94 protein-coding genes (1 of these 94 running past the window's edge) are annotated in these 115,343 nt (G+C 60.6%); 53 read left to right on the top strand and 41 right to left on the bottom strand.

What is annotated here, in order from left to right; genetic code table 11:
• A protein-coding gene (locus N5D61_RS09210) for a DUF6543 domain-containing protein (protein ID WP_279892211.1) crosses the window boundary here: on the bottom strand, positions 1-928 show its 5' end (the start). 1,775 nt of this gene lie to the left of the window's left edge; only the first 928 of its 2,703 coding nucleotides appear in the window; the start codon lies at positions 926-928; the stop codon falls past the left edge of the window.
• 172 nt (positions 929-1,100) lie between these two features.
• Here N5D61_RS09210 and N5D61_RS09205 point away from each other — a divergent pair, with 172 nt between their 5' ends.
• The 3 genes from N5D61_RS09205 to selO are packed head-to-tail and all read left to right on the top strand — an operon-like array spanning position 1,101 to position 7,769.
• Complete coding sequence (locus N5D61_RS09205) at positions 1,101-2,843, top strand: potassium/proton antiporter (protein ID WP_108237392.1); 1,743 nt, start codon at positions 1,101-1,103, stop codon at positions 2,841-2,843.
• A 36-nt stretch (positions 2,844-2,879) separates the two neighbouring features.
• Positions 2,880-6,254: a mechanosensitive channel MscK gene (gene mscK, locus N5D61_RS09200; RefSeq protein ID WP_108237393.1), complete on the top strand. Its 3,375-nt coding sequence runs from the start codon at positions 2,880-2,882 to the stop codon at positions 6,252-6,254.
• 51 nt (positions 6,255-6,305) lie between these two features.
• Positions 6,306-7,769: a protein adenylyltransferase SelO gene (selO, locus tag N5D61_RS09195; RefSeq protein ID WP_279892210.1), complete on the top strand. Its 1,464-nt coding sequence runs from the start codon at positions 6,306-6,308 to the stop codon at positions 7,767-7,769.
• Here selO and N5D61_RS09190 read toward each other — a convergent pair.
• From N5D61_RS09190 to N5D61_RS09170, 5 genes are all read right to left on the bottom strand, one after another.
• A complete protein-coding gene (locus tag N5D61_RS09190) occupies positions 7,753-8,649 on the bottom strand; it encodes a hypothetical protein (RefSeq protein WP_279892208.1) in 897 nt (298 codons plus the stop codon). The genes selO and N5D61_RS09190 overlap by 17 nt on opposite strands.
• Before the next feature lie 669 nt (positions 8,650-9,318).
• Positions 9,319-10,326 carry a hypothetical protein gene (locus N5D61_RS09185; protein WP_279892207.1) on the bottom strand — a complete coding sequence of 336 codons (1,008 nt, stop codon included), beginning with the start codon at positions 10,324-10,326 and terminating at the stop codon, positions 9,319-9,321.
• 286 nt (positions 10,327-10,612) lie between these two features.
• Positions 10,613-10,975, bottom strand: coding sequence for a type II toxin-antitoxin system PemK/MazF family toxin (locus tag N5D61_RS09180; protein ID WP_279892206.1), 363 nt, complete (start codon positions 10,973-10,975; stop codon positions 10,613-10,615).
• Positions 10,975-11,265 carry an AbrB/MazE/SpoVT family DNA-binding domain-containing protein gene (locus tag N5D61_RS09175; protein ID WP_256601576.1) on the bottom strand — a complete coding sequence of 97 codons (291 nt, stop codon included), beginning with the start codon at positions 11,263-11,265 and terminating at the stop codon, positions 10,975-10,977. The genes N5D61_RS09180 and N5D61_RS09175 overlap by 1 nt, the downstream gene beginning before the upstream one ends.
• 141 nt (positions 11,266-11,406) lie before the next feature.
• The gene (locus tag N5D61_RS09170) at positions 11,407-12,102 is read right to left on the bottom strand and encodes an amino acid racemase (protein WP_279892205.1); all 696 of its coding nucleotides are present in this window, start codon (positions 12,100-12,102) and stop codon (positions 11,407-11,409) included.
• Positions 12,103-12,266: 164 nt separating this feature from the next.
• Here N5D61_RS09170 and trxC point away from each other — a divergent pair, with 164 nt between their 5' ends.
• On the top strand, positions 12,267-12,701 hold the full coding sequence (gene trxC / locus N5D61_RS09165) for a thioredoxin TrxC (RefSeq protein WP_279892204.1): 435 nt from the start codon (positions 12,267-12,269) through the stop codon (positions 12,699-12,701).
• Positions 12,702-12,882: 181 nt separating this feature from the next.
• On the top strand, positions 12,883-13,281 hold the full coding sequence (locus N5D61_RS09160) for a PAAR domain-containing protein (RefSeq protein ID WP_279892203.1): 399 nt from the start codon (positions 12,883-12,885) through the stop codon (positions 13,279-13,281).
• 25 nt (positions 13,282-13,306) lie between these two features.
• Here the strand turns inward: N5D61_RS09160 and N5D61_RS09155 are convergent, their stop codons facing one another.
• A complete protein-coding gene (locus tag N5D61_RS09155; protein ID WP_279892202.1) occupies positions 13,307-14,086 on the bottom strand; it encodes a ParA family protein in 780 nt (259 codons plus the stop codon).
• A gap of 286 nt (positions 14,087-14,372) precedes the next feature.
• Here N5D61_RS09155 and N5D61_RS09150 point away from each other — a divergent pair, with 286 nt between their 5' ends.
• Positions 14,373-14,861 (top strand): hypothetical protein, encoded by a 489-nt coding sequence (locus N5D61_RS09150; RefSeq protein WP_279892201.1) that lies wholly within the window; start codon positions 14,373-14,375, stop codon positions 14,859-14,861.
• A gap of 30 nt (positions 14,862-14,891) precedes the next feature.
• On the opposite strand, the gene N5D61_RS09145 is transcribed toward N5D61_RS09150, so the two are convergent.
• Complete coding sequence (locus N5D61_RS09145; protein ID WP_108237403.1) at positions 14,892-15,782, bottom strand: LysR family transcriptional regulator; 891 nt, start codon at positions 15,780-15,782, stop codon at positions 14,892-14,894.
• A gap of 145 nt (positions 15,783-15,927) precedes the next feature.
• On the opposite strand from N5D61_RS09145, the gene N5D61_RS09140 reads away from it, so the two are divergent.
• Positions 15,928-17,157 carry an MFS transporter gene (locus N5D61_RS09140; protein ID WP_279892415.1) on the top strand — a complete coding sequence of 410 codons (1,230 nt, stop codon included), beginning with the start codon at positions 15,928-15,930 and terminating at the stop codon, positions 17,155-17,157.
• Between the two features lie 70 nt (positions 17,158-17,227).
• Here N5D61_RS09140 and hemE read toward each other — a convergent pair whose 3' ends face one another.
• From hemE to N5D61_RS09085, 11 genes are all read right to left on the bottom strand, one after another.
• Complete coding sequence (gene hemE / locus N5D61_RS09135; protein WP_279892200.1) at positions 17,228-18,292, bottom strand: uroporphyrinogen decarboxylase; 1,065 nt, start codon at positions 18,290-18,292, stop codon at positions 17,228-17,230.
• A gap of 169 nt (positions 18,293-18,461) precedes the next feature.
• Positions 18,462-19,880, bottom strand: coding sequence for an FAD-dependent oxidoreductase (locus N5D61_RS09130; protein ID WP_108237406.1), 1,419 nt, complete (start codon positions 19,878-19,880; stop codon positions 18,462-18,464).
• A gap of 115 nt (positions 19,881-19,995) precedes the next feature.
• Positions 19,996-24,441, bottom strand: a complete 4,446-nt coding sequence (gene gltB, locus N5D61_RS09125; protein WP_279892199.1) for a glutamate synthase large subunit — start codon at positions 24,439-24,441, stop codon at positions 19,996-19,998.
• A 359-nt stretch (positions 24,442-24,800) separates the two neighbouring features.
• The gene (locus N5D61_RS09120) at positions 24,801-26,420 is read right to left on the bottom strand and encodes an AAA family ATPase (protein ID WP_279892198.1); all 1,620 of its coding nucleotides are present in this window, start codon (positions 26,418-26,420) and stop codon (positions 24,801-24,803) included.
• 10 nt (positions 26,421-26,430) lie between these two features.
• Positions 26,431-27,534: a 3-dehydroquinate synthase gene (aroB, locus tag N5D61_RS09115; protein WP_279892197.1), complete on the bottom strand. Its 1,104-nt coding sequence runs from the start codon at positions 27,532-27,534 to the stop codon at positions 26,431-26,433.
• A 126-nt stretch (positions 27,535-27,660) separates the two neighbouring features.
• Complete coding sequence (gene aroK, locus N5D61_RS09110; protein ID WP_279892196.1) at positions 27,661-28,179, bottom strand: shikimate kinase AroK; 519 nt, start codon at positions 28,177-28,179, stop codon at positions 27,661-27,663.
• A 4-nt stretch (positions 28,180-28,183) separates the two neighbouring features.
• Entirely contained in the window at positions 28,184-30,274 is a 2,091-nt protein-coding gene (pilQ, locus tag N5D61_RS09105; RefSeq protein ID WP_279892195.1) for a type IV pilus secretin PilQ, read from the bottom strand.
• A gap of 53 nt (positions 30,275-30,327) precedes the next feature.
• Entirely contained in the window at positions 30,328-30,855 is a 528-nt protein-coding gene (gene pilP, locus N5D61_RS09100) for a type 4a pilus biogenesis lipoprotein PilP (RefSeq protein ID WP_279892194.1), read from the bottom strand.
• A complete protein-coding gene (gene pilO, locus N5D61_RS09095) occupies positions 30,852-31,499 on the bottom strand; it encodes a type 4a pilus biogenesis protein PilO (RefSeq protein ID WP_108237412.1) in 648 nt (215 codons plus the stop codon). The genes pilP and pilO overlap by 4 nt, the downstream gene beginning before the upstream one ends.
• Positions 31,496-32,077, bottom strand: coding sequence for a PilN domain-containing protein (locus N5D61_RS09090; protein ID WP_279892192.1), 582 nt, complete (start codon positions 32,075-32,077; stop codon positions 31,496-31,498). The genes pilO and N5D61_RS09090 overlap by 4 nt, the downstream gene beginning before the upstream one ends.
• Entirely contained in the window at positions 32,077-33,141 is a 1,065-nt protein-coding gene (locus N5D61_RS09085) for a pilus assembly protein PilM (protein WP_108237414.1), read from the bottom strand. The genes N5D61_RS09090 and N5D61_RS09085 overlap by 1 nt, the downstream gene beginning before the upstream one ends.
• A gap of 206 nt (positions 33,142-33,347) precedes the next feature.
• Here N5D61_RS09085 and N5D61_RS09080 point away from each other — a divergent pair, with 206 nt between their 5' ends.
• Positions 33,348-35,825 carry a penicillin-binding protein 1A gene (locus tag N5D61_RS09080; RefSeq protein ID WP_108237415.1) on the top strand — a complete coding sequence of 826 codons (2,478 nt, stop codon included), beginning with the start codon at positions 33,348-33,350 and terminating at the stop codon, positions 35,823-35,825.
• A gap of 129 nt (positions 35,826-35,954) precedes the next feature.
• On the opposite strand, the gene N5D61_RS09075 is transcribed toward N5D61_RS09080, so the two are convergent.
• From N5D61_RS09075 to rpmE, 3 genes are all read right to left on the bottom strand, one after another.
• Positions 35,955-37,223 carry a malic enzyme-like NAD(P)-binding protein gene (locus N5D61_RS09075; protein WP_279892190.1) on the bottom strand — a complete coding sequence of 423 codons (1,269 nt, stop codon included), beginning with the start codon at positions 37,221-37,223 and terminating at the stop codon, positions 35,955-35,957.
• Between the two features lie 186 nt (positions 37,224-37,409).
• A complete protein-coding gene (locus N5D61_RS09070) occupies positions 37,410-38,228 on the bottom strand; it encodes a thermonuclease family protein (protein WP_279892188.1) in 819 nt (272 codons plus the stop codon).
• A 2-nt stretch (positions 38,229-38,230) separates the two neighbouring features.
• On the bottom strand, positions 38,231-38,452 hold the full coding sequence (rpmE, locus tag N5D61_RS09065) for a 50S ribosomal protein L31 (protein WP_108237418.1): 222 nt from the start codon (positions 38,450-38,452) through the stop codon (positions 38,231-38,233).
• Positions 38,453-38,620: 168 nt separating this feature from the next.
• Here rpmE and N5D61_RS09060 point away from each other — a divergent pair, with 168 nt between their 5' ends.
• The 10 genes from N5D61_RS09060 (at position 38,621) to N5D61_RS09015 (ending at position 51,669) form a co-directional block, all read left to right on the top strand.
• On the top strand, positions 38,621-40,840 hold the full coding sequence (locus tag N5D61_RS09060) for a primosomal protein N' (protein WP_279892185.1): 2,220 nt from the start codon (positions 38,621-38,623) through the stop codon (positions 40,838-40,840).
• Positions 40,841-41,126: 286 nt separating this feature from the next.
• Positions 41,127-42,863: an arginine--tRNA ligase gene (gene argS, locus N5D61_RS09055; RefSeq protein ID WP_108237421.1), complete on the top strand. Its 1,737-nt coding sequence runs from the start codon at positions 41,127-41,129 to the stop codon at positions 42,861-42,863.
• 1 nt (position 42,864) lies between these two features.
• Positions 42,865-43,557 carry an SPOR domain-containing protein gene (locus N5D61_RS09050; protein ID WP_108237422.1) on the top strand — a complete coding sequence of 231 codons (693 nt, stop codon included), beginning with the start codon at positions 42,865-42,867 and terminating at the stop codon, positions 43,555-43,557.
• A gap of 200 nt (positions 43,558-43,757) precedes the next feature.
• Complete coding sequence (hslV, locus tag N5D61_RS09045; protein WP_037016051.1) at positions 43,758-44,288, top strand: ATP-dependent protease subunit HslV; 531 nt, start codon at positions 43,758-43,760, stop codon at positions 44,286-44,288.
• A 66-nt stretch (positions 44,289-44,354) separates the two neighbouring features.
• The gene (gene hslU, locus N5D61_RS09040) at positions 44,355-45,692 is read left to right on the top strand and encodes an ATP-dependent protease ATPase subunit HslU (protein WP_108237423.1); all 1,338 of its coding nucleotides are present in this window, start codon (positions 44,355-44,357) and stop codon (positions 45,690-45,692) included.
• Positions 45,693-45,794: 102 nt separating this feature from the next.
• A complete protein-coding gene (locus N5D61_RS09035; protein WP_108237424.1) occupies positions 45,795-46,172 on the top strand; it encodes a DUF971 domain-containing protein in 378 nt (125 codons plus the stop codon).
• 340 nt (positions 46,173-46,512) lie between these two features.
• Entirely contained in the window at positions 46,513-48,192 is a 1,680-nt protein-coding gene (gene phaC, locus N5D61_RS09030; protein ID WP_279892179.1) for a class II poly(R)-hydroxyalkanoic acid synthase, read from the top strand.
• Between the two features lie 107 nt (positions 48,193-48,299).
• Positions 48,300-49,154 (top strand): poly(3-hydroxyalkanoate) depolymerase, encoded by an 855-nt coding sequence (phaZ, locus tag N5D61_RS09025; protein WP_108237426.1) that lies wholly within the window; start codon positions 48,300-48,302, stop codon positions 49,152-49,154.
• A 160-nt stretch (positions 49,155-49,314) separates the two neighbouring features.
• On the top strand, positions 49,315-50,997 hold the full coding sequence (gene phaC / locus N5D61_RS09020) for a class II poly(R)-hydroxyalkanoic acid synthase (RefSeq protein ID WP_279892178.1): 1,683 nt from the start codon (positions 49,315-49,317) through the stop codon (positions 50,995-50,997).
• A gap of 57 nt (positions 50,998-51,054) precedes the next feature.
• On the top strand, positions 51,055-51,669 hold the full coding sequence (locus tag N5D61_RS09015) for a TetR/AcrR family transcriptional regulator (protein ID WP_108237427.1): 615 nt from the start codon (positions 51,055-51,057) through the stop codon (positions 51,667-51,669).
• Between the two features lie 108 nt (positions 51,670-51,777).
• Here the strand turns inward: N5D61_RS09015 and N5D61_RS09010 are convergent, their stop codons facing one another.
• The 3 genes from N5D61_RS09010 to N5D61_RS09000 form a co-directional block, all read right to left on the bottom strand.
• Positions 51,778-52,629 (bottom strand): phasin family protein, encoded by an 852-nt coding sequence (locus tag N5D61_RS09010; RefSeq protein ID WP_279892176.1) that lies wholly within the window; start codon positions 52,627-52,629, stop codon positions 51,778-51,780.
• Between the two features lie 10 nt (positions 52,630-52,639).
• Positions 52,640-53,077, bottom strand: coding sequence for a phasin family protein (locus N5D61_RS09005; RefSeq protein ID WP_279892174.1), 438 nt, complete (start codon positions 53,075-53,077; stop codon positions 52,640-52,642).
• 214 nt (positions 53,078-53,291) lie between these two features.
• Entirely contained in the window at positions 53,292-53,570 is a 279-nt protein-coding gene (locus tag N5D61_RS09000) for a polyhydroxyalkanoic acid system family protein (RefSeq protein WP_108237430.1), read from the bottom strand.
• 140 nt (positions 53,571-53,710) lie between these two features.
• On the opposite strand from N5D61_RS09000, the gene ubiE reads away from it, so the two are divergent.
• From ubiE to N5D61_RS08945, 11 genes are all read left to right on the top strand, one after another.
• Positions 53,711-54,481, top strand: a complete 771-nt coding sequence (gene ubiE / locus N5D61_RS08995) for a bifunctional demethylmenaquinone methyltransferase/2-methoxy-6-polyprenyl-1,4-benzoquinol methylase UbiE (protein ID WP_108237431.1) — start codon at positions 53,711-53,713, stop codon at positions 54,479-54,481.
• A complete protein-coding gene (locus N5D61_RS08990; RefSeq protein WP_279892172.1) occupies positions 54,481-55,104 on the top strand; it encodes an SCP2 sterol-binding domain-containing protein in 624 nt (207 codons plus the stop codon). Before ubiE ends, N5D61_RS08990 begins: the two co-directional genes overlap by 1 nt.
• Positions 55,101-56,720 (top strand): ubiquinone biosynthesis regulatory protein kinase UbiB, encoded by a 1,620-nt coding sequence (gene ubiB / locus N5D61_RS08985; protein WP_108237433.1) that lies wholly within the window; start codon positions 55,101-55,103, stop codon positions 56,718-56,720. The genes N5D61_RS08990 and ubiB overlap by 4 nt, the downstream gene beginning before the upstream one ends.
• Positions 56,721-56,776: 56 nt before the next feature.
• Positions 56,777-57,169, top strand: coding sequence for a phosphoribosyl-AMP cyclohydrolase (gene hisI / locus N5D61_RS08980; RefSeq protein WP_108237434.1), 393 nt, complete (start codon positions 56,777-56,779; stop codon positions 57,167-57,169).
• Between the two features lies 1 nt (position 57,170).
• The gene (locus N5D61_RS08975) at positions 57,171-57,503 is read left to right on the top strand and encodes a phosphoribosyl-ATP diphosphatase (protein WP_108237435.1); all 333 of its coding nucleotides are present in this window, start codon (positions 57,171-57,173) and stop codon (positions 57,501-57,503) included.
• Between the two features lie 43 nt (positions 57,504-57,546).
• A complete protein-coding gene (locus tag N5D61_RS08970; protein WP_108237436.1) occupies positions 57,547-57,816 on the top strand; it encodes a twin-arginine translocase TatA/TatE family subunit in 270 nt (89 codons plus the stop codon).
• 10 nt (positions 57,817-57,826) lie between these two features.
• Positions 57,827-58,297 (top strand): Sec-independent protein translocase protein TatB, encoded by a 471-nt coding sequence (gene tatB, locus N5D61_RS08965; protein WP_279892169.1) that lies wholly within the window; start codon positions 57,827-57,829, stop codon positions 58,295-58,297.
• The gene (tatC, locus tag N5D61_RS08960; RefSeq protein WP_279892168.1) at positions 58,294-59,085 is read left to right on the top strand and encodes a twin-arginine translocase subunit TatC; all 792 of its coding nucleotides are present in this window, start codon (positions 58,294-58,296) and stop codon (positions 59,083-59,085) included. The genes tatB and tatC overlap by 4 nt, the downstream gene beginning before the upstream one ends.
• Positions 59,082-59,789 (top strand): 16S rRNA (uracil(1498)-N(3))-methyltransferase, encoded by a 708-nt coding sequence (locus N5D61_RS08955; protein WP_279892166.1) that lies wholly within the window; start codon positions 59,082-59,084, stop codon positions 59,787-59,789. The genes tatC and N5D61_RS08955 overlap by 4 nt, the downstream gene beginning before the upstream one ends.
• A gap of 146 nt (positions 59,790-59,935) precedes the next feature.
• Positions 59,936-61,852 carry a methyl-accepting chemotaxis protein gene (locus tag N5D61_RS08950; protein ID WP_279892164.1) on the top strand — a complete coding sequence of 639 codons (1,917 nt, stop codon included), beginning with the start codon at positions 59,936-59,938 and terminating at the stop codon, positions 61,850-61,852.
• A gap of 168 nt (positions 61,853-62,020) precedes the next feature.
• Positions 62,021-63,964 carry a methyl-accepting chemotaxis protein gene (locus N5D61_RS08945; RefSeq protein WP_279892162.1) on the top strand — a complete coding sequence of 648 codons (1,944 nt, stop codon included), beginning with the start codon at positions 62,021-62,023 and terminating at the stop codon, positions 63,962-63,964.
• Positions 63,965-64,502: 538 nt separating this feature from the next.
• On the opposite strand, the gene mdoH is transcribed toward N5D61_RS08945, so the two are convergent.
• The 4 genes from mdoH to pip all read right to left on the bottom strand — a co-directional run bounded on the left by mdoH (position 64,503) and on the right by pip (position 70,885).
• Positions 64,503-67,091: a glucans biosynthesis glucosyltransferase MdoH gene (gene mdoH, locus N5D61_RS08940; protein ID WP_279892160.1), complete on the bottom strand. Its 2,589-nt coding sequence runs from the start codon at positions 67,089-67,091 to the stop codon at positions 64,503-64,505.
• Positions 67,084-69,069: a glucan biosynthesis protein G gene (locus N5D61_RS08935; RefSeq protein ID WP_108237558.1), complete on the bottom strand. Its 1,986-nt coding sequence runs from the start codon at positions 69,067-69,069 to the stop codon at positions 67,084-67,086. Before N5D61_RS08935 ends, mdoH begins: the two co-directional genes overlap by 8 nt.
• Before the next feature lie 265 nt (positions 69,070-69,334).
• Complete coding sequence (gene dtd, locus N5D61_RS08930; RefSeq protein ID WP_279892158.1) at positions 69,335-69,772, bottom strand: D-aminoacyl-tRNA deacylase; 438 nt, start codon at positions 69,770-69,772, stop codon at positions 69,335-69,337.
• A 141-nt stretch (positions 69,773-69,913) separates the two neighbouring features.
• Positions 69,914-70,885 carry a prolyl aminopeptidase gene (pip, locus tag N5D61_RS08925; RefSeq protein ID WP_279892156.1) on the bottom strand — a complete coding sequence of 324 codons (972 nt, stop codon included), beginning with the start codon at positions 70,883-70,885 and terminating at the stop codon, positions 69,914-69,916.
• Positions 70,886-71,285: 400 nt separating this feature from the next.
• Between pip and N5D61_RS08920 the strand changes: the two genes are divergently transcribed.
• The 7 genes from N5D61_RS08920 to N5D61_RS08890 all read left to right on the top strand — a co-directional run bounded on the left by N5D61_RS08920 (position 71,286) and on the right by N5D61_RS08890 (position 80,996).
• Positions 71,286-73,769, top strand: a complete 2,484-nt coding sequence (locus tag N5D61_RS08920) for a glycogen/starch/alpha-glucan phosphorylase (RefSeq protein WP_108237445.1) — start codon at positions 71,286-71,288, stop codon at positions 73,767-73,769.
• A 204-nt stretch (positions 73,770-73,973) separates the two neighbouring features.
• Positions 73,974-76,826, top strand: a complete 2,853-nt coding sequence (locus tag N5D61_RS08915; protein ID WP_279892153.1) for a DUF2339 domain-containing protein — start codon at positions 73,974-73,976, stop codon at positions 76,824-76,826.
• Positions 76,823-78,208 carry a DUF3999 domain-containing protein gene (locus N5D61_RS08910; RefSeq protein WP_279892152.1) on the top strand — a complete coding sequence of 462 codons (1,386 nt, stop codon included), beginning with the start codon at positions 76,823-76,825 and terminating at the stop codon, positions 78,206-78,208. The genes N5D61_RS08915 and N5D61_RS08910 overlap by 4 nt, the downstream gene beginning before the upstream one ends.
• Before the next feature lie 179 nt (positions 78,209-78,387).
• Entirely contained in the window at positions 78,388-79,398 is a 1,011-nt protein-coding gene (locus N5D61_RS08905; protein ID WP_108237448.1) for a class 1 fructose-bisphosphatase, read from the top strand.
• A 2-nt stretch (positions 79,399-79,400) separates the two neighbouring features.
• Entirely contained in the window at positions 79,401-80,003 is a 603-nt protein-coding gene (locus N5D61_RS08900) for a DUF924 domain-containing protein (RefSeq protein WP_279892149.1), read from the top strand.
• A 154-nt stretch (positions 80,004-80,157) separates the two neighbouring features.
• Positions 80,158-80,412, top strand: a complete 255-nt coding sequence (gene bamE, locus N5D61_RS08895) for an outer membrane protein assembly factor BamE (protein WP_108237450.1) — start codon at positions 80,158-80,160, stop codon at positions 80,410-80,412.
• Positions 80,409-80,996 (top strand): lipocalin family protein, encoded by a 588-nt coding sequence (locus N5D61_RS08890; RefSeq protein ID WP_279892145.1) that lies wholly within the window; start codon positions 80,409-80,411, stop codon positions 80,994-80,996. Before bamE ends, N5D61_RS08890 begins: the two co-directional genes overlap by 4 nt.
• Before the next feature lie 71 nt (positions 80,997-81,067).
• Here N5D61_RS08890 and N5D61_RS08885 read toward each other — a convergent pair whose 3' ends face one another.
• On the bottom strand, positions 81,068-82,432 hold the full coding sequence (locus N5D61_RS08885; RefSeq protein WP_279892143.1) for a formimidoylglutamate deiminase: 1,365 nt from the start codon (positions 82,430-82,432) through the stop codon (positions 81,068-81,070).
• 193 nt (positions 82,433-82,625) lie between these two features.
• Here N5D61_RS08885 and hutC point away from each other — a divergent pair, with 193 nt between their 5' ends.
• The 4 genes from hutC (at position 82,626) to N5D61_RS08865 (ending at position 86,239) form a co-directional block, all read left to right on the top strand.
• Positions 82,626-83,336: a histidine utilization repressor gene (gene hutC / locus N5D61_RS08880; protein WP_177411041.1), complete on the top strand. Its 711-nt coding sequence runs from the start codon at positions 82,626-82,628 to the stop codon at positions 83,334-83,336.
• Positions 83,333-83,926, top strand: coding sequence for a HutD family protein (locus N5D61_RS08875; protein WP_108237454.1), 594 nt, complete (start codon positions 83,333-83,335; stop codon positions 83,924-83,926). Before hutC ends, N5D61_RS08875 begins: the two co-directional genes overlap by 4 nt.
• Before the next feature lie 167 nt (positions 83,927-84,093).
• Complete coding sequence (nhaA, locus tag N5D61_RS08870) at positions 84,094-85,272, top strand: Na+/H+ antiporter NhaA (RefSeq protein ID WP_108237455.1); 1,179 nt, start codon at positions 84,094-84,096, stop codon at positions 85,270-85,272.
• Between the two features lie 229 nt (positions 85,273-85,501).
• Complete coding sequence (locus N5D61_RS08865; protein ID WP_108237456.1) at positions 85,502-86,239, top strand: anti-sigma factor; 738 nt, start codon at positions 85,502-85,504, stop codon at positions 86,237-86,239.
• 78 nt (positions 86,240-86,317) lie between these two features.
• Here the strand turns inward: N5D61_RS08865 and N5D61_RS08860 are convergent, their stop codons facing one another.
• Complete coding sequence (locus N5D61_RS08860) at positions 86,318-86,959, bottom strand: DUF1109 domain-containing protein (protein WP_108237457.1); 642 nt, start codon at positions 86,957-86,959, stop codon at positions 86,318-86,320.
• Positions 86,956-87,528: a sigma-70 family RNA polymerase sigma factor gene (locus N5D61_RS08855; protein WP_108237458.1), complete on the bottom strand. Its 573-nt coding sequence runs from the start codon at positions 87,526-87,528 to the stop codon at positions 86,956-86,958. Before N5D61_RS08855 ends, N5D61_RS08860 begins: the two co-directional genes overlap by 4 nt.
• 412 nt (positions 87,529-87,940) lie before the next feature.
• Between N5D61_RS08855 and hutU the strand changes: the two genes are divergently transcribed.
• The 10 genes from hutU to hutG all read left to right on the top strand — a co-directional run bounded on the left by hutU (position 87,941) and on the right by hutG (position 100,995).
• On the top strand, positions 87,941-89,638 hold the full coding sequence (hutU, locus tag N5D61_RS08850; protein WP_279892141.1) for a urocanate hydratase: 1,698 nt from the start codon (positions 87,941-87,943) through the stop codon (positions 89,636-89,638).
• A 165-nt stretch (positions 89,639-89,803) separates the two neighbouring features.
• Positions 89,804-91,267 (top strand): cytosine permease, encoded by a 1,464-nt coding sequence (locus N5D61_RS08845; RefSeq protein ID WP_279892139.1) that lies wholly within the window; start codon positions 89,804-89,806, stop codon positions 91,265-91,267.
• The gene (locus N5D61_RS08840) at positions 91,264-92,229 is read left to right on the top strand and encodes an ABC transporter substrate-binding protein (protein ID WP_279892137.1); all 966 of its coding nucleotides are present in this window, start codon (positions 91,264-91,266) and stop codon (positions 92,227-92,229) included. Before N5D61_RS08845 ends, N5D61_RS08840 begins: the two co-directional genes overlap by 4 nt.
• Before the next feature lie 173 nt (positions 92,230-92,402).
• The gene (locus tag N5D61_RS08835) at positions 92,403-93,254 is read left to right on the top strand and encodes a proline/glycine betaine ABC transporter permease (protein ID WP_108237462.1); all 852 of its coding nucleotides are present in this window, start codon (positions 92,403-92,405) and stop codon (positions 93,252-93,254) included.
• On the top strand, positions 93,251-94,081 hold the full coding sequence (locus N5D61_RS08830; RefSeq protein ID WP_108237463.1) for a glycine betaine/L-proline ABC transporter ATP-binding protein: 831 nt from the start codon (positions 93,251-93,253) through the stop codon (positions 94,079-94,081). The genes N5D61_RS08835 and N5D61_RS08830 overlap by 4 nt, the downstream gene beginning before the upstream one ends.
• A 14-nt stretch (positions 94,082-94,095) precedes the next feature.
• Positions 94,096-95,730 carry a histidine ammonia-lyase gene (gene hutH, locus N5D61_RS08825; protein ID WP_279892134.1) on the top strand — a complete coding sequence of 545 codons (1,635 nt, stop codon included), beginning with the start codon at positions 94,096-94,098 and terminating at the stop codon, positions 95,728-95,730.
• Between the two features lie 23 nt (positions 95,731-95,753).
• Positions 95,754-97,277 carry a histidine ammonia-lyase gene (hutH, locus tag N5D61_RS08820; protein ID WP_279892412.1) on the top strand — a complete coding sequence of 508 codons (1,524 nt, stop codon included), beginning with the start codon at positions 95,754-95,756 and terminating at the stop codon, positions 97,275-97,277.
• A 190-nt stretch (positions 97,278-97,467) separates the two neighbouring features.
• Positions 97,468-98,877, top strand: a complete 1,410-nt coding sequence (locus N5D61_RS08815; protein WP_279892131.1) for an amino acid permease — start codon at positions 97,468-97,470, stop codon at positions 98,875-98,877.
• Positions 98,878-98,964: 87 nt separating this feature from the next.
• Positions 98,965-100,170, top strand: coding sequence for an imidazolonepropionase (gene hutI / locus N5D61_RS08810; protein WP_279892129.1), 1,206 nt, complete (start codon positions 98,965-98,967; stop codon positions 100,168-100,170).
• A 21-nt stretch (positions 100,171-100,191) separates the two neighbouring features.
• A complete protein-coding gene (gene hutG / locus N5D61_RS08805) occupies positions 100,192-100,995 on the top strand; it encodes an N-formylglutamate deformylase (protein WP_108237467.1) in 804 nt (267 codons plus the stop codon).
• Between the two features lie 127 nt (positions 100,996-101,122).
• Here the strand turns inward: hutG and N5D61_RS08800 are convergent, their stop codons facing one another.
• Positions 101,123-103,414 carry a heavy metal translocating P-type ATPase gene (locus tag N5D61_RS08800; protein WP_279892126.1) on the bottom strand — a complete coding sequence of 764 codons (2,292 nt, stop codon included), beginning with the start codon at positions 103,412-103,414 and terminating at the stop codon, positions 101,123-101,125.
• Positions 103,415-103,497: 83 nt separating this feature from the next.
• On the opposite strand from N5D61_RS08800, the gene cadR reads away from it, so the two are divergent.
• Complete coding sequence (gene cadR / locus N5D61_RS08795) at positions 103,498-103,956, top strand: Cd(II)/Pb(II)-responsive transcriptional regulator (RefSeq protein ID WP_108237469.1); 459 nt, start codon at positions 103,498-103,500, stop codon at positions 103,954-103,956.
• 137 nt (positions 103,957-104,093) lie between these two features.
• Here the strand turns inward: cadR and N5D61_RS08790 are convergent, their stop codons facing one another.
• From N5D61_RS08790 to N5D61_RS08770, 5 genes are all read right to left on the bottom strand, one after another.
• Entirely contained in the window at positions 104,094-105,542 is a 1,449-nt protein-coding gene (locus N5D61_RS08790; RefSeq protein WP_279892123.1) for a catalase, read from the bottom strand.
• Positions 105,543-105,908: 366 nt separating this feature from the next.
• Positions 105,909-107,066, bottom strand: a complete 1,158-nt coding sequence (gene cfa, locus N5D61_RS08785; RefSeq protein WP_108237471.1) for a cyclopropane fatty acyl phospholipid synthase — start codon at positions 107,064-107,066, stop codon at positions 105,909-105,911.
• A gap of 351 nt (positions 107,067-107,417) precedes the next feature.
• A complete protein-coding gene (locus N5D61_RS08780) occupies positions 107,418-108,251 on the bottom strand; it encodes a thymidylate synthase (RefSeq protein ID WP_108237472.1) in 834 nt (277 codons plus the stop codon).
• Positions 108,252-108,308: 57 nt separating this feature from the next.
• A complete protein-coding gene (gene lgt, locus N5D61_RS08775) occupies positions 108,309-109,121 on the bottom strand; it encodes a prolipoprotein diacylglyceryl transferase (RefSeq protein WP_108237473.1) in 813 nt (270 codons plus the stop codon).
• Positions 109,122-109,157: 36 nt separating this feature from the next.
• Entirely contained in the window at positions 109,158-109,940 is a 783-nt protein-coding gene (locus tag N5D61_RS08770) for a sulfite exporter TauE/SafE family protein (RefSeq protein ID WP_108237474.1), read from the bottom strand.
• Positions 109,941-110,054: 114 nt separating this feature from the next.
• On the opposite strand from N5D61_RS08770, the gene N5D61_RS08765 reads away from it, so the two are divergent.
• Positions 110,055-110,801, top strand: coding sequence for an NRDE family protein (locus N5D61_RS08765; protein WP_108237475.1), 747 nt, complete (start codon positions 110,055-110,057; stop codon positions 110,799-110,801).
• Positions 110,802-110,964: 163 nt separating this feature from the next.
• Here N5D61_RS08765 and ptsP read toward each other — a convergent pair whose 3' ends face one another.
• Together ptsP and N5D61_RS08755 are read right to left on the bottom strand one after the other, a co-directional pair.
• Positions 110,965-113,244: a phosphoenolpyruvate--protein phosphotransferase gene (gene ptsP / locus N5D61_RS08760; RefSeq protein ID WP_108237476.1), complete on the bottom strand. Its 2,280-nt coding sequence runs from the start codon at positions 113,242-113,244 to the stop codon at positions 110,965-110,967.
• Positions 113,245-113,265: 21 nt separating this feature from the next.
• A complete protein-coding gene (locus N5D61_RS08755) occupies positions 113,266-113,745 on the bottom strand; it encodes an RNA pyrophosphohydrolase (protein WP_007252747.1) in 480 nt (159 codons plus the stop codon).
• A 165-nt stretch (positions 113,746-113,910) separates the two neighbouring features.
• Here N5D61_RS08755 and N5D61_RS08750 point away from each other — a divergent pair, with 165 nt between their 5' ends.
• The gene (locus tag N5D61_RS08750; protein ID WP_108237477.1) at positions 113,911-114,567 is read left to right on the top strand and encodes an HAD family hydrolase; all 657 of its coding nucleotides are present in this window, start codon (positions 113,911-113,913) and stop codon (positions 114,565-114,567) included.
• A 121-nt stretch (positions 114,568-114,688) separates the two neighbouring features.
• On the opposite strand, the gene N5D61_RS08745 is transcribed toward N5D61_RS08750, so the two are convergent.
• Complete coding sequence (locus N5D61_RS08745) at positions 114,689-115,117, bottom strand: DUF2269 family protein (RefSeq protein ID WP_108237478.1); 429 nt, start codon at positions 115,115-115,117, stop codon at positions 114,689-114,691.
• Between the last annotated feature and the right edge of the window lie 226 nt (positions 115,118-115,343).

The following is a 115,343-nucleotide window of genomic DNA, read 5'->3' as shown; positions in this document are numbered from 1 at the left end:
GATACACAATCACGCGCCCAGACCCGCTGCGGATATAAAGCATGTCCCGCGCTGCGTGCCCGGCAAGCTCGAACACATGGACCGACCCTCGATGATTGGCGCGATTGCGCGTTTGCAGCATCGCCCAGGTCACGCGCGGGTCATCGCCGCCCGTGACTGCCGCCAGGACAGCCTGAAAATCATCCGGTGCCAACTGCCTTTTGCTGAGTGCAACGCCTGCTGACGCCAGCAACCGGGCCTTGGTGAACGCACAGAACTCATCGCCATGTTCGCGCCAGAACGCTTCGACCTTGTGCTTGCACGCACTCGCGAAATCCATCGTCCAGAAGTCGCGCAGCACGTCACTGGGCAGCATCGGGACTTCATTCTGCTCGTCATAACGCACCCCATCAGCGCCCACTGTGTAAAAGCCGCTGTAGACGTTCAAGTCATCCGGCGCATCCTGGTCAGCGGCGCTGAACCGGTGCATGACCAATTCGATCAACGTCAACGATTGCGAAGGCCGCCCTCCGTGTTGCCAGCCGGTGAACGTGCGGGAGCTATTGCTCGCTCCCGAAAAACGATGCCAATACACCCTCGCCGGGTTAAATGACTTATTCCCGGTATGCTTTTCAAGAATATGCCGTGCGGCCTGATACGCGAGGGTGTAGATGTCTGGGTAATTGCGTATGAAAGCTGCGGCGCGTTCACGCAACGCCAGATAGCCCAGGCCATCAAACGCGGCCGTGGAAAGTTGTGGGGTAGAGACATGCATGGCTTCCGGTCCTTGGTAGCGATCAAAGCCATGCACGTAATCAGGTGGAATCGATGGTAGGTGGTAGCTATTTATCCTGCGGGTTTGTGAGAGGCGGGCGCAGTCATTGGAAGCTCCGGGGTGCCTCAATCCGTCGATGTGTGATAGATACGCACCGCACTCGAAGTCGAGCATTGCTGATGGCGAACGGAGCTCACCCAAATCGTCCCCTAATCCCTGTCCTCTGGACATCGACAGTCATAAGCCTTTGACAGCCCACTAATTCAACGGGTTAAATCCATTGGCACGTCGGCTGCATGTCAGTCTTCGGATGCGCTCATTCTGCTTTTTGTCTGGAGTACCGCCCTTGGATGCCACGACCATCAACAGCCTGTTTCTGATCGGCGCGTTGCTGGTGGCCGCGAGTATTCTGGTCAGTTCTCTGTCATCACGCCTGGGCATTCCCATCCTGGTGATCATCCTGGCGGTCGGCATGGTGGCGGGCGTCGACGGCGGCGGCATCATTTTCGACAACTACCCGACGGCCTACCTGGTCGGCAACCTCGCACTGGCCGTCATCCTGCTCGATGGCGGGCTGCGCACTCGGGTGGCGAGTTTCCGAGTAGCGCTCTGGCCTGCGTTATCGCTGGCCACGGTCGGCGTGCTGATCACCACGGGGCTCACCGGCATGGTCGCGGCATGGCTGTTTGACCTGAACATCATTCAGGGCTTGCTGATCGGTGCCATCGTCGGTTCCACGGACGCCGCAGCGGTGTTCTCGCTGCTGGGCGGCAAGGGCCTGAACGAACGGGTGACCGCCAGCCTCGAAATCGAATCCGGCAGCAACGACCCGATGGCGGTGTTCCTCACCGTGACCCTGATCGACATGCTGGCCAAAGGTCAGACCGGCCTGCACTTGAGCCTGCTGGGGCACCTGGTGCAGGAGTTCGGCATCGGCGCCCTGGTCGGTCTTGGCGGTGGCTGGCTGATGCTGCAATTGGTCAATCGCATCAACTTAGCCAATGGCCTCTACCCCATCCTGGTGATCGCGGGCGGCCTGACCATCTTTGCCCTGACCAACGCCATCCATGGCAGCGGCTTTCTGGCGGTTTACCTGTGTGGTCTGGTGTTGGGCAACAAACCGATCCGTAGCCGCCACGGCATTCTGCACATGCTCGACGGCATGGCCTGGCTGGCGCAGATCGGCATGTTTCTGGTGCTCGGGCTGCTGGTCACACCCCACGATCTGCTGCCGATCGCACTGCCCGCCCTGGGGCTGGCGCTGTGGATGATCCTGGTAGCGCGCCCGCTGTCGGTGCTGGCCGGGCTGCTTCCCTTCCGCGTATTCCACGGCCGCGAGAAGGCATTCATCGCCTGGGTCGGCCTGCGCGGCGCGGTGCCGATCATTCTCGCCGTCTTCCCGCTGATGGCCGGGCTCCCTCATGCCCAACTCTACTTCAACCTGGCATTCTTCATCGTTCTGGTTTCGCTGCTGGTCCAAGGCACGAGCCTGCCGTGGATGGCCAAATGGCTGAAGGTCACGGTACCGCCGGACCCAGCACCTATCTCCCGCGCCGCGCTCGAGGTGCACGTGACCAGCGAGTGGGAGCTGTTCGTTTATCGCCTCGGTGCGGAAAAATGGTGCATCGGCGCAGCACTTCGCGAGCTGAAAATGCCGGAAGGTACGCGGATCGCTGCGCTGTTTCGCGGTCAGCAACTGCTCCATCCGTCGGGTAGTACGGTGCTGGAAACGGGCGACTTGCTGTGCGTCATCGGCCATGAACATGACCTGCCCGCCCTCGGCAAACTGTTCAGCCAGGCCCCGCAGCGAGGTCTGGATCTGCGCTTCTTCGGCGACTTCGTCCTCGAAGGAGACGCTCAGCTCGGGGCTGTCGCGGCATTGTACGGTTTGAAACTCGACGGTCTGGACCCAGACATGCCGTTGAGCCAGTTCATCATTCAGAAGAATCGCGGCGCGCCAATCGTTGGCGACCAGGTCGAATGGAATGGAACTATCTGGACAGTCGCCGTGATGGAAGGGAACAAGATCCTTAAAGTGGGCGTCAGATTCCCGGAAGGAACCCGCCCGGCCCCCGGGTTGTTCCTCTAAACTGCTCACATTTCCTGATCGTCCAGCCCGGTGTCTATGTTCCTGCTGCGTAATTTTTGTGCCTCAGCCTTGCTGGGGCTTTGCCTGTTCAACGTCCCGGCCTTCGCCGCCGACACCCCTCCACCTTCGGCCGAAGCCGTTCAGCAAAGCCTGGACAAGATCGCCGATCGCAAACTGTCCGCCGATGATCAAAAGGCCCTGCAACAGGTGCTGGAACAGACGCTCGGTTTCCTCGCCAGCCAAAAGGACAACCAGCAAAAGCTGGAGGACCTGAAGAAGCAATTGACGGATGCCCCTCGGCAGACCACCGAAAACCAGCGCGAACTCGCCAAACTCAAAGCCAGCAAGGTGATCCCGGTTGCCCAGCGCTACGCCAATCTGGATGTCCCCCAGCTTGAGCAGATGCTCAGCCAGCGCAGCGCTCAACAAGCCGACTTGCAGAAAGCCCTGAACGATGCCAACAGCCTGACGATCACTGCCCAGACGCGCCCGGAACGCGCGCAGGCCGAAATCAGCAACGCTCAGACGCGCATTCAGACCATCAACGGCATCCTCAAATCCGGTAAGGACGGCGGCAAAGCAATCAGTTCCGACCAGCGCAACCAGTTGAATGCAGAGCTGGCATCGATCAATGCGCTGATTGCCCTGCGACGTCAGGAATTGGCCGGCAACAGTCAATTGCAGGACTTGGGTGGCAGTCAGCATGACCTGTTGACTGAAAAGGTGAGCCGTCAGGACCAGGAAATCCAGGACCTGCAGACGCTGATCAATGACAAGCGTCGCGCGCAGTCGCAGGAAACCGTGACCCAACTGTCGATCGAAGCACAAAAAGCCGGTGGCAGCAGCCTGCTCGCCAGCGAGAGCGCGGCCAACCTCAAGCTGTCCGACTACCTGTTGCGGGGCACCGACCGCCTCAACGAGCTGACCCAGCAGAACCTCAAGACGAAAACCCAACTGGACGCCATCACGCAGACCGACGCCGCGCTAGATGAGCAGATCAACGTTTTGAGCGGCAGCCTGCTGCTCTCCAAGATCCTCTACAAACAGAAACAGGCGCTGCCCAAGCTCAAGCTCGACAGCGGGCTGGCCGATGAAATTGCCGACATTCGGCTGTATCAGTTCGAGGTCAATCAGCAGCGCGAGCAGATGAGCAACCCGGCGAGTTACGTTGACACGCTGCTGGCCACGCAGAAGCCTGAGGACGTTACCCCTGCCCTGCGCAAGGCCTTGCTCGACCTCGCCACCACCCGCAGCGATCTGCTGGAGCGGCTTAACCGTGAATTGAGCGCGCTGCTCAATGAATCCATCACCCTGCAACTGAACCAGAAACAGCTCGTCAGCACGGCGATCAACCTGCGTCAGACCCTCGATGAACAAATGTTCTGGATTCCCAGCAACAAGCCGCTGGATTTCGAATGGTTCGAGCGTGTCAAGCCGCGGCTGATGAAACAGATCTCCACCTTGCCCTGGACCTCCACCGTCAGCGAACTGGCCGATGGCCTGACCCAGCGCCCGTTGATCTTCCTGCCGTTGCTGCTGGTGATTGGCGTGCTGATGTGGAAGCGCAAGGCGCTGTACGACAAGCTCAACCGCCTGCACGGTGACATTGGCCACTTCAAGCGGGATCGGCAGTGGCAAACACCGCTGGCGATCATTATCAACATCCTCCTTGCCATGCCACTGTCGCTGGCGCTGGCCACCTGCGCGCTGGCGTTGCAGATCGACGCCCGGGAACAGAACGTCAATCTCGGCGCGGCGCTCATGCAGATCTCGCTGGCCTGGCTGGTGTTCTATACCGCCTACCGCATCCTGGCGCCCGGTGGCGTGGCGCAACTGCATTTCCGCTGGGAAAAGTCCCAGGTGGAATTCCTGCGTGGCTGGATACGCCGGTTGGGCCTGGTGGTGCTGGCTCTAGTGACTGTGGTGGCGGTCGCCGAACACGAGCCGTCCGCGCTGGCCGATGACGTCATCGGTATTGCAGTGGTGCTGACTTGTTACGCCCTGATGACCTGGCTGCTCGCCCGTCTGTTGCTGACCAGCCCGACCCACGAAAACGCGTCACTGTTCCGCCGGGCCGTCGGCCTGGCGTTCACCGCCCTGCCGGTCGCGTTGTTCCTGGCGGTGTGTTTCGGCTACTACTACACCGCGCTGAAGCTCAGCGACCGGTTGATCGACACCCTCTACCTGCTGATGCTCTGGCTGGTCATCGAGGCCGCATTCGTGCGCGGCCTGGGCGTCGCCGCACGGCGTCTGGCCTACCAGCGGGCCCTGGCCAAGCGTCAGGCCGCCAAGGACGCAGGTGAAGGCGAAACCCTGGTCGAGGAGCCGACACTGGACATCGAGCAGGTCAACCAACAATCCCTGCGCCTGATTCGTCTGGCATTGATCGCGGGTTTCATCGGCGCGCTGTATCTGGTGTGGGCCGACCTGATCACCGTGTTCTCCTACCTGGACAACATCACCCTGTACGAATACACCACCGGAACCGGCACCAACACCAGCATGGTGCCGATCAGCCTTGGGGACCTCATCGGCGCACTGGTGATCATCGGCATCACTTTCGTGCTGGCGGGCAACCTCCCCGGCTTGCTGGAAGTGTTCGTGTTGTCGAAGCTGAACCTGAAACAGGGCAGTTCCTACGCGACAACCACACTGCTGTCGTACATCATCGCGGGCGTCGGGTTCGTCTCGACACTCTCTGCGCTGGGCGTGAGTTGGGACAAGCTGCAATGGCTGGTGGCGGCCCTGTCGGTCGGCCTCGGGTTCGGGATGCAGGAGATCTTCGCGAACTTCATCTCCGGCATCATGATCCTGTTCGAGCGCCCGGTACGGATCGGCGACACCATTACCATCGGCAACCTGTCAGGCACGGTGAGCAAAATCCGCATTCGCGCGACTACCATTACCGATTTCGACCGCAAGGACATCATCGTTCCGAACAAGACGTTCATCACCGGCCAACTGATCAACTGGTCGCTGACCGACACCATCACCCGCGTCACCCTGAAGCTGGGTGTGGACTACGGCTCCGATCTGGACTTGGTGCGCAAGTTGCTGTTGCAGGCCGCCCGCGAAAACCCTCGCGTTCTCAAAGAGCCGGAGCCTATCGTCTACTTCCTGAATTTCGGCGAAAGCACGCTGGACCACGAACTGCGCATGCACGTCCGCGACCTGGGCGATCGCAACCCGGTGCTCGACGAGATCAATCGGTTCATCAACAAGGAGTTCAAGAAGCAGCACATCAACATCTCGTTCCGGCAGATGGAGGTGTACCTCAAGAACATGCAGGGCCAGGAATACAAAATGGTGCCCGTCGATCAAGACACCAAGGCAATCGCACCGCCTGCATCGACGGTGGTGCCCCCCGCACCGAAGGATGTGCCGGAGCCGCCGGAAGCCAAGCTCGACTGATCGGCGCATTGCCCGCAGAATGGGTTTCGCACATTCTGCTGGAGGCTCGCTTTGAAAGCCCTCGACGCCCTGACCTTCGACAACCGTTTCGCCCGCCTGGGCGATACGTTCTCCACGTCCGTACTGCCCGAGCCCATCGCTGAACCCCGCCTGGTGGTGGCCAGCGATGCGGCCCTCGGGCTGTTGGACCTGGACCCCGCCCAGGCCGAGGATCCGGTGTTTGCCGAGCTGTTCAGTGGGCACAAACTCTGGGCCGAAGCGGACCCACGGGCGATGGTGTACTCAGGCCATCAGTTCGGTTCGTATAACCCACGCCTGGGCGACGGGCGGGGACTCTTGCTGGGCGAGGTCTACAACGACGCCGGCGAGCATTGGGACCTGCACCTCAAAGGCGCCGGGCAGACACCCTACTCGCGCATGGGCGACGGCCGCGCGGTGCTGCGCTCCTCGATTCGCGAGTTCCTGGCGTCCGAAGCGCTGCATGCATTGAACATCCCAACCAGCCGCGCAGGCTGCGTCATCGGCTCGAGCACGCCCGTGTGGCGCGAAACCCAGGAGCGCGCGGCCATGGTGCTGCGACTGGCCCGAAGCCATGTGCGCTTCGGCAGCTTCGAATATTTCTTTTACACCCAGCAGCATGACGCCCTGAAAACGCTGGCTGACCACGTGCTGTCACTGCATTACTCCGAATGCCTCCAGCAGCCTGAACCGTATCTGGCGATGTTCCGCACGATTGTCGAACGGCAAGCCGAGCTGATCGCCAAATGGCAGGCCTATGGCTTCTGTCACGGGGTGATGAACACCGACAACATGTCGATTCTGGGCATCACCTTCGACTTCGGCCCGTTCGCATTCCTGGACGATTTCGATCAGCACTTCATCTGCAACCATTCCGACCATGAAGGCCGCTACTCCTTCAGCAATCAGGTCCCCATCGGCCAATGGAACCTCAGCGCACTGGCGCAGGCCCTCACGCCGTTCATCGAAGTCGAGCCCCTGCGCGAAGCACTGGGCCTGTTCCTGCCGCTGTATCAGGCCCACTACCTGGACCTGATGCGCCGCCGTCTGGGCCTGACCACCGCCGAAGACGACGACGCCGACCTCATCGCCCGCCTGCTGCAACTGATGCAGAACAGCGGCGTCGACTACAGCCTGTTCTTCCGCCGTCTGGGCGAAGACGCTGCTGACGTCGCCGTTCAAAGCCTGCGCGATGACTTTGTCGACATGCGCGGCTTCGACGCCTGGGCCGACGCCTACAAAGCCCGCATCGCCCGCGACCCTGCCAGCAGTCAGGATGACCGCCGCACCCGGATGCACGCCGTCAACCCGCTTTACGTGCTGCGCAACTACCTGGCGCAACGCGCCATCGAAGCCGCCGAACAAGGCGATTACACCGAAGTCCGCCGCCTGCACCAAGTGCTGTGCAAGCCGTTCGAGGAGCAGGCAGGGATGGAAAGTTATGCACAGCGGCCGCCGGATTGGGGGAAGCATTTGGAGATTAGTTGTTCGTCTTAGATGTCGACGCCGAATCAGTATCAGATACCACCGTAGGTTTATCAGAAACAGAGGACGGGGCTGACGCCTGCACAGAGTGCTGTTTTACAGACTGCTCACGCTTGGCTTCAGCCTCCTTTTTCTCTGGCATCGCGATGCTCGCCAGAATGTCATACAGATTCAATCCCCGCTTCGCCAGCTCCGGCGCCTCGTCATTGGGCCGACTCAGCTCCACGCGAATTTTCTCCAAAAGCTCTGCTTCGTAATCGCCTGGATAGCAGTCCTGAACCTGCTCGATTTTAGGCAGCGCTCTATAAAAGCTCAGCACTTCTGTGAGGAAGACCGGGATTCGCCCCGTTTGAGCACTTTCTAACTGGGCGCGAGTGACTGCTCCTTCAGCCCACTCGGATTTCAGACGATGACTTTCAGACCAAGCCGCGTGGCGCTCATTGATCGTGTAGCCGCCACTGTCGTCATAAGCGATCAGTGCCAACTGATCACGAGACAGACCTGCAAACGGATTTTGCGCATATCGGTTGCCACTAGCGGCTTGGTTGACGTAATCGGTTGCCTGCCTCGCCCTCGCCAGATGTTCAGGATCATCTGTATCGGGCAGTTCCTGATCGTGTCGATGTTTTCCAAAGCTGTAGCCGTCGAGCGCAAAATCATTTATCTGCTTCTTCGCATAAGCAGCCAGCTCATCGCGGGTCAGCTCCTGCTCTCGTTTGTTGGATCGAAGAGCACTCTCACCTAGCTGTCGAGCCAGCAAAGAGAAATTGGCTTTATCAGCCCGCTCCCGCGATGAGCTGAGTGTGTTCAGCGCATCACCATCAGGCACGGCTTTCTTTCCTACAATAAAAATCACAGGCATTTCTGATACGGCACCCATACCTTGAATCATGTTGCCTCCCTGTATGGCTTTCTTAAACAAGGCCACCGTTCCGGCGACCTTATTCAAATTATGCACATCAACGCATGATGAGATTTACGCTCCAATCGTGACTGGCGTAATTCACAGATGTGATACTAATTTCACATCTAGCACCACCACTTGCGACTGCGCTCTTATTCCATTTGGGCGTTCTGACTCCACCTGGTGTGGCGTTCATCAGATAGCTGGTCGTGAAACGACATGACTTGCTTCCCGACTTGTATGTCACCATCGCGTAGGTGATGGGCGAGGAGCCTGTAGCCCTTACAACGTAGGTCTCGGTACCACCTGCCGGCACATCGGATGGCTTCGGCGATGCATTCGCATACGTCGTTCTTTCGTTCTGACTACTGCCAGGTTGGTAACTCACAGGCTCTGCCAAGTTGTTAATGAGGTTAACGGTAACTTGCGGGGTTGCCACCGCCACACCAGTCGACAGCATAGCAATCGCAACTATAGAACATTTAATCGTCTTAACATTTTTCATCTTGATCATCCTTTTGTCAGATCCGAAAAAAGCTAATCAGACATAGATAATCGCGACAACTATCCGAACGAATAGTCCTTTTGGAACATAACACCATCGCCGCCAATCCATTAAGACCTGTAATCAATTCACTCTTACATTGATACCTATCACTACCCAATGATTGGTTTTGAGTTGTTGGCTACTTCACCTTCAGCTGTTGCTTTAGTCGATGTGGCTGCCGACGCGGTGGGCTGAGTCGCTCCAACTGTCTGCACCGGCTTCGCCGCCCTGGCCGCAGCCACGTCCTTCTGCGCCCAGCGCTCATTCCACGACACCGGCGTCGGCGACGTTCTGGGGGTGAATTTCTTTTTGAGGACGGGGCTGTTCGGGTCGGTCTTGCTTTTGGTGGGTTCAACGACGCCCGCAATCACGTCGAACAGCGTCAGTTTGCGGTCGCCGCCCTGACGCTGAACGAGGCCGGGCATGCTCGGCGAGGGCAGGGTTCGCTCCCCTTTGATGCGCGACTCAAGGATCGCCTGGGCATCTTTGGGGTAATCCACGGCCCTTTCGATAGCAGGCAGCGATTTGAAATAACTCAAGGCCTCGTTGTAGAACCTGGTCGCCTTGCCAGTGCGGATCTGCTCGATCTGGCCCTGCGGGATCGCGACTTTGCGCCAGGCTTCATCCATCTTCTGCACACCCTGCCACGCCGCACGTCGCTCGTTGAGGGTGAACGAACCGCTGTCGTCGTAGGCGATCAGATTCAGTTGCTCGCGGGACAATTTCTCGAACGGGCTTATGGCGCTTTTGTCCCCTGCGAGGGTGCGCGCGACGTAAGCAGAAGCCGCACGTGCACGGTCCAGCAATTCCGGATCAGTGGTATTCGGCACTTCCATCGCTCGGGTGCCGCTGTTGGCCTCGGGGGTTTCCTGGGTGAAATCCTTGATTCGGTTGCGCCCATATTGGCCCAGTGCTTCATGGGTCATCCCCGCATCCCGCTTGGCGGCGCGGGCAGCGCTTTCATTCAACTGGCTGGCCAGTGTGGAAAAGCTCGCCTTGTCGGTGGCCGTCCTGTGCGTTTCATCCACAGCAGGTTGATCAGCCTTTTCCGCCGAGACAGGCGCGGGTGTCTTGGACGGAAGGATGGCAACAACGGCAGCCTGAAGGTGATTGATCATCGGCTAACTCCCTGACAATGAATGAAAGGGGCCAATGCGAGTTATGCGGAACGAAACAGCCCCTGACGCGGGAAGCTAATCGGGGGAGCACGCCAGAGCTAGCTGTGCGAATGAGGTGTTCTTTCGGATAAAAGCGTCGAAAGGAAAGCCTCTGGAGCAGTGTATACCGGCGTATCAATACCGCTGCTCAGGGAATGTCCAGCGTCTTCAAATGCCCCGACATCGACGCAGAAACATCAAGCCGCGTTGCACAACGTGATGAGAAACACATTCCGTTTGTTAACAGCTAGTCCGTTAAATCAATAACGCTTAGCACCCTGGAGACGATTTCATTGACAGTAACCTTGTCCAACGTCTCGACAAACCTCGCAGATCCAGTGCGAACACGCTGCTCAAGGTCAAAGCTACGCACTTGATTACACACCGCAACACCGCTGGTCTCGTGTGCTGAAATGACCACACAGAGCCCGGACTGCCGCGCGAAATCACCGCCACTGGTCACTGGGACAGTCATGCAGATACCTAGCGCGTTGATTTGCTGAGCAGTGATGACTACGAATCGATGCCGATCTTTCATCTCCCTCCCCGCCACTGGATTGGGGTCTACCCAATACACATCGCCCTGGCAGGGTGCCTTGCGACGAACCATCAGGTGATCTCCCGCCCGACAGAGTCACCCTCTCGAGCCCAAGCTGTTTCGTTGTTCAATTCAGCAACGAATTCAGCCCCTTTTAACAGCTCGGTTACCGAATATCGCTTGCGGATGAGCGGCGGTACAGGCTTGGCGACCAACTCCCCCGCCTCAACGCTCAACTCGACCTCAGATCCAATGTGCAGATCCAGCAACTTCAAAAAAGCAGGGGGGATCGTCATCACCGCCGCGCCGCCCTGACGGCGGATAGTCGAGTTCATTGTCATCGTTTTTATCTTGTCGGCCATGGTGGATACCTTGTCTATCAGTGCTACAAAAGTAGCACCACGCTCAACCGTTTACGACCTGCGACAAGACACACGTAGCCTATTCAGCTTGCCTCGCCTATTCAATCCGAAGACACAGCCAGCTCTGTGGGAATTCGCCGATCAACTCCCCAACAACCACCCCAACCCCATCGCCACATGCTCTTCGGTACTGTCAACCAGCGGCAGGGGGCTTTCCACGTTCTCCAGCAGCAGGCCGATTTCTGTACAGCCAAGTATTGCGGCCTGAGCGCCTTGATCACGAAGTTGCTCAAGCACACCGAGGTAAAAATCCCGAGCCGGTTGATGGAACTGGCCCAGGCAAAGCTCGGCGAAGATCACGCGGTCGATTTCACTCATGGCATCGGCCGTGGGCAACATGACGTCGATGTCGAAGCGCTCGGCCAGGCGGCGTTTGTAGAAGTCTTCCTGCATGGTGAAGCGGGTGCCAAGTAGCGCCGCACGAGCCACCTGTTTGTCGCGCAGCGCGTGCCCGACAGCGTCGCCGATGTGCAGCAGCGGAATGTCGACAGCCGCCTCGATGGCCCCCGCGACTTTGTGCATGGTATTTGTGGCCAGCAGAATGGCTCCGGCGCCAGCGCGCTCAAGGCCTCGGGCGGCATCGGCCAGTTGCTCGCCTGCCAGATCCCACTGTCCGGATTTCTGCAGGGCGGCGATGCCCGCGAAGTCCACGGAGTGCAGCAACAGCGGCGCCGAATGCAGGCCGCCCAGTTGGTTGCGCACGCCTTCGTTGAGCCATTTGTAATACGTGGCTGTGGATTCCCAGCTCATTCCGCCCAAAACACCGAGGGTTTTCATATTGTTCTCCGGCTGACAGTCGTCTGCGCAGGCTAGAGGCAAAGGCTAGGACAGGCCAGTGACAGAAGCGCGACAAGCGGGCGGTACAGTCTTCGATCCATCGCTTGATAAACCTGTTTGACGGCTCCATTTATCAGTCATTGGCCTAATTTCAGGTGATCCTCATGTCTGACCCTCTTCATATCCCCTGCCCCCACTGCAACGGCCTCAACCGCATCCCCGCCGATCGCCTGGCCGACCATCCCAAATGCGGGCGCTGCAAACAGCCGGTGCTGCTGAGCACACCGTTCAACCTCACCCAAGGCGACTACGCCAGCCAGATCAAGGGCGACCTGCCGCTGCTAGTGGATGTCTGGGCGGACTGGTGCGGGCCGTGCAAATCATTTGCGCCGACGTTCGAGCAGGCAGCGGCTCAACTGAGCGGGCGTGTGCGTTTGGCGAAGCTGGACAGCGAGGCCAATCAGCAGCTTTCGGCGCAACTGGGCATCCGGTCGATTCCGAGCCTGATTCTGTTCAAGAATGGCCGCGAAGTGGCCCGCCAGAGCGGTGCCATGCCTTTGCCGCAATTGACCGCTTGGCTCAAGAGCCAGGGACTCTGACGCCTCATACGCTCCGGCATGCCGCTGTCGTGAGGTTGAGTGACCAGCGTCGTCTGCTGAGCCGCAGCCGTTCTCCGCATATCCGGTAGGACCTGTCCGAACGTGCGCTTGCGCGCTCCAGACTCAGCATTGGCCGCCTAAGGTTAAGCCACTTCCACGGTTTACCAGAGGGCGGTACACGATGACGGCAGCGATCAGGGAAGGTGACGTCACCACCACGGGTGGCAGGGTTTTGCAAACGTCCGGTACGCAGGTATGGAGAGAGCGTCGGCTGGCCCGCATGGGTGATCCAGTGTGGTGCGGGGCGTGCGGGACCGTCGGGTTCATCGCCCAAGGCAACCCGACGTTCATCGATGAAGTGTTGGCCGTTGCCACCGAAGGGCAGGCGGTACGTTGTGGTTGCCCGGAAGGAGAGCACCGGCTGATCGCCAGTCAGGATCAACTGAGGGCCGACATGCAGGCCACCATCGAGATCCCCAAGGATCAGGCCAGAAAAGCACGCAAACGGGCGAAGAAAATCGCCGCGCTTCTGAACAGTGATCGGCCTCCAACTGCGGCGGCTCCATCCGATACGGCGTGAAAACACGGGCGCCGGGAGTCACCGGTTACTGGGCCGCGTTGGCCTCCAACAAATGATGCAACTCGACAAACTGCTGGCTCAGTTTGTGCCGCGCATCGAGATGAATCAGGGGCAGGCTCGCTTGATGGGACTCGCGCATTTTCACCGAGCTGTTGAGGTACACCGGCAAGACGGGCAACCCCTCGGCAATCAACTCGTCGAGGATTTGCTGCGGCAGGCTCGCCCGCGACTGGAACTGGTTGACGATAATGCCTTCCACCTCCAGGTCCTCATTGTGATCGTCTTTCAGCTCTTCGATCTCTTTAAGCAGACCGTACAGGGCCTGACGAGAAAAGCTGTCGCAGTCAAAGGGAATCAAGACTCGATCTGCCGCGATCAACGCTGAAACGGCATAGAAATTCAACGCAGGCGGGGTATCGAGGTAGATTCGCTCATAATCCTCACCCAACTCGTCGAGCAACTTTCGCAGCTTGTTGATCTTGTGCTTGGCCTCAAGTTTCGGCTGCAAGTCCGCCAGTTCGCCGGTCGCGGTCACGAGGTGCAGGTTGTCGAACGGCGTTTCATAAATGTCGACCTGGTTCTTTTTGGCGAACGGCCCGGAAGACAGGGATTGCTTGAAGAACTCGGCAATGCCCATGGGAATCTCGTCACCGGTCAGGCCCGTAAGGTACTGCGTCGAGTTGGCCTGAGCGTCGAGGTCGATCAAGAGGGTCCGGTAACCCTCATTGGCACTGACGGCCGCCAGATTGCACGCGATGCTCGATTTGCCAACGCCGCCTTTTTGATTGAACACCACACGCCGCATGTCATTACTCCCTGTCGCAGTCTTGTCTCGCTGGCCGGTACGCGCCCTGATGAATGGCCCGAGTCTAGGCAAATCAGGTGACAACGGCGAGTGCTTCGACCATTCGAGACGAAGGAAACTGACGAAGACTACTGAGCCACGTGAATTATCCGACTTACAAATTGCTACATGTCTTACTCATCAGGATAATGCCTCCCACCCCGCCAGGCTCGATGCCGGTAACGCAAACGCGGAGAGTCAGCGCCGTCGCGAGGCTCCACAGACGTCAATCTTAAGGTGGCATCCCATGATTCGTGCTCTTTTGCTGCTTTGCGTCGTGCTGTTGAGTGCTTGCACCAGCCACGCGCCGCTACCGGCACAAATTCCGCACATCAAATTTCCGAAGCAGTTGCACGTCCAGCGTGAGCAAGGCGGTCTGCGCCAGGACTGGCTAGTGACAGCGCACAAGGAGCGCCACGGCCTGAGGTGGTCGTTGACCGATCCATCCGGCACCCTGCTTGCGCGAGAGCAAATGTACGAAGAGGCCTGGACGCCGGACAGCTCGCTGCCGCCGAACCCGGAAGCCAGAGAGCTGTTCGCCGCTGTGCTGTTCGCCCTGACCTCCAATGAGGAAGCCCGTTTCGACTATCCCGGCGTCGTATTGCTGCCTCACGCGCGCACACTGGAAGATCGCTGGCGCGTCGATTACGCCTCCGAAGGGATCTTTCGCATCACGCTGGAAAGCGGCGAACTGACCTATATCGTCAGCCCGGTCGGTGGCAAGGCCTCAAAATAATCGAGGGACACCGTATGGATGAACGGTCACTCACCCCGCCTTGCGCGTCACCAGTTCCACAAATGCCTTGGCCATGGGTGACTTCTGATCCTTGCGTTGCACCAGCCACACCGCCGATGTCGCCTCGTCATCGAGCAACGTGCGATACACCACGCCATCGATACGCATGCGTTGATAGGACGCAGGCAGTACCGTCACCCCCAACCCCGCCGCCACCAGACCGATGATCGTCATTGCCTCACCGGCCTCCTGCGCGAACAAGGGGCTGAACCCCGCAGCACGCGCCAGGTCAAGCAATTGGGCGTACAACCCGCTGCCGTAACTGCGAGGAAAGAACACGAACGGCTCGCTCGCCAGTGAGTTGAGATACATCCCCTGCTCGCTGCCTTCGGCCAGTGGGTGATCCGAGCGCAGCACCGCCACCAATGGCTCGCGCAATAACTCCACTGCAACCAACGAGTCCGGTAACGGCAAGGGCCGCATGATGCCAACCTGCATCGACTCTTCTTCCAGCCGTTCCGCCACCTCTCGACTGCTCATTTCCTGCAGCGCGAGATGCACGGCCGGGTAGCGTTGGCGGAAGGCGAAGATCGCCTGCGGGATGCTCGAAGTGAACGGTGCCGACGCCGTGAAACCGATCTTCAGTTCACCCAGTTCCCCCAACTGCGCGCGTCGCGCCACATCCGAGGCTTTCTCGACCTGCGCGAGCACCAGCCGCGCTTCATCGAGGAACAGTCGTCCCGCTTCACTCAATTCCACCCGTCGGTTGGTACGCTCGAACAGGCGCGCGCCCAGTTCCTGTTCGAGGGCCTGAATCTGCTGGCTGAGCGGCGGCTGTGAAATGCCCAGGGCCTCGGCAGCCCGTCCAAAATGCAGCTCTTCGGCAACTGCAATGAAATAGCGCAAATGACGTAATTCCAAGGGTACACCATTGAGTCGTTAAACCTATCAATTAGGTCGAACAATATATTGGAAGGAATCGTTAGCGAGCTATATGCTTTTTCCATTGCCATGCTGCTTTTTCTTGAGGTTAATCGTGAATACTGCTGCATCCCCCGCGCCCGACATGATTGAAGCCGCGATTCCGCTGGGTGATACTTACATCGAAAAAAACACCCCTGCCTTCATTCGCACCGTACTGGCTCTCTTCTCCGGTGGTTTCGCCACGTTCGCCCTGCTCTACTGCGTTCAGCCGATGATGCCGCTCCTGTCGCATGAGTTCTCGATCAACGCTGCGCAGAGCAGCCTGATTTTGTCGGTCTCCACCGCGACGCTCGCCATTGGCTTGCTGATCACCGGGCCGATTTCCGATCGCCTGGGACGCAAGTCGGTGATGGTGTTCGCGCTGTTTTCCGCAGCTTTTTTCACCCTGGCCAGCGCGGTGATGCCGAGTTGGGAAGGTGTGCTCGTGACCCGGGCGCTGGTTGGCCTTTCCTTGAGCGGCCTGGCGGCCGTCGGAATGACCTACCTCAGTGAAGAAATCCACCCTCAGCATATTGGCCTGGCCATGGGGCTTTACATCGGGGGCAACGCCATTGGGGGAATGAGCGGGCGCTTGATCACCGGGGTCTTGAGTGACTTCGTAAGCTGGCACACTTCGCTGCTGATCATGGGCCTGGTCGCTCTGGGCGCTGCCGGCCTGTTCTGGAAATTCCTGCCGCCCTCCCGCAATTTCCGCTCAAGTCCGCTCAACGCTCGCAACCTGTTGGACGGGTTTGTCATGCAATTCCGTGACGCAGGGCTGCCGTGGCTCTTCCTGGAAGGCTTTCTGCTGATGGGCGCCTTTGTGACCCTGTTCAACTACATTGGCTATCGCTTGCTGGCAGACCCTTACAACCTGAGCCAGGCCGTGGTGGGGCTGTTCTCGGTGGTTTACCTGTCGGGTATCTACAGCTCCGCCAAAATTGGCGCACTGGCCGACAAACTGGGACGCCGCCGAGTGTTGTGGGCCGTCATCGGGTTGATGCTTGCAGGTTTGCTGCTGACCTTGTTTACCCCGCTGCCCATTGTGATCGTCGGTGTGCTGATGTTCACGTTCGGCTTCTTTGGCGCCCACTCGGTGGCCAGCAGTTGGATTGGTCGTCGCGCCATCAAAGCCAAAGGCCAGGCTTCGTCGTTGTACCTGTTCAGCTACTACGTGGGTTCCAGCGTCGCGGGGACGGGCGGCGGGGTGTTCTGGCACTACGGCGGCTGGAACGGGATCGGGTTGTTCATTGGCATCCTGCTGCTGGTGGCCCTGGTCGCTGCCCTGAAGTTAGCGAAACTGCCGCCTTTGCCAGCCAATGCCCCAGTCTGACGGCGCAGGCGTCTTCAAATGAAAACGCCCGGAACTCATGCCGGGCGTTTTCACATCGAAGCGTGGGCGCTTAGGGGTGGTACTGCGCCGACAACTCATGCACGGCGTTGATGAACGCGCCGGCGTTGGCCGGATCGACTTCCGGTGTGATGCCATGGCCAAGGTTGAATACATGGCCGGTGCCGCTGCCATAGCTCTTGAGGATATGGGCGACTTCCTGGCGAATGGCCTCTGGATGGGCGTAGAGCACCGTGGGGTCCATGTTGCCTTGAAGGGCGACTTTGCTACCAACGCGGCGGCGGGCCTCGCCGATGTCGCACGTCCAATCCAGCCCCAGCGCATCGGCGCCTGCATCGGCGATGCTTTCCAGCCACAGACCACCGCCCTTGGTAAACAGAATCACCGGAACTTTGCGGCCCTCATGTTCGCGGATCAGGCCGCTGACGATCTTGCGCATGTAAGCCAACGAGAATTCCTGATACGCGGCGGCCGAGAGACTCCCGCCCCAACTGTCGAAAATCTGTACGGCCTGCGCACCGGCGAGGATCTGCCCGTTCAAATACGCCGTGACTGATTGAGCGAGCTTGTCCAGCAGCAAGTGCATGGCTTGCGGGTTGTCGTAGAGCATGGCCTTGCACTTGCGGAAGTCCTTTGATGAGCCGCCTTCGACCATGTAGGTCGCCAGGGTCCACGGGCTGCCAGAGAAACCAATCAAGGGCACACGGCCATTGAGTTCACGGCGAATGGTGCTGACTGCGTCCATGACGTAGCCCAGGTCCTTCTGCGCATCGGGTATGGGCAGAGCTTCGATATCGGCCACGGTGGTAACAGTCTTTTTGAAGCGCGGGCCTTCACCGGTTTCGAAATACAGCCCCAGGCCCATGGCATCAGGCACGGTGAGGATGTCGGAGAAAAGAATCGCCGCGTCCAGTGGGTAACGCTCAAGCGGCTGCAGGGTGACTTCACAGGCGAACGCCGGGTTCATGCACAGACTCATGAAATCCCCGGCCTTGGCGCGGCTGGCGCGGTATTCCGGGAGATAACGGCCTGCCTGCCGCATCATCCACACCGGGGTGACGTCGACGGGTTGCTTGAGCAGTGCACGCAGGAAACGGTCGTTCTTCAGGGCAGTCATGGCAGGATCCGGAAAAAAAGTGCGGGCATTTTCTCAGACACCAACGCAAAAGGCACGGTCAGTACCGTGCCTTTTGTCTATGGGGGCGATTTGTCGCAGCGTTGACACGCCTTCTATGTAGCAACACGGCTTATGCTGGCAAGCCCTGCTGCTACAGGGCGCGTGTCGCTTAGACGCCCAGGTAATCCAGAATCCCTTCAGCTGCGTTACGGCCTTCGAAGATTGCGGTCACCACCAGGTCAGAACCACGCACCATATCGCCACCGGCGAAGATCTTCGGGTTGCTGGTCTGATGCTTGAACTTGCCCTGCTCCGGGGCGATGACCCGGCCCTGGCTATCCATCTCGATCCCGTGCGCTTCGAACCAGGGCGCAGGGCTTGGACGGAAGCCGAACGCGATGACCACGGCGTCCGCCGGAATGATTTCCTCGGAGCCCGGAATCGGCTCAGGGCTGCGGCGACCGCGCGCATCCGGCTCGCCCAGTCGGGTCTCGACGACCTTCACGCCCTCGACCTTGTCCTCGCCCACGATGGCGATCGGCTGGCGGTTGTAGAGGAATTTCACGCCTTCTTCCTTGGCGTTTTTCACTTCCTTGCGCGAGCCCGGCATGTTTTCTTCGTCGCGGCGGTAAGCGCAGGTCACCGCCTTGGCACCCTGGCGGATCGAGGTGCGGTTGCAATCCATCGCAGTGTCGCCGCCACCCAGCACCACGACCTTCTTGCCTTTCATGTCGACGAACTCTTCCGGCGACTTTTCGAAGCCCAGGTTGCGGTTGACGTTAGCGATCAGAAAGTCCAGCGCGTCGTGCACCCCTGGCAAGTCTTCGCCTGGGAAACCGCCCTTCATGTAGGTGTAGGTACCCATCCCCATGAAGACAGCATCGTACTCAGCCAGCAACTGCTCGACGGTGATGTCCTTGCCGACTTCGGTATTGAGGCGGAATTCGATGCCCATGCCGGTGAACACTTCACGGCGGTTGCTGAGCACGGTTTTTTCGAGCTTGAACTCGGGAATACCGAAAGTCAGCAGACCGCCGATTTCCGGGTTCTTGTCGAACACCACTGGGGTGACCCCACCGCGCACCAGCACATCCGCGCATCCCAGGCCCGCGGGCCCTGCGCCGATGATCGCCACGCGCTTACCGGTTGGCACCACCCGGGACATGTCCGGGCGCCAGCCCATGGCGAAGGCGGTGTCGGTGATGTATTTCTCGACAGAGCCGATGGTCACGGCCCCGAAACCGTCATTCAGGGTGCATGCGCCTTCACACAGGCGATCCTGGGGGCACACACGGCCGCAGACTTCCGGCAGGGTGTTGGTCTGGTGGGACAGCTCCGCAGCCGCGAGGATGTTGCCCTCGGACACCAGTTTCAGCCAGTTGGGAATGAAGTTATGCACAGGGCATTTCCATTCACAGTATGGGTTGCCACAACCCAGGCAGCGGTGGGCCTGATCAGCCGACTGCTGGGGTTTGAAAGGCTCGTAGATTTCCACGAACTCTTTCTTGCGTTGACGCAGCAGTTTCTTCTTCGGATCTTTGCGCCCGACATCGATGAACTGGAAGTCGTTACTCAGACGTTCAGCCATTTGGAGCCTCTTCGCGGCAGCTTCGAGCGACACGCTTCAAGCTGCAAGAAAATCAAATTCGGTTTTGCACACGACGCTGCAAGCTTTGTGCTCAAAGCTTGCAGCGGTGGCTGCGTTATTGCGGGTTAGCGCGGGTGCTGGACAACAGCGACTTCAGGTTCGCGGCTTTTGGCTTCACCAGCCAGAAGCGGCGCAGGTAGTCATCCAGGTTTTCCCAGAGATTACGACCCCATTCGCTGTCGGTTTCCTTCACGTATTCCGCAAGCACGCTTTCCAGATGGCTGCGATAGGCTTCCATCGCTTCACCACTGATGCGCTGGATTTCAACCAGTTCGTGGTTGACCCGGTCAACGAAGGTGTTGTCCTGATCAAGCACGTAGGCGAAACCACCGGTCATGCCGGAACCGAAGTTGTAGCCGGTCTTGCCCAGTACGCAGACAAAACCGCCGGTCATGTACTCGCAGCAGTGATCGCCGGTGCCCTCTACCACGGCATGGGCGCCGGAGTTACGCACACCGAAACGCTCACCGGCAGTACCCGCAGCAAAAAGCTTGCCGCCAGTGGCCCCATACAGGCAGGTGTTACCGACAATGGCGCTGTCCTGGGTTTTGAACGGGCTGCCTTTCGGCGGCACGATCACCAGTTTGCCGGCGGTCATGCCCTTGCCGACGTAGTCGTTGGCGTCGCCCTCCAGGTACATGTTCAGGCCACCGGCGTTCCAGACGCCAAAGCTCTGACCGGCCGTGCCCTTGAAGCGGAAGGTCACTGGCGCATCTTTCATGCCTTGGTTGCCGTGCAGCTTGGCGATCTCACCGGAGACCCGTGCGCCGATGGAGCGGTCGCAGTTGCAGATGTCCAATTCGTACTCGCCGCCGCTCTTCGACGCGATGGCCGCCTTGGCCATCTCGACCATTTGCTCGGCCAGCAGGCCTTGGTCGAATGGCGGGTTGCGGTCAACGCTGCAGAACTGCGGCTTGTCGGCCGGGACATGATCGCTGCCCAACAGCGGGGTCAGGTCCAGGTGCTGCTGCTTCTCGGTTTCACCGGGCAGAATGTCCAGCAAATCGGTACGCCCGATCAGCTCTTCCAGCGAGCGAACACCGAGTTTGGCCAACCATTCGCGCGTCTCTTCAGCCACATAGGTGAAGAAGTTGATCACCATGTCGACGGTGCCGATGTAGTGATCCTTGCGCAGCTTGTCGTTCTGGGTCGCCACGCCCGTGGCGCAGTTGTTCAGGTGGCAGATACGCAGGTATTTGCAGCCCAGCGCGATCATCGGTGCGGTGCCGAAGCCGAAGCTCTCGGCTCCCAGGATGGCAGCCTTGATCACGTCCAGACCGGTTTTCAGGCCACCGTCGGTCTGCACACGGACCTTGCCGCGCAGGTCGTTGCCGCGCAGGGTCTGGTGGGTTTCGGCCAGGCCGATTTCCCACGGCGCGCCCGCGTATTTGATCGACGACAATGGCGATGCACCGGTACCGCCGTCATAGCCGGAAATGGTGATCAGGTCCGCATAGGCCTTGGCCACACCGGCAGCAATGGTGCCGACGCCCGCTTCGGCCACCAGCTTGACCGACACCAGCGCCGATGGGTTGACCTGTTTGAGGTCGAAAATCAGCTGCGACAGGTCTTCGATCGAGTAAATGTCGTGGTGCGGTGGAGGCGAAATGAGCGTCACACCCGGTACTGCGTAACGCAGCTTAGCGATCAGGCCGTTGACCTTGCCGCCCGGCAATTGACCGCCTTCGCCCGGTTTGGCGCCTTGAGCGACCTTGATCTGCAACACGTCGGCGTTGACCAGGTACTCAGGGGTCACGCCGAAACGACCGGTCGCGATCTGCTTGATCTTGGAACTGCGGATGGTGCCGTAGCGCGACGGATCTTCACCGCCCTCGCCCGAGTTGGAGCGCGCGCCCAGGCGGTTCATCGCCTCGGCCAGCGCTTCGTGGGCCTCCGGCGACAGCGCCCCCAGGGAAATACCCGCCGAGTCGAAACGCTTGAGGATCGCTTCCAGTGGCTCGACTTCGTCGAGGCTCATCGGCGTGTCCAGTTGTTTGACTTTGAACAGGTCACGAATCATCGACACCGGACGGTTGTCCACCAGCGCGGTGTATTCCTTGAACTTGGCATAGTCGCCCTGTTGCACGGCGGCTTGCAGCGTGGCGACCACATCCGGGTTGTACGCGTGGTACTCGCCGCCGTAGACGAACTTCAGAAGACCGCCTTGCTGGATCGGCTTGCGCGGGCTCCAGGCTTCGGCAGCCAACGCTTTCTGCTCGGCTTCGATGTCGACGAAACGTGCACCCTTGATACGGCTCGGTACGCCACGGAAGCTCAGCTCGCAGACCTCTTCCGACAGCCCGATGGCTTCGAACAATTGCGCGCCACGGTACGAGCCGATGGTGGAGATGCCCATTTTCGACAGAATCTTGAGCAAGCCCTTGGTGATGCCTTTGCGGTAGTTCTTGAAGACTTCATAGAGGTCCCCAAGCACTTCACCGGTGCGGATCAGGTCGCCCAGCACTTCGTAAGCCAGGAACGGATAAACCGCCGAAGCGCCGAAGCCAATCAGAACGGCAAAATGGTGTGGATCGCGGGCGGTAGCGGTTTCCACCAGAATGTTGCTGTCGCACCGCAGACCTTTTTCGGTCAGGCGGTGGTGCACCGCACCTGTTGCCAGAGAGGCATGAATGGGCAGCTTGCCCGGCGCGATATGGCGGTCGCTCAGCACGATCTGGGTACGCCCGGCGCGCACGGCTTCTTCGGCCTGATCGGCGATATTGCGCACGGCCGCTTCCAGGCCAACGCCCTCGTCGTAGTTCAGGTCGATGACTTGGCGATCGAAACCTTCACGCTCGAGGTTCATCAGCGCGCGCCACTTGGCAGGCGAAATGATCGGCGAGCTGAGGATGACACGCGATGCGTGCTCCGGCGATTCCTGGAAAATGTTGCGCTCGGCCCCGAGGCAGACTTCCAGCGACATGACGATGGCTTCACGCAGCGGGTCGATCGGCGGGTTGGTGACCTGCGCGAATTGCTGGCGGAAATAATCGTAAGGCGTGCGGACACGACGCGACAGCACGGCCATCGGCGTGTCGTCACCCATCGAACCGACCGCTTCCTGCCCTTGCTCGCCCAGCGGACGCAGCACCTGATCACGCTCCTCGAACGTGACCTGGAACATCTTCATGTACTGCTTGAGCTGATCCTGGTTATAGAACGCCGAACCATGGTCGTGGTCTTCCAGCGTCGCCTGAATACGCAGGGCGTGCTTGCGCAGCCACTGCTTGTAAGGGTGGCGCGACTTCAAACGGCTGTCGATGGCGTCGGTGTCGAGGATCTGGCCGGTTTCAGTGTCCACGGCAAAGATCTGACCCGGGCCGACGCGGCCCTTGGCGATGACGTCTTCCGGGGTGTAATTCCAAACGCCGATTTCCGACGCTAGCGTGATGTAACCGTTCTTGGTGGTGACCCAGCGCGCCGGCCGCAAACCGTTACGGTCGAGCAGGCAAACGGCGTGGCGACCTTCGGTCATCACGATACCGGCCGGGCCGTCCCACGGCTCCATGTGCATGGAGTTGAATTCATAGAACGCACGCAGATCCGGGTCCATGGTCTCGACGTTCTGCCACGCTGGCGGCACCAGCATGCGCACGCCACGGAACAGGTCGATACCGCCGGTCACCATCAACTCCAGCATGTTGTCCATGCTCGAAGAGTCGGACCCCACGCGGTTGACCAGCGGGCCCAGCTCGTCCAGCACCATCAAGTCGTTGGCGAACTTGGTGCGACGAGCCTGCGCCCAGTTGCGGTTACCGGTAATGGTGTTGATCTCGCCGTTGTGGGCGAGGAAACGGAATGGCTGGGCCAGCGGCCATTTCGGCAGGGTGTTGGTCGAGAAACGCTGGTGGAACACGCAGATTGCGGTCTGCAGACGTTCGTCGCCCAGGTCCGGATAGAATGCCGTGAGGTCACGCGGCATCATCAGACCTTTATAAATGATGGTCTTGTGGGAGAAGCTGCAGATGTAGTGATCGGTGTCGGCGGCGTTGGACACGGACGAGCGACGACGGGCGCAGAACAGTTTGATGGCGAATTCCTGATCGCTCAGCCCCTCACCGCCAATGAACACCTGCTCGATCTTCGGCAGGCGCTCCAGCGCCAGACGGCCGAGGACGCTGGTGTCGATGGGCACCTGGCGCCAACCGATGAGGGTCAGGCCCTCGGCGAGGATTTCGCGGTTCATGTTCTCGCGGGCGGCTTCAGCCTTGGCGTCATCCTGGTTGAGAAACACCATACCCACGCAGTATTGGCGCGGCAGTTCGACGTCGAAATGCTCACAGGCGACAGCCCGCAGAAAGGTGTCGGGTTTTTGCATCAACAGCCCGCAACCGTCACCGGTCTTGCCGTCGGCGTTGATCCCACCGCGATGGGTCATGCAGGTCAAGGCTTCAATAGCCGTTTGCAACAGATGATGACTGGGCTCGCCTTGCATATGGGCAATCAAGCCGAAACCGCAGTTATCCTTGAACTCTTCTGGTTGGTACAGACCTGCTTTCATAGACACATTCTCACCAGGCTGCCTCTTGGCGAGGCAAATTTCTTTTCAATTCAACCATTTACCATCCACGCTGAACGCACGCCAGCTTTGCGGGAGCAAAAGGGAGGTCATTGTACACACCGACACAAGGCCTCACAAATTTTGCGACGAAACGTCGAAAATTCATGTCGCATTTATGAAAGGTTTTACAGCGATTCTCGTGGTAGTCAGCGCGTATTTTGCGAGTCTGACCAAAGAGAGTCCGAAGTTCAATGGGTGCCTGAGACGCAGACACCGCAAGGCGCGCTGCTCATAGGCAGCGCGCTCATGCGTGATTTTCGGAGTGCCAAGCGAACGGTCCGGGTAGGACTGCTACAACATCAGCGAGCGGCGGCGAGTTCCTGTTGGATGCTGCCGACTGTGCGAGGCCAAGGTTTACCAGCCTGAACCTTCGCTGGCAAGACCTTGATAGCGGCGAGCGCCGCGTTGCGATCAGCGAAACTGCCGTAAGTGACGACATACAGCGGCTTGCCTTGCAGCGTTTTCTTGAAATAACGGTACTCGGCACCCTGCTCTTTCACGTAGTTCTGGGCCGTGGCTTCAGAACTGGTGCCGAGGATCTGCACGACGTAGTGGGCTGGAGACTGACCTGCGTACCACCCGCTGCCCGAAGCGCCTGCGGTCGCGGCTGGCTTGGCTGCTGGGGCCGGAGCCGGTTTGGCTGTGGCGACCTGAGTCGGCGCGGGCGCAGGTTTGGCGGCGGGGGCTGGGGCCGGTTTAGGCGCAGCCGGGGCTGGCGTAGGACGTGGCGCGGGTGCCTGGGCTTGCGCCATCGAAGGTGCCGGGCTGGCGGTCGCACCGGCGGGCGGCGCGGTGGTGGTGACAGTCGGCGGCTGCAAGGACTGGTTGGCAGCCGGACCGCCATCCTCGCCATCGCCCTCGCCGGAGCCCGCCGCCTCAGCCAGTGGACCGCGCATTACGGGCTGTGAATTACCGACCAACGGCAACGGCATCGGCTGCGAGTTTCCGGCGAACTCAATTGCCGGGCCACCATTGTTCGATTGTTGCGCAGGTGCCTGGCCTTGCCCCAACGGCAGTTGAGCCTGGGAATTGGCGGGGGCCGTCGGTGCCGTACCACGGCCCGGAATCAATACGGCTGCCAGTACCGCGGCAACCACCACGCCACCCAAAGCCAACACATGTTTCTTAGGCATTTTAAACCCCATACTTGGACGCTTGACCGCAGAGCGGCTGGCGATCATGGCTTCGATCATCGAGTCGCGCGCGACCTGGTTGATCGCGCCCGGCCATCCATTGGATTGCTCATGAATATCGGCGATCTGCTCGGCACTGAACAGCTCGATGCCTTGCCCCGCGCCTTCCAGGCGCTGCGCCAGATACTCACGGGTTTCTTCTTCGGTGTAGGGCGCCAGTTCGATGACGTGGAAGCGCTCTTCCTCCGCGCCGCTCTCCGCGCACAATTGGTCCAGACGATCGATGATCGAAGCCTCGCCGAACAGGAAGACATGCGGACGCCCCTCCGGGGTGCCTGCTGCCAATCCCAACAACGCTTCGAGTGCCGATTCGCCCAGTTGTTCGGCGTCGTCCACCAATACATAGACTTCCTGGCCAGTCAGGGCCAGTTGCACGACCTGCGAGAGGATCGCGCGCATCTCGGGCTGATCGACGTTGAGGGCCTGTGCGACCTGACGCAGCACGCCAGACGCATCACCCGCGCCACGGGCCGATACCACGACACTCTGCACCGACTGCTTGTTGGTACTCGCGACCAGCGCCTGACGTAGCAGGGTCTTGCCGCTGCCATGGGGGCCTGTCACCAACAACAGTAACTGGCTGTAACGGGCCAGATGGTGCAACTGGCCCAACACAGGCTTGCGCTGGGCAGGGAAGAACTTGAAGCCGGGGACCCGCGTGGCAAAAGGGTCATGACTCAATTGGTAATGACCTAGGAAGGCCTCATCGGCGTGCAAACTAGTCATGGACTTATCATTAACCTCCAAGCTGATCCACCAAGGCGCGGTAGTCCGCAGCCAGGGTGGCCTGTAATACTTCTTTCGGATATTCGTCAGTCACCACGGCTTCACCCATGCGACGCAACAACACCAGCCGCAGACGACCGTCGATCACCTTCTTGTCCACTGCCATGTGCGTGAGGAAGTCATCAGGCGTCATTTCCTCAGGCGGGACCACCGGCAGGCCCGCCCGCTGGAACAGACGGATGGCGCGATTGCGGTCTGGCTCGCTGATCCAGCCCAGGCGCGCCGACATTTCCAGGGCCATGACCGTACCAGCAGCCACGGCTTCCCCATGCAGCCAGACGCCATACCCCATGTGTGTCTCGATGGCATGGCCGAAGGTGTGCCCCAGGTTCAGTGTCGCGCGCACACCGGACTCCCGCTCATCGGCACCGACCACGGCCGCCTTGGCGGCGCAGGACCGCTCGATGGCCGTGGTCAGGGTGGCCTGATCCAGTGCGCGAAGCTTGTCCATATTCTCTTCGAGCCACGTCAGGAAAGGCTCGTCACAAATCAGACCGTATTTGATCACCTCGGCCAGCCCCGCCGACAGCTCGCGTTCAGGCAAGGTGCTCAGGGAGGTCGTATCGATCAACACGGCTTTGGGCTGATAGAACGCCCCGACCATGTTCTTGCCGAGCGGGTGGTTGATGCCCGTCTTGCCGCCCACGGAAGAATCGACCTGGGACAGCAATGTGGTGGGAATCTGGATGAACTCGACGCCGCGTTGATAGCAGGCTGCTGCGAAACCGGCCATATCGCCGATGACCCCGCCGCCCAGCGCAATCACGGTGGTGCGACGGTCATGACGCGCCGTCAGCAGAGCGTCGAAGATCAATTGGAGGGTTTCCCAGTTCTTGAACGCTTCACCGTCGGGAAGCACGATGGGCAGCACGTTGTAACCGGACAGTGTCTGGGTCAGGCGCTCGATGTACAGCGGGGCAATGGTGCTGTTGGAAACGATCGCCACCTGCTTGCCGACGATGTACGGCGTCAGCAGCTCGGGCCGGTCCAGCAGGCCTTCGCCAATGTGAATCGGGTAGCTCCGTTCGCCGAGCTCGACCTTGAGTGTCTGCATTTGTCCCCACACTGTTCTGACAATTGGATGCCTGTCCGACGAAACGTCGATACGGACGGTGGCGCTGGGCCATCTGGCGACCCCGCTTTTTATGGTCGCCGAGGATAGCGCATTTCTGCCTGGGCTTTAACGGGGAGGAAGTTCGGCAAGCAGGGCAAGGATGTCGTGAACGACCATTCTGGGAGGCCGTTCATCGGTTTCGATGATGACATCGGCGATCTCACGGTAGAGCGGATCGCGAATGGCCAGCAGATCACGCAGTACGCGAGCGGGATCGGCGGTTCGCAAGAGCGGCCGATTGCGGTCGCGAGAGGTGCGCCCCACTTGCTGTTCGACCGAGGCATGCAAATAGATTACCCGCCCGCCCGCGTGCAGGGCTCGACGGTTTTCCTCGCGCATGACTGCGCCGCCACCGGTCGCAAGCACTACGCCATCGTAGGCGCAGAGCTCGGCGATCATAGCCGCTTCGCGGTCGCGGAAGCCGGATTCACCTTCCTTGTCGAAGATCCACGGGATGTTGGCGCCCGTGCGTTGCTCGATTTCCTTGTCGGAATCCTTGAACGGCAACCGCAGCTCTTTGGCCAGCAAACGGCCGATGGTGCTTTTGCCAGCCCCCATCGGCCCTACAAGTATTAAATTTCGCACAGAATCAACGACTCACAGCAATCGCCTGGTTGTTCATGATACGCGGAGTGAGGAACACCAGCAGCTCGGATTTCGATTCCGTGACCACATCCCGCCGGAAAAGGCGGCCAACATACGGCACATCGCCCAGATAAGGCACCTTGTCGACGACTTTATTTTGCGTGTTGGAGAACACGCCACCGATCACGATCGTCTCGCCATCGGAAACCAGCACCTTGGCGTTGACCTCGTTCTTCTTGATGGGCGGCACACCCAACACGGTATTGACGTAGTCAGGCTCGTCCTTCGTGACCTTCACTTCCATGATGATGCGGTTGTCAGGCGTGATCTGCGGGGTCACTTCCAGCGAAAGGGAGGCTTCCTTGAACGACACCGAGGTCGCGCCGCTGGAGCTCGCTTCCTGATAAGGCACCTCGGTACCCTTGAGGATCTTGGCGGTCTCCTTGTCGGAAGTGACGACCTTGGGCTGCGACACCACCTCGCCGTTGCCGGTTTTTTCCATCGCGGTCAGTTCAAGATCGAGGATGGTGTTATTGGTCAGGAAGCCCAGCCCGATGGACGAGGTGGGATCGCTCACGCCCAGATCGACATACGGGCCGTTGGTATTGCCCACGCCTGTCACCGTTCCGCTGCCGCCAGCGGTGAAGTTCCCGCTGGTGCGAGAGCCACCCCAACGCACACCCAATGACTTGTCGTAATCGACGTTGGCCTCGACGATGCGCGCTTCGATCATGACCTGGCGCACCGGGATGTCCAGTTGGGAGACGATTCTTCGCAGTTCGTCGAGGCGATCCTGGGTCTGGTAGGCGATGATGTTGTTGGTGCGTTCATCGACGGTAATCGAGCCACGCTCCTGCTCCTTGGATTCGGCGCTGGTCACCGACTGGAACAGCTTGGCGATATCGGCCGCCTTGGCGTAATTCACTTGAAGCAGCTCACGACGCAACGGAGCAAGCTCGGAAATCTGCTTCAACGACTCCAGTTCCTGCCGCTCACGCGCGGCGATCTCGTCCGCCGGGGCCACCAGCAGCACGTTACCCACCTTACGCTTGTCCAGCCCTTTGGTTTTCAGCACCAAGTCCAGCGCCTGATCCCATGGCACGTTCTGCAGACGCAAGGTGATGCCGCCCTGGACCGTGTCGCTGGCCACAAGATTGAGGTTGGTGAAATCGGCAATCAGTTGCAGCACCGAGCGCACGTCGATGTCCTGAAAGTTCAGCGACAGCTTTTCGCCTGTGTAGACCAGTTTGTCGGCATTGCGACGCGCGACGTCTTCGTTGGTCAGCGGGCGCACGCTGATGGTCAGCTTATTGTCCGTCTGGTAGGCCGAGTAGTCGAACGCACCGGAGGGCTCGATGGAAATACTGGTCTTATTGCCCGTGACGCTGGAGTTGACGAACTGCACAGGGGTCGCAAAATCCTTCACGTCGAGGCGCACCCGCAGAGGGTCGGGCAACTGGGTGTTGGCGAACTCGACACGGATCTTGCCGCCCTGCTCTTGAATGTCCGGCGCGATGGTCGGGTCGCTCAGCTCGATGACGACATTGCCCTCGCCCAGTTCACCGCGCTGAAAATCCACATTACGCACCGACCTTGGGCCAGGCGCATAGCTGCGCGCGGCTGGCTTGGGCTGGATGCCATTCGCCACCGCCGGCGGAACGCTTACGCGAGGCGCGCCCTGAGCAGTACTCGGCTGGGAACCCTGCGCAGCCGAGGCCCCCTGGCCCACGACCACGAACAGATTGTTGCCATCGACGCGGGAGCTATAGGGCGCAAGCGTGGTGAGGTTGATGATCACGCGGGTGCGATCCTTGGCCTCGACCACCACGACGCTGCGCGCATTCCCAGTGCCCAGGTCACGGCTCTTGGTGCCCAACTGGCTGGTGACCCCCGGCAAATCCAGCGCAATCCGCGCCGGCTGCTCGGTGGTATATCCCCGAGGAGCCGCCACGGGCCCGTCGAAAGACAACTTCAATTCGACTCGATCTCCCGGCAGAGCGGCCACATCGAGTGTCTTGAGGTTGGCCGCCTGGACAATCGGTGACAGCATCGCCATCCATAGCGATACGCCGATGATCGAAAGAATCCTGGTCATGTTCACATTCCACCACTGTGCAGATTCAAAGGTGCTTCGCTTGCTGTTCGTCTTCATGAGCGTTCTTTCAGGGAAATGCTGCGTGGCCGCTCAAGCCAGGCTCCCTCTCCATCGGGCACGATTTCAATGACCTGCACTGCCGAGTCGGTGATCGAGACGATCCGGCCATCGTTGCGCCCTAGATAATCCCCCACCTTGACCCGATGGACCCCGCCCGCACCTCGCAAGAGCGCGAACATACCGGATTCGTTGCTCAGCGTACCGACCATTTCGAAGCTGTCGATGTTAAAGCCTTCCAGGAATTGCTTGACCCGGGTCGGATCCGGCTGAACCAGGTGCGACCCTTTCTGGCGGTTGACCAGATCGACCTTGATGGGCGGCTGGAACGGGCTGCGAAGGCTCGCCGCAGCGTAGGTAAAGGCTTCATAAGGCCGAAACTTCGGCATCGGTTCAATGGTGCCAGTCGGGCGCGCCCTGACCTCGGCCATGAACTGCTTCAGGTCGTCGAATTCGCTGGAATTGTCACAACCGACAAGGGCCATCATCGCGATGCCCATGCACATCCACTGCACGGCCCTCATTTCGCCTGTCCTTTATTGTCAGCGGCCTGAAGCCCCTTGTCGTTATAGCGATAGGTCTTGGCGAGAATGCTCATGCGCAGCTTTCCAGGGGACTTGGCGTCCACCGGTTTGATGTCGAAATCGTGGAGTGTGACGATCCGTGGCAGGCTGGCGACCCCACTGACGAAGGTGGCCAAATCGTGATAACCGCCGGTAACGGTAATCTGAATCGGCAGCTCGATGTAGAACTGCTGGGCGGCTTCTGGCAACAGCTTGATCTCTTCGAACTCCAGCCCACTGCCCAACCCGGTACGGGTGATGTCCTCCAGCAAGCCGGGAACCTCGGTGTCACTGGGCAACTGACGCAGCAGAGCGCCGAAGGTGTTTTCCATCTCCACCATTTGCGCCTTGTAGGCCGGCAGGTTCGCCGCTTGGTAGGCCTTGTTCGAAAACTGCTCCTTCAGCGCACTTTCGTCATTGCGCGCCTGATCCAGTTGCGTTTGCATGTCCTGAATATAGAAAAAGTACCCCCCGGCCAATACAAGCACCAACAGCAGGGCGCCGACGATGGTCTTGGCGGCGGCGGGCCAGGCGCCGAGGTTATTGATATCCAGATCGTTGATGTCGATCTTGCGCAGGCTGTCCAGCCATTCGTTGACATTCATGGCTTGGCCCCTTTGACCACAGGCTCGATCGCCGGCTGAGTCTGACGCACGGTCAACTGAAACGAGTTCGACTGGTCGGCAGAACCCGCCGTGCTATTGGCCTTCACTTCGGTCAGGCTCGGGGATTCAAGCCAATCCGACGCGTCAAGATTACGCAGCAGGTCCGACACGCGATTGTTGGACTCGGCGGCGCCGGAAATACTGATCAGATTGTCCGTCATCTTCACTTCGTTGAAATACACACCGTCTGGCAGCGTGCGGGCCAGTTGGTCGAAAATCCTGCCGATGATCGGTCGATTGCCCTGCAGGTCCTGAATGATCTTCATACGCTCCAGCAACTGCTTGCGCCGTGCCTTGAGCTCGCTGATTTCCTTGATTCGGGCGTCGAGCTGCACGATTTCAGTCTTGATGAACTGGTTGCGCGCATTTTGATGAGCAATGGCGCTGCTCAGGTATTGATCGGCGAGAAAGATCGTGCCGACACCGGCGACCAGTACACCGGCCAGGGCCAGCAAGAAACGCTTCTTGCGTTCTTCGCGCAGCTGTTCCCGCCACGGGAGTAAGTTGATCCGTGCCATCAGTCGAAGCTCCTCAACGCCAGACCGCAGGCGATCATCAAGGCAGGGGCGTCACTGGCGAGCGCACCGGCATTGACCTTGGCACTCAGCGCCATGTCGGCGAAGGGGTTCGCGACCATCGTGGGGGTTCCGAGGCGTTCCTGGATCAAGCGGTCGAGCCCGGCGATAGAGGCCGTGCCGCCCGCCAGCATGATGTAGTCGACGCGGTTGTATTGGCCGGCGGCGAAGAAAAATTGGAGAGAGCGCGATACCTGCTGAACCACGGCATCCTTGAACGGCTGCAGCACTTCGAGGGTGTAATCGTCCGGCAGTCCGCCCTGTTTCTTCGCAAGGCCGGCTTCCCCCTGGGAGAGGCCGTAGCGGCGCTGGATTTCCTCGGTCAATTGACGCCCGCCGAATAACTGCTCGCGGGTATAGATGATGCGGCCATGGTGCAGCACGCTGAGGGTCGTCATGGTGGCACCGATGTCGACCACCGCAACGGTCAACTGGTCGTGCCCCTGCCCCAACTGCGCAGACAACAGGCCGAACGAGCGCTCCAGAGCGTAGGCCTCGACATCCACGACTCGCGCGGTAAGGTTGGCCAGCGCGAGGGCCGCTTCGCGGACCTCGACGTTTTCTTTGCGACAAGCCGCGAGCAGGACCTCGACACGCTCGGGATTGCGCGCCGAATAGCCTTGAACCTCGAAATCGATGGCCACCTCTTCCAGTGGATAGGGAATGTACTGGTCGGCTTCGATCTTGAGCTGGTTTTCCATCTCGTCGTCGGAAAGGCCTGCGTCCATCTCGATGGTCTTGGTGATAACCGCGGAACCCGCCACCGCGACCGCCGCAATTTTGACGTTGGTCTTGGCCTTGACCAGCACTCGCGTCAACGCATTGCCGACGCCCTCGAGCTCGGCAATGTTCTTTTCGACCACTGCGTTAGGTGGCAGCGGCTCGACCGCGTAAGACTCGACCTTGTAACGGGTGCCGGAACGACTCAATTCAAGGAGCTTTACCGAGGTGGAGCTTATATCGATCCCTAGAAGGGTATTGGCCTTCTTACTGAAGAGTTCGAACACAACCGATTCCCTATGCGTTTCCGTCACTTACGGATATTTTTTTGTCCAACACCACAGCCGACAGCCTTGACAGTAGCGCAAATAACGCTCGACGACGAAAAATGCTTATAATGCCGAGCGTTTTTTTCGTGTAGCAAAGCTTCAAGGCGTGTTCATTTGTTAATGCCTGCGCTTAACCCATTCTTTTTTCTGGAAATCCAAAAGCCTTGATACGCCTGCTGAAGTTTTTCTGGTGGTCCATCGTCGCAATCGTCTGCGGTCTGCTGCTCGGTCTGAGCGGCGCGTTTCTCTATCTGTCGCCCAATCTGCCTTCGGTCGATGCACTGCGCAACATTCAGTTGCAGATCCCGCTGCGCGTCTTCAGCAGCGACGGCAAGCTGATCGCCGAATTCGGCGAAATGCGCCGTTCTCCCATACGTTTCGCCGACATTCCGCCCAATTTCATCAGTGCCTTGTTGTCTGCCGAAGATGACAACTTCGCCAACCATTATGGGGTCGACCCCGGCAGTCTGATGCGCGCCGCCAGTCAGTTGATCAAGAGCGGCCACATTCAGTCAGGCGGCTCGACCATCACCATGCAGGTCGCCAAGAACTACTTCTTGACCAGCGAACGCAGCTTTTCACGGAAAACCACCGAGATTCTCCTGGCCTTGCAAATCGAGCGCCAACTCACGAAAGACGAGATTCTCGAGCTCTACGTCAACAAGATCTACCTGGGTAACCGGGCCTATGGCATCGAGGCCGCAGCCCAGGTGTACTACGGCAAATCGATTCGTGACCTGAGCGTTGCCCAGATGGCAATGATCGCCGGCCTGCCGAAAGCGCCGTCACGATTCAACCCACTCGCCAACCCCGTCCGCGCCAAAGAGCGTCGCGACTGGATCCTCGGGCGCATGTTCAAACTGGGCAAGATCGACCAGAACACTTACCAGACCGCACTCGCCGAGCCAATCAACGCCAGCTATCACGTTCAGAGCCCTGAAGTGAACGCGCCCTACATTGCCGAAATGGCGCGTGCCGAGATGGTCGGCCGCTACGGCAGCGAAGCCTACACAGAAGGCTTCCGCGTCACCACTACCGTTCCCAGCGATCTTCAGGAAGACGCCAACCGGGCAGTCACCGACGGCCTGGTCGAGTATGACCAGCGCCATGGCTATCGCGGACCGGAAAGCCGTTTCCCCGGTTTGACCCATGACGCCTGGGCGCAGGAACTGACCAAGCAGCGTCCGATCAGCGGTCTTGAGCCAGCCATCGTCACCCAGGTGGACAAGACCGGCATCCGTGTCCTGACCCGCAATGGCGAAAAAGAAGAAGCGGTGTCGTGGGACACCATGAAATGGGCAAAGGCGTTCCTGAACACCAACAGTGTCGGCCCGAATCCCAAGCAGCCTTCGGATGTCGCTCATGTAGGCGATCTGGTGCGCGTGCAGCGCCAACCAGACAACACGCTGAAATTCAGCCAGATCCCGCAAGCACAGAGCGCGCTGGTCTCGCTTGACCCACACAACGGCGCGATTCGCGCCCTGGTCGGAGGCTTCGCCTTCGAGCAAAGCAATTACAACCGAGCCATGCAGGCCAAGCGTCAGCCAGGATCCAGCTTCAAACCTTTCCTGTATTCGGCAGCCCTGGATAACGGCTACACCGCCGCCAGCCTGGTGAACGATGCGCCTATCGTGTTCGTCGATGAAGCGGTGGACAAGGTCTGGCGTCCGAAGAACGACACCGGCACCTTCCTGGGCCCTATTCGCCTGCGTGAGGCCCTGTACAAATCACGCAACCTTGTGTCGATTCGCCTGCTGCAAAGCCTCGGCGTCAACACGGCGATCAACTACATCACCCGCTTCGGCTTCAACAAACAGGACCTCCCTCCTAACCTCTCACTGGCATTGGGCACGGCGACGCTGACGCCGATGGAGATCGTCAGCGGCTGGAGCACCTTCGCTAACGGCGGCTATAAAGTCAGCCCCTACCTGATCGACAAAGTCGAAGATCGAGAAGGCAAGACCTTGTTCGTGGCGAACCCCGCGACCGTTCCGGCCAACGACCCGAACCCTAAAGCGGTCAATGAAGCGCTGGTCAGCGATGCAACCACCTACGCAGCGCCCGAGACACCGGCCCTGACCGCCAACACCGCGCCCAACGCCCTCGATACCAACGGCGCGCCACCGGCACCGGCGGTCGCGCCACGGATCGTCGATGGACGCACCACCTACATCCTCAACAGCATGCTGCAAGACGTGATCAAGCGCGGCACGGGCCGACGTGCGCTGGCGATGAATCGCCCGGACATCGCGGGCAAGACCGGTACGACCAACGACTCGAAAGACGCCTGGTTCTCCGGGTACAACGGCGACTACGTGACCACCGTCTGGACCGGCTTCGACCAGCCTGAAAGCCTGGGCCGTCACGAATTTGGTGGCACGGTCGCGCTGCCCATCTGGATGAAGTACATGAGCGCCGCGCTGAAGGACAAGCCGCCGCACCAACAGGCCGAGCCGGATGGCATCCTGAGCCTGCGGATCGATCCAATCAGCGGCCGCTCCGCCACGCCGAGCACGGCAGGCGCATTCTTCGAGCTGTTCAAGAGCGAAGACACACCGCCAAGCGTCAACGAGCTGAACGGCAGCCCCGCACCGGGCAGCCCGCTGCCTGCGGATGAGTCGGCGCCAATCGATCTGTTCTAAAGCAACTGCAAGCCGCAAGTGAGAGCCGCGCCGCGTACGCTTTCACTTGCAGCTTGAGAGATACAACTTAAAGCTGCCCCATAAAAAAACCGGCCATCAAGCCGGTTTTTTTACGGGTGACAACTGCTATTACCCCTTGAAGACATCATCCACGCTTTTCAGCGGGTAGTGCTTGGGATAAGGCTGGGTCGCTACACCGCTTTCGATCGCCGCCTTGGCCACGGCGTCGGACACCACGGTCAACAGGCGCACATCCAGAGGTTTCGGGATGATGTACTCACGACCGAATTCCAGCTTGATGCCGCCGTAGGCATCGCTGACTTCCTGAGGCACCGGCAGCTTGGCCAGTTCACGTAGGGCATTGGCTGCGGCGATTTTCATTTCTTCATTGATGCGCTTGGCACGAACGTCCAGCGCACCGCGGAAGATGAACGGAAAGCCCAGCACGTTGTTGACCTGGTTCGGGTAGTCCGAACGCCCAGTGGCCATGATCACGTCACTACGGGTCGCGTGCGCCAGTTCTGGAGAGATTTCCGGATCAGGGTTCGAGCAGGCGAACACGATCGGATTGGCAGCCATGGACTTCAGGCCTTCGGCGCTCAGCAGGTTAGGCCCGGACAGACCGACGAACACGTCAGCGCCGTCCAGTGCGTCCGCCAAGGTACGCTTGTCGGTCGAGTGAGCGAATTGCGCCTTGTATTGGTTCAGGTCAGAGCGGTCTGAATGGACCACGCCGTTTCGGTCGATCATGAAGATGTTTTCAATCTTCGCACCCATGCTGACCAGCAACTTCATGCAAGAAATCGCAGCAGCGCCGGCGCCCAGGCAGACGATTTTCGCTTGTTCCAGGGTTTTGCCGGCGATTTCCAAGGCGTTGATCATGCCTGCCGCGGTAACGATTGCGGTGCCGTGCTGGTCATCGTGAAAAACCGGGATGTCGCACTGTTCGATCAGCGCCTTTTCGATCTCGAAGCATTCCGGTGCCTTGATGTCTTCGAGGTTGATGCCGCCGAACGTAATGGAAATACGCTTGACCGTATCGATGAAGGCTTGTGGGCTTTCCGAATCGACTTCAATGTCGAACACATCGATACCGGCGAAACGTTTGAACAGAACGCCTTTGCCTTCCATGACCGGCTTGGAGGCCAGCGGGCCAAGATTGCCCAGGCCGAGGATCGCGGTGCCATCGGAAATGACAGCCACCAGATTGCCTTTGCCCGTGTATTTATAAGCCAGTTCCGGATCGCGACCGATTTCACGCACCGGCTCCGCGACGCCAGGGCTGTACGCCAGCGACAGATCGCGGGCAGTGGCAGTGGCTTTGGTGAGTTCGACGCTCAGTTTCCCGGGGCGAGGGTTGGCGTGATATTCGAGCGCGGCAGTTTTCAGATCTGACATGGGGGCATTCCGCTTTTTTGCTGTTGGACAGACGGACCGACGAGCATACGCAAGTCAGAAAGTCCTAACAAGACTGGCGGGTCACCCGTGTCAAGGGGTCGCATCTACGACTTTTAGCGTAGAACCGCGGAATGCAAGGCGTTGAACGCATACATCCCACAGCTAAAATTGTTCACAATTTTATAATTACTTTGTATTCAGCATTGCTGGGGATGTGATGGGCATCATCCAGCGAGGCTGTCCTGGCTTGAGCCCACCTCGGCGCGCCCGGTCAACGACCCAGCCTCGGGCCTCAAGCTGTCGCCCTTTCAGACGCAGCAGCGCTGCGCCGTCGAATTGCTCCAGGAGGTTTGGCGCAACCCGCAGCACCAGCCGGTCCGCAAATTCGATCCAGATGCCCCCGCCGTTGCGCTGAACGTCCGTGACACGACCGGAGACCACCGCAAAACCGCCGCTGCTTATCTGATCGGGAGACTGCACCGGAGAATTGCGCCACAACCCTAACCCGGCTTGGCGCGCCGCATTTTCAGCTGCCTGCTGGCAGTCGACGAGCGCGAGGTTGGGTGCCACCGCCACCAGGTAACCCAAACCTTCCGAGAGCAGTTGGGCCTCAAGGTTGGCGCCGTTGCGGCCATAGACATTGGCCAAGGTGCGCCCATAGTGATCAGTGGCCTGCTCACCGATCCGCAAGCTAACCTGCCCGTCGCTGTCGTCGACCAAGGTTTGCAGACGGCGTTTCGCCGCCTCGGCGAAAGGTTGCGCAGACTGACCCTTTTTGCCGGTTTCCGGCGCGTTCAGGCCGATCATCCGCACGCTGCGCCCATCGGTGAGGCGCAAGGTGTCGCCATCGACCACCCGCTGGACCTGTGCCGTGGGCAATGAGGCAGGCGCAGGACACAGCGCCTGAGCCGTGGAAATCCAAATCGCAGGCATAAAAAAGGCGCCCGCGAGGGACGCCTTTTTGAACAGCCTGGAGTAGCTCGAAGAGCGATCCAGAATCGCCATTCTTACTTCGCTTTAGGAGCGCCGAACGCACCGAAACGCGATTTGAAGCGGTCAACACGACCACCTGCGTCCAGCGTTTTTTGCTTACCGGTGTAGAACGGGTGGCACTCGTTGCACACGTCCAGGCTCAGTGGTTTGGCCAGGGTGGAACGGGTTTTGATGACGTTGCCACAGCTGCAGGTTGCGTCAACGGCTTCGTAAACTGGATGGATATCAGCTTTCATGGATATTTCCTCAGGTCTAGCGTGCCGCCATCCAACACCATTGTTGAATACCGCACGGAATCAGGCCGCGCATATTAACAGACAACACAAACCACGCAAGAGAACGTTTACACCGGCCGTCTGCTAACATCGCGCCCTGGTCATACTCCGTAACAGGAAATCCCCCGCGTGTCCGACGCCATTCTGCGCCTTGCCCTGCCTTCGCCGCTGCGCCGCCTGTTCGACTACCGCGCCCCTGCCGACGTTGCGCACGACAACCTGCAGCCAGGCATGCGCTTGCGCGTCCCCTTTGGCCGCAGGGAAATGATTGGCGTGCTGGTCGAAGTCAGCGATCACACTGAAGTGCCCAGAGACAAACTCAAACCTGCCATTGCGCTGCTGGATGCAGAGTCGCCGCTTCCCCCCGCGCTGTTCAAGCTGTGCCTATGGACCGCGCAGTACTATCAGCACAGCCTGGGCGACACGTTGAGCTGGGCGCTGCCCGTGTTGTTGCGTCAAGGTGAACCGGCCGAAGCGCGGCAGGAGCGCTTCTGGCAGATCGCCCCTGGGGCCAGCGTCGAAGATCCGCGCATCGCGCGCGCGCCCAAGCAGAAGGAGGCGCTGCGGACCCTGGCGCAACACCCTCACGGCGTGGCGCATCAATTGTTGAGTAAGCTCAACCTGAACCGCGATAGCCTGAACCTCCTGTTGGCCAAGGCCCTGGTGACTGTCGATGTACGTGGCCACGCCCCCGCCGAACGTCATGAACACTGGCTGGCCCAGCCGGAACTGCCCCTCAACACCGAGCAACGTGCCGCATACGAAGCCATACGCTCCGGTTTCGGCAGTTTCCACGCTTCGCTGCTGGCTGGCGTGACCGGCAGCGGCAAGACTGAAGTTTATCTGCAACTGATCCGCGAAACGCTGGAGGCCGGCAAACAGGCCCTGGTCCTGATCCCTGAAATCAATCTGGGGCCCCAGACACTGGCCCGCTTCGAACAGCGTTTCAACGCCCGCATCGCGCTGCTGCATTCGGCGGTCAACGACCGTGATCGGCTGGACGCCTGGCTGGCCGCGCGCGATGGCGAAGCCGACATCATCATCGGCACCCGATCAGCGCTGTTCACGCCCATGAAGCACCCCGGCCTGATCATCATCGATGAAGAACACGACGGCTCCTATAAACAGCAGGAAGGCCTGCGCTACCACGCCCGGGATCTGGCGCTGGTACGCGCGCGGCAGGAAGACATCCCGATTGTGCTGGGTTCCGCTACACCTTCCCTGGAAAGCCTGCACAACGCATACACCGGTCGGTACGCTCTCCTACGCCTGAATCAACGTGCGGGCGGCGCCCAACAGCCACGCTTCCTGCGGTTGGATGTCAAAAGCCGGCCACTGGACAGCGGCATTTCCGGGCCCATGCAGCAGGCTATCGGCCAGACACTGGCCGCCGGGCAGCAAGTGCTGGTCTTCCTCAACCGCCGCGGCTTCGCTCCGACCCTGCTTTGCCACGACTGCGGCTGGCTGTCCGAATGCAGCCGTTGCGATGCGCGCATGACCGTGCACCAGCGTTACGGTGAGCTGCGCTGCCATCATTGCGGCAACGTCGAGCGCGTCCCTCGTCATTGCCCAACCTGCGGCAAAGTCGACCTTCGCCCTGTGGGGGCTGGCACTGAGCGCGCAGAGGAGCGTCTGGCGATTCTCTTTCCGGACTACCCCGTCTTGCGCGTCGACCGTGACAGCACTTCGCGCAAGGACGCCATGAATCACCTGTTCGCCACGATCCAGAAGGGCCATCCGTGCATTCTGGTGGGCACGCAAATGCTCGCCAAAGGTCACCACTTTCCCCGTGTCACGCTGGTTTCGATCCTCGATGCCGATGGCGGGCTGTTTTCCGGCGACTTTCGCGCCAGCGAGCGAATGGCTCAATTGATCGTTCAGGTCGCAGGCCGTGCCGGCCGTGCGGATGAACCCGGCAAAGTGATCATTCAAACCCATCTGGCCGAACATCCGTTGCTCATCCAATTGACTGAGCAGGGCTATTTCGCCTTTGCCGAACAGGCGCTGAGCGAACGCCGCGCCGCCGGGCTGCCACCGTTTTCGCATTTGGCGTTACTGCGCGCCGAGGCACACAAGCCAGGCCAGGCAGAGGGCTTTCTCGATGAAGCTTGTGCGAATGCGGAGCAACTGCTTAAGGACATGTCGCTGGGCGGCATCGAACTGCTGGGGCCGGTTCCCGCCCCGATGGAACGTCGCGCGGGACGTTACCGCGCTCAGCTACTGGTGCAAGCCAATGCCCGAGCCCCGCTGCACAAGCTGCTGACGAGTTGGTTGCTGACACTGGAAAGCCTGCCCAGCGGGCGCGCGGTCCGCTGGTCGCTGGACGTCGACCCAGTGGACCTCTATTAGCGAGCGACAAGCCAGTGTAGGAGCGTGGCTTGTCCCGCGATCGGCTGCGCAGCAGTCGTAAAACCTCTATGCACATTATGTCTGACGCACCGCATTCGCCGAATTTACGGCTGCTATGCAGCCGATCACGGGACAAGCCACGTTCCCACAGAGATCGGTGTCTACTGTGAAGATTCACAGCCGCGCATCCAACGCGGTTGGCAAGGTGGCTCCGGCAACGGATAATGCCCAGTTTTTCCACCCGCGCATCGAAGCGCTGCCGCGCTTGCGGTCGAAAGAGAGCACCATGAAAGACACCATTCGCCAGCTGATCCAACAAGCTCTGAGCCAACTCGTCACCGAAGGCGTCTTGCCGGAAGGGCTGACACCGGCGATTCAGGTGGAAAACGCCAAAGACAAGAAAAACGGCGACTTCGCCAGCAACATCGCCATGATGCTGGCCAAGCCTGCGGGCCTGAAGCCGCGCGACCTGGCCGAGAAAATCGTTGCCGCGCTGCCGGCCGATGACCAGATCAGCAAAGTGGATATCGCCGGGCCGGGCTTTCTCAACTTCTTTCAGAACACCCAGGCACTGGCCGCTCGCCTGGACACCGCACTGGCCGACCCGACCCTGTCGGTGCGCAAGAACGGCCCGACCGAACGCGTAGTGGTCGACCTGTCCGCCCCGAATCTGGCCAAGGAAATGCACGTCGGCCACCTGCGCTCGACCATCATCGGTGATGCCGTGGCCAGCGTCCTCGAATTCCTGGGCGACACCGTCATCCGCCAGAACCACGTGGGCGACTGGGGCACGCAGTTCGGCATGCTGCTGGCCTATCTGCAGGAGACCCCTGCCACCAGTGACGAGCTGTCGGACCTGGAAAACTTCTACCGCGCCGCCAAACGCCGCTTCGATGAATCCGAAGCGTTCGCAGAGCGCGCCCGTGCTTTGGTGGTCAAGCTGCAGGCGGGCGATCCCGAGTGCCTGAGCCTGTGGACTCGCTTCAAGGACATTTCCCTCTCCCACTGCCAGGAAGTGTATGAGCGCCTGAACGTCAAACTGACGCCGAAAGACGTCATGGGCGAAAGCGCCTACAACAACGACCTGGCCAATGTCGTGGCCGATCTGAAGAGCGCCGGGCTGCTGGTCGAAAGCAACGGCGCGCAGTGCGTGTTTCTCGATGAATTCAAGAATGCGGAAGGCGATCCGCTGCCGGTGATCGTGCAGAAGGCCGATGGCGGCTATCTGTATGCCACCACCGACCTGGCAGCCGTGCGCTACCGCAGCAACGTACTCAAGGCCGATCGCGTGCTGTATTTCGTGGACCAGCGCCAAGCCCTGCATTTCAATCAAGTGTTCGCCGTGGCGTTGCGCGCCGGTTTCGTGACCAACGGCATGCACATGGAACACATGGGGTTCGGCACCATGAACGGCGCGGATGGGCGCCCGTTCAAGACCCGTGATGGCGGCACCGTGAAGTTGGTGGACCTGCTGGACGAAGCGGAGGAGCGCGCCTACGCGCTGGTCAAGGAAAAAAACCCTGACGTCGCTGAAGATGAGTTGCGCACCATCGCCAGGGCGGTGGGCATCAGCGCGGTCAAATACGCCGACCTGTCCAAGCACCGTGCCAGCGACTACAGCTTCAATTTCGACCAGATGCTGAGCTTCGAAGGCAATACCGCGCCGTATCTCTTGTATGCCTACACCCGCGTGGTCGGCGTATTCCGCAAACTGGGCGAACCGTTTGACGAAAGCAAGGGTCGTATCGTCCTGGAAGCTCCACAGGAGCAGGATCTGGCGGCGCGGCTGGCGCAGTTCGGCGAAACCCTGAACAACGTCGCAGAGAAAGGCACGCCCCACGTACTGTGCGCTTACCTTTACGATCTGGCCGGTCTGTTCTCCAGCTTCTACGAGAATTGCCCGATCCTGAACGCGGAAAACCCCGAGCAACAGCAAAGCCGTCTGCGCCTCGCGCACCTGACCGGTCGCACCCTCAAGCAAGGCCTGCAACTGCTGGGTCTGGAAACTCTGGAGCGTATGTAACTTGGCAGTCAAAAAGAAACCTGCTCCCAAGCGTGGCGCCAGCCGTTACGAAGCGCCCGCAAAGAAGCCGATTCCGGGATGGGTGTGGCTGGCGATCGGCCTGTCGGTCGGCGCCTTCATCGTTTTCCTGATGAAACTCGAACCCGGTGGTGGCGATGACATCAAGCGTTCCAAGGCCGAGGCCAAGGCAGCGAAGATCGCCGAAGCGAACAAGACGCCGCCGAGCCCCACGGCACCTGTGAAGCCCAAATACGACTTCTATACGTTGTTGCCGGAATCGGAAGTGATCGTGCCGAACGAGGCCGTGCCAGAGAAGACACCGCCTTCCGTTGCGACGCCGACCACGCCCGTCACACCCGAGCAGGCGGCGAAGATCGACACGGCGCGCGCCCAGGCAGCCCTCAGTGGCTTGACGCCTCCGCCAGCACCGCCGGTCGCCAAACCTGCAGCGGTCACGACATTTGTCCTGCAGGCGGGCTCGTTCCGTAAACAGGCCGATGCCGAAAAAGTGCGCGCGCAGATCATCCTGCTGGGGCAGGCGGCGACGGTTGAATCGGGGACCGTCAAAGACGAAACCTGGTACCGCGTAATGGTGGGGCCATTCAGCAATCGTGAACAACTGACCACGGCGCAGAAGCAACTGGCGAGCGGCGGGTTCAGCAACCTGCTGCTGCAGCAACGCCAGGCCCGATAATGAGGCGCGACGCGTCATAGCGTCGCGAACGCCTCGTTCAAGCCCATGCCCGTGCGGCAAAATCTGGCGCAATCCCCTGTGCCGTACCTGCCGGATGGGCTCGACCCGGCCATTTCTGCCCGACGGTTGAAATACCCGACCTCACCCCCATATGAGTTTCCATCAGGCCATTTTCGGCCCGCAGCGTGGAGACTCTCCCCTTGACCACCATCGTTTCAGTCCGCCGCCAAGGCAAAGTCGTCATGGCGGGTGACGGCCAGGTTTCTCTGGGCAATACCGTCATGAAAGGCAACGCCAAGAAAGTCCGTCGCCTCTATCACGGCCAGGTCATCGCCGGTTTCGCAGGCGCCACCGCTGACGCCTTCACCCTGTTCGAGCGTTTCGAAGCCCAGTTGGAAAAACACCAGGGCCACCTCGTCCGCGCGGCCGTCGAACTGGCCAAGGATTGGCGCACCGACCGCTCCCTGAGCCGCCTGGAAGCGATGCTCGCGGTAGCCAACAAGGACGCATCGCTGATCATCACCGGCAACGGTGACGTCGTCGAGCCCGAGGACGGCCTCATCGCCATGGGCTCCGGCGGTGCGTTCGCGCAGGCTGCAGCGCGTGCCCTGCTGCTGAAAACCGAATTGTCAGCGCGTGAAATCGCCGAAACCGCGTTGCACATCGCCGGTGATATCTGCGTGTTCACCAACCACAACATCACCATTGAGGAGCAGGACCTCGCCGAATGATCCCGGGCTGTGCCGCAAGTCATCGCGGCCGCCGGACCGATCCATTCAAGAGGACCGTTGAAACCCATGTCCATGACTCCCCGTGAAATCGTCCACGAACTCAATCGCCATATCATCGGCCAGGACGATGCCAAGCGCGCCGTCGCCATTGCGCTGCGCAACCGCTGGCGTCGGATGCAACTGCCTGAAGAGCTGCGCGTTGAAGTCACACCGAAAAACATTCTGATGATCGGCCCCACCGGCGTCGGCAAAACGGAGATTGCCCGCCGTCTGGCCAAGCTCGCCAACGCGCCCTTCCTTAAAGTGGAAGCCACCAAGTTCACTGAGGTGGGTTACGTTGGCCGCGACGTCGAGTCCATCATCCGTGACCTGGCTGACGCGGCGATGAAACTGCTGCGCGAACAGGAAATGACCAAGGTCCGCCATCGCGCCGAAGATGCTGCCGAAGAGCGGATTCTCGACGCGCTGCTGCCACCGGCACGCACCGGTTTCAGCGAAGAGGCGTCACCGAGCAGTGATTCCAATACCCGCCAGCTGTTCCGCAAACGGCTGCGTGAAGGCCAGTTGGACGACAAGGAAATCGAGATCGAAGTCGCTGAAATGTCCGGGGTCGATATCTCTGCGCCGCCCGGCATGGAAGAGATGACCAACCAGCTGCAAAGCCTGTTCGCGAACATGGGCAAGGGCAAGAAGAAAAGCCGCAAGCTGAAGGTCAAGGAAGCGCTCAAGATGGTCCGCGACGAAGAAGCGAGCCGTCTGGTCAATGACGAAGAACTCAAAGGCAAAGCGCTGGAGGCCGTCGAACAGCACGGCATCGTATTCATCGATGAAATCGACAAAGTCGCCAAACGCGGCAACGTCGGCGGCGCTGACGTCTCCCGTGAAGGTGTGCAGCGCGACTTGCTGCCGCTGATCGAGGGTTGCACGGTCAACACCAAGCTGGGCATGGTCAAGACAGACCACATTCTGTTCATCGCCTCAGGCGCTTTCCACCTCAGCAAGCCCAGCGATCTGGTGCCCGAGCTGCAAGGCCGTCTGCCGATCCGCGTGGAATTGAAAGCCCTGAGCCCGCAAGATTTCGAGCGCATCCTGAGCGAACCCCATGCCTCGCTGACCGAGCAGTACCGCGAGCTGCTGAAAACCGAAGGCCTGAACATCGAGTTCCAACCTGACGGCATCAAGCGCCTGGCCGAAATTGCCTGGCAGGTGAACGAGAAAACCGAAAACATCGGCGCCCGTCGCCTGCATACGCTGCTAGAGCGGCTGCTGGAAGAAGTGTCGTTCAGCGCCGGCGACCTCGGCAGTGCCCAAGACACCGCGACCATCAAAATCGACGCCGACTACGTCAACAGCCATCTTGGCGAATTGGCGGAAGACGAAGATTTGTCGCGTTATATTCTTTAAAAGCAGCGGCTAGCTATAAGCTTCAAGTCACCAGCAGATATCATTGCGATCCGATATCTGCTTCTACTTGAAGCTTGCCGCTTATAGCTTGAGGCTGCCCCCATGTCCCGACTCCCCACCGCCATCCAGCTTCACAAAGCCTCGAAGGTCCTCACGCTCAAATACGGCCCAGAGGAGGAGTACCATCTGCCCGCGGAATTTCTCCGGGTGCATTCACCCTCCGCCGAGGTACAGGGTCACGGCAAGCCGATTCTGCAATTCGGCAAACAGGGTGTCGGGCTGGTGCAAATAGAACCGGCTGGTCAGTACGCACTAAAACTGACCTTCGACGATGGCCATGACAGCGGGTTGTTCACTTGGGAGTACCTGGAGCAACTGGCCTTGCGCCAGACATCATTGTGGGAGGATTACTTGGCCGAACTCAAGGCCGCCGGCAAATCCCGCGACCCTTCCGAGCAAGTCATTCGCCTGATGCTCTAGCCACCGCTCTGGAACGCCACTCGACGTTTTAGGACGCACTTTCTAATCCGATCTGCTTCAATGTTCCGCGCAGCGGCCAATGACTGGCGCTGCTTGCGATTTTTATAAATCTCGCGTAACCAATGGTTCTGGCAAGTTCTCTGCATCGGTGTCGTTGCAGAAGCGTGTCGGTGTGTTCGCAGCAGTCCCAGGTAGCGCCATCCAACATCCGGCGCCTTGCAGGAACGTGCACATCCTAGGTGTTAATCATCGGTCACCCGAGAGCAGTACTGGCGTTTGCCTGTGTCGCTTATCTCCACAGGGCTGCCAGTGCTCGTCTCAGGACAATGGAGCGTCGTAGATGAGTAACAAGAGTAATGATGACCTGCCGCGTCAAGCCTCTGAACACACCCTGGGTCTGAACCCCGTCGTCGGTCTGAGGCGCAAGGATCTGCTTACCACGGCACGCATGGTGTTGACCCAAGCCATCCGGCAACCTTTCCACAGCGCCAAGCATGTGGCCCATTTCGGGCTGGAATTGAAAAACGTCATCCTCGGCCGCTCCGCCCTGACACCCGACAGCGACGACCGCCGCTTCGCCGACCCGGCCTGGAGTCAGAACCCGCTGTACCGCCGCTATCTGCAGACCTACCTGGCCTGGCGCAAGGAACTGCATGACTGGATCGAAGACAGCAGCCTCTCCGAGCAGGACACCAGCCGTGGCCACTTCATCATCAACCTTCTGACTGAAGCCATGTCGCCCACCAACGGCGCGGCCAATCCAGCGGCGATCAAGCGCTTCTTCGAGACGGGCGGCAAAAGCATACTCGACGGCCTCTCGCACTTGGCCAAGGACCTGGTGAACAACGGCGGCATGCCGAGCCAGGTCAACATGGACGCTTTCGAGGTCGGCAAGAATCTAGGCACCACCGAAGGTGCCGTGGTCTTCCGCAACGACCTGCTGGAGTTGATCCAGTACAAGCCGATTACCGAGCAGGTTCACGAACGGCCACTGTTGGTGGTGCCCCCCCAGATCAACAAGTTCTACGTATTCGACCTCACCCAGGACAAGAGCCTGGCGCGCTTCTGCCTGCGCAACAACGTGCAGACCTTCATCATCAGCTGGCGCAACCCGACCAAAGCGCAGCGGGAATGGGGGTTGTCGACCTATATCGATGCGGTAAAAGAAGCTGTCGATGTGGTCTGCAAGATCACCGGCAGCAAAGATGTGAACATGCTGGGCGCCTGCTCGGGCGGCATTACCTGCACGGCGCTGCTGGGGCATTACGCCGCGCTGGGGGAACAGAAAGTCAACGCACTGACGCTGCTGGTGAGCGTCCTCGACACCACGCTCGACACCCAGGTGGCGCTGTTCGTCGACGAGCAGACCCTCGAATCCGCCAAGCGCCACTCCTACCAGGCAGGGGTGCTGGAAGGCAAAGACATGGCCAAGGTCTTCGCCTGGATGCGCCCCAATGATCTGATCTGGAATTATTGGGTGAACAATTACCTGCTGGGCAACGAGCCGCCGGTGTTCGACATCCTGTTCTGGAACAACGACACCACGCGTCTGCCCGCCGCGTTCCATGGCGACCTGATCGAAATGTTCAAGACCAACCCGCTGGTGCGCCCTAATGCGCTTGAAGTCTGCGGGACGCCCATCGATCTGAAACAGGTCAAAAGTGACATCTTCTGTCTGGCAGGCACCAACGACCACATCACGCCTTGGGTCTCGTGCTACAAATCGGCACGGCTGTTCGGGGGAAAAACCGAATTCGTCTTGTCCAACAGCGGCCACATTCAAAGCATCCTGAACCCGCCAGGCAATCCGAAGGCGCGCTACATGACCAACCCGGACCTGCCGGAAGAGGCGAGCCGCTGGCAGGAAGATGCGAGCAAGCACACCGATTCCTGGTGGCTGCATTGGCAGGCCTGGCAAGCGGAACGGTCAGGCAAGCTTAAAAAATCCCCCGCTACACTGGGTAACAAAGCGTATCCAGCGGGCGAGGCTTCGCCGGGGACCTATGTGCATGAGCGTTAATCGTTCGTGATGGGATGAAACACGTGTGAGGGCGTGCTCGCTCTCACGGGAAGGTCGCGCTCTGCCCGGACAGCAGTCATCGGCGTTCAACCAACAGGGCTTCGCGCATGCCGCAACCGTTCGTATTCCGCACCATCGATCTGGATGGCCACAACATCCGCACCGCGGTGCGTCCCGGCAAGGAGCATCTGACGCCGTTGCTGATCTTCAACGGCATCGGGGCCAACCTTGAGCTGGTGTTTCCGTTTGTCGACGCGCTGGATCCGGACCTGGAAATCATCGCCTTCGATGTGCCCGGTGTGGGCGGCTCGTCGACGCCAAGCCGGCCCTACCGCTTCCCCGGCCTGGCAAAACTCGCAGCACGCATGCTCGATTATCTGGACTACGGCCAGGTCAATGCCATCGGGGTTTCATGGGGCGGTGCGCTGGCGCAGCAGTTCGCCCACGACTACCCCGAGCGCTGCAAGAAGCTTGTATTGGCGGCGACGGCAGCGGGCGCATTCATGGTGCCGGGCAAGCCGAAAGTCCTGTGGATGATGGCCAGTCCAAGGCGCTACATTCAGCCCTCCCATGTCATTCGCATCGCGCCGGACATCTACGGCGGCGCGTTCAGACGCGACCCCCACCTGGCCGCCAACCATGCCGCCAAGGTCCGCTCTTCCGGCAAGCTCGGCTATTACTGGCAGTTGTTCGCGGGGGTAGGCTGGACCAGCATCCACTGGCTGCACAAAATCCGTCAGCCCACGCTGGTGCTGGCCGGGGACGACGACCCCTTGATTCCTTTGATCAATATGCGACTACTGGCCTGGCGCATACCCAATGCCCAGCTACACATAATCGACGATGGGCATTTGTTTTTAATCACTCGCGCCGAAGCTGTCGCGCCCATCATCATGAAATTTCTCCAGCAAGAACGGCAGCGCGCCGTCATGCATCCCAAGCCCGCACCCGTGGTGCGCTAAACCGAGGATGGCACTGGAACCGGCAGGAGTCCGCTCAACGAAAACCGCTGTATCGACTGTGTCATGGGGCGGGATTGCCCCGACGCAGAACGGCGCGCTAGCGCTTTGAGCCCTGCGCGCAGGTGCTTTGCCTGATGGCCTGACGAAGGAGTGTTGACCCATGCGAGAAAAACCGGCGAAGACCAGCTACCCGGTGCCCGCCACCTACATCAATGCGCAGAGCGCGATCACGGGCTTGCGCGGCAGAAACCTGTTTTCCACCCTGCGCAACGTGGCACTGCAGGGGCTCAAGCATCCGGCTTACACCGCTCGGCATGCGCTGGCACTGGGTAGCCAGTTGGGCAAAGTCATGCTCGGCGACACGCCTCACCAACCGCACCCGCAGGACACGCGCTTCAGCGATCCCACTTGGACGCACAACCCCCTTTACCGCCGCGGCCTGCAGGCCTACCTGAGTTGTCAGCACCAAGTGCGTGAATGGATTGCCCACAGTGGCCTGTCCGAAGACGACCGCTCCCGCGCGCAGTTCATTTTCGCGCTGCTGAACGATGCGTTGTCGCCCACCAATACGTTGATCAACCCGCTGGCAGTCAAGGAGCTGTTCAATACGGGCGGCACCAGTGTGCTCAAAGGCATGAGCCACATGCTGGACGACTTCATGCACAACAACGGCCTGCCCAGCCAGACCACCAAGGATGCCTTCGAGATTGGCCGCACGCTCGCCATGACCCCCGGCACGGTGGTGTTCCGCAACGAATTGCTGGAGCTGATCCAGTATTCGCCCATGAGCGAGAAGCAATACGCGCGACCGCTCTTGATCGTGCCGCCGCAGATCAACAAGTTCTACATATTCGACCTCAGCCCCAGTAACAGCTTCGTTCAGTACACGCTGAAGAACGGCCTGCAGACCTTCATCATCAGTTGGCGCAACCCCGACGTACGCCATCGGGAATGGGGCTTGTCGAGCTATGTGCAAGCAGTCGAAGAGGCCATGAACGTTTGCCGCGCCATTACGGGCGCACGCGAGGTCAACCTCATGGGGGCGTGTGCCGGTGGCCTGACGATTGCCGCCTTGCAGGGCCACCTGCAGGCCAAGCGGCAGATGCGCCGAGTGGCCAGCGCAACCTACCTCGTCAGCTTGCTCGACAGCCAGATCGAAAGCCCCGCAACGCTGTTCATCGATGAGCAGACGCTGGAAGCGGCCAAGCGACGCTCCTACCAGAAAGGCGTGCTCGATGGCCGGGACATGGCCAGGGTTTTCGCGTGGATGCGGCCTAACGACCTGATCTGGACTTACTGGGTCAACAACTACCTGCTCGGAAAGGCGCCCCCGCCCTTCGACATCCTCTACTGGAATAACGACACCACCCGTCTGCCGGCGGCCCTGCACGGTGATCTACTGGACTTCTTCAAACACAACCCGCTCACCCATCCGGGGGGACTGGAAGTGTGCGGTACCCCCATCGACCTGCAAAAGGTCACCGTGGACAGCTTCAGCGTGGCCGGTATCAACGACCACATCACGCCGTGGGACGTGGTGTACCGCTCGACCTTGCTGCTGGGCGGCGAACGACGCTTTCTGCTATCCAACAGCGGGCATGTGCAAAGCATCCTCAACCCGCCCGGCAATCCGAAAGCCAACTTCGTCGAGAACGGCAAGCTGAGCGGCGACCCGCGAGCCTGGTACTACGATGCGCACCGCACGGACGGAAGCTGGTGGCCGACGTGGCTGAAATGGATTCAGGAGCGCTCGGGCGCGCAGAAAGAAACCCTGGCGGCATTGGGCAACCAGAATTATCCACCCATGGAAGCAGCGCCGGGGACCTATGTGCGTGTCCGTTGAGCAGCTGCCGCTGGGCGCCCGCATCACTCCAAACCGCTGCATGATCAAGAAGACCGGATGAAGACCCGCGACCGCATACTCGAATGTGCCCTGGTGTTGTTCAATCGCCAGGGCGAGCCGAACGTCTCGACGCTGGAAATCGCCAATGAGCTGGAAATCAGCCCCGGCAACCTCTATTACCATTTTCATGGCAAGGAGCCGATGGTGATGGAGCTGTTTGGGCGTTTCCAGGCCGAGCTGGCGCCCCTGCTGAACCCTCCCGCCGATGCGCGACTGGAGGCAGAGGATTATTGGCTGTTCCTGCACCTGATCGTCGAGCGCCTGTCCCACTACCGGTTTCTCTTTCAGGACCTGTCGAACCTGGCCAGCCGTCTGCCCAGGCTTGGGCGGGGCATCCGCGGCCTGCTCGACGCCATCAAGCGCACCCTTGCCTCGCTGCTCGCCCGTCTGAAAGCCGAGGGCCAAGTCACGAGCGACACCCAGGCATTGGGGCAACTGGTCGAACAGATCACCATGACCCTGCTGTTTTCGCTGGATTACCAGCGCATCCTGGACCGCGAAGGCGAAACCCGTGTGGTGGTTTACCAGATCATGATGCTCGTGGCGCCCCACCTAAAACCCGCATCGCGGCACGCGGCCGAAAAGCTCGCGCTGCATTATCTGGGGGACTGACATCGGCTTTCGATTCTGCGTGCCGTCCGCGCGGGACGCGCAATGAGTGTGATGAAAAAAACCCGACCTGCCTGCACAGTTCGGGTTTTTCGTCGGGCCAGCCGAGAATCAGGACTGGCTGGCGGAGGTCGATGAGGCAGCAGGAGTCGACGGCGCTGCCGGGGTAGACGGCGCTGCGCTCGGCGTTGAAGCTGATGTCGCTGCTGCGGTCGGTTTGGCGGCTGCAGCCTTCGGCGTTGCAGGTTTTTTGGCAGCGGCAGGCTTTTTCGCGGCAGCGGGTTTGGCCGCCGCAGGTTTCGCCGCCGGCTTGGTGGCTGGCTTTGCCGCTACGGTTTTGGCTTTAGCCGCCGTGGATGCCGCTGCCCTGGACGCCGCCGCGACAGGCTTGGCAGCCGTCTTGGCAACGGCAGGCTTGGCGGCTGCGGTTTTGCTGGCTGCGGTGCTTGCAGCCTTGGTGACCGTTTTGGCCGCCGCCTTGGTCAGAGGCTTGGCTGTGGCTTTCGTCGCTGGTTTAGCAGTCGGTTTGGCGGCCGCCGTTTTCGAGACCGGCGTGACTGAAGCACCGGTCAGCTTTTCAATTTGTTTGGTCAGCAGGTCCACCTTGTCATGCAAGGCCTTGACCTCGTTGCGGCTTGGCACCCCGAGGCGAGAAATCGCGCTGTTCAGACGCTTGTCGAACGCCCCTTCCAGTTCGCCCCATTTGCCCAACGCCAGATCCTTCACGTCTCCGACGCGGGATTTGGTGGACGCTTTGGCGGTATCGACGGTTTTGCCAACGGACGCCTTGGTTTCCTTTTCCGCCTTCTCGCCGTCCTTCACCAGGGATTCGAAAAGCTTACTGCCGTCATTGCTGATCTTCGAGTAAGCGCCTAAACCAGCCAGCCAGATTTGGCGGGAGTACTTCTCCACTTCGCCAATCCAGGAGCTGCCTTCTTTTTCGGTTTTCTTTTTGCCAGCCATCCCGCTCTCCTTATTGTTTACGCGCGACACGTTCGAGCAATGCCGTCAGCTCATCGAGCTTAGCAGAGAGTGTCTCAACATCATGTTTAGACGGAATGCCGATGCGATTCAAGGCACTGGCCACCCGGCGGTCGAACACGTTTTCGATCTTGTCGAGCTGCATTTCGACCCGGCCTTTGGCTTTGGTGACTTCACCTTTGACATCGCCTTTCACCGATTCGAGTTCGCTGTTGGCTGCCTCTACTTTTTCGTCAATGGCTCTCCTGGCCTTCTTCTCGGTTTGCTCGCCCGTCTTGATCAGTTCCTTGACATAGTCGGCGCCTTCCTGCCCGGCCTTGACGTAGGCGCCCAGGCCGGCGAGCCAGATTTTGCGGGCATACGACCGCACTTCGGAAAAAGCCTTGGTTTCTTGAGCTTGTATTTTCTTCTTCAAGGTCACTTTGGCCATGCTGCACCTCACGCTCGAAAGGGATAGGAGGAATTGCCCCGAAAATAGAGGGCATGGGCACAACGTAGAGAGAAAAATTAGAAAGCTCACCCTAGGTTGGGTGGCGAGATGAGGATCGCTGCAGGAGCGCGCTTGCCCGCGAAACAACCACCGCAGCGTATCAAGCAGCCCGGTTTGTTCATCGCGGGCAAGCGCGCTCCTACGAAAGAATGGGTTACGCGTGCAGGGCCTTGTCTAACTGGCGTTCGACTTCGGACTGGATGGTGCTGCTCATGGCGGACAGGAAGAAATTCAGCTCGATCTCGACTCGAACCAATGCCTCTTCGACCTGCACCGTTCCCTTGGCCCCTTTGCCTTCCAGGGACACTGTGTCGTCCTCCCAACTGTGCTCGATGCCATATTTGTCGCCCAGCTTTTGCGCCAGCAACTCGGCTTTCTCACGCGCCTTTTCCTTACCCAGCGCGTGTGGGCGTTCTACGGTGATGCGGGCCATGAGCGGGCTCCTTCAACGGGTAAATCGTCGGGCCACTATACCAGCGGCAACCGCTGAAGAAACTGTTCGCGGTGAGCCTTGTCAAGACAAAGCCAGCCCCGACGATTAGAATGGCCGCACTTAATTCTGGTGACAGCGATATGAACGATCCGCGCAAAGGCAGCGATGCCGAACCCACCACCCACTTCGGCTACAAAACCGTAGCGCAAAGCCAGAAGGCCGAGAAGGTCGCTGAGGTGTTTCACTCCGTCGCCGCCAAGTACGACTTGATGAACGACGTGTTGTCCGGGGGCATGCATCGCCTCTGGAAGCGCTTCACCATCGAGCTGTCCGGCGTGCGTGTCGGCAATCGTGTCCTCGACATCGCGGGCGGCACCGGCGACCTGGCGAAGAAGTTCTCCCATCTGGTCGGGCCGACCGGTGAAGTGGTGCTTGCCGACATCAACGAGTCGATGCTCAAGGTCGGTCGTGACCGCCTGCTCGATCGCGGGGTGGCAGGCAATATCAGGTTCGTTCAGGCCGACGCGGAAAAACTGCCGTTCCCGGATAACTACTTCGACTGCGTAACCATCGCCTTCGGCCTGCGCAACGTCACGCGCAAGGAAGACGCTATACGCTCTATGCTGCGCGTGCTCAAGCCCGGTGGCCGCTTGCTGGTGCTGGAATTCTCCAAACCCACCAACAAGGTCATGTCCAAGGTCTACGACGCCTACTCGTTCGCCTTCATGCCGCTGGCGGGCAAGCTGATCACCAACGATTCCGACAGTTATCGCTACCTGGCTGAATCGATCCGTATGCACCCCGATCAGGAAACCCTGAAGTCGATGATGGTAGATGCCGGTTTCGACCGCGTCACTTACCACAACATGACCTCCGGCATCGTTGCACTGCACCGCGGTATCAAACCCTGATGCTGATCAGCGGCTTGCTCGCCACCGCCGAGCACGGCATCAACAGGGTGCTGCGGATGGACAGCACGGCCTTGCCACGCCTTGCTCGGCTCAACGGCAAGGTGATTGCAGTCGAATGCACGCGCCCGGCATTTAACCTGTACATCTTGCCCAGCGACGAGGGCCTGATGCTGGCCAGTCGTTGGGAGGCCAGCCCAGACGTCACCCTGCGTGCACCCGCTGCAAGCCTGACGCGCCTGGCGCTGAGCAGGGACAAGAATGCGGTGCTGCACGGCCCCGAGGTCGAACTGGAAGGCGAAAGCGCGGTGCTGTTGGAGTGTGTGGGTGTTCTGCAGGATCTGGACCTGGACTGGGAGTACGAGCTGCAACGCTGGCTCGGCCCGGTCGCCACGTCTTTGATTGGCGGCCACCTGCGCAGCAACGCGCGTTGGACGCGCGACAGCGTTGCCAGCCTCAGCCACAATCTGGCGGAGTATCTGGCCGAAGAATCCCGAACCCTGGTCGGCAAACGCGAGGCCGAAGCCCGCTTCGCCGAGCTGGATCAGACCAAACAAGACCTGGATCGTCTCGAAGCCCGCTTCGAGCGTCTGGCCCAATCCCTCAAGTCCAGCGATAACGCATGAGCCTGCTTGCCGTCCGCCGCCTGTTTCGCATCCAGCGTGTCGTAATCCGTTACCGCCTCGATGACCTGCTGTTCGCCCTGCCCCTGCCATGGTGGCTGCTCGCTGTGCGCTTTGTGCTGCCGTGGCGCTGGATTCCGCGACGCAAGAACGAGTTGAGCCGAGGGGCTCGGCTGCGGCTGGCATTGCAGGACCTGGGCCCGATTTTCATCAAGTTCGGTCAACTTCTCTCGACCCGGCGTGACCTGCTACCCGAAGACATCGCCGACGAGCTGATGCTGCTGCAAGACCGCGTCCCACCGTTCGAATCGGACAAGGCCATCGCCCTGATCGAGTCGCAGTTGGGTGCAAGGATCAACGATGTGTTCAGCCGCTTCGACGTCGAACCGCTGGCCTCGGCCTCGGTGGCACAGGTCCACGCGGCGCGCTTGAAGTCCGGCGAAGAAGTCGTGGTAAAGGTCGTGCGTCCTGGTCTCAAGCCAGTCATCGGTTCGGATCTGGCCTGGCTCTTCGTACTGGCACGAATCGCCGAGCGCCTCTCCGCCGACGCGCGCCTGCTGCATCCGGTGGACGTGGTCGCCGATTACGAGAAGACCATCTACGACGAACTCGACCTCTTGCGCGAGGCCGCCAACTCCAGTCAGTTGCGGCGCAATTTCGAAGGCTCGACCATGCTCTACGTGCCTCAGGTCTACTGGGACTGGTGCCGGCCGAAAGTTCTGGTGATGGAGCGCATCTACGGTGTGCAGGTGACCGATCTGGCGACCCTGGCCGATCAGCGCACGGACATGAAAAAGCTCGCCGAGCGCGGCGTGGAGCTGTTTTTCACTCAGGTGTTCCGCGACAGCTTTTTTCACGCCGACATGCACCCGGGCAACATCTTCGTCAGCACCGTAGCGCCTTGGGACCCGCAATACATCGCCATCGATTGCGGCATCGTCGGCAGCCTGACCCCCGAGGACCAGGACTATCTGGCGCGCAACCTGTTCGCCTTCTTCAAGCGTGATTACCGCCGCGTGGCGCAGTTGCACATCGACTCGGGCTGGGTACCCGCCGAAACCAAACTCAACGAATTCGAAGCCGCGATCCGGACCGTCTGCGAACCGATTTTCGAGAAACCGCTCAAGGACATTTCCTTTGGCCAGGTACTGATGCGCCTGTTCCAGACGGCGCGTCGCTTCAATATGGAAGTGCAGCCGCAGTTGGTGCTGCTGCAGAAGACCCTGCTCAACATCGAGGGCCTGGGCCGTCAGTTGTATCCGGAGCTGGACCTGTGGACCACCGCGCAGCCCTTTCTGGAGCGGTGGATGCGTGAACGGGTCAGTCCCAAAACGCTGATCGGCAACCTGCAGTCTCAGGTCGAGCAGATTCCCCACCTTGCCAACATGACCCGCGACCTCCTCGAGCGTTTGTCACAACCGCATGCGTCCGATCCACAGCCGCCCTATTCACACAAAGGCGATCATTGGGCACTGCGCCTAATCGGTGCCGGGTTGCTGGCAGGCGGCGTGGTCTTGGCCACCGCCCACACGCAAACCGGCGACACGCTGATAGCCATCAGCGCGTGGCCGGCACTCTTGATGCTGGTGGCAGGGCTCTATCTGGTCGTGCGCCGATAGCCATCGGCGCAACCCACTGGCACACTACCCTCTTTGCAGAGCGGCCGGAGCCGACGATGAAAGACTGGCTGGACGAGGTTAAATGGGACAACGACGGCCTGGTGCCTGCCATCGCGCAGGACTACAAGACGGGCCGCGTCCTGATGATGGCCTGGATGAACCGCGAAGCCTTGAGCCTGACCGCTCAGGAGAACCGTGCCATCTATTGGTCGCGTTCCCGTGGTAAGTTGTGGCGCAAAGGCGAAGAATCGGGTCATGTCCAGAAGCTGCATGAGCTGCGCCTGGATTGCGATGCGGACGTGGTCGTCATGATGGTCGAGCAAGTCGGCGGCATCGCCTGCCACACGGGCCGCGAAAGCTGCTTCTACCGCGTATACGAGGACGCCAGCTGGAAAACCGTGGACCCGGTGCTCAAAGACCCGGACGCCATCTATCACGCAGGACACTGAAATGACCGATACCCTGTCTCGTCTCGCGCAAGTGCTCGAAGAGCGCAAAGGCGCGGCGGCTGACACATCGTACGTTGCGAGCCTTTACCACAAGGGCTTGAACAAGATTCTGGAAAAGGTCGGCGAAGAATCGGTCGAAACCATCATCGCCGCCAAGGATGCCGCCGTCAGCGGTGATTGCAGCGATGTCATCTACGAGACCGCAGACTTGTGGTTCCATAGCATGGTCATGCTCGCGGCACTGGGCCAGCACCCACAGGCCGTACTCGATGAACTGGACCGCCGTTTCGGCTTGTCCGGCCACGCCGAAAAAGCAGCGCGCTCGGCGGAATAAACACCGGGCTTGCGAGCCCCGAATTTCTTGTGAGGAACCTGCCATGGGCATTTTTGACTGGAAACACTGGATCGTCATCCTGATCGTCGTCGTACTCGTCTTCGGCACCAAAAAACTGAAAAACCTGGGGACCGACGTCGGCGAGTCGATCAAAGGCTTCCGCAAAGCCATGAACGACGATGAAAAACCGAGCGAACAGCCACCGGTTCAGCCGCAGCCAACTGCCCAGCCGAACCCGAGCCAGCCGCTGCATCAGCCGCACACCATCGACGGCACTGCACAAAAAGTCGAAGAGCCCATTCGCAAAGACTAGGTCCTGACCCATGTTTGGTATCAGCTTCTCTGAATTGCTGCTGGTAGGCTTGGTTGCCTTGCTGGTCCTTGGTCCCGAACGCTTGCCGGGCGCTGCGCGCACCGCTGGCCTTTGGGTGGGGCGCCTGAAACGCAGCTTCAACGCGATCAAACAGGAAGTGGAGCGCGAAATCGGCGCCGACGAAATTCGCCGTCAGTTGCATAACGAGCACATTCTTTCCCTGGAAGAAGAAGCGCGCAAAATCATGCAACCGCAGCGCCCCTCGACGCCACCTGCGCCTCAGCCGGCGCCCGAAGCCGAACAGGCGCCTGCTGGCTCACTGACGGCCTCCGAGCAGGTCATCATGGTCGAGAAACCTTCGCTGACCCCCGAGCCGGCCGCTGAGCCAGCTTCGGCGCCCACGCCGACTACCACACAGGCCACTGCTGCACCCGGCACGCCTTCTGCCAACGATTCGACACAGCCTCCCCGAGCCCCATGAGCGATATCCCGGAAAACGACCAGCAAATGCCGTTGGTTTCGCACTTGACCGAGCTGCGCTCGCGCCTGCTGCGTTGCGTGCTCGCGATCTTCCTGATCTTCGGCGCGTTGTTCTATTTCACGCAGAAGATCTACACATTCGTTTCTGCACCGCTGCGCAAGTTTCTGCCGGAAGGCGCGACGATGATCGCCACGGACGTTGCGTCGCCGTTCCTCACGCCCTTCAAGCTGACGATGATGGTCGCGCTGTTTCTGGCGATGCCGGTCATCCTGTACCAGATCTGGGGGTTCATCGCGCCAGGTCTGTACAAACATGAGAAGCGCGTCGCCGTTCCGCTTCTGATTTCCAGCATCATCCTGTTCTACGCCGGAATGGCCTTCGCCTATTTCCTGGTCTTTCCGCTGATCTTCCACTTCTTCGCCAGTGTGACCCCGGAAGGGGTGTCGATGATGACGGACATCTCCAGCTACCTGGACTTTGTGATGACGCTGTTCCTGGCTTTCGGCGTGGCGTTCGAGATTCCGGTCGCGGTCGTGCTGTTGGTGTGGATCGGTATCGTCGACGTGAAGTACCTGAAGAAGATCCGCCCGTACGTGATCATCGGCTGCTTCGTGATCGGCATGATCCTGACACCGCCTGACATCTTCTCGCAGACGCTCTTGGCGGTACCGATGTGGCTGCTGTTCGAAATCGGTGTGCTGTGCAGTGCGATGGTCACGCGACGCGGCGATCACGAGGATGACGAACAGGCCGACAAGCGCGATCAGCCGCCAGCGACTCAACCGTGAACCTGCTGTTGCTGGAAGAGGCCGATTTCCTATCGGCTGACCGTGTGGTGCTGCGTGACCGGCGCCTCAGGCACATGCAGGAGGTGCATCGCTGCGAAGCGGGCGACACCCTGCGGGTCGGTAGACTGGGCGGGCTGCTGGGCACTGCCTGCGTTGAGCGTCTAGAAGCGAACGAGGCCGAATTATCCGTCACCTTCGACCATGAGCCCCCCGCCAAACTCCCGCTGACACTGGTGCTCGCCCTGCCGCGTCCGAAGATGCTGCGCCGCGTGTTCCAGACCGTCGCGACCATGGGGGTGCCCAAAGTGATTCTGGTCAACAGTTATCGCGTGGAGAAAAGCTTCTGGCAGACGCCCTTCCTTGAGCCGACAGCCATTCGCGAACAACTGATCCTCGGGCTTGAACAGGCTCGCGACAGCGTGCTTCCGGAGATTGCGATTGAAAAGCGCTTCAAGCCGTTCGTCGAGGATCGACTGCCAGCTATCGTCGACGGCACGCTCGGCCTGGTGGGTCATCCCGGCGACTTTCCGGCCTGCCCGCGCGCCGTCACCGACCCTGTCACACTCGCCATCGGCCCCGAAGGGGGCTGGATACCTTACGAAGTCGACATGCTTCGAGCGTCGGGCCTGAATCCGGTGCAGTTGGGGGACCGTATCCTGCGCGTCGAAACCGCGGTCACCGCACTCCTCGCCCGGTTGTTCTGAATCTGCCCTCGTTTCTCGATTTCGGCCTTGAACCGATCATGCGCCCCCTCCAGCCTCAGCCAATAGGTCGCTGCACCGCGCTTCAGAAGGGTGCACCGGTGCCGATAACCTTGCGTCCATAACAATAACGCGCAAGGAATCAACACATGTACCGCTGGACTGCCCATCGCCTCGGAAACATCAGTGTCGGCCGCAAACTCGCGATCGGTTTCGGCCTGGTGCTATTGCTGACCGTCATCATCATGGCCACAGGCTGGTCGAGTATTTCGTCGCTGATCGAGCGCGGCGACAAGCTGGCGAACATCTCTCGGATCAGCGAGCAAACCATGGCACTGCGCAACGCGCGCATGGCTTATGAAAGCCAGTCAAACGCCGAGACCGCGAAGGTCGTCATGACCGCGCTGGACACGCTCGACCATCGCCTCAAGGCCGCCTATGCGCGCATTACCGGGAGCGACGACCTCAAGTTGCTCGACACCCAAACGCAAGTCGCGGCGGAATACCGACGCGCCTTCGGTGAAATGACTCAAGCGATCCAAGTTCGCGAAACGGCACGGGCAAACCTTGGCACCACTGCGGACGCGGCAGTGAACGAGGTCAACAAGATCGAAGAAGCGCTGATCCAGCATGACAACATCCTGCAGTTCAACAGCGCGGTGGGCGTCAGTAAGTTGATCCAGCAGGCGCGCTTCCAGGTGCGTGGCTACACCTTCAGCGGTAACCCCGACTTCGAGAAGAACGCCACCACTGCCATCGACGAAGCCATCATGGGAGTGAACTCGCTGGCGGGCGACGTTTCTTCGCAATACATTCCCCAACTGCAGCGCGCCAACCTGGCACTCAAGGGTTACGGTGCGGCAGTCGGTCAGTACCGCGACGCGCAGCAGGTCAGCCATCAGGCGTTGGACAGAATGGCCGGCCTGGGGCAGCAGCTGCTCGATAACAGCGAAAAACTGACCGCCCTACAAAACGCCAAACGGGACGCCGACAGTCGACAAGCGCGGTCGATGTTGGGCCTGGCAACGGCGGTCGCCTTGCTGATCGGCGTGCTCGCCGCCTGGACGATCACACGTCAAATCACCGCCCCGCTCAAACAGACCTTGCTCGCGGTAGACCGTGTCGCCGCAGGCGACCTGACCCATGACCTGGTGCTGGACCGCCGCGACGAGTTGGGACAGTTGCAAGGGGGCATCCAGCGCATGACCGTCGCCCTGCGGGGGCTGATCGGTGGTATCAATGAGAGCGTCACGCAGATCGCCAGTGCGGCCGAACAGCTGTCTGCCGTGACCGAACAAACCAGCGCTGGGGTCAACAGTCAGAAGGTCGAGACCGATCAGGTGGCCACCGCAATGCATCAAATGACGGCCACCGTCCATGAAGTGGCACGCAACGCCGAAGAGGCTTCGGAAGCCGCGGTGGCGGCCGATCAGCAAGCGCGAGAGGGGGACAAGGTGGTGAATGAAGCCATCGCTCAAATCGAGCGCCTGGCCAGTGAAGTGGGCCACTCCACTGACGCCATGAGCGAACTCAAGCGTGAGAGCGACAAGATCGGCAGCGTGTTGGATGTGATCAAGTCCGTCGCCCAGCAGACCAACCTGCTCGCCCTTAACGCCGCCATCGAAGCGGCCCGGGCCGGTGAAGCGGGTCGTGGCTTTGCGGTCGTGGCCGACGAAGTGCGAAGCCTGGCGCAACGCACCCAGAAATCCACCGAAGAGATCGAGGAGCTGATCGCCGGCCTGCAAAACGGCACACAGCAGGTGGCAGCGATCATGGACAACAGCCGCGAGCTGACCACCAGCAGTGTCGAGTTGACCCGTCGGGCCGGTGGTGCGCTGGAAAGCATTACCAGAACGGTGTCAGCGATTCAGGCGATGAACCAGCAGATCGCCGCCGCAGCCGAGCAACAGAGCGCGACCGCCGAAGAGATCAACCGCAGTGTCCTGAATGTGCGCGATGTATCGGAGCAAACCTCCGCCGCCAGTGAAGAAACAGCCGCTTCCAGCGTCGAACTGGCCAGACTGGGCACGCACCTGCAAGGGCTGGTCGGCAGGTTCAGGGTGTAGGTTGGTTTGTTTTGGCCAAACCGAGGCAACGGCGGATAGCTCCGGCCGGCAAATCTGTGAGCCGAGTCACTTCAGCCGCAGCCTCGGAAACCTCCTACGACCTCATCAGGTCACGTCTTCGATACGCCTGCCGATGCGCGTTTATCGCTCACTCGCAGGAGACGCACCATGGTGCAGGGAATCAACACGGCGCTGGCCAATGCCAGCGTCAAACTCAAATTGTCGCTGGGTTTCGGCCTGGTGTTGTTGCTCACATTGGTCATTACCCTGACCGGCTGGCACGGCCTGGACACGATGATCGAGCGTTCGGAGTCGCTGACAGCCACGACTCGGCTCAACACCCTGACCGAGGACCTGCGTGCCGAACGCATCATATTTCGCACTGAAAATACGCCGGCCAGTGCGAAAGAAGTGCGCGATGGCATCAATGAGATCGAAAGCCACTTGGGCACGTTGCGCAGCAGCGACGACTCTCCCGACATCATCCAGATGCTTAACAAGCAAAGCGAAACCGTCAGTGCCCTGGAAAAGACGTTCAATGACCTGGAACAGTTGCTCAAGGATCGCGATGTAGCGCGTCAGCGGATGAGGACGCTGTCGGAGACGGTTGTCGCCGCGGTGGATAAGGTCGAAGGCGATGTGCTCAAAGCGGTAAGTGAAGAGCAGGGAAACCAGGAGAAACTCGACGAATTCACCAACATCCTGCAACTGCGCCGCCACATTCAAGACACGCGCTATGCCACCCAGGCGTATCTGTACACCGGGCTGGAGTCATTCGAAACCGCCGCAATCAAAGCCATTGGCGATGCACTCGGCGAAGTCCAGCAAATCATGGCCAGTCCGTCGGACACCAATGCGGCCATTCTGACAAATGCCAAAGAGGCCCTTGAAGATTATCGAGCCCAGTTGAGCCAACTGAAGGTGCTTCAAGCCAAATCGGAAGAAGCTCAAGAGTCCATGGAAGCGATGGGCGACAGCCTTCTTTCTTCCACGGACGACATCACCAAGCGGCAGAGCGAGCGGCGTGACCGCGATGCCGAACGTTCGCGCACGACCCTCAGCAGCGTGGCTGGGCTGGCTATCTTGCTGGGCGTCCTGGCGGCATGGCTGATCACGCGACAAATCATCGTGCCCTTGCGTCAGACCCTCAGCGTTGCGGCACGTATCGCCAGTGGCGACTTGAGCAAGGACCTGGATGTTCAACGTCGAGACGAGATGGGCAGTCTGCAGCAAAGCATGCAGGACATGACCGTTCGGTTGCGCGGGCTGATCACCGGCCTGAGCGATGGCATCACTCAGATTGCCAGCGCAGCCGAGCAACTCTCGGCGGTCACTGGGCAGACCAGCGCGGGCATGAACAGCCAGAAGGTCGAAACCGATCAAGTCGCGACCGCAATGAAGCAGATGACCTCGACCGTGGTGGAGGTCGCTCGCAACGCCGAGGAAGCCAGCGAGGCCGCTCGCCAGGCCGATCAGCAGGCTCGCGAAGGCGACAATGTCGTGGCGGACGCTATAAGCCAGATCGAACGGCTCGCGGTTGAAGTCAACCACTCTTCCCAAGCCATGGGCCAGCTCAAGCTGGAGAGTGACAAAATTGGCGGTGTGCTCGATGTTATCCGTTCCGTCTCGGAACAGACCAATTTGCTCGCCCTGAATGCGGCGATCGAAGCAGCCCGCGCCGGTGAGGCGGGCCGCGGCTTTGCCGTCGTCGCCGACGAAGTGCGCAGCCTGGCATTGCGAACCCAGGAATCGACCGAAGAGATACAGGCGTTGATCGCCGCGCTACAGAACGGCACCCAGCATGCGGTGACCACACTGGACGCCAGCCGCAGCCTGACGGATCGCAGCGTCGAACTGAGCCGACGGGCAGGCGCTGCCCTGGAGCACATCACCCGGACCGTCTCGGCGATCCAGAGCATGAATCAGCAGATCGCCACGGCGGGCGAGGAGCAAAGCGTGGTGGCGGAGCAGATCAATCGCAGCGTACTCGCCGTGCGTGACGTTTCTGAACAAACCGCGGCCGCAAGCGAAGAGACGGCTGCGTCCAGTGTTGAACTGGCGCGGTTGGGGATGCAGTTGCAGGAGATGGTGGGGAAGTTTCGGGTGGGCTGAGGCCCGTACATCATGCCTGTCTATCACCGTAGGAGCGCGCTTGCCCGCCATGGCGTCGGGTCAGTTGACGGCGCAGTGTCTGGCAGTGCGCCGTCGCGGGCAAGCGCGCTCCTACAGGTACGTGGATTCACAAACGAATGCGCCGCTGAAGATATCCCTTCGGCGGCGTTTCGGTTACAGCTGGGGGATCAATCAGGCGCACCGTAGGAGCGCGCTTGCCCGCGATGGCGTCGGGTCAGTGACAAGGTGGTGTCTGGCAGTGCGCCGTCGCGGGCAAGCGCGCTCCTACAGGTGCGTGGACTCACAAACGAATGCGCCGCTGAAGATCTCTCTTCGGCGGCGTTTCGCTTACAGCTGGAAGATCAATCAGGCGCACCGTAGGAGCGCGCTTGCCCGCGATGGCGTCGGGTCAGTTGACGGCGCAGTGTCTGGCAGTGCCCCGTCGCGGGCAAGCGCGCTCCTACAGGGGCGTGGATTCAGAAACAAAAACGCCGCTGAAGATCTCTCTTCGGCGGCGTTTTGTTCATAGCACTGTCACTCAGGCATTGGCCAACGACGGCACGCTCACATGGGTCGCTGGCTGCAACGGCAGCAGCGGCGCATGTGGATCGGCCTTGACCGACGCGCGCCAGGCCTCCAGCCACGCCTCGTTGCATTCGGCCCAAACGGCCTCGTGCAACCGCGCCAACGCGACCGGATCGCTCAGCAGTTGCAGGCGTTCGTGGTTATTCAAATGCTCCGGCCCACCCTTGATCGCATGGCGGACCCGCTCGGTGCGCATCCATTCGATCGGCTCGGCATGGCGGTGACGCGAAGTGGCCAGCGCGCAGGCCAGCGCGTTCTGTTGCGGGTCGACCACCGCACGTATGAAGCCGTCGTGCAGCGCATGCCAACGGTTCTCGTGGGTGTACTGGTCGGTCGACACCAGCTCTTGCGGCGGCGTGTGCTCTTCGGGAATCAGGAAGAAACGGTTGTCCTTGGCTTTCAGGCCCAGGTTCGTGCGACTGGAAATCACCGACACCGGAATCGACAGAATCAACGAGCCCACGATAGGCGCCAGCCACCACAGGAAGCTCGGGTTCAGCCATGCCACCAAGGCGGCCCAGGCGAAGCCCAGCAACGTTTGCGGACCGTGGCGCTTCACGGCTTCGCTCCACGGCGTGGAATCGTCGTCACGCTGTGGAGAATTCCACGTCGCAGCCCAGCCGAGGAACGCCGCCAGCACGAAACGGGTGTGGAAGATCATCCGGACCGGCGCCAGCAACATGGAAAACAGCATCTCCATCAGCATGGACAAGGTGACCTTGATCCTGCCGCCATAGCCTGTCGCACCTTTGGCCCAGATCAAAATAATACTGAGCAGTTTGGGCAGGAACAGCAACACGATCGTGGTAGAGAACAGCGCGACAGCCTTCTCCGGATGCCACTGCGGCCAGAGCGGATACAACTGGCGCGGCTCCAGGAAGTAGGTCGGCTCCATCAGCGTGTTCACCGCCAGCAGGGCCGTGGACAGCACGAGGAACAGGAACCACAGTGGCGCTGACAGGTAGGACATCACGCCGGTCAGGAACACAGCGCGGTGAACCGGATGCATGCCCTTGACCAGGAACAGGCGGAAGTTCATGAGGTTACCGTGGCACCAGCGACGGTCACGCTTGAGCTCGTCCAACAGGTTGGGCGGCAACTCCTCATAACTGCCCGGCAAGTCGTACGCGATCCAGACGCCCCATCCGGCACGACGCATCAACGCGGCTTCCACGAAGTCGTGAGAGAGAATCGCGCCCGCAAACGCACCTTTCCCAGGCAGCGGCGCCAATGCGCAGTGCTCGATGAACGGTTTCATGCGGATGATCGCGTTGTGGCCCCAGTAATGGGATTCACCCAATTGCCAGAAGTGCAGACCGGCCGTGAACAGCGGGCCGTAGACGCGTGTAGCGAACTGCTGCATGCGCGCATACAGGGTGTCCATGCCCGAGGCCTTCGGCGCGGTCTGAATGATGCCGGCGTCCGGAGTGGCCTCCATCAGGCGCACCAGGCTGGTCAGGCACTCACCGCTCATCACCGAGTCGGCGTCCAAAACGACCATGTAGCGGTAATCGCCCCCCCAGCGACGGCAGAAGTCGTCGAGGTTCCCGCTCTTGCGCTTCACGCGGCGGCGACGGCGGCGGTAGAAAATCTTGCCGAATCCGCCTGTCTCACGACACACGTCCAGCCAGGCTTGCTGCTCGGCAACGGCGATGTCGGTCTCATTGGTATCACTGAGCACGAAGAAGTCGAAACGATCCAGATCGCCCGTCGCGGCCACCGACTCAAAGGTGGCACGCAGCCCGGCGAACACCCGAGGAACGTCTTCGTTGCAAATCGGCATGACCAGCGCCGTCCGGGCGCCCGGTTCGATAGGCTCGTTGCCCGCGCTCGCCCCGGAAATGCGGTACTTGTCGCGGCCTGTCAGCAACTCGAGGAAGCCCATCAGCGCGGTCCAGAAACCGGCCGACACCCAGCAGAACAGAATCCCGAACATTAACAGGATGGTGGTCTGCAGGGCGTATGGCATGACTTGAACAGCGGTCTGCCACAGCGTCTGATGGCTGATCTCGTCGAACGACACCAGCGACCAGCCTTGATACGGCAGAATGCCTTTCATGTAGAAGCCAGCGACGATGGTCTGGCCCAACATCAGGATCAGCAGGATATAGCGGCGGATCGAACCCACCGTACGCCAGCGAGACTTCGGCAAGTCCCGGGGCAAGTCATCCTTGCTCGGTTTGGGCGGGTTGGTTTTCCCCGTCATCCGGCGCCACGCGCGATGCAGGACGTTGGTCCGCCACGGCTCAGGCACGACCTTGGTGCGGCGAATCGGTGGCGTGGCTTTAAGGCACACACGACCGCTGGCATCCACCGACAGCATCTCGGCTTCGCGCAGTTCGTCGGCGGTGGTAAGGGTAAGGCGACGACCTACCGAAGCCTGGGCGGCTTCGGCAGGGTCGGCAACGGTCTGTGCCGAAAGGCGTTCATGCAGCTCAGCGAACGAGGTGCAGCTGGCCAATTCGGCCCGCTGCTCGTCGCTCATTGGCAGATGTGCGAGGTACTCGTGAAGAGACTCGGGCACGGCTTGTGAATTACTCATCGGCTGGCAACTGGTAGCTCCAGGTCTCGGTCAGAACCTGTTGATTCATGGCCGGGGCCTGCTGGGTGGGGGCAGCCTCAGTCGCTGGCTGCGCGGTTTCTTTACTGCCTTTGTTCGCCTTGGCGGCATCGCCGAGCGCGGCTTCAGGACGAGAGGCCTCGTCGGATTTGGCATCCGCCACCTTCGCGGCGTCGGCCGGCTTGGCAGCGTCAGCCTTGTCGGCCTTGGCATCTTTCGAATCGGACTTCGCATCGGCCTTGGCGACCTTGGCGTCTTTCGACTCTTTGGCATCACCCGCCTTCAGAGCGTCAGTCTTGACGATCTCGGCCTTCTCGTCCTTCGGCGCTGCGGTCGAAGCAACGACCTTGGCTTCGGCTTTTTTCTCAGGCTTCTTGTCTGCTTTGTCCGCAGTGATGAGCGCAGGTTCCTTGCCGGGCTCGACCGGGGTCTCACGCAGCAGATAAGCACGCATTTCCACGTTTTTGTTCGGATCCTTGACCTTCAGCCGCAGCGTCAAGCGCCAGCCTTTGGTGACAGGGTTGTAGCGCAGGTTGTTTTCCACCAGATCAGTGTTGTCATCGGTGGTGACCTGGCTGCGGATTGCTGGGTCTTCACCCAGCTTGGCCAGGGTCGGGCCGACGAAATCGACCAGGTAGGCCACGCTGCCGTCCGGTTGGCGAATCAGGTTGGACTGTTTCACATCACCGGTCGAACGCAGGGTCTGCTTGACCCAGCCCAGATCCGGCGAATGGATGGAGTCTTCGTCCATGGTCCAGTGCAGGCGGTAGTTGAACTCGACAGGCTGCCCCGGCTCAGGCTGGGTTTCTGGCCGCCAGAAAGCAACGATGTTGTCGTTGGTCTCGTCGGCGGTCGGAATTTCAACCAGATCGACAGTGCCCTTGCCCCAATCGCCCTTCGGCTCGATCCAAGCGCTTGGGCGCTTGTCATAGCGATCGTCGAGGTCTTCGTAGTGGCTGAAGCCACGGCCACGTTGCAGCAGGCCGAAACCGCGCGGGTTCTCGACCGAGAAGCTGCTCACAGCCAGGTGCTTAGGGTTGTTCAGGGGGCGCCAGATCCATTCGCCGTTGGCCGCCTGAATCGACAGGCCGCTGGAGTCGTGCAGCTCGCGACGGTAATTCAGGACTTTGGACGGCTGGTTAGCCCCGAACAAGTACATGCTGGTCAGCGGCGCGACGCCCAATTTGCCGACTTTCTCGCGCAGGTACATGCGCGACTGCACGTCGACCAGGGTGTTGGTGCCCGGACGCAGGGTGAGTTTGTAAGCACCGGTGGCGCGTGGCGAATCGAGCAGCGCGAAGATCACCAGATGGTTTTCATCCGGGTTGGGCTTCTCGATCCAGAACTCGGTGAAGCGCGGAAACTCTTCACCCGACGACATCGCGGTGTCGATCGCCATGCCGCGGGCGGACAGACCATACACCTGATTCTTGCCGACGACGCGGAAGTAGCTCGCGCCGAGCATGGTCATGATTTCGTCCTGTTTGTCGTCCCGGTTGATCGGGTACATGACACGGAAACCTGCCCAGCCAAGATTCTCAGTGGCCTTGGCATCGAATTTCATGCCGCCGAAGTCGAAACGTGCCGGGTCATACTTGATTTCGTTGACGGTGGTGGCAGTGACTTCGTTGATCTTCACCGGCGTGTCGAAGTGCATGCCCTGGTGATAGAAGGAAAGCTTGAAGGGGGTCTTGTCATTGGCCCATTCGGCTTTGTCTTGCAGGAAGCGGATCTTCTGGTAGTCCGCAAACTTCATGTCGCGGAACTCCGCCGGAAGGTTGCTTTTCGGAGCTACGAATTTCTGCCCGGCCAGATCTTTGGCCTTTGCCGCCACGTCGTCCAGGTCGAACGCCCAGAGTTGACTGGCACCGAACAGACAGAACAGAGCCGACCCGGCCAACAAAGCGCCCCGCAGGCGCTTCACAGCGGTCTTTGGTGCATTACATGGACTAACAATCACGAGCAACCCTCGCCGAGAAACAGATGAAGAAACCAACGGCCAGCCATCATATGCCGGGTTGGCGAGCATTGTTCCGACTCCGAATGGGGCCAATGATTCCCCAAAGGATTTCGGACCAGTCTGCGTTTTTACCGATTTGACGGGCAATCGCTCGTCTTTGTAGCGCGCGATTATCTAGTAGCGCGCGCAACAACGCATCAGGGAAAACAAAGTATTTATGGCTTTTTGCGTAATAAATTCGGGCACAGTGAACGCTGCTGGGGTTTTACGTCTCCAGCAAAAATGTCACAGGGCCATCATTCACTAAATGCACTTGCATATCCGCACCAAATTGGCCCGCCGCGACCGTTCTGTGCGAGGTTTTAGCCTTTTCCAGTAAATAGTCAAACAATTCGGCCCCCAGTGCGGGCGGCGCCGCCTTGGAAAAGCTCGGGCGCATGCCGCTGCGGGTATCCGCGGCCAGGGTGAACTGCGAAACCAATAGCAGACCGCCGTCCACATCGCTCAACGAACGGTTCATCTTCCCGTCCCCATCACTGAAAACGCGATAGTTCAGCAGCTTGTGCAGCAACTTGTCGGCACTGGCTCGGGTGTCGTGAGGCTCGACACCCACCAGCACCAGCAGTCCGTGATCAATGGCGCCGACGGTGGCGCCTGCGACATCGACACGAGCATTGCGCACGCGCTGGAGCAAACCTTTCATCGAAGCCTCGTCATCACGCTCATGCGCAGATCAATGCAGGCGTCAGTACACCCGCCATTGCGCCAGTTCGGTCACCCGTGGGGTGCGAACAGCACGCCAACGCGGGCTCGCTTACGTCTACCGTCTCTTTTTGCAACTGGCTTACGCCTCTTCCGGGGGAAGGTCCAGCAAACGTCGCGCCACTTGGGAGGCGGCACGCACCAGGGCGTCGGTGATGCCAGGCTCGGAAGCGGCATGCCCTGCGTCGCGGATCACTTGCAGCTCGCTGTTCGGCCAGGCCTGATGCAGCTCCCAGGCATTGTCCAGCGGGCAGATCACGTCGTACCGGCCATGCACGATGATTCCTGGCAAGTGAGCGATCTTGGGCATGTCGCGAATCAACTGGTTTTCTTCAAGGAAGGCGTTGTGAGTGAAGTAATGGGATTCGATGCGGGCGATGGACAACGCGCGTTGCGGCTCGGAGAAGCGATCGACCACCAACGGGTTCGGACGCAACGTCGCGGTGCGGCCTTCCCAGGTCGACCATGCCTTGGCGGCATGCATTTGCGCAATTTGGTCGCTGCCGACCAGACGCTTGTGAAAGGCCGAGAGCAAGTCACCGCGCTCGTCGGCAGGAATAGGCGCAAGGTAATCCTGCCAGTAATCGGGAAACAGGCGGCTTGCGCCCTCTTGATAGAACCATTTGATTTCCTGAGGTCGGCACAAAAAGATGCCCCTCAGGATCAGCGCATGAACTCGATCGGGGTGCGTCTGTGCGTACGCCAGTGAGAGTGTCGAGCCCCAGGAGCCGCCGAACAGCACCCACTTATCGATGCCCAGATGCTCGCGGATGCGCTCCAGATCTTCCACCAAATGCCAGGTGGTGTTGTTCTCCAGGCTGGCATGGGGCGTTGAACGGCCGCAGCCGCGTTGATCGAAGGTAATGATGCGATACAGATTCGGATCGAAGTAGCGACGACTCTGGGCGTCGCATCCCGCACCCGGCCCACCGTGGATGAACACCACTGGCAAACCTTCCGGCGAGCCGCTTTCATCGACGTACAGCACATGAGGCTCTTCCACTGCCAGATCGTGCCGGGCATAGGGTTTGATCTGCGGGTACAAGGTCTGCATAGGTGCTCCAAAGTCCAATTCAGGGGCTTCTATTTATCTGCCGTCGGGCATCATAAACCCGAAACGCCAAATGATCATATTGGCACTGTGAACGTCCTGTCGGCGTGCGCTGGCCCACGCTATTGCCGATGCAGTGCAGCAGGTCAAGCGAGTGATCGCTCTTCGCGGGCAAGCGCACGCCGACCCATGCGGAAGGCTCATTGGCGCGAAACTGGAACGATCAATGCAGGCGTTCCAGGCAAGGTCGGCGATCCGTCACGTCGGCGAACCAGAGCGCCTCGCCTGAGTCGAACCGAGGGTCGTGCTACCGGAATTTCATCCATTCACAGGAAATAACCGGTGACACGCCCTACAGTCATACAACCCATTTAATCGTCCAACCAACTTGAGGTCGTACCCGATGTCTCCGGAACCCAACGTTCGTGACGCTGAAGTGGCAGCCTTTCGTGAAGCTGTGCTCAACAAACTCGAGTTCGCGGTCGGCAAAGACGCTGCCCATGCATTCGACCATGACTGGTTCATGGCCATCGCACTGGCGACGCGCGACAAGATGGCCGAAAAATGGATGAACCATACGCGGTACATCTATCGGCAGGAAAAGAAACGCGTGTATTACCTGTCGCTGGAATTCCTGATCGGACGCTTGATGTTCGACAGCCTGAGCAACCTGGGCATTCTGGAAACCGCGCGGGAGGCCTTGAAAGGCCTGGACGTCGATCTGGAAAAGATCCGCACGCTGGAACCCGATGCTGCACTGGGTAACGGCGGCCTGGGTCGCCTGGCGGCCTGCTTCATGGAAAGCATGTCGACCCTGGGCATCGCCGGCCACGGCTACGGCATTCGCTATGAACACGGCTTGTTCCGCCAGGCCATCGTCGACGGCTGGCAGCAGGAGCAAACCGAGAACTGGCTGGATTTCGGCAACCCATGGGAATTCGAACGCCCGGAAGTGATTTACCAGATCGGCTTCGGCGGCAGCGTGCAGCCGATGCTGGATGTCACCGGTTCGCCGATGCGTGATGCATCGGGCGAGACCCGCCAAGTCTGGCACGCTGGCGAAACCGTACGCGCTATCGCCTACGACACCCCGGTGGTGGGCTGGCGAGGCAAAGCGGTGAACACGCTGCGCCTGTGGCGGGCCCGCGCCGTGGAAGATCTGCATCTGGAACGGTTCAACGCGGGCGACCACGTCGGCGCGGTCGCGGAAGTCGTACGCGCCGAAAGCATCTCCCGCGTGCTGTACCCGAACGACAGCACCGAAGCAGGGCAGGAGCTGCGCCTGCGCCAGGAATATTTCTTTGTGTCTGCGTCGCTGCAGGACTTGCTGCGCCGCCACAAGAACATGGGCTACAGCATCAACAGCCTGCCCGAGCACGCGGCGATCCAGATGAATGACACGCACCCCTCGATTGCCGTGGCCGAGTTGATGCGTATCCTCATCGACCTCTACGAAGTGCAGTGGGACGAAGCCTGGCGGATCACCGTGGGCACCCTGGCCTACACCAACCACACGCTGTTGCCGGAAGCGTTGGAAACCTGGTCGGTCGGCTTGATGGAGCGGATGCTGCCTCGTCACATGCAGATCATTTACATGATCAACGCGCAGCACATCGATCAGGTGCGCATCGATCACAAGGACGACCCGGACCTGTTCGGCCTGTTGCGCTCCGTGTCGCTGATCGAAGAAGACAATGGACGTCGCGTGCGCATGGGCAACCTGGCGTTTCTGGGCTCGCACAGCGTCAATGGGGTGTCGGCCCTGCACACCCAATTGATGCGCAAGACGGTTTTTGCGCAACTGCACAAGCTCTACCCGGAGCGCATCAACAATAAAACCAACGGCATCACCTTCCGTCGCTGGCTGTTCCAGTCCAACCCCCAGTTGACCGCGATGCTGGTCAAGGAACTGGGCGAACAGGTGCTCGACAATCACGAAACCGCCTTGCTGAAGCTTGAGCCGCTGGCTGACAACGCGGCCTTCCAGCAAGAATTCGCGGCGCAGCGACTGCACAGCAAAAAAGCCTTGGCCGCCATCGTGCAGGAGCGCATGGGCATCACCTTGAATCCCGAGGCGCTGTTCGACGTGCAGGTGAAGCGGATCCATGAATACAAGCGCCAACTGCTGAACCTTTTCCATACAGTGGCGCTGTACCAGGCCATGCGCGCCGACCCAAGCACCGACTGGGTGCCCCGCGTGAAGATCTTCGCGGGCAAGGCGGCTGCCAGCTATCACTCGGCCAAGCTGATCATCAAACTGGCCAACGACATCGCCCGCACGGTCAACAACGATCCGACATTGCGCGGTCGCCTGAAAGTCGTGTTCCTGCCCAACTACAACGTGAGCCTGGCGGAGAACATCATCCCTGCCGCCGACTTGTCGGAGCAGATTTCCACCGCAGGCCTCGAAGCGTCAGGCACCAGTAACATGAAGTTCGGCCTCAACGGCGCGTTGACCATCGGCACCCTGGACGGTGCCAACGTCGAGATGAGCGAGCAGGTGGGCCTGGAGCACATGTTCATTTTCGGCATGACGTCCCAGGAGGTCGAAGCCCGCAAGCATGCCGGTGAGTTCAATGCCCACGGCGACATCGCTTCGTCAGCGCGGTTGAACGACGTTCTGCAGGCGATTCGGGGGGGCGTGTTCTCTCCGGACGATCCGTATCGCTATGCCGGGTTGATCGAGCAACTGATCAACTACGATCGCTTCTTCGTCTGTGCGGATTTCGAATCCTATTGGACCGCCCAGGCCCGCGTCGAACAGCGCTGGCACGACAGCAAAGAGTGGTGGCGCTCTGCCGTTCTGAATACGGCGCGCATGGGCTGGTTCTCCTCGGACCGCACCATCCGCGAGTACGCGGACGAGATCTGGCAAGCCCTGGATTGACCGCCTGAGGTGATCATTCCCACAGGGTGCAAGTTGCCCTGTGGGCCAGCGCGCGCGGCGTGTTCGACACGCCGCGTTCTCCGGTCGCATGACCTCAGGTCGTGCGAGATGTGGTTCTCGCCGCTGACACAAATTTTTTTCTCCGCTTGAACGCCCGATATACTCCTGCCATCGCCGCGCTGCGGCCAAAAGGAATGTCGTCGCGTGCAATGGATTCTTTTACTGGTGGGCCTGTTCTTCGGCGCGGTGCTGGATGAATCGCTGCTGGGCGGCGCTGTCGGCGCCGTCATTGGCCTCACCTTGGGACTGAGCATTCGCTTGTCCTCACTGTCTCGTCAGGCCGCCGAACACCAGGCACAACTGGCGCAAACCCATCTCGATCTGCAAGCGCTGGAACTGCGCCTGAGCCAATTGGACTCTGCTGCGGCACAGTTGCCCGATGCACCCGCCCCAGCGCCACTGCTCGTGGAACCGGTTGCGGACAACGGCCCAGAATTGCTCTGGGACTTGCCGGATCTCGAACCGGAACCCGCCGAAACCACCACCGATTCGGAATGGCGTCGCACGCGCGAGGCCCCTTCCGCTTCCGAACGCGCTCACGCACCGGCCGCGCCGAACCTGGTCGACAACCTGCTGCAGCGCGCAAAGGATTGGTTGCTGGGTGGCAATACGGTGCTGCGCGTTGGCGTGGTGCTGCTGTTTCTCGGCCTGGCGTTTTTGTTGCGCTATGCCACTGAAGGCATGGTGGTGCCCATCGAAGCGCGCTACGCCGCCGTCGCTGTCAGTGCGCTGGCGCTTCTGGGGCTGGGCTGGTGGCTGCGGTCGCGGAATGAACCCTTCGCCCTGATGATGCAAGGCACGGGGGTGGCAGTGCTTTATCTGACGGCCTTCGCCGCGATGAAAGTCCACACCTTGCTTGCCCCTGGCATGGCCTTCAGCCTGTTGGTTGCAGTGACGCTGTTTTCCGCCATTCTGGCGCTGACCCAAAACTCCCTGGCCTTGGCGCGCGTGGCTGCACTGGGCGGTTTCGCCGCGCCCCTGTTGACCTCGAGCGGCGACGGCAGCCACGTGGCATTGTTCAGTTACTTTGCCTTGCTCAACACTGGCATCTTCGCCATCGCCTGGTTCAAGGCCTGGCGTGCGCTGAACCTGATCGGCTTCGTCGGCACATTCGGCATCGGCTTCGCATGGGGGCTGAAGGCCTATACCCCAGCGCTTTTCTGGAGCACCGAACCGTTCCTGATCCTGTTCTTCCTGATGTACCTGGCCATCGGCCTGCTATTCGCACGGCGCAAATTACAAGAACACACCACCGGGCCAGAAAACGACAGTCGTGAAGCGCTGTTGCGCTGGTCGGCGTCCCAGAGTCATTACGTCGACGGCAGCCTACTGTTCGGTACGCCCATCGCCGGGTTCGGCCTGCAATACGCCATTGTTCAGCACATGGAGTTCGGTGCGGCCTTCAGCGCCCTGCTGCTCGGGCTGCTGTACATGGGGATCGCAAGGCTGCTGGCCGGACGCGCCCCGGGGCGAGTCCTGTTGTTGGTGGAGGTCTGCCTGTCACTGGGCGTCGTCTTCGCCACACTGGCCATCCATCTCGGGCTCAGTGCCCAGTGGACCACAGTGGCCTGGGCGGTGGAAGGCGCCGCGGTCTTTTGGCTGGGGATGCGACAAAACCGCTTGCTGGCCCGCGTATTCGGCCTGTTGCTGCAACTGGGTGCAGGCTTGTCGTATCTCGACATCGTCGATCGCAGAACCTTACCAGGGGACGGACCTGACTTCGATCATGGGGACTTCTGGACGCCGCTAATCATTTCGCTGGCGGCCCTGGTCAGTGCCTTCACCGTCGAACGGATCGGCACATTGCGCCTGGCGCGGAGTCGGCAGGCTTTGCAACCGTGTTTGCTGGCCGGGGGAGCGTTGGGCTGGTCGGCGGCGCTGTGCGTCAGCACCTACTACGTCCCTGGCAACAGGGTAATACCCACCCTGCTGTTACTAGGGGCTATCAGCGTCGGTCTGTGGACAGTGACCGCGAGGCGCCTGAACTGGGCCGGACTGGCGCAACTGTGCACGCTGTTGACCCCGGCCAGCTTCGTACTGCTGGGGCTGAAGCTGTTCTCCCCTTATTACCATCCGGCCGCGGAGGGTGGCTGGCTAGTCTGGATAGCGGTTTTCGCAGCGCACCTGATTTCGCTGAAGCGCCTGGACCACCTGCTGGTGCCTCGCCTGCGTACTGCGGCCCACGTGCTGGGGTGCTGGCTGATCATCACGGTGCTATCGCTGGAGCTGCGTCATGCCCTGCTCATGCTTTCCGAATCCTACAATGCATGGCGCTGGCTCGGCTGGGCGCTGATACCGAGCCTCTACCTGCTGGCCATGACCTCGGCTCGCCATTGGCCATGGCCGGTCGGCAGCTACCCCCGTGAATATCGGGTCTGGGCCGCTGCGCCCTTGGCGGCCGCGATGCTGGCATGGTTTTGGTTGGCGAACGGTTTCAGTGACGGCGCTGCCGACCCCTTGCCTTACCTGCCGCTGATCAATCCGCTGGAATTGGGCCTGGCGATCACACTGGTAGCCGTCTGTGGCTGGACGCGCCTGCAATTGCCGCAATCGGGAGTCGATTCTCATACGGCTGTGCGAACCTCCTGGATCATCGCCGGTGCTTCTTCCTTCGCGTTGATCACGGCAATGGTGATGCGCAGCGCCCATCATTGGGCGGGGGTGGCCTGGAACAGCGAAGCGCTGTTCGATTCGATGCGGGTCCAGGCCGGTCTGTCCATCGTCTGGACCCTGACCGCGCTGGCCTTGATGGTGGGCGGGCACCTTCGTTCGCGCAGACAGGTGTGGATCGTCGGTGCTGCGTTGATCGCGGTCGTGGTGGCGAAACTGTTTTTCGTCGAATTGAGCAACCGTGGAGGGCTGGAGCGAATCGTCTCATTTATCGGCGTTGGCATTCTGCTGCTCGTGGTGGGATATTTCGCACCACTACCACCGAAAAGCCCTACTCAAAGCCCGTCTCCTTCCGACGAGACGGCTTCCGATTCGGCCATGCCATGAACGCCAGGAGTCCGTTGTTGAGTCACCAGTCTCTCGCCAGGGCCGCTGTCATCGGCGCACTGTTATTGGCCCCTCTGCTCAGCCTCGCGGAGGATTTGCCGGATGATTTCGCCCACCATACGCCCTTGACGATCAGCGGCGAAGGCCCATGGTATCGGCTCGAACTGCCGCTGGCCGCACAACTCAATGCGCGCCAGAGCAACCTCAATGATGTTCGCGTATTCAACGCCGACGGTCAGGCCCAGCCCTATGCACTGACATTGGGCCAGCCGCAGCGTCAGGAGGAGGAAACGCCGGTCGACGTCAAATGGTTCCCCCTTTACAACAGCGACGATGCCAAGGACGCCGAACCGAGGATACGCGTGGAACGCAGCACCACCGGCACGCTGGTCGAGGTCCAGCCTCAGGAGGACATGGAGGCCGGGGAGGAAATCCTGCGCGGCTGGCTGTTGGATACCAGCGCAATCAAGGGTCCGCTGGATCAACTGATCCTGGATTGGAGCAGCGAGCGCGAAGGCTTCCAACGCTTTGACATCGAAGCCAGCGACGACCTTCAACATTGGCTACGCTGGGGCGAAGGCCAGGTGGCGCGCCTGTCATTCGCTGACGAGTTGGTCGAGCAACGGGTCGTGACCTTGCCGGGCCGCAGCGCTCGCTACCTGCGCCTGCTCTGGACCAACCCGCAATCGGCCCCGACGCTGACCTCCGCGCAATTGGTCAGCGTGCGCCCTGGCGTGCTGCCCCTGAGCTGGTCGCCGAAGATTGCGGGCAGGGTGGAAAAGCCCGGCGTCTACGTCTGGCAGTTGCCGGTGGCGCTCCCGCTGGAGCGCATGAAGATCGACATCGCTCAGCCCAACAGCCTCGCCCCCGTCACCCTCTACGCGCGCCACGACAGCAATGGGCCCTGGCGGGTGGTCGACAGCGGCCTGCTGTATCGGTTGACGCAGAATGGTCAGGACGTCGTGCAGGATGAAATGGAATTGCCGGGCGACGTCATGCAGCAATTGAAGCTTGAGGTCGATGATCGCGGCGGCGGGCTGGGCAAAGAGGCGCCCGGGCTGCGTTTTGCCGTGCGCGCCACCCAACTGGTATTTCTAGGTCGCGGCGCGGCGCCGTATAGCCTGGCCATCGGCAATGCCACGATCAAAAGCGCCAGCTTGCCGTTGAGTACCCTGGTGCCCGGCATCACCCCTGAAAAATTGGCGTCACTGGGCAGCGCCAGGTTGGACGCCTCCACGATGAACGCTCCAGTGGCTGCCGCACCGCCGGCAGCCGGCCCGGACTGGAAGCGCATAGGGCTGTGGGCGGTACTGGTGCTGGGCGTGATATTGCTCGGCGCAATGGCGCTGGGCACATTGCGAGCGTCAAACGCCAAGCGGTGAGGCTGAAACGATCCTGCGTGAGAAAATGCCGGATCGCCACACCCCGCTGTCACGGATGCATGGCAAGATTCCTGTAGCCCGTGAACCGAAACACTACGAAACCGGTCTGACAGGCAGTATTCAATCGCCACACACGTTAAACTGTGTGCGTTTTTATCCCCCCTTCTTCGGAGCTCTCCATGTCCCGCACTACCCTGAGTCGCTATCTGATTGAGCAGACCCGCAGCAACAATACCCCTGCCGATCTGCGCTTCCTTATCGAGGTGGTGGCGCGTGCGTGCAAGGAAATCAGCCACGCGGTTTCCAAAGGCGCCCTGGGCGGCGTCCTCGGCAGCATGGGCACTGAAAACGTACAGGGCGAAGTGCAAAAGAAGCTGGACGTGATGTCCAACGAAATCCTGCTGGAAGCCAATGAATGGGGCGGTCACCTCGCGGGCATGGCGTCCGAGGAGATGGACAACGCCTACCAGATTCCCGGCAAATATCCGAAAGGCGCCTACCTGTTGGTATTCGACCCACTGGACGGCTCGTCGAACATCGACATCAACGCCCCAGTGGGCACCATCTTCTCGGTACTGCGTTGCCCTAACGAATACCTGAGCCAGAACGAAGCGCTCAATGAAAAGGCCTTCCTGCAACCGGGCAGCAAGCAAGTGGCCGCCGGCTACGCGATCTATGGCCCGCAAACCATGCTGGTTCTGACCCTCGGCGATGGCGTGAAAGGCTTCACGCTGGACCGTGAGATGGGCAGCTTCGTGCTGAGCCACGAAAACATCCAGATTCCGGAGTCCACTCAGGAGTTCGCGATCAACATGTCCAATGCGCGTCACTGGGAACCGCCGGTCCAGCGCTACGTCGACGAATTGCTGGCGGGCAAAGAAGGCCCGCTGAAGAAGAACTACAACATGCGCTGGGTAGCGGCGATGGTTGCCGATGTACACCGCATCCTGACCCGCGGCGGCCTGTTCATGTACCCGCGCGATGCGCGTGAGCCTTCCAAACCGGGCAAATTACGCTTGATGTACGAAGCGAATCCGATGTCCTTCCTCGTCGAACAGGCCGGTGGCGCGTCCACCAACGGCCATGAACGCATTCTCGACATTCAGCCTGAAGGCCTGCACCAGCGCGTTGCCGTGTTCCTCGGTTCGAAGGAAGAAGTGGAACGCGCCACCGCGTACCACAAGGCCTGACGGTGCGGGAGCCCTGGCTGCCGCTCCTTGAATGGTGGTTCGGTGATGCCGAATCACCCACCGAGGCCGCCAGGCAACAAAACGCCCTTTGGTTCGGCAAGAAAAAGTCCCAGGACGCCGACGCGTCGAATCGCTTCGGCGGGCTGGTCGAGCTTGCGCTCGCGGGCGGGCTGTCCGAATGGACCGCCACGCCCCAAGGCTGGCTGGGGTTGGTGCTGTTGCTCGACCAACTGCCTCGCATGATTTTCCGCGGCACCGCCAAATCCTATGCCGGCGATGAACGTGCGCAGGACTTGGTCAGGCACGGCCTGAGGCTCGATCGAGACCGCTTACTCACACCGCTGCAACGCACCTTCATCTATCTGGTACTCGAGCACACCGAGACGCTGGACGCACAAGACGAAGCCATCCGCCGCTTCTCTGCCCTCCTCCCCTTGCAGCCTGCCACCGACCGGGACTACTTCAACCGCACGCTGGATTACGCGAAGAAACACCGCGCGGTGATCGAGCGATTCGGGCGCTTTCCCCATCGTAATGACCTGTTGGGCCGAACCTCCACGGCGCAGGAAGTGGAGTTTTTGAAAGCGCCCGGATCGCGGTTTTAAGCAGCACCAAATCAAGCGCAGAAGCTTCGGCTCGAACAGCAGCCATAGCCGCGCCAGCGAGGGCATCAGGGAACCCGACCTGCCCATTCTCTTCTAAGCTTTCGGCATGACGTCAGTACTGGCGCTGCCCCCTTCAGGTTCAGGAGCTTCATCCATGTCGTTGCGCTCTATCGCGTTGTTGTCACTCTGCGTGCTACTGGCCGCATGCAGCAAAATCAATCAGGAAAACTATTCGAAGATCTCCGCCGGGATGTCCAAGGCGCAAATCGAACAGTTGCTGGGCAGCCCCACTGAGTGCTCTGGGGCACTGGGGATGTCGAGTTGCACATGGGGGGATCAGAAAACGTTCATCAGCGTCCAGTACGCGGCCGATAAAGTCGTGATGTATTCCGGCCAGGGGTTGAAATGAACCTTCGTCCAGTCATGCGTAGGGCGGCGATAGCACTCGCAGCCCTGTGGTTGAGCGCCTGTTCAGTCACCCCGAACGGCGATTCCATGGCGCCCCGAACGGTCGATCATGTTGACTTGAAGCGCTATCAGGGCACTTGGTACGAACTGGCGCGCATGCCCATGTTCTTCCAGCGCAACTGTGCGCAGTCCGAAGCGCACTACAGGCTCAAAGGGGACGGCAATGTCGCGGTGACCAACCGTTGCCGAACCTTCTCCGGCGAGTGGGAGGAAGCGAATGGGACGGCGTCCCCGCAGGTGGAGGGCAAGACCGACAAGCTATGGGTCGTGTTCGACAACTGGTTCTCGCGACTGCTGCCCGGCGTTGCCAAAGGCAATTACTGGGTGCTGTACGTGAGTGATGATTACAAACTGGCGATCGTCGGCAATCCGAGCCGTAAATACCTTTGGCTGCTGTCGCGCACCGCCCATGTCTCCGAATCGGTGCGCAACGACCTGCTGATGAAGGCCCAACAACAAGGTTACGACACCACCAAACTGATCTGGCGGGCCGAGGATGCCAAGGTCGCGAAAGCCGCCGACTGACGGGATGGCCGCCCAGACGGACGGCCAAATCAATCGCATTCGAGGTGCAGGAGCGACGGTCGGTCTGGCCGTCAGCCCAGCAGTTCGCGCAGTACGTTCGCAAATGCTCGACCGCTGTCCTCTTCGTCAGCGTGGCGCCCGTCGCGGATGACCCAGCGACCGTTGACCATGACGTGACGCACCTGACGATCGCCACCGGCAAACAGCCAACGATTGAGAATCGCATCCCCCGTGGCGGTCGCCAGATAGGGGTCGTTGCCGTCGAGCACCAACCAGTCGGCGCGCTTGCCCGCTTCCAGGGCGCCCACCGGCTGCCCCATCGCCTGAGCTCCGCCTGCCAGCGCGGCGTCATACAAGGTCCGACCGACCCCAGGTTGATCGGGGCGATACAGCCGGTTACGGCGTTGATCCCGCAGACGCTGGCCATATTCCAGCCAGCGCAGCTCTTCGACCACACTGAGTGACACGTGGCTGTCCGAGCCGATCCCCCAACGCCCACCCTGGGCGATGTAATCAACCGCAGGAAAGATCCCATCGCCCAGGTTGGCCTCGGTGGTCAGGCACAGACCGGCCACCGCGCCGCTTTTGGCCATATGTGAGACCTCATCCGGCTCGGCGTGGGTCGCGTGTACCAGGCACCAGCGCTCATCGACTTCGATATTGTCGTAAAGCCATTGCAGCGGACGACGCCCGCTCCAGGCCAGACAGTCGTCGACCTCTTTCTGCTGTTCGGCGATATGGATATGAATGGGGCAAGGCGAGCCATTGGCCGCCAATACCTGCTCGATCTGCCCTGGCGTGACGGCGCGCAGCGAATGAAAACACAGGCCCAACGCCTGCGCCGGTTGGGCACCGATAATCGGTTGCAGGCGCGCGTGCAAATCCAGATAACTGTCCGTGGTGTGAATGAACCGACGCTGGCCCTCGTTGGGCGCCGAGCCGCCGAACCCGGCGTGTGAGTAGAGCACTGGAAGCAATGTCATGCCGATGCCCACCGAGCGCGCCGCCTGACTCACCTGCAACGCCAGCTCCGCCGGATTGGCGTAGGGCTTGCCCGCCGCATCCTGGTGCACGTAATGAAACTCGGCGACCGAGGTGAAGCCCCCCTTGAGCATTTCGATGTACAACTGACGGGCAATAACGCCCAACTGTTCGGGATTGATCTGCCCGACCAGGCGGTACATCAAGTCACGCCACGTCCAGAAACTGTCGTTGGGATTGCCTGCCACCTCTGCCAGGCCGGCCATCGCGCGCTGAAACGCGTGAGAGTGCAAGTTCGGCATGCCCGGCACCACCGGACCGCCGATCGACTCGGCGCCCTGACGGTCAGCATCAGCCTGCACACGGGTGATAACCCCTTCGGCACTGACCTCCAGACGCACGTTATCGGCCCAGCCAGCCGGTAATAACGCTCGTTCGGCAAAGAAAACGGACATCGTTTCGCACCCCCTGCGTGAAATTGTCTATACATATACAGACGTTTGCCTGCCCGGTAAACTGCGGCAAGCTTGTCGGCACTCGCGTTAATGGTTAGCGTGGGCGCCATTTACGGCTTGTTCACCCACCGCTCGTCATCACAAGGATTTCTCCGTGCCGACTCCGCCTGCCAATTCTTCGCTGGCCGCCCAGATGGGTGACAGTCCGGCGCCGCTTTACGCCCGGGTCAAGCAGATGATCACCCAGCAGATCCAGAATGGGACCTGGCCCCCGCACCACCGCGTACCCTCGGAGAGCGAGCTGGTGACGCAACTGGGCTTCAGCCGCATGACCATCAACCGCGCCTTGCGCGAGATGACGGCCGAAGGCTTGTTGGTGCGCATGCAGGGTGTCGGAACCTTCGTGGCCGAACCCAAGACTCAGTCTGCGCTGTTCGAGGTGCACAACATCGCTGATGAAATCGCCTCTCGCGGCCATACGCATACCTGCCAGGTGATTATCCTCTGCGAAGAAGCCGCAGGTTCAGAGCGAGCCCTTGCCTTGGAGATGCGCGAAGGTCAACGCGTCTTCCACTCCTTGATCGTCCACTTCGAGAACGGCATTCCCGTGCAAATCGAAGACCGCTTCGTCAACGCAGCGGTGGCCCCCGACTACCTCCAACAAGACTTCACCAAGCAGACACCCTACGCTTACCTGAATCAGGTGGCACCGCTGACCGAAGGCGAGCACGTGGTCGAAGCCATTCTCGCCGACCCGGATGAATGCAAGCTGCTGCAAATCGAAAAAGGCGAGCCGTGCCTCCTGATCCGTCGCCGCACTTGGTCAGGCCGTCAGCCGGTTACCGCCGCGCGGCTGATCCACCCCGGCTCACGCCATAGCCTGGAAGGACGTTTCAGCAAATGACGCAATTGACTGTTTTGCGCGCCGCCACTTACCCGCGCATGCCCTGGAAAAACGGCGGCGGCAGTACCGAGGAAATCACCCGCGACGCAGGCGAAGGTCTGGACGGCTTCGGCTGGCGCCTGTCGATCGCCGACATCGGTGAGTCAGGCGGATTTTCAGTGTTTGCAGGGTACCTGCGCATCATTACGGTGCTGCAAGGCGCGGGCATGACGCTCAACATCGATGGGCAGGACAGCGAGCCATTGCTGCCGTCCGATCCGTTCGCTTTCCGGGGCGACAGTCAGGTGTCCTGCACCCTGCTGGATGGGCCGATTCGCGACTTCAACCTGATCTACTCGCCGCAGCGCTTCCGCGCTCGCCTGCAATGGATCGACGTGCTGCAACCCCAGCGGTTTTTCAGCTCGGCCCATGTATTTCTTGTCTTCAGCGCTGCCGAACAGATGGCCGCGAATGTCGGCGAACACCCGCCGCAGTTGCTGGAGCGCCACGATTGCCTGCAATTGGACAACGCCGAGGGCTCGCTGCTGGAAGTGGTGTTGTATGCGCCCCGGGCAAGCCGCGTTTGCGTGATCGAGCTGACCGCGATCTAATCGCGGCTTCCCGCAGCGCGTAGCTGCTTGATCCGGTCGCGCTCTGCCGTGAAGCGGCACACCGGATCCGGCGTTGGAGCGTTTGCGGGTGGCACCCGGCAGGTGGGGTGCCATGACCTTCAACACGGGCACTCCGGGTAGGTTCTGAATTCAACACAAGGACGCGCATGACCACGCTCAAACACAACACAGAAACCCCTCGCGCCGTCGCGATTCTGGCCCGCTTTCTAGCCTCGGAGTCTGCCGGTGGTATCGTGCTGATGGGCGCGGCATTGGCCGCGATCATCGTCGCCAACTCCCCCATGGCCTCGTTGTATTTCGCCGCGCTACACAGCGTTTGGGGCGGATTGTCCGTGGAGTTGTGGGTCAATGATGGCCTGATGGCGATCTTCTTTCTGATGGTCGGGCTGGAAATCAAACGAGAAGTACTGGCAGGCGGCCTGGCCAGTTGGGGCCAGCGTGCCTTGCCCGGTTTCGCTGCGGCCGGCGGCATGCTGGTGCCCGCGTTGATTTACGTGGGCATCAACACAGGCAACGCCGAAACACTCAGCGGTTGGGCGATCCCGGCGGCGACCGACATCGCCTTCGCGCTGGGGGTGCTGTCGCTGTTGGGCAAGCGCGTTCCGACCTCACTGAAAGTCTTTCTCGCGGCATTGGCGATCCTCGATGACTTGGGTGCCGTGACCATCATCGCGCTGTTTTACAGCTCTGGCCTGAACCTGCCCATGCTCGGCGCCTCGTTCGCGACACTGGCGGTGCTGGTGATCATGAACCGCGCGGGGATACAGCGCCTGCTACCGTATCTGCTGCTGGGCCTGCTGCTGTGGTTCTTCGTGCTGCAATCCGGCGTGCATGCCACGCTGGCAGGCGTGGCCCTTGCGCTGTGCATCCCCTTGGGCACCCGACAGGAAGAAGCGCGGTCCCCCCTGTTATTTCTGGAAGAGAAGCTGCATTACTGGGTCGCCTTCGGCGTCGTACCCGTGTTCGGGTTCGCCAACGCGGGCGTATCGCTTTCAGGCATCACGTGGGGCAACCTCGTGGACCCGGTTCCGCTGGGTGTCGCGCTGGGACTGTTCGTGGGCAAGCAGGTTGGGGTATTCATCGCCGCGGCGCTGGCGATTCGCGCGGGTCTTGCGACGCTACCGGAAGGCAGCAACTGGACGCAGATGTATGGCGTGGCGCTGTTGTGCGGGATAGGTTTCACGATGAGCCTGTTCATCGGCAACTTGGCGTTTCCGGGCGCTGCGCACTTGATCGATGAAGTGAAAGTGGGCGTGCTAATGGGATCGATCGCCTCGGCAATCGCGGGTGTGCTGTTGTTACGAAGCCCACTGGCGAAACGCTGATCCCCCTTGGCGCATTACGGGACTACGTGCCTATTTCCTGCCCGTCTGGTGGTTTGACGACGACCACCGTGACGGCCATTCGAAAAAGCCCTCCCGTGCGTCGTAACAATGTGTTTCTAGAGTGGCGCGGCGGTTATTCTGGATACCATCGCACACACCTCTGGTGCGCCGTCGGCGCGGTGAGCGCCCGTATCAAGCGCGGCAATGCCACGCGGCGGGAGTGTTTTGGATGAGTGAAAAACAAGACAAGATCCCTGATCTCGACGTGCAGACCCTGGCGGGCGAGTACGTGCTGGGCACCTTGACGTCCGACCAGCGGGCCGAGGTCCAGGAACGGCTGGTCCATGACCCTGCCCTGCGCAAGGCCATCGACGGCTGGCGCTCGCGGCTGCTGATGCTTACGGAAATGGCCGAACCTCCCAGTCCTTCGTCGCGCCTCTGGAATCGCATCGAACGAAACATCAACGGACTTAGGCCAACCCCACAGACCCGCAGAGCCCAGCGCAAGAAACGCCGCCTGGCTTGGTGGGATAACGCGGGGCTTTGGCGCGGCCTGGCCGGGCTGGGATTGGCCGCGTCGGTGATCCTCACCACACAATTGCTCGGGCACGTTCCCACACCGCCTGCACCTGCGTTTCTGGCGGTGCTTTCGACGCCTGGAGACCACCTACCCGGGTGGGTGATTCAAGCCAGCAACTTGCGCGGTATCCAATTGGTGCCGGTGGACCAGACTCAAGTCCCCATCGGCAAGGTGCTGCAGCTCTGGACCCAGGCCGATGACTGGCAGGGCCCGATCTCCCTTGGGCTGGTCTCGCCGGGACAAACGTTAAAGGTGCCAACAGACCGTCTGCCGCCGTTGCAGCCGAATCAGATGTTCGAGCTGTCGCTTGAGAAGGCCGGCGGCTCCCCGACCAACAAACCCAGCGGGCCGATCCAGTTTATCGGGCGAACGGTGAAGGCCGGGTAAACGGAGCGAATCACGCGCCGCACCCGTGGCAATGATGCAGGCTTCCAAAGCAAGTTTCCCAAGGGAGCGCGGTAGCATTTACCAACGCAAGACTCGGGGCCCGAGCAGCCCGCCTAACACGCTCGACAACAACAACCCCAACAAATACCAGACACCCCAGAAAGGGATCTCCATTTCCGGGCAATGCAGGCAGTACGCGATCGTCGCCAGCGAGCCTGCGAGCAGTCCGCCGCAAGCGCCGGCCAGGCCCAGCCGCGTGGGTGCCATGCCACGCAATGCCCAGAAGATCGCGGCGAAGCCGGGTACTGACAAAAGCACGATGTTGAACGCACAGACCTTCCACGTTTTGCCGAACACCAGGCTCAGGCGCGCATCGGGTGCCGCCTGTGCCAGTGCGAACAGTGCCCCTGCCCATACGGCCAGCACCCCAGCCATCACCAGCCAACGTCCTGCTCCGCACGTCATGCCTGGCCGCGCCAGACGCGTGATCATCCAAAGCGCTCCCACGCCCAGGCACAGGGGGAAGGCCACCTTGCCCCAAAACAGAGGCGTATGAGCCACCGCTACCAGATCCGGCCGAATGCCGAATATCAGCAGCATCATTACTGTCGACCCCGACAACGCCAGTATCACCGCCAGACCGAAACGCCTGAACAGCAGTCCCCTCTCGACGGGCGTGACACCGCCTGCCAGCAGGGAAATCAGTTCCTCGGTTTTCATCGTGCACCCCGTATGCGTGCCGCCAACGCCTTGAGGCCGCGATGCACGCCAATCTTGACCGCAGACTCGGACAGCCCGGTCAGTTTCGCCGCCTCTGTCACCGACAAGCCCTCCAGTTTCACATGCATGATCGGCAAACGCTGACGATCAGGCAGGCCACTCAATAAGCGACTCAAGTCGCGCCGCGCCTGTGCAGGCTCGAGTTCGGGCTCGGCAAACAATTCAGCCGTGTCATCCAGCGAATCGTTGAACACATCCCCCCGCGAACGCCCCCGGTAGAAGTCGGTGAGCTTGTAGCGGGCAATCGCGAATACCCATGCGGTCAGCGGCTGATCCTCTCGATAGGTGTGCCGAGCATTGTGAATGGCGAGCAACACTTCCTGAAGCACATCTTCGACATCACCCGGCTGACGTGATAGGCGCACCCGCAAGAAACCGCGCAGGTGATGGCTCAGGTCGGTGAGAAATGCCCGATAGGCACGCTCATCCCCATCCTGACCCGCCAGAAACAGCGCCTGCAGGCGTATTTCCCGATTGCGCAATGCGCCTTGATCAATAGTTCGGTCCATCGCTCGCCCTGGTTACACCGACCGGAAAGTTCCTGTGGAACGACGCGAGCAGTAGACCCCTTAGGACGCGCGTAAACAATTCAACATTCTGTTACCGATTGCACCGTCCTGGAGCAGGCGCACCTCAAAGTAACAATTTCCGAGTGGCTGTAACGCCCAACCCGGTAGCGGACTAACCTTTGATTTTCCTGGGAGGCCCTTCACCTCAGGCGCTCAACGAAAATTCAGGCTCATCAGCAGACTTGGCCCTTCAGTTGCATATGCTTGTATGTACAAGTAAATATGAGTATGGAAGCGTGCAGTCTGAGCACCGCCTGCCGCGGCGCCTGATTCGCCAGACCCTATTCCGCCTGTTCGACGCAGGCACCGTCAGCCCAGTGACTGGGCCGGATTGATCATCGAGGATTGTGACGTGACGACTGACAACAAAGCCCCAGCCCAGCAATGGACCAAACGCCGCAACGTGGAAATCCGCGCTGCCCGTGGCACTGAACTGACCGCCAAGAGCTGGTTGACCGAAGCGCCGCTGCGGATGTTGATGAACAACCTGGACCCTGAAGTCGCCGAGAACCCGAACGAATTGGTGGTCTACGGAGGCATCGGCCGCGCGGCGCGCAACTGGGAATGCTACGACAAAATCGTCGAAAGCCTGCGCAACCTGAACGAGGACGAAACCCTGCTGGTTCAATCGGGCAAGCCGGTCGGCGTGTTCAAGACTCACAGCAACGCGCCTCGCGTCCTGATCGCCAACTCCAACCTGGTGCCCCACTGGGCGAACTGGGAGCACTTCAACGAACTGGACGCCAAGGGCCTGGCCATGTATGGCCAGATGACCGCGGGCAGTTGGATCTACATCGGCAGCCAAGGCATCGTGCAAGGCACTTACGAAACCTTCGTTGAAGCCGGTCGTCAACACTACGACGGCAACCTCAAAGGCCGTTGGGTCCTGACCGCAGGGCTCGGTGGCATGGGTGGGGCACAGCCGCTGGCAGCGACGCTTGCTGGCGCCTGCTCGCTGAACATCGAATGTCAGCAGAGCCGCATCGATTTCCGTTTGAAAACGCGCTACGTCGACGAACAGGCGTCCGATCTCGACGACGCACTCGCCCGTATCGCCAAGTACACCGCCGAGGGCAAGGCCATTTCCATCGCCTTGTGCAGCAACGCGGCAGAGGTGCTGCCGGAACTGGTTCGTCGCGGCGTGCGCCCCGACATGGTCACCGACCAGACCAGCGCCCACGACCCGCTCAACGGCTACCTGCCCAAAGGCTGGACCTGGGAGCAATACCGCGACCGTGCCGCCACCGAACCGGCTGCGGTGGTCAAAGCGGCGAAACAATCGATGGCCGAACACGTGGAGGCCATGCTGGCGTTCCAGAAACAAGGCATTCCGACTTTTGACTACGGCAACAATATTCGTCAGATGGCCAAGGACGAAGGCGTGAGCAACGCCTTCGACTTCCCAGGCTTCGTACCGGCCTACATCCGTCCACTGTTCTGCCGCGGCATCGGCCCGTTCCGCTGGGCAGCGCTGTCGGGCAACCCGGAAGACATTTACAAGACCGACGCCAAGGTCAAAGAGCTGATTCCCGACGACGCGCACCTGCACAACTGGCTGGACATGGCCCGCGAGCGCATCAGCTTTCAGGGGCTGCCCGCCCGTATTTGCTGGGTCGGCCTGGGCCAGCGCGCCAAGCTGGGCCTGGCCTTCAACGAAATGGTTCGTCGCGGCGAGCTGACGGCGCCGGTCGTGATCGGTCGCGATCACTTGGACTCCGGCTCGGTTTCCAGCCCCAACCGCGAAACCGAATCGATGCAGGACGGGTCCGACGCTGTGTCGGATTGGCCGTTGCTCAACGCACTGCTCAACACCGCGAGCGGCGCAACCTGGGTTTCGCTGCACCATGGCGGCGGTGTCGGCATGGGCTTCTCGCAACACTCGGGCATGGTGATCGTCTGTGACGGCACCGATGAAGCGGCCGCGCGCATCGCCCGCGTGCTGCACAACGACCCGGCCACCGGCGTGATGCGTCATGCAGATGCCGGTTACCAAATCGCCATCGACTGCGCCAGAGAGCAAGGCCTGAACCTGCCGATGATCAACAAGTAAAACGCAAGTCCTGAGCATGGCGCTCGCTCTCGTTGGAGCGCGCTTGCCCGCGAATACGTCGGCACATCCACTGAAGGGGTGACTGACACAACGCTATCGCGGGCAAGCGCGCGCCTACAGCTCGCCGCTGCGTGATCCAACACTTGCTTTTGGGGAATGTTCGAGATGGCTGTTCCAGATGATCGTGCTGCAAACGTTTCAGTGATCGAAAAGCGTTCGATCGACTACATTCCTGACGCGGAAAGACAGGGTCGTCTCTTCAGTCAATTCACCTTGTGGCTGGGCGCGAACCTGCAGATCACCGCCATTGTCACGGGCGCGCTGGCAGTGGTGCTGGGCGGTGATGTGTTCTGGTCGCTGATCGGCCTGTTCGTCGGCCAAGTGCTGGGCGGTGCAGTCATGGCGCTGCACGCGGCCCAAGGGCCGAAACTGGGGCTGCCGCAGATGATCTCCAGCCGGGTGCAATTCGGTGTCTACGGGGCGGTGATTCCATTGGTGCTGGTTTGCCTGATGTACATCGGCTTCTCGGCGAGCGGCTCGTTGCTGGCGGGGCAAGCCGTTGCTCAATTGATTCAGGTGCCTGACTGGCAGGGTGTGCTGTTGTTCGCCGCCGCTATCATCGTCCTGACCCTCTTCGGTTACCGCGTCATCCACATGATTGGCCGTGCGGCCAGCATTATCGGCGTGGTGGCCTTCGTCTATCTGTTCGGGGCGCTGCTGGCAGGCAATGACCTCGGCGCGCTGCTGGGCAACAAGCATTTTTCGCTGAGCAGTTTTCTGCTGGCCATCTCGCTGTCGGCATCGTGGCAGATCGCATTCGGTCCTTACGTCGCCGATTATTCGCGCTATCTGCCGCGCAGCACCTCTGCGCGCAAGACCTTCTGGGCCGTGGGGCTGGGTGCGGTGATCGGCGCGCAGGTCTCGATGGTGTTCGGTGTGTTCGCCGCGGCACTGGCGGGGAAGAATTTCGCGCACCACGAGGTGCAGTTCATTGTCAGCCTGGGTGGCACAGGTGCAGTGGCCGCGGCGCTGTATTTCAGTATCGCCTTCGGCAAGGTCACGGTGACCACGCTCAACGCCTACGGCAGTTTCATGTCGATGGCCACCATCGTCAGCGGCTTCAAAGGCAACCGCCACCTCTCCAGCGCCGCGCGCCTGTCGTACATCGTTGCGATGGTCGGCCTCGCCACAGCGCTTGCCCTGGCGGGCAAGGATTCCTTCCTCAAGGACTTCTCGGCGTTCATCCTGTTCCTGCTGGCCTTCTTCACCCCTTGGAGCGCCATCAACCTCGTGGACTTCTACTGCATCACCCGGGAGCGCTACGACATTCCTGCGCTGTCCGACGCCAATGGCCGCTACGGGCGCTGGAACGCGGTCGGGATCACCGTTTATGTCATCGGTGTGCTGATCCAGATGCCGTTCATCTCCACCCACTTTTACACCGGCCCGCTGGTTGCCAGCCTGGACGACACCGATATCTCGTGGATCATCGGTCTGGTAGTGCCCGCCGCGCTGTATTACTGGGCGGCGAAAAAATGGCCTGGCCGGATTGCCGACCGCCTGATTTTGCCGACCGAACAATCCACTTTTGAAAATCGCCCTTTCAACACCAGGAGCATCACCCCATGAAGATGAAAAAAGCCCTGTTCCCGACACTGCTGACCGCAGGTCTGCTCGTCAGTGGTGCCAGCCATGCGGCGGGATGGTGTGAATCCGGCAAACCGGTGAAATTCGCCGGGCTGAACTGGGAAAGCGCCATGCTGCTGACGGACGTTCTGCAAGTGGTGCTGAACAAAGGGTATGGCTGCGAAGTGGACAGCCTGCCGGGCAACTCGATCACCATGGAGAATGCCCTGAGCACCAACGATATCCAGGTGTTCGCCGAAGAATGGGTCGGCCGCAGCGAGGTCTGGAACAAGGCCGAAGCGGCGGGCAAGGTGGTCGGCGTAGGCGCTCCGGTCAAAGGTGCAGTCGAGGGCTGGTACGTCCCGCGCTACGTCATTGAAGGTGATGCCAAGCGCAACCTGAAAGCCAAGGCCCCCGATCTGAAATCGATCGCTGACCTGGCCAAGTACCCGGCGCTGTTCAAGGATGCGGAAGAGCCCAGCAAAGGCCGCTTCTACAACTGCCCGGCCGGCTGGACCTGCGAATTGGAAAACAGCGAGATGCTGAAGAGCTACGGTCTGGAAGACAAATACACCAACTTCCGCCCTGGCACCGGGCCTGCGCTGGACGCGGCGATTCTGTCGAGCTACAAGCGCGGCGAACCGATCCTTGCGTATTACTGGTCGCCGACGCCGTTGATGGGCCAGGTCGACTTGGTCCGCCTGGAAGAGAAGGCGGGCGTGAACAAGACGATCGACATCAAGGTCGGCCTCTCGAAAGCCTTCCACGACCAGGCCCCCGAATTGGTGGCGGTGATGGAAAAGGTCAACATCCCGATCGACCTGCTGAACCAGAACCTTGGGCGCATGACCAAGGATCGCATCGAGTCGCCCAAACTGGCGAAGATCTTCCTCAAGGAACATCCTGAAGTCTGGCATCAATGGGTCAGCGAGGATGCGGCGAAGAAGGTAGAAGCTTCTCTCTGATTCGAAACCCGACCTGTAGGAGCGTGTTTGTCCCGCGATCTGTCGCAAAGCGGCAGCAAAATCAGGCCATGCGGTGCATCTGATACACCGTGATCGCAGGGTTCCCGGTCGATCGCGGGACAAGCCACGCGCCTACGGGGCCGGGTGAAAAATTCACAGACCGAGACACGATTATGTTCCCCGAAAGCTTTACCTTCTCCATCGCCGACTGGGTCAACGGCTGGGTCGACAAATTGGTCACCCAGTACGGCGATGTGTTCCGGCATATTTCGGACACGCTGCTGTGGGCCATCGTCAAGCTTGAGGCTTTGTTGCGCATGGCGCCCTGGTGGCTGTTGCTGGCCATTGTCGGCCTCATTGCCTGGCACGCCACGCGCAAGATCACCACCACAGCCGTGGTCGTCGGCCTGCTGTTCCTCGTCGGCGCGGTCGGGCTGTGGGACAAATTGATGCAGACGCTGGCCCTCATGCTGGTGGCCACCTTCATTTCCGTGCTGATCGGCGTGCCGCTCGGCATTCTCTCGGCGCGCAGCAATCGTCTGCGGTCGGTGCTCATGCCCCTGCTGGACATCATGCAGACGATGCCCAGCTTCGTGTACCTGATTCCGGTGCTGATGCTGTTCGGTCTGGGCAAGGTACCGGCGATTTTCGCGACGGTGATTTATGCAGCCCCTCCCCTGATTCGCCTGACCGATCTGGGTATTCGCCAAGTGGACGGCGAGGTCATGGAAGCGATCAACGCTTTCGGCGCCAATCGCTGGCAGCAACTGTTCGGCGTGCAACTGCCACTGGCCTTGCCGAGCATCATGGCAGGCATCAACCAGACCACCATGATGGCGCTGTCGATGGTGGTGATCGCGTCCATGATCGGCGCCCGTGGTCTGGGCGAGGACGTGCTGGTCGGCATTCAGACCCTCAACGTCGGCCGCGGACTGGAAGCGGGGCTGGCCATTGTCATCCTGGCGGTCGTGATCGACCGCATCACGCAGGCCTATGGCCGTCCACGGCATGAGGCAAGCAAATGATGAGCACCGAACCGAACAAAATCGTGGTCAAGAACGTCTTCAAGATCTTCGGCAACCGCGCCTCGGAAGCGCTGGAGATGGTTCGTCAGCAGCAGACCAAGGATCAGGTACTGGCGCGCACCGGTTGCGTGGTGGGCGTGAACGACCTGTCAATGTCCATCGGCAGCGGCGAGATCTTCGTCATCATGGGCCTGTCCGGCTCCGGTAAATCGACGCTGGTGCGCCACTTCAACCGACTGATCGACCCGACCAGCGGCGAGATTCTGGTGGATGGGGAAAACATCCTGACCTATGACATGGAAGCCCTGCGCAACTTCCGTCGACGCAAGATCAGCATGGTCTTCCAGAGCTTCGGCCTACTGCCTCACAAGACCGTCATCGACAATGTGGCCTACGGCCTAGCGGTTCGTGGCGAGAGCAAGGCACAGTGCGCCGAACGCGCGCAGCACTGGATCAACACCGTGGGCCTGCAAGGCTACGAGAAGAAATACCCCCACCAGCTTTCCGGAGGCATGCGCCAGCGCGTGGGCCTGGCCCGTGCCTTGGCTGCCGATACGGACATCATCCTGATGGACGAAGCCTTCAGCGCCCTGGACCCTCTGATCCGTGCAGAGATGCAAGACCAGTTGCTGGAGCTGCAAACCACCTTGCACAAGACCATCGTGTTCATCACCCACGACCTCGATGAAGCCGTGCGCATCGGTAACCGCATCGCCATTCTCAAGGATGGCCGGTTGATCCAGGTCGGCACCCCCAAAGAAATCCTCCACTCACCCGCCGACGAATACGTTGACCGTTTCGTCCAGCGTCGTGTGGCGACCATTTAAGGACGGCTGTACCCATGGCGCGAGCACAACAGATCATCATCGGCGACGTACCGGTCACCTGGCAGGCCGTCACGGCCGTGGCGCGCCACGACGCGACCCTGGCCCTGTCAGACGCGGCCTGGGCCCGTATCGATAACGCCCAGGCCATCGTTCAGCGCATCGTCGCCAGCGGCGAGCGCGCCTATGGCGTGAACACGGGGCTTGGCGCCCTGTGCAATGTGTCGCTGCAGAATGAGCAGCTCAGCCGCCTGTCACGCAACACCTTGCTCAGCCACGCGTGTGGCGTGGGGCCTGTGCTGGCAGACGAGCAGACACGCGCGATCATTTGCGCCTCGATCATCAATTACAGCCAAGGCAAATCCGGCATTCACCGTCAGGTGGTGCAGGCCCTGCTGGCCTTGCTCAACCACCGCATCACCCCGCAAGTCCCGTCTCAAGGGTCGGTGGGGTATCTGACGCACATGGCCCACGTCGGCGTGGCGCTGCTGGGCGTGGGCCAGGTGAGTTACCGTGGGCACATCGTTTCGGCACTGCAAGCACTGGCCGAGGAAGGGCTGTCGCCGGTCGAACTGGGCGCCAAGGACGGGTTGTGCCTGGTCAATGGTACGCCTTGCATGACGGGCTTGAGTTGCCTGGCCATCGCCGACGTCAATCGTCTGATGCAGTGGGCGGACGTCATCAGCGCCATGACGTTCGAAGGCCTGCGCGGACAGCTGGACGCCTTTGACGAGGAGATCATTGCCCTCAAGCCCCACCCTGGCATGCAGCAGGTCGGCAAGAATCTGCGCGGCCTGCTGGCGGGCAGCGAAGTGCTGGCCAACAGTCAGGGCATCCGGACGCAGGACGCACTGAGCATTCGGTCGATTCCCCAAGTCCATGGCGCCACACGCGATCAACTGGCCCACGCGACGCGGCAAATCGAGACCGAACTCAATTCGGCGACCGACAACCCCCTGCTGCTGGGCACTCCAGAGGCCTATCGAGTGGTCTCGCAGGCCAACCCTCACGGGCAGTCGGTGGCCATGGCGGCCGATCTACTGGCGATTGCCATGGCCGAACTGGGTTCGATCGCCGAGCGCCGCCTCGATCGCCTGATCAACCCGACCGTCAGTGGGCTGCCGGCGTTTCTGGTCAGCCAGCCGGGCGTCAACTCGGGGATGATGATCGTGCAGTATGTGGCCGCCTCCCTGTGCGCGGAAAATCGCCAGATGGCGCAACCGGCGATCGTCGACAACTACGTCACCTCCGGGCTTCAGGAGGACCATCTGAGCATGGGCACCAGTGCGGCGTTGAAACTGCACAAGGTGCTGGAAAACGTCACGCAGATCCTGGCCATCGAGTATTTACTGGCCGCACAAGCGTTCGAATTCTTCAAGGGGCCGCGTTTTGGCGTCGGCACCGAGGCGGCCTGGCGGTTGCTGCGCGAACGCGTCCCGGCTTACGACGAAGACCGCTGGCTGGCGCCGGACATCGCCAGCAGTGTCACTCTGCTCAAAAACGAAGAATCACTGGAAAGCGTCTTTCAGGCCTGCCGCGACTACGCGCGGGCACACAACACCCGTCGCAACCCGAGCGCCACAAGCGCCGAACAGGCAGGAGCCAGTTCAAGGCACGCGACCGACCTCAACGAAGGAGTAGCAGCATCGTGACCGACAACCAACAGGCGACCCCGCTGAACCTGATCCCCGGCCAGTTGACCCTGGCGCAACTGCGCGCGATCTATCAGCAGCCCGTGACCCTGACGCTGGATGCCAGCGCCGCCGGGCAGATCGACGACAGCGTGGCCTGCGTCGAGCAGATTCTCGCCGAGAACCGCACCGCCTACGGCATCAACACCGGCTTCGGTCTGTTGGCCTCGACCCGCATCGCCAGCGCCGACCTGGAGAACCTGCAACGTTCGCTGGTGCTCTCCCATGCTGCAGGCGTTGGCGAGCCGATCAGCGACGATCTGGTGCGGCTGATCATGGTCCTCAAAGTGAACAGCCTGAGCCGGGGTTTTTCGGGCATTCGACGGCAGGTGATCGACGCGCTGATCGCGCTGGTCAATGCGCAGGTTTACCCGCACATTCCGCTCAAAGGCTCGGTCGGCGCTTCCGGCGACTTGGCGCCGCTGGCCCACATGTCGCTGGTGCTTCTGGGCGAAGGCAAGGCGCGTTACCAGGGTCAGTGGCTGAACGCTGTGGAGGCGCTGGCGGTCGCCGGTCTCGAACCGTTGACGCTGGCGGCCAAGGAGGGGTTGGCGCTGCTCAATGGCACTCAAGTCTCCACCGCGTATGCGCTGCGCGGCCTGTTCGAAGCCGAAGACCTGTTCGCCGGTGCACTGAGCTGCGGCGCACTGACCGTCGAAGCCGTACTCGGCTCCCGGGCCCCCTTCGATCCGCGCATCCATGCCGCTCGCGGCCAGCGTGGGCAGATCGACACGGCTGCCGCCTTTCGCGACCTGTTGGGCGATGGCAGTGAAGTCTCCGAATCCCACCGCGACTGCGACAAAGTGCAGGACCCCTACTCCCTGCGCTGCCAGCCACAGGTCATGGGCGCCTGCCTGACTCAGCTGCGCCAGGCATCCGAGGTGCTGGCGATCGAATCCAACGCGGTGTCCGACAACCCGCTGGTGTTCGCCGCTGAGGGCGAGGTGATCTCCGGTGGTAACTTCCACGCCGAACCCGTGGCCATGGCCGCTGACAACATCGCCCTGGCTCTCGCCGAAATCGGCGCCCTGAGCGAGCGCCGTATTTCGCTGATGATGGACAAGCACATGTCGCAACTCCCGCCCTTTCTGGTGGGCAATGGCGGCGTGAACTCCGGGTTCATGATCGCTCAGGTGACGGCCGCTGCGCTGGCCAGCGAAAACAAGGCGTTGGCGCACCCGCACAGCGTCGACAGCCTGCCGACCTCAGCCAACCAGGAAGACCACGTGTCGATGGCTCCCGCCGCCGGCAAGCGCCTGTGGGAAATGGCGGAAAACACCCGAGGCGTGCTGGCTGTAGAATGGCTGGCTGCCTGTCAGGGGCTGGACCTGCGCAAAGGTCTGAAAACCTCGAAAAAACTGGAGATGGCCCGCGCCACTCTGCGCGACATCGTCCCGTTCTACGAAAAGGACCGCTTCTTCGCCCCTGACATCGAGGCCGCCACCCACTTGCTCGCATCCCGATGCCTGAGCAAGCTGGTGTCCGCTGACTTGTTGCCGAGCTTCTGATCGGGACAGGCCAGGGACGGCCTGTCATTGGAATGAGGAGAGGGCCGCGACGCTTTGTAGGAGCGCGCTTGCCCGCGAAGGCGGTGTGTCAGGCGACGCATCCGTGAATGACACACCGCCTTCGCGGGCAAGCGCGCTCCTACAGGGCGTGCTCCTTCTCATTCCAGCAAAAGAAAGACTTGGAACTGAAATGAAACCGCAAAACGCAAATGCTCTGAAACGCGGGCTCAGCGCCCGCCACATTCGCTTCATGGCGCTGGGCTCGGCGATTGGGACCGGCCTGTTCTATGGCTCGGCCTCGGCAATCAAACTGGCCGGCCCCGCCGTGTTGCTGGTCTACCTCATCGCGGGCGCCGCGGTTTACATGGTCATGCGCGCACTGGGCGAAATGGCTGTGCGTAATCCCGTGGCGGGCTCGTTCAGCGAATACGCCACACAGTACCTCGGGCCACTGGCCGGCTTCGTCCTGGGCTGGACCTACGCCTTCGAAATGATCATCGTCTGCCTGGCCGACGTGACCGCATTCGGGATCTACATGGGTTTCTGGTTTCCCGACGTGCCGCGCTGGATCTGGGTGCTCGGCATCGTGTTCGTGATCGGGGCGCTCAACCTGTGCAGCGTCAAAGTGTTCGGCGAGACCGAGTTCTGGCTGTCCCTGCTCAAGGTCGGCGCCATTATTGCGATGATCCTGGCAGGCTTCGGCATCCTGCTCTTCGGCATCGGTTCGTCCTCCGGCGACAGCGTCAGCCACGTCAGCAACCTGTGGACCCAAGGCGGCTTCATGCCCAACGGCGTCAGCGGCCTAGTCGCGGCGCTGGCCGTGGTCATGTTCGCTTTCGGTGGTATCGAAATCATCGGCGTCGCGGCTGGCGAGGCGCGCAATCCCGAGCAGGTCATCCCCCGGGCCATCAATGCAGTACCGCTGCGTATCCTGCTGTTTTACGTGCTGACACTGTTCGTCCTGATGGCCCTGTACCCTTGGCAAGAGATCGGCAGCCAAGGCAGCCCATTCGTCCAGATTTTCGACAAGCTCGGGATTCCCTCGGCCGCGATCATTCTCAACATCGTGGTGATTTCCGCGGCCGTGTCCGCGATCAACAGTGACATTTTCGGCGCCGGCCGCATGATGTATGGCCTGGCGGTACAGGGCCAGGCGCCGAAAGGATTCGCACAGTTGTCCGGCTCGGGCGTGCCATGGATGACGGTGCTGGTCATGGGCGCCGCGCTGCTGTGTGGCGTGGTCCTGAACTACCTGATCCCGGAAAACGTTTTCCTGTTGATCGCCTCGATCGCCACCTTCGCCACGGTCTGGGTGTGGCTGATGATCCTCGTGACCCAGATCGCCATGCGTCGCTCAATGACACAGGGCGAGGTCGCGCAACTGAAATTTCCGGTGCCGTTCTGGCCGTTGGGCCCGATGGCGGCCACTGCGTTCATGGTGCTGGTTTTCGTGGTGTTGGGTTACTTCCCTGATACCCAGGCAGCCCTGGCAGTGGGGGCTGTCTGGATCGTGTTGTTGGTGGTTGCGTACCGGGTCTGGGTCGCCCCGAACCGCAATCGGCCATTGTCGGATCAGGCGCGGGGCAAGCCGCCGGCCTGACCCTTCACCCATTCCCGTCGGCGTGAGCCTGCTCGAAGCCGGTGCACGCCTGCTGGGCTCGAACCGCATCGATTTATGGAGGCATTGATGAAAACGCTCTGGCATAACTGTCACGCAGCAACCATGGCAAACGGCACATACTCGATCATCGAGGATGCCGCCATTGTGACCGACGGAGCGCTCATCGCCTGGCTCGGGCCGCGCAGTGAGCTGCCTGAACAGGGTGACATCGCCCAGGTCGATTTGAACGGAGCGTGGGTGACGCCCGGCTTGATCGACTGCCACACCCACACCGTCTTCGGCGGCAACCGCAGCGGGGAATTCGAACAGCGCCTACAGGGCGTGAGCTACGCCGACATCGCAGCGGCCGGTGGCGGCATCGCCAGCACCGTTCGAGCCACGCGCGCGGCAAGCGAAGAAGCGTTGTATGCCAGCGCGGAGCGCCGCGTGCTGCACTTGCTCAAGGACGGGGTCACCACGCTGGAAATCAAGTCCGGCTATGGTCTGGATCTGGCGAGTGAAGCGAAGATGTTGCGCGTTGCGCGTCAACTGGGCCGGAATCTGCCGGTGACCGTACGCACCACCTGCCTGGCGGCCCACGCCTTGCCGCCCGAGTACAAGGACCGTGCCGACGACTACATCGCCCACGTCTGCAGCGACATGCTGCCCGAGCTGGCGAAGGATGGCCTGGTGGATGCCGTCGACGCGTTCTGTGAATACCTGGCGTTCTCGCCCGCCCAAGTCGAGCAGGTGTTCATCACCGCAGGTCAGCTGGGCCTGCCGGTGAAACTGCACGCCGAGCAACTGTCGTCGCTGCATGGCTCCAGCCTGGCAGCACGGTATCAGGCGCTGTCTGCCGACCATCTGGAATTCATGACCGAGGAAGACGCCATCGCCATGGCCGCCTCCGGCACTGTCGCGGTGCTGCTGCCCGGTGCGTTCTATTTCCTCCGGGAAACCCAGTTGCCCCCCATGGAGGCGCTGCGTAAACACGGCGTGAAAATCGCCATCGCTACTGACCTCAATCCGGGCACCTCTCCCGGCCTGTCATTGCGCCTGATGCTGAACATGGCTTGCACCCTGTTCCGCATGACACCCGAAGAAGCCCTCGCGGGCGCGACCCTTCACGCCGCTCAGGCGCTGGGGATGGCCGATACCCATGGTTCGCTGGAGGTGGGCAAGGTCGCCGATTTCGTGGCATGGCACATCGAGCGACCTGCGGACCTGGCGTACTGGCTGGGTGGAAACCTCGATAAACGCGCCGTGCGCCACGGCGTGGAAAGTCATTTCTAATTACTGAATCGGGAGAACATCGTGGACAAGGTTCTGAGTTTCACTCGTGGTCGCATACCGCTGCTGATCAGCATGCCCCACCCAGGTCTGAATCTGACGCCTGTGGTACGCGAAGGCTTGGTGGATGAGGCCGTGAGCCTGCCAGACACTGACTGGCATATCCCGCGCTTGTACGATTTCACCCACGATCTGGGCGCCAGCGTGCTGGCAGCGGAGTATTCGCGATTCGTCATCGACCTCAATCGCCCTTCCGACGACAAACCGCTGTACGCCGGAGCGACCACCGGGTTGTACCCTTCGACGCTGTTCGAAGGCGACCCGCTGTTCCAGGAAGGCCGGGTGCCGAGCAAAGAAGAGCGCGCGACTTATCTGGAGAAAATCTGGACGCCATACCACGACACCCTGCGCAAAGAGCTCGAGCGCCTGCGTGACGAATTCGGCTACGCGTTGCTGTTCGATGCCCACTCGATTCGCGGCCACATCCCGCACCTGTTCGACGGCCGCCTGCCGGACTTCAACCTCGGCACCTTCAACGGCGCGAGCTGCGATCCGGAGCTGGAAAAGCGGCTTGAAGCGGTGTGTGCAAGCGCCAAGCGCTACAGCCATGTGCTGAATGGGCGCTTCAAAGGCGGCCACATCACCCGTCATTACGGCAATCCGGCAGAGCACATCCACGCGGTGCAGCTTGAGTTGGCGCAAAGCACCTATATGGAGGAGTTCGTGCCGTTCCACTACCGCGCGGATCTTGCTGACCCGACGCGGGTGGTGCTGAAGTCGTTGCTGGAAAGCATGATCGCCTGGGGGCGGGAGAAGTACGGAAAATAATGCCCTTCCGGTGATCGCTCCCACGCTCCGCGTGGGAATGCAGTGCGTGACGCTCCGCGTTACCGGACGGGGAGCGTCACGCGGCAGGCGGCCCACGCGGAGCGTGGACACGATCACGCTGACGTTGCTATCTCCTCAATAACCGTAGCCCGTTGAACACCACCAACAGGCTCACCCCCATATCTGCGAACACCGCCATCCACATGGTCGCCATTCCGGCGAACGTCACGGCCAGGAAAATTGCCTTGATCACCAGTGCCAGGGCGATGTTCTGTCTGAGTACCGCAGCCGTATCGCGAGACAGGCGGATGAACGCCGGAATCTTGCGCAAGTCGTCATCCATCAATGCCACGTCGGCGTTTTCGATGGCCGTGTCCGTGCCGGCAGCGGCCATGGCAAAGCCGATCTCTGCACGAGCCAGTGCCGGCGCATCGTTGATGCCGTCGCCAACCATCCCGACCCGATGCCCCTGCGCATAAAGCCCTTCAATTGCTTTCAGCTTGTCCTCCGGCAGCAGATTGCCCTTCGCGTGGTCAATTCCTACCTGTGCGGCAATGGCCTTGGCGGTATGCGGGTTATCGCCCGTGAGCATCACTGTCTTCACGCCCAGGCCATGTAATTGCGCGATGGCTTCCCGGCTGCTGTCCTTCACTGTGTCGGCGACCGCAAACAAAGCCAGGGGTCCTGTCTCGTCAAACAACAGCACCACCGTCTTGCCCTGGGACTCCAGCGCTTCCAGGCGCGCCTCGAGTGCTGGCGAGCACAGACCTGCGTCGTGCACCAGCCGGTGGTTGCCCAGATGGTAGAAATGGCCTTCAACTTCGCCTTTGACCCCCAACCCACTCAGCGCCTCGAAGGCTTCCACGGCCAGGTGCCCGTGCTGGCCGAATGCCGTGGCGATGGCTTGGGAGACAGGATGATCGGAACGTCCGGCTAGGCTCGCGGAGATCACTCGCGCACGCTCGCCAAAGGCCTCATCGAGCAACACGTAATCGGTCTGCACCGGTTTGCCATGGGTAATGGTGCCGGTCTTGTCCAGCGCCAGGTAGTCGAGTTTGTGCCCCATCTCCAGATAGACGCCGCCCTTGATCAGGATGCCCTTGCGCGCCGCAGCGGCCAGACCGCTGACAATGCTGACCGGTGTTGAAATGACCAAGGCGCAAGGGCATGCCACCACCAAAAGTACCAGCGCGCGATAAACCCAGTCGAACCAAGCCGCCCCCATCAGCAGCGGCGGAACGAGCGCCACGGCCAGCGCCAGGACGAACACCGCCGGCGTGTAGACCTTGGAGAAACTGTCGACGAAACGTTGGGTCGGTGCACGGGCGCCTTGCGCCGCCTCGACGGCATGAATGATCCGCGCCAGCGTCGAATCATTCGCCGCCGCCGTGACCCTGTACTCCAGCGAGCCGGCCTGGTTGATCGTGCCCGCGAAGACTTTATCGCCCACTCTCTTCTCGACCGGCAGGCTTTCGCCCGTGATGGGCGCCTGATCGATGCTGGAATGCCCGGCGACCACTTCACCGTCCAAACCAATGCGCTCACCGGGCTTGACCCGGACTACGCTACCCACCGCGATATGCTTGACGTCGATCTCTGCCCACTGACCGTCCTGCTGCACGGTTGCCGTGTCAGGCGTCAATTGCATCAACCCGCCGATAGCATTTCGCGCGCGGTCGAGGGACTTGGCCTCGATCAGCTCAGCGACGGTGAAAAGAAACATCACCATGGCCGCTTCCGGCCATTGCCCGATCAACACCGCCCCCGTCACCGCAATGCTCATCAGCGCATTGATGTTCAGGTTGAAATTCTTGAGTGCGATCCAGCCTTTCTTGTAGGTGGTCAGGCCGCCGCTGAAGATCGCCACCAAGGCGATCAGCGCCACGACCCACGTCGGCGCGGCCTCGGTGAAATGAATCACCTCAGCCGCAATGGCCGCGACGCCGGACAATGCCAGCGGCCACCACGGCTTGCTCGGCGCAGGCAGCGTTTCGGCCTCCTCGATTGCGCCTTCATCGATCATCTCGGCCTGCATCCCCAACGAACCGATGGCATCACGGATCGGCTGCACGGACGGCAACTCGTGCCATACGCCCAGCACACGGTTGATGAGGTTGAACTCAAGCTTCTGGATGCCTTTGAGCTTGCCCAGCTTGTTCTGGATCAGCGTCTGTTCGGTAGGGCAATCCATCGCTTCAATGCGGAAACTGCTGAAGCGCGCGTCATTCATCGAACCGCTGCCCAGGTTGACCACTGCCGGGGCGGCGTCGTGGGAGCAGCAGGCATGTGCGGCATGATCGTGCTTGCCGACAGGCGTCAATGTCATGGGGGCCGAGTGATCGTGGCCCGGATGGGCATGCCCTTTGTGGTCATGACCCTTGTGGTCGTGAGGCGAATGTTTGTGGACAGAGTCACTCATGGGTTGAGTCTCTTGATGTGCGTGTTGCCAAGTACACACCCTGTAGCCACTATAGGGTCAAGCCTCAAAACGGGATGAGTGACATGAGCGCCTCTTTCAAGATCGGCGAACTGGCCAGACTGACCGACTGTCCGGTGGAAACCATTCGCTATTACGAGCGTGAGGGACTACTGGCCGAACCCGCGCGCAGCGACGGCAACTATCGGCTCTACACTCAAGAGCATGTCGAGCGTCTGACCTTCATCCGCAACTGCCGCAGCCTCGACATGACGCTGGACGAAATCCGCAGCCTGTTGGCTTTGCGCGACAGCCCGCAAGACCAATGTCAGAGCGTCAATGCGCTGATGGACGAACACATCCAGCACGTCAGCGCCCGCATTGCCAGTCTCCAGGCATTACAGGAACAACTCGTGGCGTTGCGAACGCGCTGTAGCGAAGGCGCCTTGGACCATTGCGCAATATTGGAGCGCCTGGAGACCAGCGGCAGCGTGGTCACCCCCGACGTCGAACATTCCCATGTGGGCCGTAGCCACGGCCATTGATGGGTCGATCCTGCCTGAATTAATCACGCCCCGACTCGGCCCCGTAGGAGCGCGCTTGCCCGCGAAGGCTGTGTCAGGTGGCATGGTTGCCAACAGACATCCCCTATCGCGGGCAAGCGCGCTCCTACAAATAGGCGTTAAGCAGCGTGAATGCGTTCCACCGCTTCGGTCACACCTGCGCCGTACTCCGGGTCCGCCAGCGTGCAGTGTTTGATGTGCAGCGCGATGATGGGCGCTGACACGCCGCGCAAGGCACGGGCGGTGTTGTCGAAAAGCGACTGCTTCTCTTTGGGCGTCATCTTGCGGAACAGATTGCCCGGCTGCGAGAAGTAATCGTCATCCACCCGATGGTTCCAGTGCCCCGCCGCGCCTTCGATGGACAGAGGTGGCTCACGGAAATCCGGTTGTTCCTGGAACGCGCCCTTGGTGTTCGGCTCGTAGGAGGTCATGCCGCCACGGTTGCCGTCGATGCGCATCAGGCCATCGCGGTGGTAGCTGTTCACGTGCAATGCAGCCTTGGGCGAGTTGACCGGAATCTGGTGGTGGTTGACGCTCAAGCGGTAGCGCTGGGCATCGCCGTACGAGAACAGGCGACCTTGCAGCATCTTGTCTGGTGAGAAACTGATGCCCGGCACGACGTTGGAAGGCGCGAAAGCTGCTTGTTCGACATCGGCGAAGTTGTTCTCCGGGTTGCGGTTGAGCTCGAAATAGCCCACTTCGATCAACGGGTAATCGCCTTTCGGCCAGACTTTGGTCAGGTCGAACGGGTTGATGTGGTAGGTGCCCGCTTCCTTCTCCGGCATGATCTGCACGAATAATTTCCAGCGCGGGAAGTTGCCCTGCTCAATGTTGTCGTACAGGTCTCGGTGGTGCGATTCGCGGTCGTTACCCACCACGGCGGCGGCTTCGGCGTCGGTCAGGTTGGCGATACCCTGCTGCGAGACGAAGTGAAACTTGACCCAGAAACGCTCGTGCTGGGCGTTGAGGAAGCTGTAAGTGTGGCTGCCAAAACCGTGCATTTCGCGGTAGCTGCGAGGTATGCCCCGCTCGCTCATGACCACGGTGACTTGGTGAAACGCCTCGGGCAATTGAGTCCAGAAGTCCCAGTTGTTTTCGGCGCTGCGCATGCCAGTACGCGGGTCGCGTTTGACCGCGTGGTTCAGGTCAGGAAATTTCAATGGATCACGCAGGAAAAACACCGGCGTGTTATTCCCGACCAGGTCCCAGTTGCCTTCCTCGGTGTAGAACTTCAAGGCAAAACCACGAATGTCGCGCTCGGCGTCCGCTGCGCCGCGTTCACCGGCTACGGTGGAGAAACGGGCGAACATCTCGGTCTGCTTGCCAACCTGCGAGAAGATCTTTGCGCGGGTGTAGCGGGTGATGTCGTGGGTTACGGTGAAGGTGCCGAACGCGCCTGAACCTTTGGCATGCATGCGACGCTCCGGAATCACTTCACGGTCAAAGTGCGCCAGCTTCTCGAGGAACCACACATCTTGCAGCAGGGCCGGGCCGTGTGGGCCGGCGGTCTGGATGTTCTGGTTATCGACTACAGGAGCGCCGAAGGCGGTCGTCAATTTGTTGCTCATGCGCGTTCTCTCCGTTAGGGTCACTGACGCGGGCGACCTCGTAGGAAGCCGGCCTGGATGTCTTGGATGGGGAGAACGATAAGGAAAACCGGAGGCGGACGCTCATTGTGATGCCGCACTGGGTGGATAGAGAGATTTCATTGACTAGCTGATCTTCGATAGCCAGCACAAATTCTTAAAGACACCCGAACCTGTAGGCCTTCGCCAGCTGTCTCTCACTCCTCCGAGGATCGTTCCCACGCTCCCGCGTGGGAAGGCCGTTCGCGATGCTCTGCATTGCACTGACGCGGAGCGTCAGAGGCTGCGTACCCACGCAGAGCGTGGGTACGATCAAACACTGCAGCCTGTGGGAGTGAGGCGGCGGCCTTAGATTTGGCTGCGATGGTACCCATGCGGCACGCCGCCTTTGGACAATACCCATTGCCATAATTGAATGTCCCGTGCTCGGAACGCGCCCGCGCACGACAACAGGTAGTAACGCCACATGCGATAAAAGCGCTGACCCAATTTTGATTCAAACTCAGGCCAGGCCTTCATGAAGTTGTCATGCCAGGCCATGAGCGTCTTGTCATAGTCCGAACCAAAGTTGTGCAAGTCTTCCACTACGAATAAACCGTCCATGGCGTCCCCCATCTGACCTATTGAAGGAAGATCACCGTTGGGGAATATATATTTATCAATCCACGGGTCGGGATAAGAGTTGCGTTGATTCTTCCCGATGGTATGCAACAGAAACAATCCACCCGGTTTCAAACAGCGGTGGGCTAACTCCATGTATTCTCGATGATTTTTACGCCCGACATGTTCGAACATGCCCACACTGGCAATGGCATCGAACTGTTCATCGATTTCACGATAATCCTGAAAACGAAACTCGAGCGGCAATCCCTTGTAACGCTCCTTGGCCCAAGCGATCTGCTCCTTGGAAATGCTCACACCCACGGCTTCGACACCATAATGCTCGGCGGCATAACTCATGAAACTGCCCCAGCCGCACCCGATGTCCAGCACGCGCATACCCGGTTTGAGTTGCAGCTTGCGGCAGATCAGGTCCAGCTTGGCGGCCTGAGCCTCTTCCAGGGTCGTCGCATTTTCCCAATACCCACAGGTATAGGTCATGCGCGAATCGAGCATTTTCGAATAGAAGTCGTTCCCCAGATCGTAGTGCACTTCGCCCACGGTCTTGGAGCGCTTGATGTTCTGCCGGTTCATGAACTTCGCCATGAGCGCGTAGAACACCAGCCGCACCGGCTTCACTTCTTCGGTCATGCCGGTTTTCAGCAAACGGTGAAAAAACTCGTCCAGTTGGTCGCTGTCCCACAGCCCGTCCATATACGCTTCGCCCAGTCCAAGGTTGCCCTGCGCGAATGCTCGCTCGATGACGCCCGGCCCGTTGAAGCGAATGTCGGAGGGTGCGGATCCATTCATCTGGATACCGGCGGCGTTGAGGAGACGAGAGGCCGTGCGATAAAGCCCGGAGGTGTGATCTGAATAAGTGTCAGTGCTGAAGTTCGTCGTGGTCATGGAGAGGGCTTTCCAAACGCATGTCAGGCTAAAGACTTTTTTGGTAGACCCGGACTATAGAACAAACGATCGCCACAGTTAAACTCAATAAATGCGATCGGAAGATTGAAAATATCTATCAAATCAATTTTGTTTACCGTGCTGCAAAACAGTTATTACACAGCTGCAACAATCCAATGTTCAGTCGAGTAATTAACAACCTGCAAGAAGGTTTTAACCAGTTAGAACATAGAAGGTTTGTGCGATTTTGTCGGCAGACCCCCTGGAGGGTCCAAGGCAGGTCTGATTACACCGCGGCGTGGTGAGCCTGCCCTGTCGAAAGCGGCAGACTCCTGGCGAGGTCCGTGGCGCTCAGACCGCCACCGGCGCCTTGATGTTGGGATCGGCGTCGTAACCCACGATTTCGAAATCCTCGAAACGGTAGTCGTAGATGCTGTCCGGGCGACGCTTGATGTTCAACCGAGGCAGCGGCTTGGGCGTGCGAGTCAGTTGCAGGGCGATCTGCTCTTCATGGTTGGCGTACGCATGAGTATCGCCCAGGCTGACAATGATCTCGTGGGGGATCAGATCGCACTGCTGCGCCAACATATGGGTCAGCAGTGCCAACGCAGCGATGTTATACGGCAGGCCCAGGAATACATCGGAACTGCGGATATACAGTTGCATCGACAGCTTGCCGTCGGCGACGAACGCCTGGTAGAGCAGGTGGCAGACCGCAAGCGCCTGGCGCCCCGCTTTCACGTTTTCCTGAGGCGAGAGTTTCTCGTCCGGCAGGTACTCGGTGTTCCAGCCGTGGAACAGAATCCGCCGACTATTGGGGTTGTTCTTCAGGCAATCGACCATGTAGTCGATCTGGTTGATCTTGCCGCCATCCTTGGTTGGCCAGCCAGTCCACTGCGCACCGTAGACCGGGCCGAGGTCGCCCTCTTCGGTGGCCCACTCATCCCAGATGGTGACGCCGTTTTCGTTCAGCCACCGGGTGTTGGTGTTGCCGCTGAGCATCCAGATCAACTCGTTGGCGATGCTTTTGAAATGCAGTTTCTTGGTGGTCAGTAACGGAAAGCCGTCAGCCAGGTTGTGGCGGATCTGACGGCCGAACACCGCTGTGGTGCCTGTGCCGGTACGGTCGCCTTTGCGTGTGCCGTTGGCAATGACGTCCTGCAACAGGTCAAGGTATTGCTTCATGCCCAAAGGCCCTCTTTATCGATGAACCGCCAGATGCGCTCACCTGGCGGTTCAGAATCATGCAGCTGCGTTATTGGCAGCGGGTGCGCGGTGGTACGCCAGCCAGAGCAGTACCAGACCGCCGATGATCATTGGCAGGCTGAGGATCTGGCCCATGGTGACCCAACCCCACGCCAGGTAACCCAACTGAGCGTCCGGCACGCGAACGAATTCCACGACGAAGCGGAAAATGCCGTAGAACAGCGCGAACATACCGGAAACCGCCATGGTCGGGCGTGGCTTGCGCGAGAAGAAGTAAAGAATGACGAACAGTGCCACACCTTCCAGCGCGAACTGATAAAGCTGCGACGGGTGGCGAGGCAGCTGCGCGGGGTCGCTGTAGGGCGGGAAGACCATCGCCCACGGCAGATCGGTCGGCTTGCCCCACAGTTCACCATTGATGAAGTTACCGATACGTCCAGCGCCCAGCCCGATCGGGACCATCGGGGCGATGAAGTCCATCAATTGGAAGAACGACTTGCCATTGCGACGGCCGAACCAGTAAGTGGCGATCATCACGCCAATGAAGCCCCCGTGGAACGCCATGCCGCCCTTCCACACTTCGAAGATCAGCAGCGGATTGGCGATGTAATTGGGCAGGTCGTAAAAGAGCACGTAACCCAGTCGCCCACCGACGATTACGCCCATGGCGACCCAGAAAATCATGTCGGAGAGTTTCTCTTTGGTCCAGGTCGGGTCGAATTTGTCGAGACGACGTGACGCCAGAAACCAGGCACTGCCGATACCGACCAGATACATCAGGCCGTACCAGTGAATTTGCAGCGGACCGATGGCCACGGCTACCGGGTCAATCTGCGGGTAAGGCAGCATTGCAACTCCTTAAATGGGCGCTCCGAGAGCGACGAATCAAATCAGAAAACTGGTACCGACCACCACCAGCAGCAGTGCGAACAGTCGTTTCAGCACCCTGGGCGACAGTTTATGCGCCAGTTTCGCACCAAAACGGGCGAAGAACATGCTGGTGAATGCAATACCGATCAGCGCGGGCAAGTACACGAAACCCAGACTATGCGGGGGCAGCAGGGGATCGTGCCACCCCAGAATCATGAAACCTATGGCGCTGGCGACAGCGATGGGAAACCCGCATGCCGACGAGGTCGCCACGGCTTGCTGCATGGTCAGGCTGCGCCAGGTGAGAAACGGCACCGTGAGCGAACCCCCTCCGATGCCAAAAATCGCCGAGGCCCAGCCGATGACCACGCCTGCCCCGACAAGGCCAGGTTTGCCAGGCACGCCGCGGCTGGCCTTGGGTCTCAAATCCAGCGCCATCTGGATGGCAACCAGGATCGCGAACACACCGATGATCTTCTGCAGGTGCGGCCCGGCAATGTAGCTGGCCGTCAGCGAGCCGAGCCCCGCACCGATGAGGATGCCGACTGTCATCCAGCCGAACACAGGCCAGCGCACAGCGCCCATGCGGTGGTGGGCGCGCACGGACTGAATCGACGTGAACACGATGGTTGCCAATGACGTACCCACGGCAAGGTGCGTCAACACTGAGCTGTCGAACCCTTGCAGCGTAAAACTGAACACCAGCACCGGCACGATGATGATGCCCCCGCCCACGCCAAACAGCCCGGCCAGCACACCGGCGCATGCGCCCAGGGCCAGATAGAGCAGAAATTCCATGGGGGTCTCCGAAAATCAGTGCGGCAGTTTACCGGAGCGTGCGGCCTGTCTCTAGGTGCGCGCGATGGATGTGCAGCGGATCTGTGCGTACAGTGGCGGAAAAAGGAGACCTGCATGTGCCTGATCGTCTTCGCATGGCGCCCTGACCACCCGCAACCTTTCATCCTCGCTGCCAACCGCGACGAGTTCTATGCCCGCCCGACGCGCCCGCTCGCGCAGTGGGAAGATGCCCCGCACATCTACGCGGGCCGGGATCTGGAAGCTGGCGGCACCTGGCTGGGCGTCTCCACGGACGGCCGCTTCGCGGCCCTGACCAACATCCGCGACCCTGGCCAGCCCTTGGGGCGTCGCTCGCGCGGGGAGCTGGTTGCTCATTTTCTGCAGGGCACGCTGTCTGTCGATGATTACCTGCGCGAAGTCGCGGGACGCGCGGCAGAATACAGCGGGTTCAATTTGCTGGTCGGTGACCGGCATTCGCTGCACTTTCTCAACGCTGTCGACGCCGCGCCTTGTCAACTCGCCCCGGGGGTTTATGGCGTGTCCAACGCCGGCCTCGATACACCATGGCCCAAGCTGCTCAAGGCCAAAGCGGCGCTGTCCGCACACCTGAACGACCCCGAGCCTGAGGCCCTGTTCGACTTACTCGCAGACGACACGGCGGCGGCAGACACGGAGCTACCCAACACGGGCGTAGGGTTTGCTACAGAAAAACTGCTGTCCAGCGTGTTCATCGCCAGCCCCAACTACGGAACCCGCGCGAGCACGGTGTTGATTGTCAGTGCAGACGGGAGCCGGAGGCTGATTGAGCGCAGCTTCGGGCCACATGGTGGGAGATTGGGTGAGGTAAGCCTGCACATCTGAATGCATCGCCCCTGTGCATGATCGTTGCATGATCGTTCCCATGCTCTGCGTGGGAATGCATCCTTCGACGCTCTGCGTCGTTGTGGACGCAGAGCGCCCGGGGCGGCGTTCCCACGCGGAGCGTGGGAACGATCATGCACAGGTACTCAGGGCTTGCGCCCGATCAATGCCCTTTGACCGAGGCCGGGTTGATCATCCGCGACAGCCCGAGGTTCTTCAGCGCCAGTTGCAACGAACTGCTGATGACCTGAGGGTTGTCATTGTTCATCAGTTGCGCCAGCAGTTCCTTGGCCTTGCTCAGGTTGATCTGACGCAGCATCCATTTCACTTTCGGCAGGTTGGTGGCGTTCATCGACAGGCTATCAAAGCCCATGGCCATCAGCAGCACCGCTGCCGCCGGATCGCCCGCCATCTCCCCACAAATGCTCACCGGCTTGCCTTCGGCATGGGCGTCGCGCACCACGTTCTGCAAGGCCTGCAGCACCGCGGGGTGCAAGTAGTCATAGAGATCGGCCACACGCGGGTTGTTGCGGTCCACCGCCAGCAGGTATTGGGTGAGGTCGTTGGAGCCGACCGACAGAAAGTCCACTTGCCGGGCCAGTTCTCGGGTCTGATAGACCGCCGCCGGGACTTCGATCATTACCCCTACCGGCGGCATCGGCACATCGGTGCCCTCATCGCGCACCTCACCCCACGCCCGGTGAATCAGGTGCAAGGCCTCTTCCGTCTCGTGCGTACCGGAAATCATCGGCAGCAAAATCCGCAAGTTGTTCAAGCCTTCACTGGCCTTGAGCATCGCCCGGGTCTGTACGAGGAAGATTTCCGGGTGGTCGAGGGTGACTCGAATGCCGCGCCAACCCAGGAACGGGTTGTCTTCTTTGATGGGAAAGTAAGACAGCGCCTTGTCGCCGCCGATGTCCAAGGTGCGCATGGTCACCGGCAGGGGATGAAAGGCCGCCAGTTGTTCGCGATAGATCGCCAACTGCTCCTTTTCACTCGGGAACCGCTGGTTGATCATGAAGGGCACTTCGGTGCGGTAGAGGCCGACGCCTTCGGCACCACGTTGCTGAGCGCGGGCAACGTCGGCCAGCAGGCCGGTGTTGACCCACAGCGGCATCCGATGGCCATCGAGGGTCACGCACGGCAGTTCACGCAACGCGTCGAGACCCTGCGCCAACTGACGCTCTTCCTCGACCACCACCGAATACTGCCTGCGCAGCGCTTCGCCAGGGTTGGTGTACACCTCGCCGTGGTAACCATCGACGATCAGTTCAATGCCATCGACTTTGGAATACGGCAGGTCAACCGCACCCATGACCGTTGGAATGCCCATGGCCCGGGCCAGAATCGCAACGTGGGAGTTGCCCGAGCCCAACACCGAGACCAAGCCCACCAGCTTGCCTTCCGGCACTTCCCCGAGCATCGCAGGTGTCAGCTCCTCGCTGACCAGAATGGTATTGTCCGGATAGACCAGCGCCTGTTGGCGCTCTTCCTGAAGGTACGCCAGCAGACGGCGCCCGAGGTCTTTCACGTCAGAAGCCCGCTCGCGCAGGTAATCGTCGTCCATCAGTTCGAAACGATTGACGTGCTCGTTGACCACCGAGCGCAACGCGCCCTGCGCCCACTGGCCGGTCCTGATGACGTTCTTGACCTCACTGCCCAGCGAGGCATCGTCGAGCATCATCAGGTAGACATCGAACAGCGCTCGCTCTTCAGGACGCAACTGTGTCGCCAACTTCGCCGAAAGCGTGCGCATGTCGGCGCGAACACCTTCCAGCGCATTTTTGAAGAGCTGAATTTCGGCCTCGATGTCGGTGACCGTCTTGTCCGGCACCACATCCAGATCCGCTGGCGGCAGGACCACCAACGCCGTGCCTACCGCAGCGCCCGGCGAACCGGCCACGCCGACGAACTTGGTTTCCTGGATGCCCTTGCCTTGCCGCCCCAGGCCACGGATCGAACCTGTGGCCTCAGCATGAGCGATGACGCCCGCGAGCTGGGCGCTCATGGTCACCAGAAACGCCTCTTCCCCTTCGTCGAACTGGCGACGCTCCTTTTGCTGGATCACCAACACCCCGACCACGCGCCGGTGGTGGATGATCGGCGCGCCGAGGAAGGAGGCATAGCGCTCCTCGCCCGTCTCGGCGAAATAACGATAACGAGGGTGATCGGCGGCGTTTTCCAGGTTCAGCGGTTCTTCTCGCGTGCCGACCAGGCCGACCAGGCCTTCATTGGGCGCCATGCTGACCTTGCCGATCGAGCGCTTGTTCAAGCCCTCGGTGGCCATCAGCACGAAACGATTGGTTTCGGGGTCGAGCAAATAGACCGAGCAGACCTGGCTGCCCATGGCCTCTTTGACGCGTAACACAATAATCCCCAACGCCGCCTTGAGATCCTTGGCGGAGTTAACTTCCTGGACGATCTTGCGCAGCGTATTGAGCATGGCTCGGGGTCGAACTCCGTGTCAGTCGCGCGACAACAGGCGCGGGGCAAGCTCTTTGAGTGCGCGGCGATAGACTTCGCGCTTGAATGTCACCACCTGGCCCAACGGATACCAATAACTGACCCAGCGCCAGCCATCGAACTCCGGTTTACCGGTCAAATCCATCCGCACCCGCTGCTCATTGGAGATCAGGCGCAGGAGAAACCACTTTTGTTTCTGGCCGATGCACAGCGGCTGGCTGTGCGTACGCACCAGGCGTTGGGGCAGACGATAGCGTAACCAGCCACGGGTGCAGGCCAGAATTTCGACATCGTGCCGTTCCAGGCCGACTTCTTCATTCAATTCACGATAGAGCGCGTCTTCAGGCGTCTCCTGCGGGTTGATACCCCCTTGAGGAAACTGCCAGGCATCTTGGTTGATACGGCGAGCCCATAAAACCTGGCCAGCATCGTTTGTCAGAATTATCCCGACATTAGGGCGGAAACCATCGGGGTCGATCACGGCTACAACCTCGCAAACGCATGTCGTCGCATTGTTCCACAAAGATCGTGAAGGCAGCAACGAGGCGCGGGCAGCTTATCGCCACAAGCGCATTAATAGATGCGATCACTTGATGAAACCTCGTATTCTTGTGCTCTTTTTTCAGTGATTTCAGCGGGTAACCCCATGCGTCTGGCCTTATTCGACCTCGACAACACGCTCCTCGGCGGTGACAGCGACCACGCCTGGGGCGACTACCTGTGCGAACGCGGCATTCTCGACGGCGCTGCCTACAAGGCGCGCAACGACGCGTTCTATCAGGATTACCTGGCGGGCACCCTAAACCTGACCGAGTACCTGAATTTCAGCCTGGAAATTCTCGGACGGACCGAGATGGCCCAACTCGACGAATGGCATTCGGATTTCATGCGCGATTGCGTGGAGCCACTGATATTGCCCAAGGCGCTGGCGTTGATCGCCCAACATCGCGACGCAGGCGACAAGCTGGTGGTCATCACGGCCACCAACCGTTTCGTCACGGCGCCCATCGTGGCCCGTCTGGGCATCGATACGCTGTTGGCGACGGAGTGTGAGCAGGTCGAGGGGCGTTACACCGGGCGCACCACCGACGTACCCTGCTTCCGCGAAGGCAAGGTCACCCGCCTGAATCGCTGGATCGAGGAAAATGGCTTCACGCTGGAGGGCAGCTATTTCTACAGCGACTCGATGAATGACCTGCCGTTACTGGAATGCGTGGCTAACCCAGTGGCCGTCGACCCGGATGAAAAACTGCGCGCCGAAGCGACTCGTCGCGGCTGGCCGGTCATTTCGCTGCGCGATTGAAAGCGTTCGCGGGCAAGTGCGCTCCTACAAGATGCCCTTTCACCTGTAGGAGCGCGCTTGCCCGCGACGGCGATCATATACACGCTTCCGCCGACAAGCCGTCTGCTGTGAATAGAGAGTACTAAACCGGCTTGGCTCCCATCAGGCCGGCGATGGCGACAAAGCAGACCGCGCTGAAAATCGCCAGCCCTAGCGTGAAACGAGGATTGCCAACCACTACTGGCCTGCGCAGCCGATTGACCCGCACCGCCAGCCAAGCCCAACTCAGCGCGCCAAGCGTATAGAGCATGGCGCTGCCCAGAATCCAGGCTTGCCCCAAGGGCCATCCGGCATAGTGCACCAGCCACCAGCCGCTGATGGGCAGCGCCAGCAGACACACCCCCATCAACAACCAGACGAACACCCAAGGCCGTTGCATGGCACGGTTCTGCACGGTCAAGTCCCCCGCCCGGCGCCCACGCACGATCCAGACTGCCAATGCCAGACCGCTGATGAACAGCAGCGCAGTCATCACCATGTGCAGGATTTTCAGGGTGGCGAAGTGTTCCATGGCGGTGTTTTCCTTTACAGAGGGCCGTGCTTTGAGCGTAGTACCGACGAGGAAGTTGCGCTGACCAGGGAAATCGCGTTCGCCTCTCTGTAGGAGCGCGCTTGCCCGCGATCTGGCGCGCAGCGGCAGCAGAACCAGACAACCGCGTTGTATCAGGCAAACCGCGTCATTTGGGTTTACTGCCGCTGCGCGCCAGATCGCGGGCGAGCGCGCTCCTACGGGCTAG

The organism is Pseudomonas sp. GD03842 (assembly GCF_029841165.1).
In the GTDB taxonomy this organism is placed as follows: domain Bacteria; phylum Pseudomonadota; class Gammaproteobacteria; order Pseudomonadales; family Pseudomonadaceae; genus Aquipseudomonas.
The sequence above is the reverse complement of the archived record's forward strand: the minus strand, read 5'-3'. Positions and strand labels throughout refer to the sequence as shown.

Coding starts and splice junctions, on each gene's coding strand:
- mscK (WP_108237393.1), top strand. CDS start 2,880: ATGTTCCTGCTGCGTAATTTTTGTGCCTCAGCCTTGCTGGGGCTTTGC.
- N5D61_RS09190 (WP_279892208.1), bottom strand. CDS start 8,649: ATGATTCAAGGTATGGGTGCCGTATCAGAAATGCCTGTGATTTTTATT.
- N5D61_RS09185 (WP_279892207.1), bottom strand. CDS start 10,326: ATGATCAATCACCTTCAGGCTGCCGTTGTTGCCATCCTTCCGTCCAAG.
- N5D61_RS09180 (WP_279892206.1), bottom strand. CDS start 10,975: ATGGTTCGTCGCAAGGCACCCTGCCAGGGCGATGTGTATTGGGTAGAC.
- N5D61_RS09175 (WP_256601576.1), bottom strand. CDS start 11,265: ATGGCCGACAAGATAAAAACGATGACAATGAACTCGACTATCCGCCGT.
- N5D61_RS09170 (WP_279892205.1), bottom strand. CDS start 12,102: ATGAAAACCCTCGGTGTTTTGGGCGGAATGAGCTGGGAATCCACAGCC.
- trxC (WP_279892204.1), top strand. CDS start 12,267: ATGTCTGACCCTCTTCATATCCCCTGCCCCCACTGCAACGGCCTCAAC.
- N5D61_RS09160 (WP_279892203.1), top strand. CDS start 12,883: ATGACGGCAGCGATCAGGGAAGGTGACGTCACCACCACGGGTGGCAGG.
- N5D61_RS09155 (WP_279892202.1), bottom strand. CDS start 14,086: ATGCGGCGTGTGGTGTTCAATCAAAAAGGCGGCGTTGGCAAATCGAGC.
- N5D61_RS09150 (WP_279892201.1), top strand. CDS start 14,373: ATGATTCGTGCTCTTTTGCTGCTTTGCGTCGTGCTGTTGAGTGCTTGC.
- N5D61_RS09140 (WP_279892415.1), top strand. CDS start 15,928: ATGATTGAAGCCGCGATTCCGCTGGGTGATACTTACATCGAAAAAAAC.
- hemE (WP_279892200.1), bottom strand. CDS start 18,292: ATGACTGCCCTGAAGAACGACCGTTTCCTGCGTGCACTGCTCAAGCAA.
- N5D61_RS09130 (WP_108237406.1), bottom strand. CDS start 19,880: ATGGCTGAACGTCTGAGTAACGACTTCCAGTTCATCGATGTCGGGCGC.
- gltB (WP_279892199.1), bottom strand. CDS start 24,441: ATGAAAGCAGGTCTGTACCAACCAGAAGAGTTCAAGGATAACTGCGGT.
- N5D61_RS09120 (WP_279892198.1), bottom strand. CDS start 26,420: ATGACTAGTTTGCACGCCGATGAGGCCTTCCTAGGTCATTACCAATTG.
- aroB (WP_279892197.1), bottom strand. CDS start 27,534: ATGCAGACACTCAAGGTCGAGCTCGGCGAACGGAGCTACCCGATTCAC.
- pilQ (WP_279892195.1), bottom strand. CDS start 30,274: ATGACCAGGATTCTTTCGATCATCGGCGTATCGCTATGGATGGCGATG.
- pilP (WP_279892194.1), bottom strand. CDS start 30,855: ATGAGGGCCGTGCAGTGGATGTGCATGGGCATCGCGATGATGGCCCTT.
- pilO (WP_108237412.1), bottom strand. CDS start 31,499: ATGAATGTCAACGAATGGCTGGACAGCCTGCGCAAGATCGACATCAAC.
- N5D61_RS09090 (WP_279892192.1), bottom strand. CDS start 32,077: ATGGCACGGATCAACTTACTCCCGTGGCGGGAACAGCTGCGCGAAGAA.
- N5D61_RS09075 (WP_279892190.1), bottom strand. CDS start 37,223: ATGTCAGATCTGAAAACTGCCGCGCTCGAATATCACGCCAACCCTCGC.
- N5D61_RS09070 (WP_279892188.1), bottom strand. CDS start 38,228: ATGGCGATTCTGGATCGCTCTTCGAGCTACTCCAGGCTGTTCAAAAAG.
- rpmE (WP_108237418.1), bottom strand. CDS start 38,452: ATGAAAGCTGATATCCATCCAGTTTACGAAGCCGTTGACGCAACCTGC.
- argS (WP_108237421.1), top strand. CDS start 41,127: ATGAAAGACACCATTCGCCAGCTGATCCAACAAGCTCTGAGCCAACTC.
- hslU (WP_108237423.1), top strand. CDS start 44,355: ATGTCCATGACTCCCCGTGAAATCGTCCACGAACTCAATCGCCATATC.
- N5D61_RS09035 (WP_108237424.1), top strand. CDS start 45,795: ATGTCCCGACTCCCCACCGCCATCCAGCTTCACAAAGCCTCGAAGGTC.
- phaC (WP_279892179.1), top strand. CDS start 46,513: ATGAGTAACAAGAGTAATGATGACCTGCCGCGTCAAGCCTCTGAACAC.
- phaZ (WP_108237426.1), top strand. CDS start 48,300: ATGCCGCAACCGTTCGTATTCCGCACCATCGATCTGGATGGCCACAAC.
- phaC (WP_279892178.1), top strand. CDS start 49,315: ATGCGAGAAAAACCGGCGAAGACCAGCTACCCGGTGCCCGCCACCTAC.
- N5D61_RS09015 (WP_108237427.1), top strand. CDS start 51,055: ATGAAGACCCGCGACCGCATACTCGAATGTGCCCTGGTGTTGTTCAAT.
- N5D61_RS09010 (WP_279892176.1), bottom strand. CDS start 52,629: ATGGCTGGCAAAAAGAAAACCGAAAAAGAAGGCAGCTCCTGGATTGGC.
- N5D61_RS09005 (WP_279892174.1), bottom strand. CDS start 53,077: ATGGCCAAAGTGACCTTGAAGAAGAAAATACAAGCTCAAGAAACCAAG.
- N5D61_RS09000 (WP_108237430.1), bottom strand. CDS start 53,570: ATGGCCCGCATCACCGTAGAACGCCCACACGCGCTGGGTAAGGAAAAG.
- ubiE (WP_108237431.1), top strand. CDS start 53,711: ATGAACGATCCGCGCAAAGGCAGCGATGCCGAACCCACCACCCACTTC.
- N5D61_RS08990 (WP_279892172.1), top strand. CDS start 54,481: ATGCTGATCAGCGGCTTGCTCGCCACCGCCGAGCACGGCATCAACAGG.
- ubiB (WP_108237433.1), top strand. CDS start 55,101: ATGAGCCTGCTTGCCGTCCGCCGCCTGTTTCGCATCCAGCGTGTCGTA.
- hisI (WP_108237434.1), top strand. CDS start 56,777: ATGAAAGACTGGCTGGACGAGGTTAAATGGGACAACGACGGCCTGGTG.
- N5D61_RS08975 (WP_108237435.1), top strand. CDS start 57,171: ATGACCGATACCCTGTCTCGTCTCGCGCAAGTGCTCGAAGAGCGCAAA.
- N5D61_RS08970 (WP_108237436.1), top strand. CDS start 57,547: ATGGGCATTTTTGACTGGAAACACTGGATCGTCATCCTGATCGTCGTC.
- tatB (WP_279892169.1), top strand. CDS start 57,827: ATGTTTGGTATCAGCTTCTCTGAATTGCTGCTGGTAGGCTTGGTTGCC.
- tatC (WP_279892168.1), top strand. CDS start 58,294: ATGAGCGATATCCCGGAAAACGACCAGCAAATGCCGTTGGTTTCGCAC.
- N5D61_RS08950 (WP_279892164.1), top strand. CDS start 59,936: ATGTACCGCTGGACTGCCCATCGCCTCGGAAACATCAGTGTCGGCCGC.
- N5D61_RS08945 (WP_279892162.1), top strand. CDS start 62,021: ATGGTGCAGGGAATCAACACGGCGCTGGCCAATGCCAGCGTCAAACTC.
- mdoH (WP_279892160.1), bottom strand. CDS start 67,091: ATGAGTAATTCACAAGCCGTGCCCGAGTCTCTTCACGAGTACCTCGCA.
- dtd (WP_279892158.1), bottom strand. CDS start 69,772: ATGAAAGGTTTGCTCCAGCGCGTGCGCAATGCTCGTGTCGATGTCGCA.
- pip (WP_279892156.1), bottom strand. CDS start 70,885: ATGCAGACCTTGTACCCGCAGATCAAACCCTATGCCCGGCACGATCTG.
- N5D61_RS08920 (WP_108237445.1), top strand. CDS start 71,286: ATGTCTCCGGAACCCAACGTTCGTGACGCTGAAGTGGCAGCCTTTCGT.
- N5D61_RS08910 (WP_279892152.1), top strand. CDS start 76,823: ATGAACGCCAGGAGTCCGTTGTTGAGTCACCAGTCTCTCGCCAGGGCC.
- N5D61_RS08905 (WP_108237448.1), top strand. CDS start 78,388: ATGTCCCGCACTACCCTGAGTCGCTATCTGATTGAGCAGACCCGCAGC.
- bamE (WP_108237450.1), top strand. CDS start 80,158: ATGTCGTTGCGCTCTATCGCGTTGTTGTCACTCTGCGTGCTACTGGCC.
- N5D61_RS08890 (WP_279892145.1), top strand. CDS start 80,409: ATGAACCTTCGTCCAGTCATGCGTAGGGCGGCGATAGCACTCGCAGCC.
- N5D61_RS08885 (WP_279892143.1), bottom strand. CDS start 82,432: ATGTCCGTTTTCTTTGCCGAACGAGCGTTATTACCGGCTGGCTGGGCC.
- hutC (WP_177411041.1), top strand. CDS start 82,626: ATGGGTGACAGTCCGGCGCCGCTTTACGCCCGGGTCAAGCAGATGATC.
- N5D61_RS08875 (WP_108237454.1), top strand. CDS start 83,333: ATGACGCAATTGACTGTTTTGCGCGCCGCCACTTACCCGCGCATGCCC.
- nhaA (WP_108237455.1), top strand. CDS start 84,094: ATGACCACGCTCAAACACAACACAGAAACCCCTCGCGCCGTCGCGATT.
- N5D61_RS08865 (WP_108237456.1), top strand. CDS start 85,502: ATGAGTGAAAAACAAGACAAGATCCCTGATCTCGACGTGCAGACCCTG.
- N5D61_RS08860 (WP_108237457.1), bottom strand. CDS start 86,959: ATGAAAACCGAGGAACTGATTTCCCTGCTGGCAGGCGGTGTCACGCCC.
- N5D61_RS08855 (WP_108237458.1), bottom strand. CDS start 87,528: ATGGACCGAACTATTGATCAAGGCGCATTGCGCAATCGGGAAATACGC.
- N5D61_RS08845 (WP_279892139.1), top strand. CDS start 89,804: ATGGCTGTTCCAGATGATCGTGCTGCAAACGTTTCAGTGATCGAAAAG.
- N5D61_RS08840 (WP_279892137.1), top strand. CDS start 91,264: ATGAAGATGAAAAAAGCCCTGTTCCCGACACTGCTGACCGCAGGTCTG.
- N5D61_RS08835 (WP_108237462.1), top strand. CDS start 92,403: ATGTTCCCCGAAAGCTTTACCTTCTCCATCGCCGACTGGGTCAACGGC.
- N5D61_RS08830 (WP_108237463.1), top strand. CDS start 93,251: ATGATGAGCACCGAACCGAACAAAATCGTGGTCAAGAACGTCTTCAAG.
- hutH (WP_279892134.1), top strand. CDS start 94,096: ATGGCGCGAGCACAACAGATCATCATCGGCGACGTACCGGTCACCTGG.
- N5D61_RS08815 (WP_279892131.1), top strand. CDS start 97,468: ATGAAACCGCAAAACGCAAATGCTCTGAAACGCGGGCTCAGCGCCCGC.
- hutI (WP_279892129.1), top strand. CDS start 98,965: ATGAAAACGCTCTGGCATAACTGTCACGCAGCAACCATGGCAAACGGC.
- N5D61_RS08800 (WP_279892126.1), bottom strand. CDS start 103,414: ATGAGTGACTCTGTCCACAAACATTCGCCTCACGACCACAAGGGTCAT.
- cadR (WP_108237469.1), top strand. CDS start 103,498: ATGAGCGCCTCTTTCAAGATCGGCGAACTGGCCAGACTGACCGACTGT.
- N5D61_RS08790 (WP_279892123.1), bottom strand. CDS start 105,542: ATGAGCAACAAATTGACGACCGCCTTCGGCGCTCCTGTAGTCGATAAC.
- cfa (WP_108237471.1), bottom strand. CDS start 107,066: ATGACCACGACGAACTTCAGCACTGACACTTATTCAGATCACACCTCC.
- N5D61_RS08780 (WP_108237472.1), bottom strand. CDS start 108,251: ATGAAGCAATACCTTGACCTGTTGCAGGACGTCATTGCCAACGGCACA.
- lgt (WP_108237473.1), bottom strand. CDS start 109,121: ATGCTGCCTTACCCGCAGATTGACCCGGTAGCCGTGGCCATCGGTCCG.
- N5D61_RS08770 (WP_108237474.1), bottom strand. CDS start 109,940: ATGGAATTTCTGCTCTATCTGGCCCTGGGCGCATGCGCCGGTGTGCTG.
- N5D61_RS08765 (WP_108237475.1), top strand. CDS start 110,055: ATGTGCCTGATCGTCTTCGCATGGCGCCCTGACCACCCGCAACCTTTC.
- ptsP (WP_108237476.1), bottom strand. CDS start 113,244: ATGCTCAATACGCTGCGCAAGATCGTCCAGGAAGTTAACTCCGCCAAG.
- N5D61_RS08750 (WP_108237477.1), top strand. CDS start 113,911: ATGCGTCTGGCCTTATTCGACCTCGACAACACGCTCCTCGGCGGTGAC.
- N5D61_RS08745 (WP_108237478.1), bottom strand. CDS start 115,117: ATGGAACACTTCGCCACCCTGAAAATCCTGCACATGGTGATGACTGCG.